At 70.1% G+C, this 81,024-nt stretch carries 82 protein-coding genes and 4 tRNA genes; 33 read left to right on the plus strand and 53 right to left on the minus strand.

Translation table 11 applies throughout. The annotated features are described in order from the left end of the window. Window positions 1-91: 91 nt before the first annotated feature. On the plus strand, window positions 92-904 hold the full coding sequence (locus DW309_RS09420) for an arginase family protein (RefSeq protein WP_136045223.1): 813 nt from the start codon (window positions 92-94) through the stop codon (window positions 902-904). An 18-nt stretch (window positions 905-922) separates the two neighbouring features. Here the strand turns inward: DW309_RS09420 and DW309_RS09425 are convergent, their stop codons facing one another. Next, the gene (locus tag DW309_RS09425) at window positions 923-2,101 is read right to left on the minus strand and encodes a DUF4232 domain-containing protein (protein ID WP_136045224.1); all 1,179 of its coding nucleotides are present in this window, start codon (window positions 2,099-2,101) and stop codon (window positions 923-925) included. A gap of 4 nt (window positions 2,102-2,105) precedes the next feature. Then, a complete protein-coding gene (locus tag DW309_RS09430) occupies window positions 2,106-3,443 on the minus strand; it encodes an MFS transporter (protein ID WP_136045225.1) in 1,338 nt (445 codons plus the stop codon). Between the two features lie 73 nt (window positions 3,444-3,516). Between DW309_RS09430 and DW309_RS09435 the strand changes: the two genes are divergently transcribed. Both DW309_RS09435 and DW309_RS09440 read left to right on the plus strand, forming a co-directional pair. After that, complete coding sequence (locus tag DW309_RS09435) at window positions 3,517-3,885, plus strand: VOC family protein (protein WP_136037347.1); 369 nt, start codon at window positions 3,517-3,519, stop codon at window positions 3,883-3,885. A 30-nt stretch (window positions 3,886-3,915) separates the two neighbouring features. Then, complete coding sequence (locus tag DW309_RS09440) at window positions 3,916-4,344, plus strand: pyridoxamine 5'-phosphate oxidase family protein (protein ID WP_136045226.1); 429 nt, start codon at window positions 3,916-3,918, stop codon at window positions 4,342-4,344. A 537-nt stretch (window positions 4,345-4,881) separates the two neighbouring features. Here the strand turns inward: DW309_RS09440 and DW309_RS09450 are convergent. From DW309_RS09450 to DW309_RS09460, 3 genes are read right to left on the minus strand one after another with little or no spacing between them, the layout of a single operon-like run. After that, window positions 4,882-7,242, minus strand: a complete 2,361-nt coding sequence (locus DW309_RS09450) for an ATP-binding cassette domain-containing protein (RefSeq protein WP_136045227.1) — start codon at window positions 7,240-7,242, stop codon at window positions 4,882-4,884. Window positions 7,243-7,279: 37 nt separating this feature from the next. Further along, on the minus strand, window positions 7,280-7,690 hold the full coding sequence (locus DW309_RS09455) for a VOC family protein (RefSeq protein ID WP_136045228.1): 411 nt from the start codon (window positions 7,688-7,690) through the stop codon (window positions 7,280-7,282). A 5-nt stretch (window positions 7,691-7,695) separates the two neighbouring features. Beyond that, window positions 7,696-8,133 carry a helix-turn-helix transcriptional regulator gene (locus DW309_RS09460; RefSeq protein ID WP_136032445.1) on the minus strand — a complete coding sequence of 146 codons (438 nt, stop codon included), beginning with the start codon at window positions 8,131-8,133 and terminating at the stop codon, window positions 7,696-7,698. A 140-nt stretch (window positions 8,134-8,273) separates the two neighbouring features. Between DW309_RS09460 and DW309_RS09465 the strand changes: the two genes are divergently transcribed. Continuing rightward, entirely contained in the window at window positions 8,274-8,870 is a 597-nt protein-coding gene (locus DW309_RS09465) for an HdeD family acid-resistance protein (protein WP_136032374.1), read from the plus strand. Between the two features lie 64 nt (window positions 8,871-8,934). On the opposite strand, the gene DW309_RS09470 is transcribed toward DW309_RS09465, so the two are convergent. Continuing rightward, on the minus strand, window positions 8,935-9,699 hold the full coding sequence (locus DW309_RS09470; RefSeq protein WP_136032372.1) for an SDR family oxidoreductase: 765 nt from the start codon (window positions 9,697-9,699) through the stop codon (window positions 8,935-8,937). A gap of 121 nt (window positions 9,700-9,820) precedes the next feature. On the opposite strand from DW309_RS09470, the gene DW309_RS09475 reads away from it, so the two are divergent. The 4 genes from DW309_RS09475 to DW309_RS09490 all read left to right on the plus strand — a co-directional run bounded on the left by DW309_RS09475 (window position 9,821) and on the right by DW309_RS09490 (window position 12,508). Then, the gene (locus DW309_RS09475) at window positions 9,821-10,294 is read left to right on the plus strand and encodes an NfeD family protein (RefSeq protein ID WP_136045229.1); all 474 of its coding nucleotides are present in this window, start codon (window positions 9,821-9,823) and stop codon (window positions 10,292-10,294) included. 8 nt (window positions 10,295-10,302) lie between these two features. Continuing rightward, a complete protein-coding gene (locus DW309_RS09480) occupies window positions 10,303-11,232 on the plus strand; it encodes an SPFH domain-containing protein (RefSeq protein WP_136032368.1) in 930 nt (309 codons plus the stop codon). Continuing rightward, the gene (locus DW309_RS09485; RefSeq protein ID WP_136032366.1) at window positions 11,229-12,005 is read left to right on the plus strand and encodes a glycerophosphodiester phosphodiesterase family protein; all 777 of its coding nucleotides are present in this window, start codon (window positions 11,229-11,231) and stop codon (window positions 12,003-12,005) included. Before DW309_RS09480 ends, DW309_RS09485 begins: the two co-directional genes overlap by 4 nt. 119 nt (window positions 12,006-12,124) lie before the next feature. Further along, the gene (locus tag DW309_RS09490) at window positions 12,125-12,508 is read left to right on the plus strand and encodes an RNA polymerase-binding protein RbpA (RefSeq protein ID WP_136032364.1); all 384 of its coding nucleotides are present in this window, start codon (window positions 12,125-12,127) and stop codon (window positions 12,506-12,508) included. Here the strand turns inward: DW309_RS09490 and lnt are convergent. The 9 genes from lnt to DW309_RS09535 all read right to left on the minus strand — a co-directional run bounded on the left by lnt (window position 12,505) and on the right by DW309_RS09535 (window position 22,220). After that, on the minus strand, window positions 12,505-13,947 hold the full coding sequence (gene lnt, locus DW309_RS09495) for an apolipoprotein N-acyltransferase (RefSeq protein WP_446724700.1): 1,443 nt from the start codon (window positions 13,945-13,947) through the stop codon (window positions 12,505-12,507). The genes DW309_RS09490 and lnt overlap by 4 nt on opposite strands. Window positions 13,948-14,045: 98 nt before the next feature. Continuing rightward, the gene (locus tag DW309_RS09500) at window positions 14,046-16,520 is read right to left on the minus strand and encodes a DEAD/DEAH box helicase (protein WP_136045231.1); all 2,475 of its coding nucleotides are present in this window, start codon (window positions 16,518-16,520) and stop codon (window positions 14,046-14,048) included. Then, window positions 16,517-17,275: a twin-arginine translocase subunit TatC gene (gene tatC, locus DW309_RS09505; RefSeq protein WP_136032443.1), complete on the minus strand. Its 759-nt coding sequence runs from the start codon at window positions 17,273-17,275 to the stop codon at window positions 16,517-16,519. The genes DW309_RS09500 and tatC overlap by 4 nt, the downstream gene beginning before the upstream one ends. Before the next feature lie 57 nt (window positions 17,276-17,332). Next, window positions 17,333-17,569 carry a Sec-independent protein translocase subunit TatA gene (gene tatA, locus DW309_RS09510; protein ID WP_136032358.1) on the minus strand — a complete coding sequence of 79 codons (237 nt, stop codon included), beginning with the start codon at window positions 17,567-17,569 and terminating at the stop codon, window positions 17,333-17,335. A 45-nt stretch (window positions 17,570-17,614) separates the two neighbouring features. After that, window positions 17,615-18,598 carry a helix-turn-helix transcriptional regulator gene (locus tag DW309_RS09515; protein ID WP_136045232.1) on the minus strand — a complete coding sequence of 328 codons (984 nt, stop codon included), beginning with the start codon at window positions 18,596-18,598 and terminating at the stop codon, window positions 17,615-17,617. After that, a complete protein-coding gene (locus DW309_RS09520; RefSeq protein ID WP_136045233.1) occupies window positions 18,595-19,587 on the minus strand; it encodes a helix-turn-helix transcriptional regulator in 993 nt (330 codons plus the stop codon). Before DW309_RS09520 ends, DW309_RS09515 begins: the two co-directional genes overlap by 4 nt. After that, window positions 19,587-20,519 (minus strand): FKBP-type peptidyl-prolyl cis-trans isomerase, encoded by a 933-nt coding sequence (locus DW309_RS09525; protein WP_136045234.1) that lies wholly within the window; start codon window positions 20,517-20,519, stop codon window positions 19,587-19,589. Before DW309_RS09525 ends, DW309_RS09520 begins: the two co-directional genes overlap by 1 nt. Window positions 20,520-20,529: 10 nt before the next feature. After that, window positions 20,530-21,543 (minus strand): tRNA (adenine-N1)-methyltransferase, encoded by a 1,014-nt coding sequence (locus DW309_RS09530; RefSeq protein ID WP_136032350.1) that lies wholly within the window; start codon window positions 21,541-21,543, stop codon window positions 20,530-20,532. Continuing rightward, on the minus strand, window positions 21,540-22,220 hold the full coding sequence (locus DW309_RS09535; RefSeq protein WP_446724697.1) for an HAD family hydrolase: 681 nt from the start codon (window positions 22,218-22,220) through the stop codon (window positions 21,540-21,542). The genes DW309_RS09530 and DW309_RS09535 overlap by 4 nt, the downstream gene beginning before the upstream one ends. Before the next feature lie 89 nt (window positions 22,221-22,309). Here DW309_RS09535 and DW309_RS09540 point away from each other — a divergent pair, with 89 nt between their 5' ends. Beyond that, entirely contained in the window at window positions 22,310-23,158 is an 849-nt protein-coding gene (locus tag DW309_RS09540) for a PAC2 family protein (protein ID WP_136045268.1), read from the plus strand. A 16-nt stretch (window positions 23,159-23,174) separates the two neighbouring features. On the opposite strand, the gene DW309_RS09545 is transcribed toward DW309_RS09540, so the two are convergent. Next, window positions 23,175-23,999: an undecaprenyl-diphosphate phosphatase gene (locus DW309_RS09545; RefSeq protein ID WP_136032346.1), complete on the minus strand. Its 825-nt coding sequence runs from the start codon at window positions 23,997-23,999 to the stop codon at window positions 23,175-23,177. 47 nt (window positions 24,000-24,046) lie between these two features. After that, window positions 24,047-25,342, minus strand: coding sequence for a M20/M25/M40 family metallo-hydrolase (locus DW309_RS09550; protein WP_136045236.1), 1,296 nt, complete (start codon window positions 25,340-25,342; stop codon window positions 24,047-24,049). Window positions 25,343-25,455: 113 nt separating this feature from the next. Between DW309_RS09550 and DW309_RS09555 the strand changes: the two genes are divergently transcribed. Continuing rightward, a tRNA-Leu gene (locus tag DW309_RS09555) sits at window positions 25,456-25,538 on the plus strand. A gap of 58 nt (window positions 25,539-25,596) precedes the next feature. Here DW309_RS09555 and DW309_RS09560 read toward each other — a convergent pair. After that, entirely contained in the window at window positions 25,597-26,694 is a 1,098-nt protein-coding gene (locus DW309_RS09560; protein WP_136045237.1) for a VIT1/CCC1 transporter family protein, read from the minus strand. A 134-nt stretch (window positions 26,695-26,828) separates the two neighbouring features. Beyond that, window positions 26,829-28,571: a DEAD/DEAH box helicase gene (locus tag DW309_RS09565; protein ID WP_136032340.1), complete on the minus strand. Its 1,743-nt coding sequence runs from the start codon at window positions 28,569-28,571 to the stop codon at window positions 26,829-26,831. Between the two features lie 146 nt (window positions 28,572-28,717). On the opposite strand from DW309_RS09565, the gene DW309_RS09570 reads away from it, so the two are divergent. Continuing rightward, entirely contained in the window at window positions 28,718-29,545 is an 828-nt protein-coding gene (locus DW309_RS09570; RefSeq protein ID WP_136032337.1) for an SGNH/GDSL hydrolase family protein, read from the plus strand. Between the two features lie 4 nt (window positions 29,546-29,549). On the opposite strand, the gene DW309_RS09575 is transcribed toward DW309_RS09570, so the two are convergent. After that, window positions 29,550-30,350: a TrmH family RNA methyltransferase gene (locus tag DW309_RS09575; protein WP_136045238.1), complete on the minus strand. Its 801-nt coding sequence runs from the start codon at window positions 30,348-30,350 to the stop codon at window positions 29,550-29,552. A gap of 65 nt (window positions 30,351-30,415) precedes the next feature. On the opposite strand from DW309_RS09575, the gene DW309_RS09580 reads away from it, so the two are divergent. Both DW309_RS09580 and DW309_RS09585 read left to right on the plus strand, forming a co-directional pair. After that, the gene (locus tag DW309_RS09580; RefSeq protein WP_136045239.1) at window positions 30,416-31,252 is read left to right on the plus strand and encodes a Sir2 family NAD-dependent protein deacetylase; all 837 of its coding nucleotides are present in this window, start codon (window positions 30,416-30,418) and stop codon (window positions 31,250-31,252) included. After that, the gene (locus DW309_RS09585; protein WP_136032331.1) at window positions 31,252-31,839 is read left to right on the plus strand and encodes a histidine phosphatase family protein; all 588 of its coding nucleotides are present in this window, start codon (window positions 31,252-31,254) and stop codon (window positions 31,837-31,839) included. Before DW309_RS09580 ends, DW309_RS09585 begins: the two co-directional genes overlap by 1 nt. Before the next feature lie 38 nt (window positions 31,840-31,877). On the opposite strand, the gene DW309_RS09590 is transcribed toward DW309_RS09585, so the two are convergent. The 5 genes from DW309_RS09590 to DW309_RS09610 are packed head-to-tail and all read right to left on the minus strand — an operon-like array spanning window position 31,878 to window position 37,808. Further along, entirely contained in the window at window positions 31,878-32,684 is an 807-nt protein-coding gene (locus DW309_RS09590) for an HpcH/HpaI aldolase/citrate lyase family protein (protein WP_136045240.1), read from the minus strand. Beyond that, window positions 32,681-33,166 (minus strand): MaoC family dehydratase, encoded by a 486-nt coding sequence (locus DW309_RS09595; protein WP_136045241.1) that lies wholly within the window; start codon window positions 33,164-33,166, stop codon window positions 32,681-32,683. The genes DW309_RS09590 and DW309_RS09595 overlap by 4 nt, the downstream gene beginning before the upstream one ends. A gap of 9 nt (window positions 33,167-33,175) precedes the next feature. Further along, window positions 33,176-34,327 (minus strand): acyl-CoA dehydrogenase family protein, encoded by a 1,152-nt coding sequence (locus DW309_RS09600; RefSeq protein WP_136045242.1) that lies wholly within the window; start codon window positions 34,325-34,327, stop codon window positions 33,176-33,178. Beyond that, a complete protein-coding gene (locus DW309_RS09605; RefSeq protein ID WP_136045243.1) occupies window positions 34,324-36,249 on the minus strand; it encodes an acetyl/propionyl/methylcrotonyl-CoA carboxylase subunit alpha in 1,926 nt (641 codons plus the stop codon). The genes DW309_RS09600 and DW309_RS09605 overlap by 4 nt, the downstream gene beginning before the upstream one ends. Window positions 36,250-36,254: 5 nt before the next feature. Next, complete coding sequence (locus DW309_RS09610) at window positions 36,255-37,808, minus strand: carboxyl transferase domain-containing protein (RefSeq protein ID WP_136045244.1); 1,554 nt, start codon at window positions 37,806-37,808, stop codon at window positions 36,255-36,257. A 112-nt stretch (window positions 37,809-37,920) separates the two neighbouring features. On the opposite strand from DW309_RS09610, the gene DW309_RS09615 reads away from it, so the two are divergent. After that, window positions 37,921-38,523, plus strand: coding sequence for a TetR/AcrR family transcriptional regulator (locus DW309_RS09615; protein WP_136032319.1), 603 nt, complete (start codon window positions 37,921-37,923; stop codon window positions 38,521-38,523). On the opposite strand, the gene DW309_RS09620 is transcribed toward DW309_RS09615, so the two are convergent. The 3 genes from DW309_RS09620 to pdhA are packed head-to-tail and all read right to left on the minus strand — an operon-like array spanning window position 38,516 to window position 42,010. Next, window positions 38,516-39,886: a dihydrolipoamide acetyltransferase family protein gene (locus tag DW309_RS09620; RefSeq protein ID WP_136045245.1), complete on the minus strand. Its 1,371-nt coding sequence runs from the start codon at window positions 39,884-39,886 to the stop codon at window positions 38,516-38,518. The genes DW309_RS09615 and DW309_RS09620 overlap by 8 nt on opposite strands. Further along, the gene (locus DW309_RS09625) at window positions 39,883-40,893 is read right to left on the minus strand and encodes an alpha-ketoacid dehydrogenase subunit beta (RefSeq protein ID WP_136045246.1); all 1,011 of its coding nucleotides are present in this window, start codon (window positions 40,891-40,893) and stop codon (window positions 39,883-39,885) included. Before DW309_RS09625 ends, DW309_RS09620 begins: the two co-directional genes overlap by 4 nt. Before the next feature lies 1 nt (window position 40,894). Continuing rightward, window positions 40,895-42,010 carry a pyruvate dehydrogenase (acetyl-transferring) E1 component subunit alpha gene (gene pdhA / locus DW309_RS09630; RefSeq protein WP_136045247.1) on the minus strand — a complete coding sequence of 372 codons (1,116 nt, stop codon included), beginning with the start codon at window positions 42,008-42,010 and terminating at the stop codon, window positions 40,895-40,897. 169 nt (window positions 42,011-42,179) lie between these two features. On the opposite strand from pdhA, the gene DW309_RS09635 reads away from it, so the two are divergent. Next, window positions 42,180-42,665 carry an Lrp/AsnC family transcriptional regulator gene (locus DW309_RS09635; protein WP_136045248.1) on the plus strand — a complete coding sequence of 162 codons (486 nt, stop codon included), beginning with the start codon at window positions 42,180-42,182 and terminating at the stop codon, window positions 42,663-42,665. Here the strand turns inward: DW309_RS09635 and DW309_RS09640 are convergent. Continuing rightward, a complete protein-coding gene (locus DW309_RS09640; RefSeq protein ID WP_136045249.1) occupies window positions 42,625-43,524 on the minus strand; it encodes an alpha/beta fold hydrolase in 900 nt (299 codons plus the stop codon). The two genes, DW309_RS09635 and DW309_RS09640, sit on opposite strands and share 41 nt — an antisense overlap. Before the next feature lie 111 nt (window positions 43,525-43,635). Here DW309_RS09640 and DW309_RS09645 point away from each other — a divergent pair, with 111 nt between their 5' ends. Both DW309_RS09645 and DW309_RS09650 read left to right on the plus strand, forming a co-directional pair. Then, window positions 43,636-44,553 carry a helix-turn-helix transcriptional regulator gene (locus tag DW309_RS09645; RefSeq protein WP_136037365.1) on the plus strand — a complete coding sequence of 306 codons (918 nt, stop codon included), beginning with the start codon at window positions 43,636-43,638 and terminating at the stop codon, window positions 44,551-44,553. Window positions 44,554-44,725: 172 nt separating this feature from the next. Continuing rightward, the gene (locus DW309_RS09650) at window positions 44,726-45,043 is read left to right on the plus strand and encodes a DUF7882 family protein (RefSeq protein ID WP_136031908.1); all 318 of its coding nucleotides are present in this window, start codon (window positions 44,726-44,728) and stop codon (window positions 45,041-45,043) included. 50 nt (window positions 45,044-45,093) lie between these two features. Here the strand turns inward: DW309_RS09650 and DW309_RS09655 are convergent, their stop codons facing one another. The 4 genes from DW309_RS09655 to DW309_RS09670 form a co-directional block, all read right to left on the minus strand. After that, window positions 45,094-45,354: a DUF6458 family protein gene (locus tag DW309_RS09655; protein ID WP_136031905.1), complete on the minus strand. Its 261-nt coding sequence runs from the start codon at window positions 45,352-45,354 to the stop codon at window positions 45,094-45,096. 143 nt (window positions 45,355-45,497) lie between these two features. After that, window positions 45,498-46,760: a globin domain-containing protein gene (locus DW309_RS09660; protein WP_446724698.1), complete on the minus strand. Its 1,263-nt coding sequence runs from the start codon at window positions 46,758-46,760 to the stop codon at window positions 45,498-45,500. A gap of 45 nt (window positions 46,761-46,805) precedes the next feature. Then, a tRNA-Ile gene (locus tag DW309_RS09665) sits at window positions 46,806-46,879 on the minus strand. 13 nt (window positions 46,880-46,892) lie between these two features. After that, entirely contained in the window at window positions 46,893-47,459 is a 567-nt protein-coding gene (locus tag DW309_RS09670; protein WP_136045251.1) for a gamma carbonic anhydrase family protein, read from the minus strand. Window positions 47,460-47,591: 132 nt separating this feature from the next. On the opposite strand from DW309_RS09670, the gene DW309_RS09675 reads away from it, so the two are divergent. Further along, on the plus strand, window positions 47,592-48,077 hold the full coding sequence (locus DW309_RS09675; protein WP_136031899.1) for a Dps family protein: 486 nt from the start codon (window positions 47,592-47,594) through the stop codon (window positions 48,075-48,077). Between the two features lie 66 nt (window positions 48,078-48,143). Here the strand turns inward: DW309_RS09675 and DW309_RS09680 are convergent, their stop codons facing one another. The 5 genes from DW309_RS09680 to DW309_RS09700 are packed head-to-tail and all read right to left on the minus strand — an operon-like array spanning window position 48,144 to window position 53,027. Further along, entirely contained in the window at window positions 48,144-49,640 is a 1,497-nt protein-coding gene (locus DW309_RS09680) for an amidohydrolase (protein WP_136045252.1), read from the minus strand. After that, complete coding sequence (locus DW309_RS09685) at window positions 49,637-50,278, minus strand: FMN-binding negative transcriptional regulator (protein WP_136031895.1); 642 nt, start codon at window positions 50,276-50,278, stop codon at window positions 49,637-49,639. Before DW309_RS09685 ends, DW309_RS09680 begins: the two co-directional genes overlap by 4 nt. A gap of 39 nt (window positions 50,279-50,317) precedes the next feature. Further along, a complete protein-coding gene (locus tag DW309_RS09690) occupies window positions 50,318-51,316 on the minus strand; it encodes an Fpg/Nei family DNA glycosylase (protein ID WP_136031893.1) in 999 nt (332 codons plus the stop codon). A 1-nt stretch (window position 51,317) separates the two neighbouring features. Continuing rightward, window positions 51,318-51,803, minus strand: a complete 486-nt coding sequence (locus tag DW309_RS09695) for a ribose-5-phosphate isomerase (RefSeq protein ID WP_136045253.1) — start codon at window positions 51,801-51,803, stop codon at window positions 51,318-51,320. A gap of 39 nt (window positions 51,804-51,842) precedes the next feature. Next, a complete protein-coding gene (locus DW309_RS09700; protein ID WP_136045254.1) occupies window positions 51,843-53,027 on the minus strand; it encodes a ferrochelatase in 1,185 nt (394 codons plus the stop codon). 164 nt (window positions 53,028-53,191) lie between these two features. Here DW309_RS09700 and pepN point away from each other — a divergent pair, with 164 nt between their 5' ends. The 4 genes from pepN to DW309_RS09720 all read left to right on the plus strand — a co-directional run bounded on the left by pepN (window position 53,192) and on the right by DW309_RS09720 (window position 59,006). Next, window positions 53,192-55,744: an aminopeptidase N gene (gene pepN / locus DW309_RS09705; protein WP_136045255.1), complete on the plus strand. Its 2,553-nt coding sequence runs from the start codon at window positions 53,192-53,194 to the stop codon at window positions 55,742-55,744. 78 nt (window positions 55,745-55,822) lie between these two features. After that, complete coding sequence (locus DW309_RS09710) at window positions 55,823-56,896, plus strand: mechanosensitive ion channel family protein (RefSeq protein WP_136037374.1); 1,074 nt, start codon at window positions 55,823-55,825, stop codon at window positions 56,894-56,896. Next, window positions 56,893-57,342, plus strand: a complete 450-nt coding sequence (locus DW309_RS09715; RefSeq protein ID WP_136037375.1) for a globin — start codon at window positions 56,893-56,895, stop codon at window positions 57,340-57,342. Before DW309_RS09710 ends, DW309_RS09715 begins: the two co-directional genes overlap by 4 nt. After that, window positions 57,339-59,006 (plus strand): FAD-binding dehydrogenase, encoded by a 1,668-nt coding sequence (locus DW309_RS09720; RefSeq protein ID WP_136045256.1) that lies wholly within the window; start codon window positions 57,339-57,341, stop codon window positions 59,004-59,006. Before DW309_RS09715 ends, DW309_RS09720 begins: the two co-directional genes overlap by 4 nt. Before the next feature lie 150 nt (window positions 59,007-59,156). On the opposite strand, the gene DW309_RS09725 is transcribed toward DW309_RS09720, so the two are convergent. Continuing rightward, entirely contained in the window at window positions 59,157-59,822 is a 666-nt protein-coding gene (locus tag DW309_RS09725) for a DUF8185 domain-containing protein (protein ID WP_136031878.1), read from the minus strand. A 51-nt stretch (window positions 59,823-59,873) separates the two neighbouring features. Between DW309_RS09725 and DW309_RS09730 the strand changes: the two genes are divergently transcribed. After that, entirely contained in the window at window positions 59,874-60,764 is an 891-nt protein-coding gene (locus DW309_RS09730) for an acyl-CoA thioesterase (RefSeq protein WP_136031876.1), read from the plus strand. Between the two features lie 36 nt (window positions 60,765-60,800). Here DW309_RS09730 and DW309_RS09735 read toward each other — a convergent pair whose 3' ends face one another. From DW309_RS09735 to DW309_RS09750, 4 genes are all read right to left on the minus strand, one after another. After that, on the minus strand, window positions 60,801-61,289 hold the full coding sequence (locus DW309_RS09735) for an acyl-CoA thioesterase (RefSeq protein WP_136037378.1): 489 nt from the start codon (window positions 61,287-61,289) through the stop codon (window positions 60,801-60,803). Window positions 61,290-61,293: 4 nt separating this feature from the next. Continuing rightward, a complete protein-coding gene (ettA, locus tag DW309_RS09740; protein ID WP_136031871.1) occupies window positions 61,294-62,973 on the minus strand; it encodes an energy-dependent translational throttle protein EttA in 1,680 nt (559 codons plus the stop codon). Window positions 62,974-63,054: 81 nt separating this feature from the next. After that, entirely contained in the window at window positions 63,055-63,549 is a 495-nt protein-coding gene (locus DW309_RS20025) for a DUF6993 domain-containing protein (RefSeq protein WP_240744576.1), read from the minus strand. A 73-nt stretch (window positions 63,550-63,622) separates the two neighbouring features. Continuing rightward, window positions 63,623-64,201, minus strand: a complete 579-nt coding sequence (locus DW309_RS09750) for a single-stranded DNA-binding protein (RefSeq protein WP_136045257.1) — start codon at window positions 64,199-64,201, stop codon at window positions 63,623-63,625. Window positions 64,202-64,406: 205 nt separating this feature from the next. Here DW309_RS09750 and DW309_RS09755 point away from each other — a divergent pair, with 205 nt between their 5' ends. Further along, entirely contained in the window at window positions 64,407-64,676 is a 270-nt protein-coding gene (locus tag DW309_RS09755; RefSeq protein ID WP_136031867.1) for a hypothetical protein, read from the plus strand. Between the two features lie 24 nt (window positions 64,677-64,700). Here DW309_RS09755 and DW309_RS09760 read toward each other — a convergent pair. Further along, window positions 64,701-64,773 (minus strand) — tRNA-Arg (locus tag DW309_RS09760). A 61-nt stretch (window positions 64,774-64,834) separates the two neighbouring features. On the opposite strand from DW309_RS09760, the gene orn reads away from it, so the two are divergent. The 6 genes from orn to DW309_RS09790 all read left to right on the plus strand — a co-directional run bounded on the left by orn (window position 64,835) and on the right by DW309_RS09790 (window position 67,441). Further along, window positions 64,835-65,461 carry an oligoribonuclease gene (gene orn / locus DW309_RS09765; RefSeq protein ID WP_136045258.1) on the plus strand — a complete coding sequence of 209 codons (627 nt, stop codon included), beginning with the start codon at window positions 64,835-64,837 and terminating at the stop codon, window positions 65,459-65,461. Window positions 65,462-65,497: 36 nt separating this feature from the next. Continuing rightward, window positions 65,498-65,570: transfer RNA gene (locus DW309_RS09770), tRNA-His, on the plus strand. Between the two features lie 88 nt (window positions 65,571-65,658). After that, window positions 65,659-66,288: a LysE family transporter gene (locus DW309_RS09775; protein ID WP_136045259.1), complete on the plus strand. Its 630-nt coding sequence runs from the start codon at window positions 65,659-65,661 to the stop codon at window positions 66,286-66,288. Between the two features lie 33 nt (window positions 66,289-66,321). Beyond that, window positions 66,322-66,669 carry a metallopeptidase family protein gene (locus DW309_RS09780; protein WP_136045260.1) on the plus strand — a complete coding sequence of 116 codons (348 nt, stop codon included), beginning with the start codon at window positions 66,322-66,324 and terminating at the stop codon, window positions 66,667-66,669. 2 nt (window positions 66,670-66,671) lie between these two features. Beyond that, a complete protein-coding gene (gene clpS / locus DW309_RS09785; protein ID WP_136031860.1) occupies window positions 66,672-66,962 on the plus strand; it encodes an ATP-dependent Clp protease adapter ClpS in 291 nt (96 codons plus the stop codon). After that, window positions 66,959-67,441, plus strand: coding sequence for a DUF2017 family protein (locus tag DW309_RS09790; protein ID WP_136037382.1), 483 nt, complete (start codon window positions 66,959-66,961; stop codon window positions 67,439-67,441). The genes clpS and DW309_RS09790 overlap by 4 nt, the downstream gene beginning before the upstream one ends. 16 nt (window positions 67,442-67,457) lie before the next feature. Here the strand turns inward: DW309_RS09790 and DW309_RS09795 are convergent, their stop codons facing one another. Genes DW309_RS09795 through gatC form a run of 6 tightly spaced genes read right to left on the minus strand, consistent with a single transcriptional unit; the run spans window position 67,458 to window position 73,016 of the window. Next, window positions 67,458-68,039, minus strand: coding sequence for a nucleoside/nucleotide kinase family protein (locus DW309_RS09795; RefSeq protein ID WP_136045261.1), 582 nt, complete (start codon window positions 68,037-68,039; stop codon window positions 67,458-67,460). Next, a complete protein-coding gene (locus DW309_RS09800; protein WP_136031854.1) occupies window positions 68,023-68,340 on the minus strand; it encodes a hypothetical protein in 318 nt (105 codons plus the stop codon). Before DW309_RS09800 ends, DW309_RS09795 begins: the two co-directional genes overlap by 17 nt. Before the next feature lie 38 nt (window positions 68,341-68,378). Beyond that, complete coding sequence (locus DW309_RS09805) at window positions 68,379-69,638, minus strand: DNA polymerase IV (protein ID WP_136037383.1); 1,260 nt, start codon at window positions 69,636-69,638, stop codon at window positions 68,379-68,381. Window positions 69,639-69,685: 47 nt separating this feature from the next. Beyond that, on the minus strand, window positions 69,686-71,203 hold the full coding sequence (gatB, locus tag DW309_RS09810) for an Asp-tRNA(Asn)/Glu-tRNA(Gln) amidotransferase subunit GatB (RefSeq protein WP_136045262.1): 1,518 nt from the start codon (window positions 71,201-71,203) through the stop codon (window positions 69,686-69,688). Next, a complete protein-coding gene (gene gatA, locus DW309_RS09815; protein WP_136045263.1) occupies window positions 71,203-72,720 on the minus strand; it encodes an Asp-tRNA(Asn)/Glu-tRNA(Gln) amidotransferase subunit GatA in 1,518 nt (505 codons plus the stop codon). The genes gatB and gatA overlap by 1 nt, the downstream gene beginning before the upstream one ends. Beyond that, window positions 72,717-73,016 (minus strand): Asp-tRNA(Asn)/Glu-tRNA(Gln) amidotransferase subunit GatC, encoded by a 300-nt coding sequence (gene gatC, locus DW309_RS09820; RefSeq protein ID WP_136031845.1) that lies wholly within the window; start codon window positions 73,014-73,016, stop codon window positions 72,717-72,719. Before gatC ends, gatA begins: the two co-directional genes overlap by 4 nt. A gap of 64 nt (window positions 73,017-73,080) precedes the next feature. On the opposite strand from gatC, the gene DW309_RS09825 reads away from it, so the two are divergent. The 3 genes from DW309_RS09825 to DW309_RS09835 are packed head-to-tail and all read left to right on the plus strand — an operon-like array spanning window position 73,081 to window position 77,145. Continuing rightward, on the plus strand, window positions 73,081-74,781 hold the full coding sequence (locus tag DW309_RS09825; RefSeq protein WP_136037386.1) for a long-chain-fatty-acid--CoA ligase: 1,701 nt from the start codon (window positions 73,081-73,083) through the stop codon (window positions 74,779-74,781). Window positions 74,782-74,827: 46 nt separating this feature from the next. Then, a complete protein-coding gene (locus DW309_RS09830) occupies window positions 74,828-76,681 on the plus strand; it encodes a DEAD/DEAH box helicase (RefSeq protein ID WP_372490593.1) in 1,854 nt (617 codons plus the stop codon). Window positions 76,682-76,683: 2 nt separating this feature from the next. Beyond that, the gene (locus DW309_RS09835; RefSeq protein WP_168387237.1) at window positions 76,684-77,145 is read left to right on the plus strand and encodes a GNAT family N-acetyltransferase; all 462 of its coding nucleotides are present in this window, start codon (window positions 76,684-76,686) and stop codon (window positions 77,143-77,145) included. A gap of 15 nt (window positions 77,146-77,160) precedes the next feature. Here the strand turns inward: DW309_RS09835 and ligA are convergent, their stop codons facing one another. The 3 genes from ligA to DW309_RS09850 form a co-directional block, all read right to left on the minus strand. After that, on the minus strand, window positions 77,161-79,476 hold the full coding sequence (ligA, locus tag DW309_RS09840) for an NAD-dependent DNA ligase LigA (protein WP_136045265.1): 2,316 nt from the start codon (window positions 79,474-79,476) through the stop codon (window positions 77,161-77,163). Window positions 79,477-79,514: 38 nt separating this feature from the next. Next, a complete protein-coding gene (mnmA, locus tag DW309_RS09845; protein ID WP_136045266.1) occupies window positions 79,515-80,612 on the minus strand; it encodes a tRNA 2-thiouridine(34) synthase MnmA in 1,098 nt (365 codons plus the stop codon). A 9-nt stretch (window positions 80,613-80,621) separates the two neighbouring features. Beyond that, a partial coding sequence (locus DW309_RS09850; protein WP_136045267.1) for an aminotransferase class V-fold PLP-dependent enzyme occupies window positions 80,622-81,024 on the minus strand: 403 nt, incomplete at its 5' end.

Genomic DNA, 81,024 nt, shown 5'->3' on the forward strand with positions numbered 1-81,024 from the left:
CCACCGTCGACGGGCCGCTGCCGGGCGGCTGGACGCCCCGCCGCCGCTGAGTCGTCGCGGCCGTGCCGAACGAGGATGGGAGACTGGGGGGATGTCCTCCCCGTTCTCGCTCATCCTGTCCCAGGGCCGTGTGGCCGACCGCACCGACGGGGCCCTGGTGGGCGCCCGGCTCGTGGCCGACGCCCTGTCCGCGCTCCTCGGCACTGACGCGCAGGTGGTGGGCACTCCCGACGCTTCACGCCAGGACGACTGGAGCGAGGCGCTGCCGGCCGCGGCGACGACGCTCACGGGCCTGCGTCACGCCGTCGATACCGCGATCTCCTCGGGCGCGACCCCGCTGCTCGTGACGAACACCTGCGCCGCGAGCCTCGGCACCCTCCCGGCCGTCGCGGAGCATCACCCCGATGCGGTCGTGCTGTGGATCGACGCGCACGGCGACTTCAACACACCGGACACGACCGGATCGGGCTACCTCGGCGGCATGGTGCTCGCGGCCGCCTGCGGGCTCTGGGACAGCGGTCACGGTGCCGGGGTGGATCCGCGCCAGGTGGTCGTGGTGGGCGGGCGCGACATCGACCCCGCGGAGGCCGAGCTGCTGGCGGCCAACGGCGTCACGGTGCTCAGCCCGGGGGAGAGCACCCCGGAGCGACTCCGGGAGCTGGTCGCCGGACGACCCGTGTGGATCCACGTGGACTGGGACGTGCTCGAGCCCGGGTACATCCCCGCCGCGTACCGCGTGGGCGACGGGCTGCTCCCGCACCAGATCGCCGCGCTGTTCGCCTCGCTCCCGGCCGAGAGCGTCCGCGGTGTCGAGCTGGCGGAGTTCGAAGCGGGCGACGCCGAGGTCCCGGAACGCGTCAGCGTGGAGCTCGTCCTCGAGACCGTCCAGCACCTGCTGCGCTGAAGACAGGGAGCGTACCGGCTACGGGGCTGCCCCGGCGGACGTGTCGAGCTTCCACGCCGTGACCTCGACGGTGGATCCCGCGACGATGTCGAGCTCGACCGGCCACGAACCGCGCTCCAGCCCCGGAAGGCGAGCTGCGTAGAGCTGCCGTGCCACGAGCGCCCCCGCGGTCGCGTTGGCGTCCCAGCCGAGCACCGCGGTCGCCTGTCCCTGCGGGGGAACGGTGATCGTGGCGCTCCCGTCGTCCGTGGCGAGGAACGACGATCCCGGAACCACCTCGACGTCGAGCGCGTGTCCGTTCTGGTCGGCGAAGGCGATGTCCGGATAGCCCTCGATCACGCACGGCTGCTCGCTCACGTTGACCAGGTGGATCGCCTGGGCCCGGTGTCCTGTGGCTCCGTCCGCTGCACCGAGGAGCAGCGTGGCGCGGTCGCCGGTGCAGGCGTCGGTCTGGAGGGTCGGTGCACCGACGCCCGGAGCGGTCTCGGCGACGGGATCGCCGACGGCGGTCGGATCGATGAGCGCGCCGGTGTCGTCCGTCGTCGCCTGTTGTGCGGCGTTCTCGCGGATGATGTCCTGCTGTCGCGCGTCGTCGGCGAGCCCGCCGCCGACGACGAACAGCGCGACGCTGACGAGCGCACTGATCAGCGCGGTGCGCGCTCGAACCGGCGGAGCCGCCTGCCCGTCACGACGGCCGAGGAGGACGGCCGGGATCCAGCCGCTCATCACCGCCCAGTACGTCGTCACGGGGGCGCTTTCCACGACGGCCACGGTGAGTCCGCGCAGGCCGAAGTCCTGCAGGTACGAGATCGCCCGGATCGCGTCCAGCCCGAGCCCGAGCACGGCCCCCGCGATGACGGCGGCGAACCACAGAGCCCAGATGCCGCGGCCGGATGGAGCGACGCGGTCGGACACGAACCAGGTGACCGAAGCAAGCACCGCCGCCACGAGCACGAGCATGACGGGCGTCCATGCCGCCGGGAGGCCCCAGGTGTTGGCCTGAACGGGACCGACGCCGAAGAAGCTGAGGAGTCGGGTGACCATGATGTCGGAGCCCCAGAGCCTCGCGGCACCTCCGGCGAGCAGCCACAGCGCGGCGAGGATCAGACCGGCCGTGACGCCACGGGGGAGGCGAGCGATCCGCCGCCGGTCCGACTCGTCGAGACGGGAAGGAGCCGAGGGGGGAGCGGAGGCCATGCGCTCATCCTAGGGGCGAGCGTCGGCGTCGCTCGGGATCCAGACCCATGCGGATGCGTGTGCGCTTGCGTTCGACCAGGATGAAGGTCACACCCAGCGCCCAGAGGGGGAGGGGCGCGAGGAACGCCAGCCGGAATGCGTCGAGGGAGTAGGTCTCGGGCGTGCCTGCGCCCTGCACGTCGAGGAGCAGCCCGATCAGGAAGATCGCGAGGAGTGCGGCGATGAAGCCCCCCGCGTTGGTGACGCCGGTGGCGGTGCTCAGCCGGTGGCTCGGGTTGTGGGTGCGGGCGTGGTCGAACGCGATCATCGATGCCGGGCCCCCGGTGGCCAGGGCGACGGCGAGCACGGTGAGCAGCCACGCCGGAGCCGGCCCGGGGAGGGCGATCACCGCGATCCATGCCGCCGCCTGCACCCCGACAGCCGGGAGCACGAGGGCGAGGGAACGGTGGTTCGGAAGGCGCCGCGACAGATCGCCGATCACCGGCCCCAGGACCATTCCGGCGACCACGTAGATCGAGATGATCCCAGCGGCAGCCGCGGGCCGAAGCCCTTCGCCGACGGTGAGGAACGGCATGCCCCAGAGGAGGACGAAGGCCGTGCCGGCGAACGGTGTGGTGAAGTGGGACCAGAACGCGAGGCGGGTTCCCGGGTGCGCCCACGCTGCCCGGATTCCGACGCCGGTGTCGATGGCGGACGTGACGACGCGGACGACGCCGGTGTCCGTGTTCACCGTCACGTCCGCGCCCCGCTCCGGCGGATGGTTGCGGATGACGAGCCAGACCAGCACCGTGAACAGCAGTCCGAGCCCGGCGATGCTGCCGAACGTGATGCTCCAGCTGGTCGCGTGCAACAGTGCAGCGACGGGTACCAGGGCGATGAGCTGCCCCGCCTGACCGATGATCCCGGTGAACTGCACCATGAGCGGTCCGCGTTGCGCGGGGAACCAGGTCGCCACGAGGCGCAGCACGGCGGGGAATACCGCGGCGTCGCCCGCGCCCAGGAGCACACGCGCGACGATGGCGATGCCGACGCTGGGGGACAGCGCCATGGTGAGCTGACCGGCCGCCATGAGCAGCATCCCGATCGTGATGATGGGCCGCGACCCGTAGCGGTCGAGGAGCACACCGATCGGGATCTGCATCCCGCCATAGACCGCCAGCTGGACGACGGCGAACAGCGCGAGGGTGGATGCGTCAGCCTGGAAGCGATCCGCCGCCTCGACACCCACGGCCCCCAGCGAGGTGCGGTTGGTGATCGCGAGCACGTAGGCGGCGACACCGACCGACCAGATGGTCCACGCGCGCCACCCCGGAGAGGCGGATGCGGGGGAGAGGGGCGGCACCGTTCCACGCTACTCCTGTCCGCCGACGCGCCGGACGAGCGCGATGTCGGTGCCCGCCGGTAGCGTGCGCCGCATGACAGGAACCTCGCAGCACCACACCATCGACTATGTCGAGCTCGTCGTCACCGACCTCGCCGCAGCGAAGCAGTTCTATGCGTCGGCGTTCGGGTGGGAGTTCGTCGACTACGGCCCCACGTACGCCGGGATCGCTTCGGGCAGGGGAGACGGCAGCGAGGTCGGGGGACTGCTCCTCGCCGAGGAGCCGCGGCCCGTCGGAGGCCCCCTCGTGCTGCTCTACTCCGACGACCTCGATGCCACGCGCGACGCGATCGAACCCGCCGGTGGGCGCATCCTGCAGGAGCCGTACGACTTCCCGGGCGGACGACGGCTGCACTTCGCGGACCCGTCGGGCAACGAGCTGGGAGTCTGGTCGGCCGCGTGAGTCCGGGGCGACGGCGTTAGTCTCGTGAGCATGGCCATCGATCCCCACGACAGAGTTTCGGTGGTCATGTTCATCCGTGAGCACGGGCGCGGCGTCGCGGCGACCGTGTCAGCGGGCGGCGAGCCGGAGGCCGCGCTCGTTGGAATGGTGGCTCTCGACGATGGGACGATCCTGTTCACGAGCCGCTCCGAGTCCCGCAAGGTCGCGAACCTCGTGGGCAACGGGGCGGTGGCGCTCGTGGTGGGCACAGAGGGGGCGGTGACCCTGCAGCTCGAGGGGAGCGCCGAGGTGGCTTCGGCCGCGCGGGCGAAGGAGCTGGAGCCGGTGTTCGTGCGGCACGCTCCGGGATCGCGCGTGACCGATCCTGGATTCTCGCTCGTCATCGTGCGACCGCGGTGGGTTCGTTCCTACGACGTCTCCGATGCCGTACCCGTGGTCGTCGAAGCCCTCTGGAGCTGAGCGGCCGCGTCAAGACAGCGCGAATCCCTACTGGTCGACCGACGGTACTGCGAGACGCACCGCCTGGGCGCTCGTGCAGCGGTGGCGGGGAAGGGCGGCAGGGAGAGGCGGCAGGGTCGACGGCCCCACCCGCTTCTCGTCTGACCTGACATAATGTGCATTATCGGTTAATGCACGAGGGGCACCGCGGCCGAGCCACGTCGCCCACACGCTGTCGTGATCGAGCCCATGATGTCTGCACACGAACGCCGATCGAGTTGTGTTGCCTGCTCTGGGCGCGTCCCGGGCTGGCCGCGGAACTGAGCCAATATGAAGACGTGGTGCTGGCGTTCCTTCCAGACCACGGCGGTGTTCTCCTGCAGCGTGCGATCTCCACATCCGGTGACGACGCGCCCGACGAGGTCCAGTTGTATCGATTCCCGAACGGTGCGGCGCTGGACGCCTCTCTCGCCGATCCGCGTCGACGTGAACGCTCCGCCGAACGGGACCGCGTCGTCGCACGCACGACGCGGTCCCGTGGCGATCACGTCTGCGTGATCAGCGTCCGCTCACGTACTCCGCCAGGTGCTCCCCCGTGAGCGTCGATTTTTGGGATACCAAATCTGCGGGCGTCCCTTCGAACACGATTTGGCCGCCGTCGTGCCCGGCGCCGGGTCCGACATCGACGATCCAGTCGGCGTGCGCCATGACCGCCTGATGGTGCTCGATGACGATCACGGTCTTGCCCGCGTCCACGAGCCGGTCGAGCAGCCCCAGGAGCGTGTCGACGTCCGCGAGGTGCAGCCCCGTCGTGGGCTCGTCGAGCACGTAGATGTCGCCCTTCTCCCCCATCTGGATCGCCAGCTTGATGCGCTGACGTTCTCCGCCCGACAGCGTCGACAGGGGCTGGCCCAGCGACAGGTAGCCCAGACCGACGTCTTCGAGGCGGCTCAGAATCGCGGCCGCCGCGGGAAGCTTCGCCTCGCCCTCACTGAAGAAGGCCCGCGCCTCCGCAACGGGCAGATCGAGCACCTCGGTGATGTCCTTGCCGCCGAGGGTGTACTCGAGCACCGCCGCCTGGAAGCGCTTACCGCCGCAGTCCTCGCACGGTGTCTCGATCGTGTCCATGAACCCGAGCTCCGTGATGATGACGCCGGCGCCCTTGCACGTGGGGCACGCGCCCTCGGAGTTCGCGCTGAACAGAGCGGGCTTCACGCCGTTGGCTTTCGCGAAGGCCTTGCGGATGGGCTCCAGCAGACCGGTGTACGTCGCGGGGTTGCTGCGCCGCGACCCCTTGATCGCGGACTGATCGATCGCCACGACGCTCTCGCGACCGGACACCGAGCCGTGGATGAGGGAGCTCTTGCCGGATCCGGCCACACCCGTGACGACCGTCAGCACGCCCGTCGGGATGTCGACATCGACGTTCTGCAGATTGTTGGTCGAGGCGCCGCGGACTTCGATCCGCCCGGCGCCCGTGCGCACGGCGGGCTTGAGCTTCGCGCGGTCCTCCAGGTGCTCCCCCGTGCGGGTGCCGCTGGCCTTCAATCCGTCGACCGTGCCTTCGAAGCAGATCTCGCCGCCCGCGCTCCCCGCTCCTGGACCGAGGTCGACCACGTGATCGGCGATCGCGATCGTCTCGGGCTTGTGCTCCACGACCAGGACCGTGTTCCCCTTGTCCCGGAGTTGCAGCAGCAGCCTGTTCATGCGCTGGATGTCGTGCGGATGCAGGCCGATCGTCGGCTCGTCGAACACGTACGTGACGTCGGTGAGCGCGGACCCGAGGTGCCTCAGCATCTTGATGCGCTGCGCCTCACCCCCCGACAGCGTGCCGGACGGGCGTTCCAGGCTGAGGTAGCCGAGGCCCAGCGTGACGAAAGCGTCGAGGTTCGCGCTGAGGGCCTCCAGCAGAGGCGCGGCACCGGGAAGCGTCAGGCCCCGCACCCAGGCGGCGAGATCGGTCACCTGCATGCGGCACGCGTCGGCGATGCTGATCCCCTCGATCTTCGACGACCGCGCGCCCTCGGTGAGGCGGGTCCCGTCGCACTCCGGGCATACCGCGAACGTGGCGACGCGCTCCACGAACGCACGGACGTGCGGCTGCAGCGCGTCGAGGTCTTTGGAGAGCATCGACTTCGTGATCTTGGGGATCAGGCCCTCGTAGGTCATGTTGATGCCCGAGATCTTCACCTTGGTGACCTCGCCGTAGAGGAAGAGGTGCCGCTGCTTCTCGGTGAACTCCGCGATGGGCTTGTCCGCGGGGTAGAAGCCGGACTGCGAGAAGCCTTTCACCATCCAGCCGTCTGCCGTGTACCCGGGCACCATGATGGCGCCCTCGTCGAGCGACCGGGACTCGTCGACGATCTGCGACAGGTCGAGGTCAGACACCGCTCCCCTGCCCTCGCAGCGCGGGCACATGCCGCCGAGGTAGATCGCGTCCTTCACGATCTTCTTCTCGCCGCCCGGCCCGGTCATGACGCCGCTGGCCTTCTGCGTCGGGATGTTGAACGAGAACGCGGTCGGCCCGCCGATGTACGGCTGCCCGAGCTTGCTGAACAGGATGCGCAACATGGCGTTCGCGTCGGTCACGGTCCCGACGGTCGAGCGCGGGTTGGCGCCCAGCCGCTCCTGGTCCACGATGATCGCGGTGGTCAGACCCTCCAGGACGTCGACGTCGGGGCGCGGCACCGACGGCATGAATCCCTGCACGAACGCGCTGTACGTCTCGTCGATCATGCGGCGGGACTCCGCGGCGATCGTGTCGAAGACCAGCGAGCTCTTGCCCGAGCCGGACACACCGGTGAACACCGTGAGCCGTCGCTTCGGGATGTCGGCGCTGACGTCCTTCAGGTTGTTCTCGCGCGCACCCTGCACGCGGATCAGGTCGTGGGTGTCCGCGGGGTGCGGTGCAGCGGTCATCGGTGTCCTTCTGTTCGGGGCGGCGTCGCCGGTGGCGTCAGCCGGCCTGGTTGATACGGAGGAGGTTGCCCGCCGGGTCGCGGAACGCGCAGTCGCGCACGCCGTACGGCTGATCCATCGGCTCCTGCACGACATCGGCCCCCGCCTCCACGAGATGCTCGAACACGGCGTCGAGGTCATCGCTCGCGAGGGTGAGCGCGCCGTAGCTTCCTTTCGCGATCAGCTCGAGGATGGTCTGCCGCTCGGTGTCGGTGATGCCCGGGTCCGTCGCCGGCGGATGCAGCACGAGGGAGGTCTCCGGTTGGTCCGTCGGGCCGACGGTCAGCCAACGCAGCCCGTCGTAGCCGACATCGTTGCGCACCTCGAAGCCGAGGGCGTCGCGGTAGAACCCGAGCGCCGCCTCGGCGTCGGTGTGCGGGAGGAACGCGTAGTGGATGCTGATGTTCATGATGCTCACGTTAGGTCCGCGTCGGGACGCGGCGCTTCTCGATTCCTGATCGGTCGGATGACCTGCTTCGCCTGGAACGACGGGATCCCCTCGACGGTGGCAGCGCGTTCACGGTACACGCTGGGTGGGACACCGACCAGCTCCGAGAACCGCGTGCTGAACGTTCCGAGCGATGAGCAGCCCACCGCGAAGCAGACCTCGGTCACGCTGAGATCTCCGCGACGCAGCAGCGCCATCGCACGTTCGATCCGGCGCGTCATGAGGTACGCGTACGGCGACTCGCCGTATGTCTCACGGAACCGACGACTCAGGTGCCCCGCCGACATGTGCACGCCGCGGGCCAACGCCTCGACATCGAGCGGTCTGGCGTATTCGCGATCGATCCGGTCCCGCACCTTGCGCATCAGGACGAGCTCGCGCAGCCGGGCATCATCCACCGCCATCACGAGACGATCCTGCCATGACGTGGGGTGTCGCGTGGTGTCGGAGTGCGACGCGTTCCGGCGGTCCTCCCCCGCGAACGCCTGCCGAGCGCTACCCTGGGGGCATCCTCACAGGATCTTCTCAGAAAGGGTCCCCAACCATGTCTGAAGCAATCAACGAGACGAAGTCGTTCTTCTCCTCCATCCGCATCGCCCTCGCCGTGTCCGGCGTGCTCGCCCTGCTCGCAGGCATCGTCCTGCTCGTCTGGCCGGTCAAGTCGGCCGTCATCGTCACGGCGATCTTCGCGTCGTACCTCGTCGTCGCCGGCATCGTCTACATCGGGCTCGGCATCTTCTCGCAGGCGAAGGGCGGCTGGGCACGGGTCGGCCACATCGTCCTCGGCCTGCTGTACATCGCGGCCGGAGTCATCGCGTTCTTCAACCTCAACGTGGCGGCGGCGACGCTCGCCCTGGTCGTGGTCATCTTCATCGGCGTGAGCTGGATCGTCGACGGTGTCGTGGCCCTCTCGCTCCTCGGCAGCGACGGGTCCCGCGTCTGGACCGTGCTCTACGCGATCCTCAGCATCGTCGCCGGAATCATCGTGCTGTTCTCGCCGGCCATCGCGGGCTTCGCGTTCTGGCTGCTCCTCGGCATCTCGCTGATCGTGCTCGGCATCGTCCAGATCGTCCGGGCCATCACGCTGGGCAAGGACGAGAAGAACGTGATCGCCGACGTGCAGGGCTCCCCCGCCGTCTGACCTCACGAGACGACTCCGCCCCGGTGCCGCCACAAGCGGGCCGGGGCGGAGTCGTATCCGAGGATCAGGAGGCGGTGAAGGCGCTCACGTCGCCGACGAGCCGCGTGTTGTCCTCGGGGACCGGATCGATGACCGCCTTCGCGACCTCGGCCGCGAACTCGGACACGTTGTACAGGCGCCCGGCCGACTCGCGGCGCTCCGCAATGGCCCCGGGGTTCGCACGCTCCAGGAGCGTGGCCGTGATGGTGCCCTCGATCATGTCGCCGGAGACCACGGTGAAACCGACGCCCTTCTCGGCGAGACCGGGGATGAGCTCGCGCAGCGCATCCTCACCGGCGCGCTTGGAGAGGGCGACCGGCTCGTACTCCGGCATCGTCGGGGTGGTGCGGATGAAGTGGGCCTGGTGGCTCGTCACGAAGACGACACGGGCGCCGTCGTCGAGCAACGGGGTGGCCGCGTTCAGCACGTTCAGCTGCGCGTCGCGGTTCAGCGTGAGGGCGTAGTCCTCCGCCATCCCGGACTCCATACCGCCGGAGGCGTTGAGCACGAGCACGTCGAGGCGGCCGAACTCCGCGCGCACCGCGTCGAACATGGCGTCCACCGACGCCGTGTCAGTCAGATCCGCGCCGACGACGAGGACCCGCCGACCGAGCTCGCGCAGTTCTGCAGCGAGCTTCTCCGCGCGCGGAGCCTTGTTGCGGAAGTTGATCACGACGTCGGCGCCCGCCTCGGCGAGGTAGCGGACGGTGTCGGCGCCGATCCCCCGGGACGAGCCGGTCACGAGGGCGACCTTGCCGTCGAGGGATCCTGCGGGAAGAACGTCGGTCACGGTGACTCCTCATGATGCGTGAAACGCCGTGAGCGCACGGCTCTCTCACATTACCAAGCGGTCGCGAGGGCACCCCGATCGCCGGGGCAGCGCGTGATACGTTGACCACAAAGGAGGCCGAATGGACAACTTCTCGACTTTCGTCGTGTTCATCGACCAGTGGGCGTGGATCGGATGGCTGGTCCTCATCGCCGTCTTCCTCGTGATCGAGATGCTCTCGCTGGACTTCACGTTCCTCATGCTCAGCTTCGGCGGCCTGGTCGGACTCGTCACGGACTTCCTCGGCGTGCCGGTGTGGATCCAGATCATCATCGCCGGCATCGCTGCCGCCCTCTTCATCCTGTTCCTCCGGCCTCCGCTACTGCGGCGGCTACATCGCGGCGCCGACCCGGCCCGGTCGAACGTGGATGCTCTGGTCGATCTGCGCGGCTTCGCACTGAGCGACATCACGCAGGTGTCCGGGCAAGCCAAGCTCGCCAACGGCGACACCTGGACGGCCCGCTCGTCCTCCCCCGTGCCCATCCCCCAGGGCGCTCCGATCGCCGTCACCGCCATCCACGGCGCCACGGCGATCGTCCGTCCCCTCAACGACTAGGAGAACACGTGGACGACGCATCGTTCATCCCCACGGTGATCATCTGGATCCTGGTGATCGCGGTCATCATCTTCGTGATCGTCACCATCGCCAGGGCCATCCGCATCATCCCCCAGGCGACCGCGGGTGTCGTCGAGCGGCTCGGGCGCTACCACAAGACCCTCTCCCCCGGGCTGAACATCCTGGTGCCCTTCATCGATCGCCTCCGCCCGCTGATCGACATGCGCGAGCAGGTCGTCTCCTTCCCGCCCCAGCCGGTGATCACGGAGGACAACCTGGTCGTGTCGATCGACACCGTCGTCTATTTCCAAGTGACGGACGCGCGCGCGGCGACATACGAGATCGCCAACTACCTCGGCGCCGTCGAGCAGCTCACCACGACCACGCTGCGCAACGTCGTCGGCGGTCTCAACCTCGAAGAGGCACTGACCAGCCGCGACAACATCAACGGGCAGCTCCGCGTGGTGCTGGACGAGGCCACCGGCAAGTGGGGCATCCGCGTCGGTCGCGTCGAGCTGAAGGCCATCGACCCGCCCGTCTCGATCCAGGACTCCATGGAGAAGCAGATGCGCGCCGAGCGGGACCGTCGTGCCGCCATCCTCACGGCGGAGGGCACCAAGCAGTCCGCCATCCTCGAGGCGGAGGGTCTGCGGCAGGCGGAGATCCTGCGGGCGGAGGGCGACAAGCAGGCGGCCGTGCTCCGTGCCCAGGGCGAGGCGGAGGCGATCCAGAACGTCTTCAGCGCGATCCATCAGGGCGCTCCCGACGACAAGCTCCTCGCGTATCAGTACCTCCAGATGCTGCCGAAGATCAGCGAGGGCCCGTCCAACAAGCTGTGGATCGTGCCCAGCGAACTGACGGAGGCACTGAAGGGCATCGGCAGCGCCTTCACCCCGAAGCCGGGCCAGGGGCCCACGGACCCCGCACCCCGCGTGTGACGCACCCGTTCTTCACGAACGCCCGCTCCCCGCGGATCTTCGCGCATCGCGGTCTGGTGACCGCCGCAGGCGAGGAATCCGGGGTGTGGGAGAACACGGCGGGGGCCTTCGCCGCCGCGCACGCGGCCGGCGTCGAGTACATCGAGACCGACTGCCAGGTGACCGCCGACGGGGACGTCGTCCTGGTGCACGACCCCGACCTGCGCCGCCTCGCTGACGACTCGCGCGCGGTGAGCGAGGTCCGCACCCGTGAGTTGCGTGCACTCTTCGCCGATCACGGCGGGCTGCTCACCGTCGGTGATGCGCTCTCGTCCTTCCCCGACGTGCGCTTCAACATCGACGTCAAGACGCCGGCTGCGGCCGGACTCCTCGGCCCCGTCCTCGCCCCGCACACCGAGCGCGTCCTGATCACGAGCTTCTCCGACGCGAGCCGTCGAGCGACGGTCGAGGAAGTGAGACGCGCCGGGGCCGCGCAGCGCCCCGCCACGTCGGGCGGACGCCGCACGATCGCCTCGGCCCGCGCACTGTCGGCCCTCCGCCTCTCCCCCGCGCGTGCCCTGCGTGACATCGACGCGCTCCAGATACCGGAGCGTCGTGGCGCCCTGACCGTCCTCACCCCCGCGCTCCTGCGGGCGGCGCATCGGGCCGGGATCGAGGTGCACGTCTGGACGGTCAACGACCCGGATGAGATGCGTCGCCTCCACCGGATGGGGGTGGACGGGATCGTGTCGGACCGCGCCGACCTCGCGGTCTCGGTCCTCGCTCCAGAGTAGGGCGAGCTCTTTACCCGCCGGCGCTGGGATTCCACTGTGAATACCGCCGAGATCGCGGTCACGTGGATGAAGCCCACAGGCTCGAGCGTTATACCTGACAGCGACGAGAGGACCACACAATGGCAGATCGCAGCCTGCGCGGCATCCGACTCGGCGCCCAGAGCCTACAGAGCGAAGAGGGCGTCGTTTTCATGGAGCGCCGTGAGACCACCTACACCTGTGACACGTGCGGACACGACACCACCCTGATGTTCGCGGCCGACGCCGAACCCCCGCAGACCTGGGAGTGCCGCGCCTGCGGTGCTGAGGCCCGACTGCAGGTCGACGGTCAGTCCGTCACCATCGAGGCGAGCGACGAGAAGTCCGCCCGCACGCACTGGGACATGCTGATGGAGCGCCGCACCCGCGCCGAGCTCGAGGAGCTCCTCGAAGAGCGGCTCGCCTTCATCCGTGCCCGCCGCGGCGCGGGAGAAGATCCCACCAGGGAGAAGATCGGCGCCTAACGCCGACGGGCGCGCCACCACCCGACCACGAGCGCGCCCACCCCGCCCCACAGCAGCATCTGCTGCACCCAGGGGCCGAGGACGACACCCGCCGTGAGGCCGGAGCGCAGCTCGACATCCTCGAGCATCGCTCCGGCCTCATCCGCGTCCAGGCTGGTGATGGTCCGGCCATCGTGGCGGATCACCTGACTCGTGCCGACCGTGGAGATGTTCACCACACTCCGGCCCGTCTCGATCGCCCGCATGCGCGCGAACGCGAGCTGCTGGAGGTTCTCATCGGTACCGCGGAAGTCCGCGTTGTTGGTCTGGAACACCAGCACCTGCGCGCCGTCGCCGATGCCCTCGAGGATCACGTCGTCGTAGATCACGTCGAAGCAGATCGCGAGACCCACCTTCACACCGTCGACCTCGACGATGGGAGCGTTCGTGCCCGGCGTGTACTCGCGCTGGATGAGCCCGATCAGATCAGGGACCAGCGCATTGAAGAACGCGCGGTCGGGAACGTACTCACCGAACGGCACGGGGTGGCGCTTGTCGTGCGACTGCGACGCCTCACCGCTCTGGGTCCACAGCATCGACGTGTTGTAGAAGCGGTCGCCCCGCGCGGTCGGCGCGTTGGCGAGCAACGGGGCATCCACCCGACTGGCGACCAGCGTCATCCGGCGGGCGAGAGCCGAGCTCTCGGCGGGATCGGCGTCGAGGGATCCCTCCGGCCACACGAGCAGATCGAGATCCTCGCCGTAGAGGGGCGCAGTCGCCTCGGTCTGGGCCTGGATCACGGAGAACGGTTCGCGCGAGTCGAAGTAGCCCGTCGGTCCGTTCCCCTGCACGGCTCCGATGCGCATCGTCCCCGTGGCTGCCGTCGGGAACAGCGGGGTGAACATCAGTACCACCACGACTGCTGCGGGAACGACCAGCCGCAGCGGACGCCGCCAGGACCCGGTCCGGACCAGCTCGATCACCATGGCCGTCAGCAGCACCATCAGGAAGCTCAGCCCGCTGACCCCCAGCCACGAGGTGACCGGAGCGAGCGGACTCTCGGCCTGACTCATGCCCAGGCGCGCCCACGGGAATCCGCCGTAGGGCCACCAGCCCAGGAAGAGCTCCCGCCCGACCCACAGTGCGGCGACCACCGTCGGCAGGATGAACAGGCGGCCAGCCGTGCCGGGGAATGCCCGCGGAAGCCAGCGGTAGGCCAGGGCGATGGGGACGAGCGCGACCGCGGTCAGCGCACCCTCGACGACGCTGAGCGCCGCCCAGGGCAAAGGCCCGAGGTAGCGGGAGGTCCAGGACACCAGCAGACCGAAGAAGACGACGCCGTACACGAGGCCGACGAGCAGGGCGCCGCCCGCCCGTCGCCCGATCAACGCGAGCAGCAGGAGCCCGGTGGCCGGGAACGCGAGGATCCAGACCGCGGCCTCGGGGAACGCGAGATCCATGAGCACCGCCGCCCCGACAGCAGCGAGCACCGCGCCCCACAGCGGCAGGAGGGCACGCGGGCGGACGGGGACGGACGGATCGGTCACGGCGCTCACCCTCACATCGACGAGTAGGCGACGATGCCCCGCCGCACGCCGTCGAGGGCGAGCCGAGCGGTGCGCGCGAGAGCGGGGTCTTCGGCGACGATCGAGAGCTGGTCCAGCAGGTCGATCGTCTGCTTCGCCCAGCGGACGAAGTCTCCGGCGGCCATGTCGGCGTCGATCAGGACGCGGTCGAGCGCACCCCCACGCGCCCAGGTGTGCATCGCCCCCGCAAGGCCGGCGGCCAGGGGCTCGCTGCCGGGCAGCTGGTGATCCCGCTCGAGGTCGTCCAGCTCGGCCCAGAGGGCTGTCGTCCGGTCGTACGCGGCGCGGAACGGCCCCCGGGGCAGACCTCGCTCCCCCGTGTTCGACTCGTCCCGCCGCGGCTCGTACACGAGGCAGCAGGCCATGGCGGCGAGAGACGGAGCGTCCAGGCTCTTCCAGAGGTCCTGACGCAGCGACTCGGCGACCAGGAGGTCACGCTCCCCGTAGATCCGCCGCATGGTGCGGCCGGCCTCCGTCAGCAGGGTCTCGTCGTCGTCTCGGCGGAGGTAGTCGAGTGTCTCCAGCACCTCCACCACGCGATCGAACACCCGCGCGACGGTCCCGGTGCGGTTCTCGATCTGGCGGCGCGTGCGATCGGTCTGCCTCTTGAGCTTCCAGTAGCGTTCGGCCCACCGCGCGTGCGCCTCGCGATCCGGACAGCGGTGGCAGGGATGTCGCTGCATCTGCGTGCGCAACGACTGGATGCGCTTCATCCGCTTGTCCCGTGCGGCACGCGGCGCGTTCGCGTCCTGCCGGTTCTTCTTCTCCAGGTCGCTGAGCTCACGGCGGATCGCGGCGTACTCGGGGAAGTCGCCGTGCTCGCAGGCCATGGCGGAGCGATAACCGGCAAGAGACTCCTCCGCCTCACGCACCTGGCGCGCCAGGCCGACGACGGCGCGATCGGCCTGGAACTGCGCGAACGACGACTCCAGGATCTGCCGCGCCCTGCCCTTCCCGAACATGTCGATCAGGTTGACGGCCATGTTGTAGGTCGGCCGGAAGCTGGAGTTCAACGGATACGTGCGTCGGGAGGCGAGGGCGGCCACGGCCTGCGGATCCATGCCCTCGGTCCACTGCACGACCGCGTGGCCCTCCACGTCGATCCCCCGGCGACCCGCCCGCCCGGTGAGCTGCGTGTACTCGCCGGACGAGATCGCGACACGCGCCTCGCCGTTGAACTTCTCCATCTTCTCCAGCACGACGGTCCGGGCCGGCATGTTGATGCCGAGAGCGAGCGTCTCGGTCGCGAACACGACCTTCACGAGCTTGCGCTGGAACAGTTCCTCGACGACCTCCTTGAACGCCGGAAGCAGACCGGCGTGATGGGCGGCCACGCCGCGCTCGAGGTTGTCGAGCCACTCCCAGTAGCCGAGCACACCGAGATCCTCGTCCTGCAGGGTGCGCGTGCGCTCCTCGACGATGGCGCGGATCTCGGCCCGCTCCTCGTTCGAGGTGAGGCGGAGGCCCGCGCGCCGGACCTGCTGCACGGCGGCATCGCAGCCGACACGGCTGAAGATGAAGAAGATGGCGGGAAGGAGACTCGACCGCTCCAGGAGCTCGACCACATCCGGGCGATCCATCCGCTCGATGCGACGCGCGTTGGCCGAGCGCACCGGGCGTCGTCCGCCGCGAGGCGGGCGCTGCGCCTGCCGTCCAGCGTGACGGTTGCTGCGATACGACTGCGCCTGCCGATTCGCCTCGTACGTCGAGCCCGTGAAGGAGCGGATCCGCATGAGCTCCTGGTTGACCTGGGCCGTCGCGAGACCCGCCCTGTCGTCGAACAGCGGAAGCAGGTCGTCGCGCACGAGCACGTGCTGCTCCAGGGGCACCGGCCGCACCTCGGACACGATCACCTCCGTGTCGCCCCGCACCGTGTCGAGCCAGTCGCCGAACTCCTCCGCATTCGACACCGTCGCGCTGAGGGAGACCAGACGCACGCGCGGGGGCAGGTGGATGATCACTTCCTCCCACACGGCTCCGCGGAACCGGTCGGCCAGGTAGTGCACCTCATCCATCACGACGTAGCGCAGGTCGCGGAGCGCGGCGGAGTCCGCGTAGATCATGTTCCGCAGCACCTCGGTCGTCATCACGACGATGCGGGCGTTGCCGTTGATGTTCGTGTCGCCGGTGAGCAACCCGACCTCGTCGGGGCCGTAGACGTCGACGAGCTCGCGGAACTTCTGGTTCGACAGAGCCTTCATCGGCGTCGTGTAGAACGCCTTGTCCGTCGGGCTCTGCATCGCGAGGTGGATCGCGAACTCACCGACGATCGTCTTGCCCGCCCCGGTCGGCGCCGCGACCAGCACGCTGCGCCCGTTCTCCAGGGCGTGACACCCGGCCACCTGGAACGGATCGAGCTGGAATCGCTGGCGCGCGGCGAAGGCGACGGTCTGCGGATGGCTCGCCGCGTCCTGCGCCTGCGCGTAACGGTCGGACGGAGAACTCATACGGCGTCAGGGACGATGCCGGCGGCCGCATCCCTCTTCCGTTTACGCCGATCGAAGAGCAGAGAGAGTCCCGCGGCGGCGAAGAACAGCACGATGAGGATCCCGGCGAGCATCAGCATGCTCACGACGTCGGCGGCGGGAGTCGCGAGGGCGGCGAAGATCGTCGCGATGAGGACCGCGACTCGCCAACCCTTGAGGATGGCGCGACCCGACATGACGCCGGCCAGGTTCAGCGCGACCAGGAACACCGGGAGCACGAACGACACCCCGATCACGATCATCAGCTTGAAGACGAAGTCGTAGTACTCCTGCGCGTAGTAGAAGTTCGTCCCGCCCTCGGGGGTGAAGCTCCACATGAGTTCGATCACGTGCGGCATGATCATGACGCCGAGGTAGCAGCCGGCGAAGAAGAGCGGAACCGCGGCGAGCACGAAGCCGACCGTGTACTTGATCTCCTTGCGCGTGAGCCCCGGCATGATGAACGCCCAGACCTGCCACAGCCAGATGGGCGCGGACAGGAACAGCCCGATCGAGAAGGCGATGCGCATGCGCATGTCGAAGGCCGCGGTCACCGTGCCAAAGTTCAGCGCGCTGAAATCGTCGCCGCGTTTCTCGGTGATGATCCGGATGGGCTCCGTGATGAAGTGGATGACCGGGTCCGCGACGATGAACGCGATCACCATGCCGACCACCAGCGCGAGGGCAGCGTACATGAGACGCTTCCGCAGCTCGACGAGATGCGCGCCGAGCGACATCCGCCGATCCCGGTCGGCCTTCGCCTTCACGGTCGGTTCGATGGCTGCCACGGCCGGTCAGGCGCGAGGCGGAGTCTCAGGTTCGGCGCCCGTGTCCTTCACCGAGGTGGGCTCAGCGACGGCGGACTCGGCGCGCGTCGCATCTTCTTCCTTCATCGCCTTCATCTCACCCTTGAACACGCGGGCGGACTGCCCCATGCTCTTCGCGAGCGCCGGCAGCTTGGCAGCGCCGAAGAGAAGGAGGATGACGGCGAGCACGATCAGCAGGTGCCAGCCTTGCATTCCAGCGAACATATCGACATTCCCGTCGTCGGGGGGCTTTCGTCCCCAGTCTACAGATCAATCCTGCGTATCGGGCTGGTGGTACAGCGCGAGTCCCGCCTCCGCCCACTCACGCGTCGCCGACCGAGCGACTCCCGGCTCCCGGACTTCCATCGCTCCGCCGAACCTGGCCGCGAGGCGCTTGATGCCGCGCGGGTCCGCCAGATGCAGACGGGCCGTCACGACGCCGTTCGCGGGCTCCATCGCTTCCGCCGGCAGGAACCCGCTGAGCAGCGGGGCGAGCCGCTCCGGCACGCGCACCGTGACCTCGCCTTCGTCCTCCAGGCCGGCGAACGCCTCGGGAACCTGGTCACCGCCGTGGGTACTGGGGATGTCGGTCAGCGTCGGCTCGCTCACCCGATCCAGGTGAAAGGTACGCATCGCTTCGCGCATGTGGCACCATCCCTGCAGGTACCACTGCCCGTTCGTGATCAGGATCTGGACGGGATCGACGGTGCGCGTGGTCGGAGCCGAGTCAGGCGCCTGGTAGGTGAACGAGACGGCGACGCCCTGCTGCAGCCCGCGCGACACCACGGAACGGACCTCGTCGACGGCGCTCGGCGCCACGACGACATCGGCGGGGGCATCGGCCGCACCGCGGGAGAGCTTCGAGATCAGACCGGCGACGAGACCCGAGTCGGAGACCGCCGGAACGGCCGCCACCATCTGCAGCCCGGCCAGGAGCGCGGCGGCCTCCCGGGCGGTGAACCGCGGAACCCGGCGCAGCGCGACGTCGTTCGTGATCTCGATGACGTCCTCCAGCTCGAGCAGGTCCCAGTTGATGTCGAACATCTCCTGAGGCTGCTGCCAGAATCCGGCCTCGCCCGGCAATCCGATCACGGTGAGCTTCTCGACCATCGCGCGCATCTCGCGCGGCGTGACGCCGAACTCCTCCGCGGCCTCCGCGAGAGATACCTGCCCGTGCTCGAGCAGGTAGGGAACGAGTGTCAGGTACAGGCGTACGCGATCAGCGGCAAGGAGCGGCTTCTGCTGCGGGCTCATGCGCGTGCCCCCGTGTCGGTGTGCGCATCCACGACAGCGGACAACCGGGCGACCACGGCGTCACGCAGCGGGGCAGGCTCGACCACCCGTACCTCGGGACCGTACGAGGCCAGCTCGTCGGCGAGGATGTGCAGGTCCACGAATGGCACGCGGATGCCCTGCGCGGCCGCGGTCGCGCGTCGTCCGAGCCTCAGCGCGGCCTCGGTGCCCGGAGTCACCTCCATAAGCGCGGAGTTCGCCGCCGCGACCTGCTCGAGTCCGCTCAGCGCGCGCTCCCCCGCTCCCTCGCGCAGGGCGGGGTCGAACGACGTCGCGCTCACCGCCACGTCGCCCACGATGCGGCTCAGCAGGAAGGTGCGGTCCTCCTCCACATCCACATCGACCCCGTAGACGTGCCAGCGCGCCTCATAGTCCACCAGTGCCAGCGGCCGGACGCGGCGACGACGCGGCGCATCCTCCCCGGGCTTCAGATAGTCGAACGACACCACACGGCTGCGCTCGATCGCGTCCTGCAGCGGCGAGAAGGCCGCGTCCCGTGCGGTGATGCGCGGAGCGAAGCCGATGATCGGCTCATCGCCGTCGATACCGAGAGCGCGGATCTTGCGCACGCCCGACTGGGCGTCGCCCGAGACCGACTCCGCACTCCACACGCTTCCCGCCAGGCGCAGCACCGCGAGCTCCGCCGCGGTGAACTCGATGTCGCTCGGCAGGTCGTACTCCGCTTGGGGGATGCGGTACCGCGCCTCCCGGAGATCGTTCGGGTCGGCAGCATCGCCGATCGTCTCGATCGGCACGCCGAGCGACCGGAGCTCGTCCTTGTCGCGCTCGAACATCTTCTCCAGGGCATCGGAGCGCGTACCCGCGTCCGCCCGCTGCCGATACCCCGAGACGTTGTCGAGGATCTGCTGCTTCGTCAGCCCGATCTCCGTCGCCATCAGCGCCACGACGAGGTTCGTCAGGCGCTCTTCGGCAGGGATCCGGGCGGCCATCACGGAGCGGCTGAGGGGGCGATGCCGAGGATGTCCACCACGACGGCCATCGCGACGGAGTTCTCGGTCTTCGGGAGCACGACGAGCACCTGCGAGCCGACCGGGTGCCCCACGAGGGCCTCAGCCACGGGGGGTGCGATCTGCGCCATCTGATCGACGGCCTGCTGGCCCCAGGAGCTCTGGATGACCTTCTTGTCGTCCCAGCCCACGGCCGTGAAGTGAACGAGCGGAGAGTCGTCCTTCGTGACCTTCTCTCCGTCACCGAGGATGAGCGTCTGCACGACCTGCTTCTTCGGTGCGGCGCTGTCCGGGATGATCACGCCGGGAGTGCCGTCGGGAGCACGGACCACGGTCGGCATGCCCTGCGCGTCGTTGAACTGCAGCGAGCCCTCGGCGCGCGGGTGGAACGCATCAACGACGTCGACCACGAAGACGGCGACGTCGTCCTCCGCCATGCCGAAGCCCTTGAGATTCGCGGCACCGAAGTCGTCGGGCGTGAGCCCGGCCACGACGCGGCTTCCGGCGGTCGCGCACTCGAGGACGTCGGCAAGGCCGGGCGCCTGCGAGGCCCACGACTCGATGCTGGACGCGCGCGTGCTGTCGCTGTCGTAGGACGTGGCGAACACCTTCTCACCCGTCTCGCCGCTGTAGATCGAGAGCTGCACGATGATCAGCTGCGCTTCGTCGACGATGCGACGGCCGTCTCCGGTCACCGCGTCGGTGAACGACGTCTCGGTCAGGCGGAGGGGACTGAAGATGTCGACGTCGGGCGTGGAGCCGACCTCTCCGTCGACAGTCACGGCGTCGCCGATGCCGTTCGCGTGGCCCGTGCGATCGCACGAGGCGTCGGCGGAAGACGCGGTCACGCTGCACCCGGTCAGAGCGAGGGCGGCGAGACTGAGGGTGGCCAGAACGGCGGACGTTTTACGCACGCGCTCCAGTCTATTCCGTCGACTGCCCGGATTCGCGCGACGCGGCGGCCTGGCGCGCGCCTTCGGCGGCCTTTCCCGCCTCGCGAGCCCGCTTGCGGAGGTTCTTGTCCGTGATCTCGCGGTCGCCGACGGCCCCCGGCGTCCACAGCTCGACGTCGGCGTCGCTGTAGCTGCTCTTCGACGCGCGCCGCTTGACCGACGGCGCGACCGCGCCGGGCGCGAGCCGGCGGGCCGTGAGGAGGAAGCCGGTGTGCGCCACCATCCGGTGATCCGGTCGCACCGCGAGCCCCTCGACGTGCCAACCGCGCACCATGGTCTCCGACGCATCGGGATCGGTGAACAGACCGGTTCCGCGGATGTACTCCGCAACCCTCGAGAGCTGGGTCGCGGTCGCGATGTAGCAGAGCACCACGCCGCCCGGTGTGAGCGCGTCGGCCACCGCGTCGATGCACTCCCACGGAGCGAGCATGTCGAGGACGACCCGGTCGACGGAACCGGCCTCGACCTCGGCGGGCAGGGCCTCGACGAGATCGCCCACCACCACTCGCCAGGTGTCGGGGGTCTCGCCGAAGAACGTCTCCACATTGCTGCGGGCCACGTCGGCGAACTCCTCGCGCCGCTCGAACGAGATCAGGGTCCCGGCGGGTCCGATCGCGCGCAACAGCGACAGGGACAGCGCGCCGGAGCCGACGCCCGCCTCGACCACCGTCGCCCCGGGGAAGACGTCCGCCTGCATCACGATCTGCGCTGCATCCTTCGGGTAGACGATCGCCGCACCGCGCGGCATCGACATCGCGAAGTCGCGCAGCAGGGGGCGCAGGGCCAGATACTCGTGCCCGGAGCTGTTCGCCACGACGGAGCCGTCGGGAAGCCCGATCAGGTCGCGGTGCCGCAGCACGCCGTGGTGCGTATGCAGCTCGCCGTCCTCGCGCAGCGTGACCGTGTGCAGGCGCCCCTTCGGGCCGGTGAGCTGAACGCGGTCGCCCTCGCGGAACGGACCGCTCGGTCGCTGGGTCGCCGTCATCGGGTCGCCTCCGTGGTCGTGTGCGCGCCGAACAGCTCGGCGATGTCCGCGGCACCGCGGAGGTGCAGTGTGGGCCAGAGTTGGTGGGCGCCGAGGCCGTCGAGCGGCACGATGTGCGGCACCCCCAGCGTGAGCGCCCCCGACGCGAGACCCGCTCGCAGCCCCGTCGGGGAGTCCTCGATCACCACGACCTCCGCGATGTCGACATCCAGCAGCGCAGCGGCCTGCAGATACGGCTCAGGGTGGGGCTTGGGATTGTCCACGTCGTCGCCGGCGACGACGACGTCGAAGGCCTCGAAGTCGATCAGGTCCACCACGTCCAGGGCCATCCGGCGCAGCGACATCGTGACCAGGCCCGTGCGGATGTCGGCGGCGCGCAGGTCGCGCAGCAGCTCGCGAGCCCCGGGGCGGAACGGCACCCCCTGCGTGCGCAACGCCTGCTGCACGGCGTCGGTGAGGTGCGAGACGATCGCCTCCGGCTCCAAGTCGACGCCCGCGTCCTGCAGGATGATCGCACTGTCGAGGAGCCCGCTGCCGACGAGCCGCAGGGCGTCTTCGTGCGTCCAGGTCCCTCCGAACGACTCGACCAGCGCGGTCTCGGCCGCCATCCAGTAAGGCTCGGTGTCGACGAGTGTTCCATCCATGTCCCAGAGGACCGCGCGGGGCTTGCTGCTCACTGAACCCATGCTAGCCGGGCGCGGCCCACATCCCGCCGTCGCGGGCTAGCCTGGGGTGACCGGAACCGCGAACCCGATGGGAGCACATGGTGGATGTCCTCGGTCCCCGCATCGTCATCGCCGCGTTCGACGGCTGGAACGATGCGGGCGAAGCGGCCAGCGGCGCGATCGCGGCGCTGCAGTCGTCCGGCGACTACGACCTCGTGCATTCCGTCGACCCCGAGCTGTACTTCGACTACCAGTACACGCGTCCCGCCACTCGCATGGATGCGGAGGGGCGCCGTCAGCTCACCTGGCCGGAGGCCGGGCTCTGGCGTCCGCGGAACCCCGGGCCCGGCCCGGAGTTCTGGCTGCTCACCGGCGCCGAGCCCGCCCGCACCTGGCAGGCGTTCGCCTCGGAGTTCATCGACGTCGCGCTGCGCGACGACGTCACCGGTTTCGTGACCCTCGGCGCGATGCTGTCGGACGTGCCGCACACCCGACCCATCTCGATCTTCGCCTCGAGCCAGAACGACCAGGTGCGTGAGGCGCACGGCCTCGAGCGATCGGTGTACGAAGGTCCCGTCGGCATCCTCACGGTGTTCGAGCACTTCGCGGAGAACGCCGGGATCCCCTCGGTCAGCCTCTGGGCCAGCGTGCCCCACTACGTCGCCTCTGCCGCCCCCTCGCCGAAGGTGACGCTCGCCCTCCTCGATCGACTCGAGGAGCTCACCGGTGTCGACATCGACCGCCGGCACCTGCGCACCGAGGCAGCCGCATGGGAGGCGTCGATCGACGCTGCGGCATCCGAGGACGAGGAGATGGCCGAATACATCCGTCAGCTGGAGCGCACGCGCGACACCTGGGACTCGCCCGATGCCTCCGGCGACGCGATCGCCCAGGCGTTCGAACGCTACCTGCGCCGCCGCGACGACGGACCGGGCGACCGCAAGCGCTGACGGGGACGCGCCGCGCTCAGGCGGGGATGACGCCCATACCCAGCAGCACGAGCAGCACGGTGCCGAGCAGGATGCGGTAGATCACGAACGGCAGGAAGCTGCGCTTCGAGATCCAGCTCATGAAGAACGCGATCACTCCGAGCGCCACCACGAAGGCGACACCGGTCGCCGCGAGCGTGTCGCCGAAGGAGAAGAACGACGGCTCGCCCCAGCTCTTGAACACCTGGTAGAAGCCGCTGCCGAAGACGGCGGGGATCGCGAGCAGGAAGGCATAGCGCGCAGCAGCCGCCCGCTCGTAGCCCAGGAACAGCCCCATCGTGATCGTGCCGCCCGACCGCGAGACGCCGGGGATCAGCGCGAGAGCCTGCGCGAAACCGAACGCGATGCCGTGCGGATACGTCAGATCGCCGAGCTTGCGCCGCTTGGCGCCCACGTAGTCGGCGATTCCGAGCAGGATGCCGAACAGGATGAGCATGATCGCCACGAGCCACAGCGAACGGAACACCGTCTCGATCTGGTCCTGGAACAGCAGACCGAGCACGACGATCGGAACGCTGCCGATGATGATCAGCCACCCCATGCGCGCATCCGGGTCGTTACGCGGCACCGCGCCGGTGAGCGAGCGGAACCACTGGGACACGATGCGGACGATGTCGCGCCAGAAGAACACGACGACGGCGGCCTCGGTGCCGATCTGCGTGATGGCGGTGAACGCCGCACCCGGGTCCTCCCCCGACGGCAGGAAGGTCCCGAGGATGCGCAGATGCGCACTCGATGAGATCGGGAGGAACTCGGTCAGTCCCTGGACGATCCCCAGGATGAGCGCTTCGAACAGATGCATGGCAGGGCCTTCAGATCTCGGGAGGGCACGGAGGGCGCGAGCGTCACTCAGTACGTGCGCAGCAGATCGGTCAGCACCCGCTGACCGAAGACAAGAGAGTCTACGGGCACCCGCTCGTCGACTCCATGGAACATGCCCGTGAAATCCAGGTCGGCGGGCAGTCGCAGCGGTGCGAAGCCGTACCCGGTGATGCCGAGAGCCGCCAGCGCTTTGTTGTCGGTCCCGGCGCCGAGCAGGTAGGGGATGACGGGAACGCCCGGATCGTGGCGTCCGAGAGCCGCGACCATCGCGTCGACCAGGTCGCCGGAGAACGCCGTCTCCATGCCGATGTCGCGCACCACCGTCTCGATGCGGATGTCGTCGCCCACGATCTGCTGGAGCTCGGCGAGCACGTCGTCCTCGGTGCCGGGGATCACGCGCACGTCGATCAGCGCCTCCGCACGCTCGGGGATCACGTTGTGCTTGTATCCCGCGGCGAGCACGGTGGGATTGGTGGTGGTGCGGAACGTGGAGCGCAGGAAGGCCTCCGCCGGGCCCGCGGCCGCCGCCAGCGCGTCCGGGTCGTCGACGCTGCGCCCGCTGAGCGCGCTGAGGCCCTCCAGGAGCGCCGTCGTGGTGGGGGTCAGTCGGATGGGCCAGCGCGTGCGGCCGATCGCGGCGACGGCCTCGGCGAGCCTGGTCACCGCGTTCTCCTCATGCAGACGACTGCCGTGGCCCGCGCGACCGGTGGCGACCAGCCGGATCCAGATCAGCGCCTTCTCGCCCACCTGCAGGAGATAGGCCCGGCGATCGTCGACCGAGATGGAGTACCCGCCCACCTCGCTGATCGCGTCGGTCGCCCCGGCGAACCACTCCGGGCGATCCTTGACCACGAGCGCCGACCCCTCGACACCACCGTTCTCCTCGTCGGCGAAGAACGCGAGCACGAGATCGCGCTCCGGCTGCTCCCCCGCGCGGAGGATGTCGGCGACCGACGTGAGGATCATCGCGTCCATGTTCTTCATGTCGACCGCGCCTCGGCCCCACAGCATGCCGTCGCGCACGATCCCGGCGAACGGATCGACGCTCCAGTCCTCGGCGACCGCCGGTACGACGTCGAGGTGACCGTGGACCACGAGGGCGGGCTTGCTCGCATCGCGTCCCCGCACCCTCGCCATGACGTTCGTGCGTCGCGGCACCGGCTCGTAGTACTCGACCGGCAGCCCGAGCGCCTCCAGATAGGCGCCGACGTACTCCGCGGCCTCCCGCTCCCCCTTCGCGTTTCCGCCTCCGTAGTTGGATGTGTCGAAGCGGATGAGGTCGCTCGCGACGCGCGCGACCTCGGGCAGCGAGGGATCGGTCATGCGTCCCAGGCTATCGAAACAGCGTGCCACGCCCGGGCGTCGCGCCCAGTTCGATCGCCCCTTCAGAACGTGCTAATGTCATTCTTCGGTCGGCAACGACACATCCCACACCTGCGCGGGTGGCGGAATGGTAGACGCGCTAGCTTGAGGTGCTAGTGCCCGATAGGGCGTGGGGGTTCAAGTCCCCCTCCGCGCACAGACACGAAGGCCCCGGATCCCCACGGATCCGGGGCCTTCGTCGTACCGCCTCGCCGTCAGACGGCACCCACGCCGAACAGCAGGCCCAGCGCATAGGTGATCGCCGCGGCTCCGAAGCCGATCGCGAGCTGACGCAGGGCGCGGCGCAGGGGCGGCCCGCCCGACAGCACCCCGACCATGGCTCCCGTGCTCAGCAGCGCGACGCCGACCAGGACGAGGGCGACGATGATCGCCGTCGGCCCCTCGAGCCCGAAGATCCACGGGAGGACGGGCACGATCGCTCCGGACGCGAACAGCAGGAAGCTCGAGATGGCCGCCGTCCAGTCGCTGCCGACGATCTCGTGGTCGTCGGCCCCCTGGACCGCGACCGGACCCGTGGCCGCCCGACGCACGCCCTCCTGGGCGGCCGACACGATCCGACGAGCCCGGGCGAGCGACTCCGTCTGATCCATCCCGCGGGCGCGGTACACGAGGGCCAGTTCGTTCTCGTCGATGTCGAGGTCGGCGGCGGCGGCCGCGGCGTCCTCATTGGCCTCCGTCGCCGCGAGCAGCTCGCGCTGCGACCGCACCGACACGAACTCGCCCGCACCCATCGACAGCGCCCCGGCCAGCAGGCCGGCGATCCCGCTGAACAGGACGAAGCCCGAGCTCACCCCGGTCGCCCCGATGCCGAGCACGAGGGCGAGATTGCTCACGAGACCGTCGTTGGCGCCGAACACCGCCGCACGGAAGGAGCCGGAGAGCCGTCGCCGTCCGCGCGCCGCCAGGCCGCGCACGACCTCGTGGTGGACCTTCTCGTCAGCGCGCATCGCAGGGGTCGCCCAGCGCTCGGCATCGTACGGCGACCGAGCCTCGGCACTCTGCGCCAGCGCGAGGACGAAGATCGACCCGAACCGTCCCGCCATCCAGCCGAGAAGACGCGAGCGCAGGCCCGCCCTCGGAAGCCGCCGCGGTTCACCGCCGAGCAGATCGAGCCAGTGCTTCTCGTGCCGGCGTTCGGCCTCGGCCAGTCCCAGCAGGATCGCGCGCTCCTCCCCCGTCCGACGGGCGGCGAGGCGGCTGTACACGGCTCCCTCGGCGCGCTCCTCCACGAGGTAGCGGGCCCATCGGCGGCGGTCAGAGGCCGTCGAATCCGCGGCGGCAGGGGCAGTCATGGGTCCTCCAGGAATCAGCGTGCCCGATGCGCGGGCAACCGTTCCACGCTATCCGCGAGCGGAGCGCGCAACCGCGTCCTGGCACCGATTGCCAGCATTTCGGGGATCCGAAGCAGACGCGGTGGTGATCCCGGTCAGGAGCGGACGCGCTTGCGGAGGACCTCGATGCGCGACTGCAGCTGAGTGACCGTGGCCTGCGCGACCGCCGGCCCCCCGCAGATGCGCCGGAGCTCGGCGTGCACGGCGCCGTGCGGTTGTCCCGACTGGCGCGCGTACAACCCGACCAGGCTGTTCAGCAGCTGCCTCTGCTCGCGGAGGGTGCGGTGGAGCGGCGCGGGAAGCGTCGTGGTGGCCGTCGCCGGCTCCGCGGCCTCGCGCACCTCCCGGTGCCGGGACTGTCGCGCCTGGCGCTGCATCAGGAGCTCGTGCACGTGCTCGGGCTCGAGCAGACCGGGGAAGCCGATGAACTCCTCCTCCTCCGGCGTGTTCGGCTCCGCGAGCTGACCGAACTCCTTGCCCTCGAACACGACGCGATCGAAGTGCGCGACGGACGAGATGGCCTGGTAGCTGAACTCCTGGGTGAGTGCGTCGGAGGTCTCCTCCTCGCGGTTCGCACTCTCCAGGAGCGAGTCGTCGAGACCGTCCTCGTCTTTCGAGCCGCGGTCGAGCGCGTGATCGCGCTGCTTCTCCATCTCGTTCGCGAGCTTCATCAGCACGGGCACGTGGGGCAGGAACACGCTGGCCGCCTCGCCCCGGCGTCGGGCCCGCACGAACCGGCCGATCGCCTGCGCGAAGAACAGCGGGGTCGACGACGAGGTGGCGTACACGCCCACCGCGAGCCGCGGCACGTCCACGCCCTCGGACACCATGCGCACGGCGACCATCCAGCGCTGGGTGCCGGCGGAGAACTTCTCGATGCGCTCCGACGCCGTGGCATCGTCGGACAGCACGATCGTGGGCTGCTCGCGCGTGATGCTGTGGAGGATCTTCGCGTACGCCCTGGCCACGGTCTGATCGGTCGCCAGCACGAGCCCGCCCGCGTCCGGCACGTGATGGCGGATCTCGGTGAGGCGACGGTCTGCGGCGGAGAGCACGGCCGGCATCCAGTCGCCCTCGGGGTCGAGGGCCGTGCGCCATGCCTGCGACGTGACGTCTTTCGTGTTGTCCTGACCGAGATGGGTCTCCAGCTCGTCGCCCGCGCTCGTGCGCCAGCGCATCTTGCCCGCGTACATGTGGAACAGGACCGGACGGACGACACCGTCGGCGAGAGCACGCCCATAGCCGTACGCGTAGTCGGTGCTGGACACGCGGGCACCCGTCTCGTCGGGCAGATACTCCACGAACGGGATCGGCGCGGTGTCGCTGCGGAACGGGGTACCCGAGAGCAGCAGCCGCCGCTTCGCCGGGCCGTACGCGTCGCGGATCGCATCGCCCCAGCTCAGCGCGTCGCCGCCGTGGTGCACCTCGTCGAGGATGACCAGGGTCTTCGCGTCTTCCGTGAGGTGGCGATGGATCGACGACTTCGCGGCGACCTGCGCATACGTGACGACGACGCCGTGATAGTGCCGCGCGGGGGCCCAGTGGCTGTTGCGGAACCGCGGGTCGAGCCGGATGTGCACCCGGGCCGCCGCATCGGCCCACTGCGTCTTCAGGTGCTCCGTCGGTGCCACCACGATCACCCGGTCGACCTCGCCCATCCGCATGAGCTCCACCGCGAGCGTCAGCGCGAACGTGGTCTTGCCGGCGCCCGGGGTCGCAGCGACGAGGAAGTCGCGCTGGTCGGCCTGGAAGTAGGCGTCGAGGGCCTCCTGCTGCCACGCGCGCAGCTTGCTCGCCGTTCCCCACGGGGCGCGCTGAGGGAAGGAGGGAGAGAGCATCGACTCCACGATAATCGCTGCCGGGGACACCACGGCATCCGCCGCGATCGCCGCGCGCGTCCGCCCCCGCGGAACCCCCGACGGGTAGGCTCGGTCACTGCGCAGCGGCCGACTGCCGCCCGCAAGCCCCCGCGAAGGAGAGCCGGATGAGCGACCAGGAATCGACCAGGAGCCCCTACGTCCCGAACGAGACTCCGCATCCGTGGCGACGGTTCGTCGCCATCGGCGACTCCTTCACCGAGGGCATCGGCGACCCCGACCCCGTGAACCCCGGCGCCCACCGCGGCTGGGCCGACCGCGTCGCCGAGGTCCTCGCACAGCAGGTCGACGACTTCGCGTACGCCAATCTCGCCGTGCGCGGCAAGCTAATCGCCCAGATCGTTGCCGACCAGGTGGAGCCGGCCGTGGCGCTGCGACCCGACCTGATCTCGATCTGCGCGGGTGGCAACGACGTCATCCGCCCCGGCACCGACCCGGACGCGATCGCCGCCCAGCTCGAGGACGCCGTGTCGCGCCTGTCGTCCACGGGCGCCGCCGTCATCCTGTTCACCGGGATCGACACCGGGTTCACCCCGGTGTTCCGACCCTTCCGCGGCAAGGTCGCGATCTACAACGAGAACGTGCGCGCGATCGCGGAGCGGCACGACTGCATCGTCGCCGACCAGTGGGCGCTCAAGGTCGTGCAGGACGCGCGATTCTTCGACGACGACCGTCTGCACTACAACGCGCTCGGGCATCACGAGGTGGCCCGCATGGTGCTGCGCGCCCTCAACGTCCCGAACGATCTGGAGGCCATGCAGCCCGAGCCGCTCCCCCTCCGTACGTGGCGGGCGGCCAGGGCCGAAGACCTGGGCTGGGCGCGGGAGCACCTCGTGCCGTGGGTGCTGCGGCGGCTGCGGCATCAGTCCTCGGGCGACAACATCGCCGCCAAGCGGCCGGAGCCCGGACCGGTGATCCTCCCCGGCCGCGACTGATCGGTCAGTTCTGCAGCGCCCACAGCGCGACGGCAGCGGCGGAGGCGACGTTGAGCGAGTCGACGCCGCCCGACATGGGGATCGTCACCACGGTGTCTGCCGCTGCCAGCGCCTCCCGCGACAGACCGTCCCCCTCCGAGCCCATCAGCAGGGCGACCCGCTCCGGGCGCTCCGCAGCGTAGACATCCAGCGGTACCGCGCCGTCGTCGAGGGCGAGAGCGGCGACGTCGAACCCCTGCGCGGTGAGGTCGCGCATCCCCGCACCCAGGTCGGCCATGCGGGTCCACGGCACCTGGAACACCGTTCCCATGCTCACCCGCACGCTCCGGCGGTACAGCGGATCGGCACAGCGCGCCGAGACCAGCACCGCGTCGGCCCCCAGCCCGGCGGCCGCCCGGAACGCGGCGCCCACGTTCGCATGGTCACCCAACCCCTCCAGCACCAGCACCAGCCGGGCCCCGCGGATCACGTCGGCGACCGGGGCGAGGGCGGGGCGCTGCATCGACGCGAGGGCTCCGCGGTGCACGGCGTAGCCCGTGACGCGTTCGGCCAGTTCGTCGGAAACGACCAGCACCGGGACCGGCAGCTCTCCGAGCACACGCGCCATCTCCTCGACCCGACGTTCGGCGACGAGCACGGAGCGCGGGCGGTGACCGGCCGCCACCGCGCGCTCGATCACCGTCGTCGTCTCCGCGATGTAGAGCCCCTCGGCCGGCTCGGTGACGGCCCGCAGCGCCGTATCCGTCAACCCGCGGTAGTCGTCGAGCCGCGGGTCGTCGAGGTCGGTCACGGACGTCAGGTGCATCCCTCCACTCTGCCAGCGCGAGACCGGCCCCGTCGCCGCGCCGTAGACTCGCACGGGGAGGTCCTGTGAGCGCGTCGAACACCGCCGAGTCATCGGCCACCCTCGGCAGGGTCGCCGACCTGCTCCGCGGCCGGCGCATCGCCTTCCTCACCGGAGCCGGGATCTCGACCGACTCGGGCATCCCCGCCTATCGCGGCGAAGGCGCGCGCACGCGCAGCGACCCCATGACGATCCAGACGTACCTCGGTGACGAGGCCGCCCGACGGCGGTACTGGGTGGGCGGGCACCTCGGCTGGCGCGCGTTCGCACAGGCCGCCCCCAACCCGGGACACCTGGCCGTCGCCGCGATGGAAACCGCCGGGACCGTGTCCGGTGTCATCACCCAGAACGTCGACGGCCTGCACCTGCGTGCCGGCAGCTCGCACGTGATCGAGGTCCACGGCACCATGCGCCGCGTCCTGTGCCTGCACTGCGGACAGGTGTTCGACCGACGCGACATCGCCGTGCAGATCGAGGAGCTCAACCCCTGGATCACCGTGCCCGAGAACGTGGCCCTCGCACCGGATGGCGATGTGCTGCCCGAGAGCACGGACGGCTTCGTGATCCCCGCGTGCACGGTGTGCGGCGGGATGCTCAAGCCCGACGTGGTGTTCTTCGGCGAGTACGTGCCCCAGGACCGATTCCGCGCGGCCGAATCCCTGCTGCGCTCCAGCACGGCCCTGATCGTCGCGGGCTCCTCCCTGGTCGTCAACTCCGGCGTGCGGCTCGTCGACCGCGCCCGACGCCGGGGGATCCCGCTCATCATCGTCAACCGCGAACCGACACGCGCCGATGCCTGGGCGGACGCCACGCTCGCCGCAGGCACCAGCGACGTCCTTCCCGCCCTCCAGGAGCTGCTGTAGTGACCCACCTCACCCTCATCCGCCACGGACAGACCGACTGGAACCTCGCGAGGCGCATCCAGGGCTCCACCGACATCCCCCTCAACGACACCGGGCGCGAGGACGCACGCTGGGCCGCCGAGAAGCTCGCCGGGACCGCGCACCACGCCGTGTACACGAGCCCGCTCTCCCGCGCCAGGGAGACCGCGGAGATCATCGCGCAGCGTCTCGGGCTCGACATCGCCGGTGTCGTCCCCGACCTGCGCGAGCGGGAGTTCGGCGAGGGCGAGGGACTCCTGGTCCCCGACTACATCTCGACGTACGGCGACTGGCACGCGGAGGTTCCCGGCGCCGAGTCGCTGCCCGACGTCGGGGTGAGGGCGATCGCGGCCCTGCACCGCATCGCCAGGGAGGCGCGACGGCGTTCGGCCCCGCAGGCGGAGTCGGTGCTCGTGGTCACGCACGGCGGAGTGATCCGCGCCGTGATCGATCACGTCTCCGGCGGCACGCTCCCCCGCGAGGGCACCGTGCTGGGCAACGGCTCGGCGCACCGCTTCGTCGCGGCACCGGGGTACCTGCGACTGCTCGACGAGTCGCCCGTGCTCTGACGCCCCGGCACTCCGGTCACGCGGTGGATGACGCGGCCTCAGCGGGCGCGGGAGACCACGAAGCGCGCGTGCCGGAGCACGGGCTCGTCCACCATGCGACCGTCGAACCGGAAGACACCGCGCTCCGTGGCGGCTGCCTCCAGCACGGCCCTCGCCCACGCGACGGTCTCGGCGTCGGGGCGGTAGGCCTCTCGCACGATGGACACCTGGCTCGGGTGGATGCACGCCGTGGCGCGGAAGCCGGATGCCGCAGCGTCGGTGGCCTCCTGCTGCAGCCCTTCCAGGTCGCCGATGTCGACGTGCACGGCATCGATGGCTGCCTTGCCGTGCGCGCCCGCCTCCAGCAGCACGCGCGAGCGGGCGTAGCGGGCGACGTCGCGGTAGAGGCCGGCCGCGGTCCGCGAGGACGTGCCGCCGAGTGAGGCGACCAGATCCTCCGCTCCCCACATCAGGGCGACCACCCGCGGGTGCGCCGCGATGTCGGGCGCCGCGTGGACGCCGCGCGCCGTCTCGCACAGCGCGATCAGGTCGTACGCGTCGCCGAGACGGTCGAGATCGGACGCGCTCTCGCTCTTCGCGACCATGACCGTCCGGAAGCCCGTCTCCGCCAGGGCCGCGAGGTCGGCGTCGAACTCGGCGGAGCTCGGCGCGTTCACCCGCACGATCACGCGCGCCGGGTCGAGCGCGGCCGATCGCACGTTCGCTCTGGCCTCGGCCTTCGCCGCCGGAAGCACCGCGTCCTCCAGGTCGAGGATGACCGCGTCGGCGCGGTCGAGCGCCTTCGCGAAGCGCTCCGGGCGATCCGCCGGGCAGAACAGCAGCGCGGGGCCGAGGTCGAAGCTCATGCGGACGCCTCCGGGCGGCAGCGGACCAGTACCGTGCGCGTGGCCGTGGCGACCACGGTGCCGTCCTGGTTCCGCCCCGTGTGCGCGAGTCGCACGACCCCCGTCCCCGGGCGGGAGGATGACAGGCGCTTCTCCTCCACGACGGTCTCCGTGGTGAGGGTGTCGCCCGCGAACAGCGGGTGCGGGAACGCGATGTCGCCCATGCCGAGCTGCGCCACGAGCGTGCCCTGCGTGAGCTGCGCCACCGAGGTCCCGACCATCGTGGACAGGGTCCACATCGAGTTGATCAGTCGCGCGTGGAACGGCTCGCTGGCGTCGGCGAAGGCGGCGTCGAGGTGCAGCGCCTGCGTGTTCATGGTGAGCGTCGTGAAGAGCACGTTGTCGGCCTCGGTCGCCGTGCGCCCCGGTCGATGCAGGTACCGCACGCCCGTGTCGAACTCCTCGAAGTACAGTCCGCGCTGCTCGATGTCGCGCATGCTCATCCCTCCACGCTACCCGGCGAGCCCCAGGGCCCTGGCGATCACCAGCAGCTGGACCTCCGTCGTGCCCTCGCCGATCTCGAGGATCTTGGAGTCGCGGTAGTGGCGTGCCACGGGGAACTCGTTCATGAAGCCGTTGCCGCCGAAGATCTGCGTCGCATCCCGCGCGTTGTCCATCGCGGCCTCTCCCGCCACGAGCTTCGCGATGGCCGCGGCCTCCGCGAACGGGGAGCCCGCGTCGCGCAACCGGGCGGCATGGTGCCACGCGAGTCGCGCGGTGTGCACACGCGCACGCATGCGGGCGAGCGTGAACTGGGCGTTCTGCCGGGTGCTGAGCGCGCTGCCGAAGATCGTGCGACTCTTCGCGTAGGCGACCGCCGCCTCCAGGCACCCCTCGGCCGCACCGGTGGAGAGGGCGGCGATCGCGATGCGACCCTCGTCGAGGATGCTCAGGAAGTTGCGGAACCCGCTGCCACGCGCCCCCAGCAGGTTGCCGGCGGGCACCCTCGCCCCGTCGAACGTGAGCGGGTGGGTGTCCGAGGCGTTCCAGCCGACCTTGTCGTAGGGCGGCTCGACCGTGAACCCCGGGGTGCCGTTGGGCACGATGATCGTCGAGATCTCCTTGCGTCCCTCGGTCGCGCCGGTCACGGCGGTCACCGTCACGAAGCGCGTGATCGGCGTGCCGGAGTTGGTGATGAACTGCTTGGACCCGTCGATCACCCAGTCGTCGCCGTCGAGCCGTGCGGTGGTTCGCGTGGCGCCGGCGTCGCTTCCCGCCTCCGGCTCCGTCAGCCCGAACCCGGCGAGAGCGCGTCCGGCGAGCAGGTCAGGCAGCAGTTCGCGCTTCTGCTCGTCCGAGCCGAACCGGTAGATCGGCATCGCGCCCAGGCTGACCCCCGCCTCCAACGTGATCGCGATCGACTGGTCGACCCGGCCCAGCGCCTCGATCGCGATGCCGAGCGCCATATAGTCGCCGCCCTGTCCCCCGTACTCCTCGGGGAAGGGAAGGCCGAACAGCCCGAGCTCGCCCATCTGCGCAACCACGTCCATCGAGAGCGTGTGCGTGCGGTCGGCCTCGTAGGACTGCGGGGCGACCACGGTGTCGGCGAACTCCCGCACCATCCCCGCGAGCTCGCGCTCCTCGTCGGTCAGGCTCTCGATCATCGGTCGTCCTCCATCGTCGTCACCCGGGCGACCGGTTGGTCGCGCCGTACCTGGTCGCCGGTCGCGACCAACAGGTGCACCACCCCGTCGTGCGGGGCGAGCACCTGGTGCTCCATCTTCATGGCCTCGATCGCGACGAGCGGCTCGCCGGCCGCGACGACCGCGCCGTCCGCGACGTGCACGGCCACCACGCTCCCCGGCATCGGGGCTCGTCCCTCCGGCTCGCTCGCGCGACCACCGTCGCCGGTCGCGGCCAGCCGACGCTGGAGGCGCGCGCGCCGATCCACGGGCAGAAGCCTCATGGTGGCCCCGTCTTCGACGACCCACACCGCCCCGTCGGCATCCACGGCCGCGCGCACCGTCGAACGTCCGGGATCGGCGTCGTGCAGCTCGACCACCGCGTCGTCATCGGTGAGCACGGTGAGGGGCGCGACCGGAGCGGGATCGGCGCCGAGCCGCCACCCGGCGAGTCGTCCCCACAGCGGGTCGGCGGCTCGCGGCGATGCCCCGACGGGCTGGAGAGCGGCGGCTGCAGCGGCGAGCTGCGATGCGGAGGGTCGGCTCGGCTCCAGCGGGAGCAGCGTCTCGATCAGCCCCGTGTCGAGGTCGCCCGCGACGACACGCTCGTCGTGCAGCAGCCGCCTCAGGAACCCTATGTTCGTGTCGACCCCCAGCACCACGGTGCGCGCCAGGGCGTCGTCCAGGCGGCGGAGGGCGGTCGCCCGGTCGTCGGCGTGAGCGATCACCTTCGCGATCATCGGATCGTAGTAGCCCGTCACCACGCTGCCCGTCTCGACAGCCGCGTCGACCCGGACCCCGTCCGGGGCCTCGAACAGCAGCACGGTCCCGGTGGACGGCAGGAAGCCGCGCTCCGGAGCCTCGGCGTACACGCGCGCCTCGACGGCATGACCCCGCCCGCGTGGCTCGACCTCGAGGGGACGACCGTCGGCGACCTGCAGCTGCAGCGCCACGAGGTCGAGCCCTGTCACCTCCTCCGTCACCGGGTGCTCGACCTGGAGGCGCGTGTTCATCTCGATGAAGAACACGTTCTCCGGGGCGTCCGCATCGACCAGGAACTCCACGGTGCCGGCCCCGACGTAGGCGACGCTCTCCGCCGCGCGCACCGCCGCCGTCAGGAGCCGGTCGCGCGTGTCCTCGGGGATGCCGGCCGACGGCGCCTCCTCGATGACCTTCTGATGCCGTCGCTGCAGCGTGCACTCGCGCTCGCCCAGCGCCACCACCCGGCCGTGTGCATCGCCGAAGACCTGCACCTCGATGTGCCGCGGCCGGGCGATGAGCCGTTCGAGGATGAGCGCGTCGTCGCCGAAGGCCGCGGCGGCGACCCGTCGCGCGGAGGACAGGGCGGGGCGCAGTGCGGCCGCGTCCGCGACGACCTCCATGCCCTTGCCGCCTCCGCCCGCGCTCGGCTTCACCAGGAGGGGGAACCCAACCGCGTCCGCCTCCTCCTCGATCTCCGCGTCGGACAGCCCACGTGCGTCGAACCCCGGCACGACCGGCACCCCGCTCCGCGCGACGTGCTCCCGCGCCCTGGCCTTGTCGCCCATGACCTGCAGCGCCGTCACGGAGGGGCCGACGAACACGATTCCGCTCTCGGCGCACGCCTCCGCCAGCCCGACGCTCTCGGACAGGAAGCCGTAGCCGGGGTGGATCGCCTGCGCGCCGGTGGCCCGCGCGGCCGCGACGACGGCATCGATGTCGAGATAGGACTCGGCCGCCGGAGCCGGCCCGATGCGGACCGCCACGTCGGCCTCGCGCACATGGGGTGCCCCCGCGTCGGCATCGCTGTAGACCGCGACACTGCGGATACCCAGAGCGCGGAGCGTGCGGATGATGCGTCGGGCGATCTCGCCGCGGTTCGCGACGAGGACGGTGGTGAACGAGAGAGAGGGTGACGAAGACATGGGGCTCACATCCGGAAGACGCCGAAGCGCGGTTCGGGCAGCGGGGTGCGGGAGACGACATCGAGCGCCAGCCCGAGCAGGTCGCGGGTCTGCGCGGGGTCGACGATGCCGTCGTCCCACAGGCGCGCCGTGGCGTAGTACGGCTCGCCCTGCCGCTCGTACTGCTCGCGGATCGGCTCCTCGAACGCCGCACGGTCGTCGGGCGCCCAGGTCTCACCGCGCGCGGCCAGCTGGTCTTCCTTCACCGTGGCCAGGACCGATGCGGCCTGAGCACCGCCCATGACCGAGATGCGGCTCGCCGGCCACGTCCACAGGAACCGCGGGGAGTAGGCGCGCCCGCACATCGAGTAGTTGCCCGCCCCGAACGACCCGCCGATGATCACGGTGAGCTTCGGGACACGGGTGGTCGCGACCGCGGTGACCATCTTGGCCCCGTCCTTCGCGATCCCTCCGGCCTCCGCGTCCGACCCGACCATGAAGCCGGTGATGTTCTGCAGGAACAGCAGCGGGATGCCGCGCTGGTCGCACAGCTCGATGAAGTGGGCGCCCTTGAGCGCCGACTCGCTGAACAGCACGCCGTTGTTCGCGACGATGCCGACCGGGTGTCCGTGGAGGCGCGCGAAGCCGGTGACGAGGGTGGTGCCGTATTCGGCCTTGAACTCCCGGAAGCTATCGCCGTCGACGAGCCGGTCGATCACGACGTGCACGTCGTAGGACGCGTTCACGTCCACCGGGACCACGTCGTACAGTGAGCCCGTCTCGGACGGCGGTCTGCTCTCGACGACCTCCCAGGCGGGCGAGGCGGGCGCGGGAAGCGTCGCGACGATGTCCCGCAGGATCTCCAGTGCGTGCTCGTCGTCTTCCGCGAGGTGGTCGACGACGCCGCTGCGCTTCGCGTGGAGCGCTCCACCCCCGAGCTCCTCCGCGGAGACGACCTCGCCGATCGCGGCTTTCACGAGCGGAGGTCCGCCCAGGAAGATGGTGCCCTGATCGCGCACGATCACCGTCTCGTCGCTCATCGCCGGGACATACGCTCCGCCGGCGGTGCACGACCCGAGCACGGCGGCGAGCTGCGGAACACCCGCGGCCGAGAGGCGCGCCTGGTGGAAGAAGATGCGCCCGAAGTGGTCGCGATCGGGGAAGACCTCGTCCTGTCGCGGCAGGAACGCCCCGCCCGAGTCGACGAGATACAGGCACGGGAGGCGGTTCTCGAGCGCGATCTCCTGTGCCCGCAGGTGCTTCTTGACCGTGAGCGGGTAGTAGGTGCCGCCCTTCACTGTCGCGTCGTTGCAGACGACCATGACGTGGCGGCCGTGGACGAGTCCGATACCCGCGATGACCCCGGCTCCCGGCGCCTCTCCCCCGTACAGGCCGTCCGCCGCCAGCGGAGCGATCTCCATGAAGGGGCTGCCCTCGTCGAGCACCCGCGCGACCCGGTCGCGCGGAAGCAGCTTGCCGCGCGCGACGTGACGTTCGCGCGACGCCTCCGGACCGCCGAGGGCGGCGGTCGCGATCCGAGCACGCAGCTCGTGCGCCAGATCTTCCTGGGTTGCCGGCATCGTGATGTCCTCCTCGACCCACGACCGCGCCACGGACTGCCCTGGCGCGGTGCACGCATTCTCGGTTAGTGTTCACTAACCCGATGATTCAGGTTAGCGAGGATTAACTGAGATGACAAGCCCGCTCACCGCCAGGGACCGTGCGAAAGCCGAACGGTCCGACGCGCTGCTGCACGCTGCCGCCCGGCTGTTCGCCGATCGCGGCTACACCGGCGTGAGCCTCGAGGAGATCGGTGCAGCGGTCGGAGTCTCCGGCCCCGCCGTCTACCGACACTTCGCGGGAAAACAGGCCCTGCTCGGCGCCGTGCTCGTCAAGGTCAGCCACGACCTGGTCGACGGGGGTGACCGCGTGGCGGTATCCGCCGCCGACCCTCAGGAGCGCATGCGCGCGCTCATCCGGTTCCACGTGGACTTCGCGCTCGGCAACGCCGAGGTCATCCAGGTGCAGGACCGCGACGTCGCGCATCTGGCCGACGCCGACCGCGCCGAGGTCCGCCGGCTCCAGCGTGCCTACATCGAGCTCTGGATGGACGCGCTCGCCGCGATCGATCCCCGCGACGACGTCGCCCGCGACGAACTCCGGCTGCGCGTCCAGGCGTGCTTCGGGCTGATCAACTCGACGCCCCACAGCACGCGAGCCGCGACGAGGCGGCACTCCGCCACCGCGACCGTACTGGTCACGATGGCGGAGGCGGCGCTGCGCGCCCTCATCTGAGCAGCATCGCCCTGCCGGGCTCCTCGAGCACGTCGGCCACGGCCTTCAGGAACGCGGCGCCCTCCGCGCCGTCCACAATCCGGTGGTCGAACGAGAGGCTCAGCGTCATCACCTGACGCAGCGCGATCTCTCCGGCGTGTTCCCACGGCTGCCGCCTGACCGCACCGACCGCGAGGATGCCCGACTGACCCGGCGGCAGGATCGGCGTCCCGGCATCCACGCCGAACACTCCGATGTTCGAGATCGAGAACGTGCCGCCGGACAGCTCCGCGGGCGACGTCTTGCCCGCGCGAGCCGTCTCTGCGAGCGCCGCGATGGCATCCGCGAGTTCCACCAGGGTCATCCGCTCCGCATCGCGGATCATCGGCACGATCAGGCCCCGCTCGGTCGCCGCGGCGATCCCGAGGTCGACGTAGCCGTACTGGACGATCTCGCCCGCCTCCTCATCCCACCGCGCGTTCAGGCCCGGCGCCCCGCCGAGGGCAAGGCACACCGCTTTCGCGACGACGGCGAGCGGACCGATCCGGTGGCCACTGAGTGCGCGATCCTCGCGCAGTCGTGCCAGCAGGTCCATCGTCGCGGTGACGTCGACCGTATGGAACACGGTGACGTGCGGCGCCGTGAACGCGCTCTGCACCATCGCCGCCGCGGTGTGCTTGCGCACCCCCCGGATCGGGATGCGGGTCTCGCGGTCGGGCTGGTGGCCGGTCGGACGAGCGGCACTCCCCGGCACGGGCGCGGGCGTGCGCGTCGCGTCCGAGCGGGCCGCGAGCCGCTCGGCGTACGCGTCGACATCCTGACGTGTGATCAGCCGGTCGCCGACCTCCGCCGCGACCAGCACCAGGTCGACGCCGAGGCGCTTCGCGTGCGCCCGCACGGGCGGCGTCGAGCGCGGCCGTTCGATCACGGTCTCCACGGACGCCGAGGGCGAGGCGTCGTGGGGAGCCGCCTCCAGGACCGCGGTGTCCGCCGCCGGACTCGCGCCACCGATCCGACGGGCACGCCGCGCGGGCCGGCCCGCCGTCGTGGGAGCAGCACCGTAGCCGACGAGGTTCGGCTGCGTCTTCTCGCTGCCTTCGGCCTCGGCACCCTCGATCGCGGGGGTCGGAGTCTGCGGTTCCTCACCGGCGACGTCGAAGGCGATGAGCGGTGCCCCCACCGCCACGGTCTCGCCCGCCTCGGCATGCAGGCTGGACACGGTGCCCTCGTAGGGCGAGGGCAGTTCCACCACGGCCTTCGCGGTCTCGACCTCGGCGAGGGTCTGGTTCAGCGCCACCTTCTCGCCGGGCGAGACGAGCCACTGCACGACCTCCGCCTCGGTGAGCCCTTCCCCCAGGTCGGGCAGACGGAACTCGGCGATCATGCGTCCGCTCCCGTCAGGCTGTTCGGGCGGTCCATCACACGATCGACAGCGTCGAGGATGCGGTCGAGGTCGGGCAGATGGTACTTCTCGAGCTTCGCGGGCGGATACGGCACGTCGCGTCCGGTCACGCGCAGCGGCGCGTGCTCGAGGTACTCGAAGCAGCGCTCGGTGATGCTGGCGATGACCTCGGCACCGAGCCCGGCTTCCCTGGAGGCTTCGTGCGCGACCACGACCCGGCCCGTCTTGCGCACCGAGGCGGCGACCGAGTCGTAGTCCACGGGCGAGAGCGAGCGGAGATCGACGACCTCCAACGACAGCCCCTCGTCTTCAGCGGCGTCGGCGGCCTGCAGCGCCGTCGTCACCATCGCACCGTAGGCGATCACCGTCGCGTCCGTGCCCGCACGGACCACGCGGGCGAGTCCCATCGGCGGCGCGTCGGCGAGCGGTGCCTCCAGGTCGACCTCGCCCTTGTGGTGGTAGAGGCGCTTGGGCTCGAAGAAGACGACGGGGTCGTCCGAGGCGATCGCCTGACGCAGGCTGCGGTACGCGTCCTCCGGGTTCGACACCGCGACGACGCGCAGCCCGGCGGTGTGCGCGAAGTAGGCCTCCGGCGACTCGGAGTGGTGCTCCGCGGCTCCGATGCCTCCGGCCCACGGGATGCGGATCGTGAGGGGCATCTTCACCCGGCCCTGAGTCCGATAGTGCAGCTTCGCCACCTGCGACACGATCTGATCGAATGCCGGGTACACGAAGCCGTCGAACTGGATCTCGACCACCGGGCGGTAGCCGCGGAACGCGAGCCCGACCGCCGTGCCGACGATGCCCGACTCGGCGAGCGGGGTGTCGATCACCCGCGCGGCGCCGAACTCGTCGAGCAGCCCATCGGTGATGCGGAACACCCCTCCGAGCTTGCCGATGTCCTCGCCGAGGAGCACGACCTTGTCGTCGTCGCGCATGGCCTGACGCAGTCCGGCGCCGAGGGCCTTGCCGAGCGTGAGCTGGGTCATGTCACACCTCGCTCTCGAACGACGCGAGATACGCGGCGTATTCGTCGCGCTGACGCTCCAGCCCCGTGTGCGGCTCGGCGTACACGCCGTCGAACACGGCCAGCGGCGGACGCGTGACCATTCCGAGACAGGCCGCCCGCATCTCCTTCGCCACCGCGTCAGCCGCCGCCTGCGTGTCCGCCACGTGGTCGTCGTCGAACTCCCCCACACTGCGCAGGTACGCCTCGAGCCGAGCGATCGGATCCCGCCGACGCCAGGCCTCCAGCTCCGCGTCGTCGCGGTACCGGGTGGGGTCGTCCGCGGTGGTGTGCGGGCCCATGCGGTAGGTCACGGCCTCGATGTACGCGGGTCCACGGCCGGAACGCGCATGGTCGAGGGCCCACCGCATCGCCGCCAGGCACGCGAGCACGTCGTTGCCGTCGACCCGCAGGCTGGGGATCCCGAATCCGGGCGCGCGTCCCGCGATCGGGTACTGGGACTGCACGGCGACCGGCTCCGAGATCGCCCAGTGGTTGTTCTGACAGACGAACACGACGGGGGCCTGGTACGAGGCGGCGAAGATCATCGCCTCGTTCACGTCACCCTGACTCGTCGCACCGTCCCCGAAATAGGTGACCGCCACTTCCGCCGCCTTCTCGTACTGGATCCCCAGTGCGTAGCCGACGGCGTGGAGCGTCTGCGCGCCGATGATGATCTGCAGCGGCGCGACACCGAGAGCCGCGGGGTCGTACGCCGCCCCCTCCTCCCCGCGCCACATGCGCACGTAATCGCCCGGCTGGGCGCCGCGCGCGTAGATCACGCCGGTCTCACGGTAGCTGGGGAACACGAAGTCGCGGGGGTCGAGAGCTCGGGCGGTGCCGATCTGCGTCGCCTCCTGGCCCTGACACGGCGCCCACAGTCCGAGCTGGCCCTGACGCTGCAGCGCCACGCCCTCCGCGTCGATGCGACGGAGTACGACCATGTCGCGGTGGAGCGCGCGGAGTTGCGCGGCGTCCACGTCCACGACGAACGGGTCGAGGCGCGGGTTCGGAACGCGGGACCCGTCCGGGGCGAGAAGGCGCTCCGAGAGTTCCAGATCCTGGGCGGTGTCTGCGATCGGTGTGGCCTGCGGTGACATCGTCGTCCTCCTCGTCCGGCGGCCCTCGTGGGGCTTCGCGCAACGGTGCCGGCGTCATCACCGGCATGGTCTGAGGGTACGTCTGCTCAACACCTCGCTCAAGCAATCGTCCACCACTTGAGCATGTTGCTCATTTTTCGCCAGTTCGGGCCTGCTAGGGTTTGGCACTATGCCTGGACTGGACCGAATCGATCTCGAGCTGCTCGCGTCGCTCGCCGACGATCCGCGGATCACGATCGTCGCGCTCGCGGAGAAGATGGGGCTGTCACGCAACACGATCCAAGCGCGGATGGCCCGCCTGGATCAGACCGGCGTCTTCCTCTCCTACGAGCGCGCCTTCTCCCCCGACGTCCTGGGCTTCCCGCTGCAGGCCTTCGTCAGCATCGGCGTACGCCAGACCGAGCTTCCCCGCATCATCACCGAACTCGCCCGCATCCCCGAGGTCGTGCAGGCGCACGGACTCAGCGGATCGACCGACCTCCTCGCCCGCGTCGCGTGCCGTGACGCCAGGCACCTGTTCGACACCGACGCGCGCATCCTGTCGATCGACGGGGTCGAGCGCACCGAGACCTCCCTGGCCATGGGCGAGGTGATCCCGTTCCGGGTGGCGGGGCTCATCGGCCTCGCGCGACGGGAATCCTCAGGAAGCGCCTGATCGCCCCGGCTGCTTCGACCGGGGTCTCGTAGTGGATCAGATGACCGACGTGGGCGATCTCGACGAGTTCCGCGTCGGCGAACAGGGTCGCCAGCCGCCGCTCCGCCTCGATGGGCGTGATGTCGTCGCGCTGCGCCGCGACCAGCATCGTCGGCACGTCGATGCGCGGCGCGAACTCGCGCACGTCGTGCGACACGCTCGCGACGAACGCATCGTGCAGCACGTCGCGGTCGGAGAACCGGGAGAAGTAGGTGTCGTGCTGATCGTGGATGAAGCGGCGCAGCCCCGGGTCGCGGGTCTTCGCCATCGTGATGCTCATCACGCGCACGATGACCCGGTTTCGCAGCACCGCGGTACCGAGCCGGTCGGGCAGCTTCGCGCCGAGGGCGTAGTAGAGCACCGCCAGCCGGGTCATCAGCCCCTTCGGCCCCTCCAGTGCCGGCGCGCCGATGGGGTTGAGGAGGATCAGGCGCGGCGTCGCGAGACCTCCCGCGACGGCGGCCGCCGCGACGATGGAGCCGAAGGAGTGGCCGAGGATCACCGCTCCCGGGGCGGTGGCTGCGACGAAGTCCGTCAACCACGCGGCGTACTCGTCGAGGTCGTGGCGCCGTCCGGGGAGCGGCGCGGTCTCCCCGAAGCCCGGGAGATCCGGGACCAGAACCCGCACCTCCGGAAGGTACGCGAGCACCGGCTCGAGGCCGTGGTGCTCGCCGCGGAACCCGTGCACGGCGACGATGGTCGTGTCGGCGTCGCGCGGACCGTACTCCCAGTACGCCGTGACACCGCCGCGGACGGCGACCTCGTGGCGCTCCTCGGGGAGGGTGCTCAGGCGGTCCGCGTAGGGGGAAGGCACGGTCATACCCCGAGTCTACGAGCGACCGACGCCACCCTCTGCCTCGGTGTCAGCATGATGGGTTATCGTCCCAAGTGGCCTTCCTCTTCGGGTCGGTCACGCAACGAGGAGCCGAAGGTGCAGTTCACATCCAGGGATGTCGCGCAGGTGGAGCCCACCTGGAAGCAGTTCGTGCCGTCCGCCACGCTTGAGGACGTCGACCCCCATCGCTTCCGCTTCGATTGGCGTTCGATGGAGCTCGGGGCCACCACGGTCCTCCGTTACGACCTGGCCGCACAGGTGCACGCCAGAACGCAGCCGGACGATCAACTGCTGGTGTGCCGTGTCGACTCTCCGGACGCGCAGGTGTGGTCGCATCGCCAACCGCTCGACGCGGGTGTGCCGTGGCTCACCGACGGCACCCAGGTGGACGCGACGTGGGAGCACGGAGCCCGCGTGCGCGCCCTCGTTTTCGATCGGTCGGCCGCCCAGGCCACGATGCGTCAGGTGACGGGAGACGACCGGGTGGAGCTCAAAGCCACCGGGCTCTCGCCCCATTCCCGCGCCGACGCCGACCGGTGGGGGGCGATGTTCACCTACCTCGAGAGCACGCTCGTCGAAGGCGAGCCCGTCGACCCGCTGGTCGGGAAGGAGTTCGAGCGCCACGCGCTGATGCTCACGATGACGAGCTTCTCGACGACGTTCAGCGATGCGTTGCGGCGTCCGAGCCAGCGGTCGGGCGCCCCTGCGTCGGTGCGGCGCGCCCTCGCGTACATCGACGACAACGCCCATCTCCCGATCACGATCGATGACGTGGCAGCCGCCGCGTACATGTCCACGCGGGGACTTCAGTACGCCTTCCGTCGGGCGCTCGACATCACCCCCACCGAGGCACTGCGTCGGGCCCGCCTCGACGGAGCCCATAGAGACCTGCTGGCCCGCAACGGGGCCTCCGTGGCGACGATCGCGCGGCGGTGGGGGTTCAGCAACTCCTCGCGCTTCGCCGCGGCCTATCGTGAGGCGTACTCCATGCCGCCGACGTTGCCCCGGACCTGACACCGCGCGCACACTTGTTTCGTGCGTGACGGCGAGTTGCGCGCCCTCTCGGGCTCTATCGGCTGAGCCGATTAGAGTCCGAAGTATCCGGATCACCCCGTCCGGCCCCCAGCATGTTTCGAGGAGCCCCCATGAACACCGCAGTCCTCTGCAGCACCAAGGTCGGTTGACGATGGGAAGCCTCTACTACGGAGACACTCAGACCCCGATCCAGATCGACGACAGGGCGCTCGCCCACCTCAAGGTCGTCATCGCCACCAAGCTTCGTCGCAATGAGAGCTTCACGCTCTCCTGGCGGCACCCCGAGGGCGACGCACCCGGCCGTTCCACGCTGTGGCTGCATCCCTCCATCCCGCTGCGCTTCGTGTTCGACGCTCCCGAGCCGCCGGAACTGAGTCGACGGTGGATCGAGGAGCTCGCGCATTCGGCGAACTCGAGCGGCGGCATCACCCTCGTCGAGGAGCATCTCGAGGGCGCCGACCTCAGCTGACACGCAGACGGCTCGCGGGGCCCAGGGTCCCCGCGAGCCGTCCGTGTCGCTCAGAGTCCGTCGTCGGAACTCGAGCTCACCGACCGTCGGGTGGTAGGTTCCCCCGTGGCGGGATCGACATACGTGCGCGAGACGGTCTCGGTCCGACGGCGACGTGCCAGGAGCACGATGCCGATCAAGAAGACGACGACTCCGGCTCCCATGAGGATGTATCCGACCATGTCGAGATTCACCCAGGTCACCTCGACGTTCACCGCGAAGACGAGGATCGCCCCGATCACGAAGAGCACGATTCCAGTGCCGATGCTCATGTTGCCTCCCGTTCAGCGGCGGACGCCGCACAGAAAGAGGCTGGCGCGTCCGGACGGCCGACAGGAGGGGCTTGACACGGCCCTCTCCTGTCGTTCTGGTCTCCGGAGGCCCCGGTGAACCGGCGTCCTCGACCGCTCGCTGCTCACGCCGCCGACGCGTCCGCTGGATGGCGCATCCAGGTGTCGGGGCCGAACACCTCGTAGTCGATCCGCTCCGCGGGCACGCCGCGCCCGAGCAGTGACGCGCGCATGTCGCGCATGAAGCCGAGGGGTCCGCACAGGAGCACCCGCGCCCCGGCGGGAAGCTCGACATCCGTCAGGTCCATCCGCCCGGCGCGCACGCCGTCGAGGACAGGAGCGTCCGTCGGGGCCGACGAGTACCAGCGCACCGCCGTCGCATCCTCCAGGCCGCTGAGGTACTCCTGCACGGGGCCGACGAGCGCGTGCGACGACGGTGTGCGATCGGCATGGAAGAGCCGCACAGTGCGCTCGGGCTGCGTGCGTCGAACGCCGTCCAGCATCGCCGCGACCGGGGTGATGCCGATCCCTGCCGAGACCAGCACCAGCGGGTCGTGCGACTCATCGAGGACGACGTCACCGGCGGGCTGTGAGACGTCGAGGATCGTGCCGGGCATCGCGTTGTCATGCAGCCACGCGGACACCTGGCCGTCGGGCGTACCATCGATCCCGCGCACCCGTTTCACGGTCACCCGCAGTGCTCCGCCCCCGGGCGCAGACGACAGCGTGTACTGACGCGGCTGCCGTGAGCCATCCGGCAGATCCACGGCGACGGCCACGTACTGCCCCGCGCGGTGATCGGCGACCGCACCGTCGAGGGGTTCGAGCACGAGGGTGACCACGTCGTCGGCCTCCGCGATCCGCTCGACCACGCGGTGCTTGCGCCACGGGTGTTCGGGGTCGGTGCCGGCCAACGCATACAGTCGAGCCTCTTCCGCGATGAGTGAGCACCCGAACAGCCAGTACACCTCGTCCCAGGCAGCACGGACCTCCGGGGTCACCACGTCGCCCAGCACGATCCCCACGGCGTCGAGCAGATGGTGTCCGACGATCGTGTACTGACGCGCGCGGATACCGAGCGAGACGTGCTTGTGAGCGATGCGCCGCATCACGGGCGTGAAATCGGGCGCCTCGGGATCGATCAGGGACACGGCAAATGCAACGACCGAGGCGGCGAGTGCCCTCGGCTGCTCACCGTGCGCCTGGTGCGCCCGGTTGAAGACCCGGAGAAGCTCGGGGTGCGCCGCGAACATCCGCGGATAGAACAGTCGAGTAATCTCCTCGGCGTGCTCGGCGACCACACCGGCGGTGGCGCGAACGACGGTCTCGGATTCTGGTGAGAGCTGCATGACTTCCCTTCGGAGTGCGGAAGCTCTCAGCCTCCTCATCCGGTGCGCCGCATGGCGGCATGGATCCCGTGCAAATCCGAGTCGTAGGGCGGGCGGGACTTGAACCCGCGATCGTTGGGTTATGAGCCCACTGCCTTAACCAGCTTGGCCACCGCCCCCTGCCCTCCGAGACTACCGCCCGTCCGAACCGCTCTCCTCCCCGGACGCGTCGGCGTGCGCCGCACCACGATGGGTCTCGACGTGTGCGCGATAGATCCGAGCGTTCTCCCGTAACCCGGCACGCTCCTCGTCGCTCAGCGCGCGACGAACGCGGGCCGGGACGCCTGCCACCAGCGAGCCGTCCGGCACCTCCGCGTCGCCGAGTACGAGCGCGCCGCCGGCGATGAGGCACTCCGAGCCGATACGGGCGCCTGACAGCACCACGGCTCCCATTCCGATGAGCGAACCGTCGCCGATCCGACAGCCGTGCACGACGGCGTTGTGCCCGATCGAGACATCGTCTCCGATCTCGACCCGGTGTCCGCTGTCGACATGGATCGACACGTTGTCCTGTGCGTTGCTGCCGGCGCCCATCGTGATCGCAGCGGAGTCCGCTCGGAGGACCGCGTTGTACCAGACGCTGGACCCTTCCCCGATGGTCACCTCCCCGATCACCCTGGCGCCCGCGGCGAGGAACACCGAGTCGTCGAGATCGGGAGTGCGGCCTGGCAGAGACAGGATGGTCGCGTCGTCGCTCATGCAGCGACTCTAGCCGTCGCCCGTCCCGCGCCGATTCGCGGCGGTAAGCGATGCCTCATCTTGCTTGCGGAACATTTTCAGCTGAGTAGCGTTGTTCCCATCAGACACGAGAACCTCCCGGAGGAGCACAAGATGAGCAAGGCACAGACCGTTTCCCCCACCGCCATCGACCCCACCGTCGCCGCCGGCGCCGCGCAGTTCCTCTCCCCCGTCGTCCTCGGCCTTCAGGCCCTGACCATCAACGGCAAGCAGGCGCACTGGCACGTGCGCGGGGCGAACTTCGTCGGCGTCCACGAACTCCTCGACACCATCGTCGCCCACGCCGGCGACTTCGCCGACACCGCCGCCGAGCGGATCGTCGCCCTCGGACTCCCGATCGACGCGCGCGTCTCGGCCGTCGCAGAGAAAGCCGGTTCGACGTCGGTCGCCGCCGGCTTCGCCCAGTCGGATGAACTCATCCGCGCGGTCATCGCCGATATCGACGCCATCCTCGTCGACGTCAAGGCGGCCGTCGAGGGCCTCGACGAGGTCGACCTGACCAGCCAGGACGTCGCGATCGAGATCCAGCGCGGACTGGAGAAGGACCGCTGGTTCCTCGTGTCGCACATCGCGGCCTGACCAGTCAGCACCTTCGGAGAGGGCGGCCCCGGGATCCCGGGGCCGCCCTCTCGGCGTGCGCGAGGCTCAGCCGACGTGGGTCACGCGGCCCGCGAGAAGGGTGGCGGCCACGGGCATCGCGCGCAACGCGGCGGCATCTGCGGTGCGCGGATCCGCGGACGTGAGCGCGATATCGGCGATCTCCCCGGGGCGGAGCGTGGAGCGCACGCTGGCGCTCAACGCCTGGTCGACCGTGAGGCGTTCCTCCGGGTGCCACGATTCCCGCTCATCATCCGTGCGCCAGACCGCCGCCGACAGAGCCTGCCACGGGTCGAGGGGCGCCACCGGGGCGTCGGAACCGAACCGCACCTCGGCACCGGCGGCGAACAGAGACGACAGCGGGTAACCGAGAGAGGTCTGCCCTGCCCAGTGGTGCTCGACGAAGTCACGGTCGTCGACGGCGTGCTGCGGCTGCACGCTGGCGATCACACCGAGGCGCGCGAACCGCGCCAGGTCGGCATGACGCACGAGCTGGGCGTGCTCCAGGGAACCGGTCGCCCCGGTGACCAGGAAGGCGTCGAGGGCGGACGTGACAGCGCGGTCGCCGATGGCGTGCACGGCCGCCGTGATGCCCGCGCCGGTCGCGGTGGTCAGCAGGGCGACGAGCTCATCGCCCGGTACCGTCAGGACCCCGTAGTTGCCGGGGTCGTCCGGATAGGCGTGAGAGCACGCGGCGGTGCGGGTTCCCAGCGACCCGTCCGTGATGATCTTGAGCGAGCCGACACGGATCAGACCGCGCGCCTCGGCGGGAGTGTCCGGTTCCTCGTGCGGCTCGCCGCTACGCAGCCCTTCGGTCACGGCACGATCGAGGTCTGCGGGATAGAACGCGAACTCCACGCGGTGCGAGGCGAAGCCCGCACGGACGCGGCGCGGCCAGGCAGCGGCGTTCCACGCCATGTCGAAATCGACCAGTCCGGTGACGCCTCGCGCCGCTGCGGCCTCACCGGCGCGGAGCACGGCCTCGTCGCTGTGCGCCGGGTCGACCGCGTTGAGGCGGCGCGAGATCTCGAAGGCGTCCTCCTCGCGCAGGACCCCGTCGTCAGCACGGAAGCCTTCGCGGGCGAGAGCAGCGGTGTTCAGCCACACGCTGTGCACGTCGGCGTTGATGAGGTAGGTGGGCGCCGCTCCCGTCGTCGCGTCCAGCAGCTCCAGGCTCGGCCGATCCGGCCACAGGGCGTCGCGGAATCCCGTACCGACGCGGCGTCCGTCGGGGAGCGTCGGCGCCTCACCCATCCGCAGCGCGGCTTCCGCCGCCGAGGTCGTGTCATGCAACGGGACCCGCTCCGCCGCCAGCGCCCACTGGACCGTGTGCACGTGGTTGTCCCACAAGCCGGGGACCGCCCAGAGACCATCGGCTTCGAGCACCTGTCCACGCGGTCGCAGGGCGCCGGTCGGCGCGATGTCGACGATGACGCCGCCGTCGAGGTGAAGGTCCACCGGCTCGTCGTCGATGAGGAACTCCCGGCCGGGACCGGCCAGACGAACGGCGCGCACCGTCCCGACGGTGTCGTTCCGCGCCGTCATGCCCGGTTCCCCTCGCGCGCCACCTGAGCGCGCCGCATCTCCGCCGCCAGAGGACGGTTGGTGTACGGGCCTTCGCTCTCGAGTGCCGCGATCACCGACTCGATCGTCTCGACGGGCTTGTTCTGGCTGAGCTTGCGCTTTGCGACGACGCGCGCGGGGGTGAGGCGGAATCCCACTGTCCCTGCGGCGAGCCGTTCCACGAACGCGGCGTCGTTGGGACGCTGCCACATCAGCCGCGGCTCGGGCATGCCGTTCTCGAACCGCTCCACGAGGCGGTCGAGCACCCGCAGATTCTCGTCCGGTGTCAGGATCTCGGGTGTGCCCGCCAGGTGCACGGCGGTGTAGTTCCATGTGGGCACCGCGGGGACATCGCCGTACCAGCCGGGCGACACGTAGCCGTGCGGGCCCTGGAAGACCACCAGCAGTTCCCGCTCCCCCAGCCCGTGGATGAGGTCGTCGGGACGCCCGACGTGCGCCACGATCGTCAGGTCGTCGCGGTCGTCGTCGAGCAGCACGGCATAGTGCGAGGCGACGAGCCCGTCGTCGGTCGAACTCACGATGGTGGCCCAGGGGTTGGCCTCGATCACGCGCCGGATCTCGGTCACGTCGGCGAGCGTGAAGCTCGGATTCTGTCGCATGGATTCAGCCTAGGGGCGCCCGCACACGCCAGCGCGGACTCACGCCTGGCAGCGGGGGCACCAGTAGAGCTTGCGCGCGCCGATCTCCTCGAGCGCGATCTCGGTGCCGCAGACCCGGCACGGGAGTCCGGCGCGGTGGTACACCCAATGCCGGTCGTCGCGGCTCGCCATCGCAGCACGGTACTCGTCGGGCGACAGGTCGTCCATCGTCATCATCTGACCCGTCTCGACACCGATCGCCAGCAGGCGCACCCAGTCGTGCCAGAGGGCGCGCACCACATCCTCCGGCACGTCTCGTCCGGGCGTGTGCGGATTGAGCCGCTGCCGGTAGAGCATCTCCGCGCGATACACATTGCCGATGCCGCTCACCACCGCCTGGTCCATCAGCAGCAGCGCGATGGGCGTCGACTTCTTGCGCACCGCACGGACGAAGCGCTCCTCGTTCTCGGCCGGATCACCGACGAGCGGATCCGGACCGAGCTTGGCGACCGTCGCGAGCATCTCCTCGGGCGTCTGCAGAACGCACGCCGTAGGGCCGCGCAGGTCGGCGGCCGTGATGTCGGTCATGAGCCGCAGACGCACCTGCCCCACCACGGGCGGCGGCCATTCCACCCCCTCGTCCGCGAGACCCTTCGTCTGCTCGGACATGCGCACGTGCACCCGCGTGCGTCGCGGGGCGCCGATCGAGGCGAGAGAGTTCTCTCCGGCGTCGTCCAGGATCGGGTCTTCCAGCACGGTGCCTCGCTGGTTCGTCTGACCCATACGTCCATTCGCAGACGCGATCGTGGGGTCGACGAGGATCTCGCCAGCGAAGTCCCAGGCACCGTAGAGCCCCAGGTGCACGCGAAGCCACAGGTCGCCCTCGGTCTCCAGGAACATCTGCTTGCCGACCGCCTGCACGCTCGTCGCCGTGCGCCCGTCGAGGATCGCCGCCCCCTCGGCGAAGCGTCCCTGGGGGCTGGAGGCGCGGAGCACCTTGCCGACGAAGTTGCGGTCGAACTGCCGGGCGATGCGGTGGACGGAGTGACCCTCGGGCATGTCAGCCCCGCGGATCCGGGAGCAGCGAGCCGTCGCGCTCGAAGTCGGCGATCTGTCCGATGCGGCGCACATGACGCTCGTCGCCCGAGAACGGGGTCGAGATGAACCGGTCGATGAAGGAGGTCACCTCGTCGTACGTGTGCTGCCGCGCGCCGATGGAGATCACGTTGGCGTCGTTGTGCTCCCGTGCGAGCTCGGCCGTGGCGAGGTTCCACACCAGGGCCGCGCGGACACCGCGCACCTTGTTCGCCGCGATCTGCTCGCCGTTGCCGGATCCGCCGAACACGACACCCAGCGCCTCGACGCCCGCCTCCTGATCGGCGACCACCGCCCGAGCAGCCCGGATGCAGAACGCCGGGTAGTCGTCGAGCGCGTCGTACTCCACCGGACCGTGGTCGACGACCTCGTGCCCCGCCGCCCGCAGGTGCTCCTGCAGCTGCGTGGAGAAATCGAGTCCAGCGTGATCGGTGGCGATGTGGATGCGCATGGCTTCCATCCTAGAAGCCGCCGCCGACACCCGTTCCGGTCACGGGGCGACGCCGGCGGCCGCCGGCTTGAACCCCGCCCTGACGTTCTCGCAGCAGCCGGGCCGGCAGACGTCGAAGCCGCCGGGGAGCGACGTGACGTGAGCGCGCTCCTCGTTCGGACGCCCCTGCAGCCGCTCCTCGATCAGGTCGACGATCCCCTCGACGAACGTCGGCAACACGCCAGGCGTCGGCGTGCGCGTGAACGCGAGTCCCGCGTCTTCCGCCGCCTCCGCCGCCTCGGTGTCGAGATCCCAGAGCACCTCCATGTGGTCGCTCATGAATCCCACCGGCACGACCGCGACCGCGCGCCGCCCTCGCGCGGGAAGCTCACCGATCACGTCGCACACGTCCGGCTCGAGCCACGGCTGCGACGCGGGCCCCGAGCGCGACTGGTAGACGAGCTCCCAGGCCACGTCGGCCGCCGCCGGCACGGACTGCCGTACCCGGTCCATCACCCAGGCCGCGACGGCCAGGTGCTGCGCGGCATAGGCGCCGCCCTCGCCCCAGTCGATGTCGCGGGCGCCGGAACGCTCGGCGTCGGCCGTCGGGATGCTGTGCGTTGAGAACAGGATCTGGATGTCCGGCGCGGCGATGCCCTGCGTCAGGAAGCCCTCGATGGCCTCCCGCACTCCCGACTCGAAGGCCTCGACGAAACCCGGGTGGTCATAGAACGGGCGGATCTTGTCGATCGTGACGGTCTCCCCGAGGCCGGTCTCCTCCAGCACGCGCGCGAAGTCCTCGCGGTACTGGCGGCAGCTGGAGAACGAGCTGTAGGCGCTCGTGGCGAACGCGAGCAGCGTGGTGTGCCCGTTGCGCGCCGCCTCGGGCACGACCTCCTCGAGGTAGGGGGCCCAGTTGCGGTTGCCCCAGTACACGGGCAGCTCGATGCCGCGCGCGACGAGCGCCTGCTCGAGCGCCTCCTTGAGCACGCGGTTCTGCCCGTTGATGGGGCTCACGCCGCCGAAGTGACGATAGTGGTGCGCGACCTCCTCCAACCGCTCGTCGGGGATGCCGCGGCCGCGCGTCACGTTGCGGAGGAACGGGATCACGTCCTCCTGACCCTCCGGGCCACCGAAGCCGGCGAGGAGGATCGCATCGTACGCGACGGGCGTGGTCACGAAGGGCGCACCGCTGGCGGCGGCAGGCGAGGCAAAGGGGACGACATTCGGCTCGATCGCAGTCACCCCTCCATCCTCCCACCTCGTCGAGGCACCGGTGTCCGCCCGCCGCCGGGAGAATGCGCACAGAGCGTGAGCCCGCCTCGCGCACTGGCGTAGGCTGTCATGGTTGCCGTCGGCGCCAACTGCGCCGACCCCGGTGACATCCCCTCACCCCTGGGAGTACAGCTGTGCCTGGAGAGAACCTCACCCGAATCGAAGCGCAGGAGCGCCGCGATGTCATCGACACGCACTCCTATGAGGTCGCCCTCGATCTGACGAAGGGCGCCGAGGTCTTCGGTTCCCGCAGCGTCGTGCGCTTCTCCGCGACGCCCGACGGTTTCACCTTCATCGATCTGATCGCCCGCGACGTGCGCGAGATCTCTCTCAACGGCGAGCAGCTCGACCCGCAGGAGGTCTTCGCCGACTCTCGCATCGCGCTGTCCGGGTTGCAGGCCGAGAACGTGCTCGTCGTCGACGCGGACTGCCTCTACACCAACACCGGCGAGGGCCTGCACCGATTCGTCGACCCCGTCGACGGCGAGGTCTACCTGTACTCGCAGTTCGAGGTGCCGGACTCGCGCCGCGTCTTCGCGGTCTTCGAGCAGCCCGACCTCAAGGCGACGTTCCAGTTCACGGTCACGGCGCCCGCGGCGTGGAAGGTCGTGTCGAACTCCCCCACGCCCGAGCCCATCGTGCACGACGATGACGTCACCGCCACCTGGGGCTTCGAGCCGACGCCGCGCATCTCCTCGTACATCACCGCCCTCGTCGCGGGACCCTACGAGTCCACGTTCTCCGAGCTCACCAGCGCCTCCGGCCGCGTGATCCCGCTCGGCGTCTACGGCCGCAAGAGCCTGTGGCAGCACCTCGACGCCGACTACATCTTCGACAAGACCCGTGAGGGCTTCGCGTACTTCGAATCGAAGTTCGGCGTCCCCTACCCGTTCGCGAAGTACGACCAGCTGTTCGTGCCCGAGTTCAACGCCGGGGCGATGGAGAACGCGGGTGCGGTCACGTTCACCGAGACCTACGTCTTCCGCAGCAAGGTCACCGACGCCGTCAAGGAGCGCCGGGTCGTCACGATCCTGCACGAGCTCGCGCACATGTGGTTCGGCGACCTGGTCACGATGAAGTGGTGGAACGACCTGTGGCTCAACGAGTCGTTCGCGGAGTGGGCCTCCACCATCGCGACGGCCGAGGCCACCGAATGGACCGAGGCCTGGACCACGTTCAACGCGATGGAGAAGACCTGGGCCTATCGCCAGGATCAGCTCCCGTCCACGCACCCGATCGTCGCGGAGATCAACGACCTGGAAGACGTGCAGGTCAACTTCGACGGCATCACCTACGCCAAGGGCGGCTCGGTGCTGAAGCAGCTCGCCGCGTGGGTCGGCATCGAGGCGTTCTTCGCCGGGGTGTCGCAGTACTTCCAGAAGCACTCGTGGGGCAACACCGAGCTCAGCGACCTGCTGTCGGAGCTCGAGGCCACGAGTGGACGCGACCTGGGCACCTGGTCGAAGAAGTGGCTGGAGACGGCCGGCGTCAACACGCTCGAGCCCGTGGTGGCCGAGGGCGACGACGGCAAGATCTCGCGTTTCGCGATCACTCAGACCGCCCCGGCGGACTACCCGACCATCCGTCCGCACCGCCTGGGCATCGGCTTTTACTCGCTGCAGGACGGCACGCTCACGCGCGTCCACCACGTCGAGGTCGATGTCGACGGCGACCGCACCGAGGTCCCCGAACTGCAGGGCCTCGCGCGCCCCGACCTGATCCTGCTGAACGACGACGACCTCGCCTACGCCAAGATCCGTCTCGACGAGAAGTCGCTGGCGACGGCGATCGCACACCTCGCCGACATCCACGACCCGCTTGCGCGCTCCCTCGTGTGGGGCGCCGCCTGGGACCAGACGCGCGACGCGGAGACGGCGGCCTCGGACTACATCGACCTCGTGCTGGGCAACATCGGCCGCGAGACCGAGTCGACCACGGTCCGCACGACGCTCGCCCAGCTGCGCACGGCGGCCACGCTGTACGTGCGACCCGAGGAGCGCCAGGCGGCGCGACTCAAGGTCGCGGACGGCCTGTGGGCCCTCGCCGAAGCCGCAGAAGCGGGCAGCGACAGCCAGCTCCAGTTCGTTACGGCGTTCGCGAACGCCCTGGTCACCCCTGAGCACGCCGGCATCGTCGGGCGCCTGCGCTCCGGCGAGGAGACCCTCCCCGGTCTCGAGATCGACGCCGACCTGAACTGGCAGCTGCTCGTCGGACTCGCGACCATCGGAGCGACGGACGCCGCGACGATCGACGCCGCTCTCGCCGCCGACAACACCGCCAAGGGCGCGGAGTTCGCCGCGCAGGCACGAGCCGCTCTTCCCGACGCCGCCTCGAAGCAGGCCGCGTGGGCCTCTCTGATCGAGCGGGATGACGCGCCGAACACGATCGTCCGGTCGGCAGCCCTCGGCTTCGTGCACCCCGCAGGCGCCGAGGTGCTCGGCGAGTTCGTGCCGAAGTACTTCGACATGCTGCTGCCGGTGTGGGAGTCGCGGACCTACCAGATCGCCCAGTACCTCATCGTCGGACTGTTCCCCACGGCGCTGGCCGACGTGGCGCTGCGCGACGCGACGCGCTCGTGGCTGTCCTCGCACCAGGACGCTCCGCCGGCACTCCGTCGCCTCGTGCTGGAGAACCTCGCCGACGTCGAGCGCGCGCTGGCGGCGCAGTCCCGCGACGCCGAGGACTGATCGGCGCCACCCTCCGTCCGGGCCTCTGCCGCCGCGCTTCCAGCCGGGGCAGAGGCCCGCTCGGTAAACTCGGCACCGATGATCCTCCCCCTCGAGACCACGCCAGACCCCACCCCCACCCCGCTTCCCGACTGGGTCCAGGATCTGCTGACCCTGCTCGGACACATCGGCGGCAAAGCGCTCGTCGTCGCGATCATCATCGCCTCCTGCGTGGTGATCGCTTTCGTGCTGCGGGGCGTGATCAGGCGCGTCGTGCACCGGATCGTGGACAGCGCGAAGAACAAGGCGTCGGTCGACGACACCCAGGCGCTCGAACGCTCTCCGCTCGCCGATATGCGTCTGGTCCAGCGCACGAGGACCCTGGGCACGATCCTCCAGAACATCGTCAACGTGATGCTGGTGGTCATCGCGATCGTGCTGGTCGTGAACGCTCTCAGTCCCAGCCTGCTCGGGTCGCTCACGCTGCTGACCGCCGCCGTGGGTGCTGGTCTCGGTTTCGGCGCCCAGAACATCGTCAAAGATGTGCTCAACGGGATGTTCCTCGTCGCGGAGGACCAGATCGGCATCGGTGACGTGGTCGACCTTGGTCTGGCGAGCGGCGTGGTCGAGTACGTGAGCGTGCGCATTACCCAGGTCCGCGACGTGAACGGCACGCTCTGGTACGTCCGCAACGGCGAGGTCACGCGCATCGGCAACATGTCGCAGGGCTGGGCGCGCGCGATCGTCGACACCGGCGTCGCGCCGGACGCCGACCTCGACCAGGTCGAGCACATCATGCTCGAGACGGCACAGGGCCTCGCGAAGGACCCCAAGTGGCGGACGCGCATCGTCGAGAAGCCCGAGCTGTGGGGCCTGGAATCCATCGACGGCGACGCCCTTGTGGTCCGCGTCGTGATCAAGACCAGGGCGAACGCCAGAGACGACGTCGCACAGGAGCTGCGGCGCCGGCTGCGGGCCGCTCTGCTGGAGAGGGCGATCGCGGTACCGCGCATGTCCGATGTCGTGCCGACGGGGCTCGAAGGCGCACGGCGCGTACGCGGGGCGAACCCGCCGAAGACCCGGCCGAACGCCGTCACGGGCGTGCCGGTCATCCCGGACCGCGGCATCTGGCGCCGCAAGAAGCCGTCGACCGAGGGGAATGGCGACAGATGACGTTCTACGACGAGGTCGGGGGCGCAGAGACGTTCCGGAAGATCGTCTCCGTGTTCTACCGCGAGGTCGCCCTCGATCCGGTGCTCAAGCCGATGTATCCCGAGGAGGATCTGGGTCCCGCCGAGGACCGCCTGCGGATGTTCCTGGAACAGTACTGGGGCGGTCCGACCACGTACGGCGAGACCCGCGGACACCCGCGCCTGCGCATGCGTCACATGCCGTTCCACATCGACCCCGACGCGCGTGATCGTTGGCTTCGTCACATGCGCACCGCCGTCGACGAGGCTCGATTGTCTCCGCTGCACGAATCCACGCTCTGGGACTACCTGGAGCGCGCCGCCTATGCCATGGTGAACACATTCGAGCCGTCCGGCATCGGCACGACTCCCCACGGGCGCCCGACGCTCGAGACCCGCGCACGTCAGGAATCAACGGAGAACACATGACGACGAAGCCCCCGACCACGGACGTCCTGGTGATCGGTTGGGGGCTGGCCGGACTGGTCGCCGCCCGCGAGGCACTGGCGGCCGGGCGCCGGGTCATCGTCGTCGACCAGGAGCCGCGGACGAACCTCGGCGGCCAGGCGTGGTGGTCGTTCGGCGGACTCTTCTTCGTGGACTCCCCCGAGCAGCGCCGATTCGGCATCAAGGACTCGCTCGAGCTCGCCACCCAGGACTGGTTCGGCAACGCGGGCTTCGACCGCCCGGAGGACGAGTGGCCGCGCCGCTGGGCCGAGGCGTATCTGCAGTTCGCCGCCGGGGAGAAGCGCTCATGGCTGCGCAGCCTCGGCGTGGGCTTCTTCCCCGTGGTCGGCTGGGCGGAGCGCGGCGGCTACGGCGCGATCGGACCGGGCAACTCGGTGCCGCGATTCCACATCACCTGGGGCACCGGCCCCGGGATCGTCGCCCCCTTCGCCGCGGCCGTCGAGGAGGGCGAGCGCAGCGGTCGTCTCACCGTGCTCGCGCGGCACCGCGTGGAGAGCCTCATCGTCACGGATGGACGTGTCACCGGCGCCCGCGGCTCCGTCCTCGCCTCCAGCGGTGCGGAACGGGGAGTGCCGTCCTCCCGCGAGGTGATCGGCGCGTTCGAGATCACGGCGGAGGCGACCGTCGTGTCGTCCGGCGGGATCGGCGGCAACCACGAGCTCGTTCGTGCGGCGTGGCCCGAACGGCTGGGAACGCCGCCGGCGCACATGCTCTCCGGCGTCCCGGCGTATGTCGACGGCTCGATGCAGGCCGTCACCGCGGCCGCCGGCGCCCGCCTGATCAACGGCGACCGCATGTGGCATTACGTGGAGGGGATCACGAACTGGGATCCGGTGTGGCCCGCGCACGGCATCCGCATCCTCCCCGGCCCCTCGTCCCTGTGGCTCGACGCGACGGGCGCGCGCCTCCCCGTGCCGCTCTTCCCCGGGTTCGACACGCTCGGGACGCTCGCGCACCTCCGGCGCACCGGTCACGACCACTCCTGGTTCGTCACGTCGCGGCAGATCGTGGAGAAGGAGTTCGCCCTGTCCGGCAGCGAGCAGAACCCCGACCTCACCGGCAAGGATGTGGGGCTGCTGCTGAAGTCGCGGCTCGCCAAGGGACCGACCGGCCCCGTCCAGGCGTTCCTCGACGAGGGACAGGACTTCATCGTCGAGAACGACCTGGAGTCGCTGTTGGAGCAGATGAGCCAGCATGACGGTGGCGAGCTGCTCGACATCGACACCGTGCGGCGCGAGGTGGTCGCGCGCGACCGCGAGATCGAGAACGAGTTCACCAAGGATGCCCAGATCGGCATGCTGCGCTCGATGCGCGGCTACCGCGGTGACAAGCTCATCCGGACGGCAGCGCCGCACCGGCTGCAGGACCCGGCCGCCGGCCCGTTGATCGCGGTCAAGCTGCACGTCCTCACCCGCAAATCGCTGGGCGGCATCCACACCGACCTCGACGGTCGTGCGCTGGACGCCCAGGGCATCCCGATCCCTGGCCTGTTCGCCGCGGGCGAGGCGAGCGGCTTCGGCGGTGGCGGTGTCCACGGGTACCGGGCGTTGGAGGGCACGTTCCTCGGCGGGTGCCTGTTCTCCGGGCGACAGGCGGGAAGGTCGGCCGCCGCGGCGGCGGACTGACCCCGCGCCACAGGGCTCGTGGCGAAACCCTCGGATACGCCCCGGCGCGGTCGATCGACGAGCGTGGCTCTCCCCCTCGGGTCACGCCGGCGCTTCGGCCGTGCCATCAGGCCCTGGCGCCCGTCCCATCGCGCCGTGGTGGCAGCGCCGTCAGGCCCGGGTGCCGGTGGCCCGCACGCCCGTGAGCCCGGACGCCACGGGGCCTCGTGCCAGCACATGCCCGCGACGGAAGGCGAGCCGCGACCAGCGACCGGCGCGCGACACCCCGACCTGTTCCTCGCCCGAGATGAAGCCCATGGCGTCCGCGGCGAACGCCACACCGCGCGGCAGCCCGCCGAGATCGTCGTCGGGCTCGCCCCAGATGGCCGCTCGGAGCGCGCGAACCGCTTCCTCGCCCGAGCCGGCGCCCGCCCCCCGCGCCACGGCGGAGATCCCCCACTGTGCGCGCTGCGCGACGACGGACGCCTCCAGCGACGCCTCCACGGTCCAGCCCTGGCGCGGCGGGGATACCCCGGCCCAGGACGGCGACAGGCCGGTGTCCGGCAGCATGAGGCGTTCGGGGGTGTCGGCGGGCGACAGGCTGTCGACGACCAGGTCGCATTCGAGCTCAGGGTCCGCGTGCACGATACGCATCGCGAGGATCGTGGGGGTCTGATCGAACAGGGTCTGCGGCGAGAGCACGGCCGTGGTCAGCGCCAGGACCCCGCGCGAGGCCTGAAGTCGTACTCCCCCGTCGCCCGCGCGACCGGCGCGGCCCACGAACGTCAGGACATCCTTCGCCGTGTCGGGATCGGCGAGCAGGAGCGTAGGCGGCACGCGTTCTAAACTACCAAGAGGTGCGGCGCCTGCGGTCGCGGAGAGGAACCCATGAGCGCGGACGACCACGCCATCCAGACCGTCGATCGACTCCTCGAGGTTCTCGACCTCGACGCCACCCAGGCCCGGACGACCGAGGACATCTTCACGGGCTCCTCGCACCCGATGCCGAGCGGCCGCATCTACGGAGGCCAGGTGCTGGCGCAGACGCTCCTCGCGGCGGAGCGCACACTGCCGGAGGATCGCGCCGTCCATTCGATGCACGGCTATTTCCTGCGGCCCGGTGACGCGAGTCAGGGCATCACGATCGCCGTCGACCGCATCCATGACGGCCGCTCATTCTCGACGCGCCGCACGCAGGCGTACCAGAACGGGGTGCCGATCTTCTCGATGATCGCGTCCTTCCAGGATGCGGATCCGGGAGTCGAGCACGCGGAGCCCATGCCCGAGGGCGTGCCCGACCCGGAGACGCTGTCCCCCGACGAGGATCGCGTTCCCGGACTCACCGGGGGCGCGCGGCGGATGCTCACCGATCGCGCCGCGGACATCCGTCACGTCGAGTCGCCGCTGTACCTCCCCAACGACGATGCCCGGGTCCCGCGTCAGGCCGTCTGGATGCGACTGCGCGCTCCGCTCCCCGACGACCAGCGGCTGCATCGCGCGGCACTGGCGTACCTCAGCGACATGACGATCCAGGAGTCCATCCTGCGCGCGCACGGGGTCTCGTGGGCACACCAGGGGCTCAAGGTCGCGAGCCTCGATCACGCGATGTGGTGGCACCGTCCCGCGCGCGTCGACGAGTGGCTGCTGTACGCGCAGGAGTCCCCGAACGCGCGCGGCGGGCGCGGGCTGGCCACCGGGCGGATCTACACGCGCGACGGCTCGCTGGTGGCGAGCGTGGCGCAGGAGATCATGATCCGCGTGCCGCCGGAGGCATCCTGATCCGAGCGTTCGGCGCGGGTCACACGGCCGTCGAGGTCAGCGGTGCGCGTACTCGATGGAGGGGCCGACGTACGGCTCCCAGGCCTCGCGCATCTCGGAGGTGAGTCGCGTGGGGCGACCCGTCGCGGCCTCGACGAGCACGATCACTGCTGTCGACCGCGCGTACAGCACCCGCGGCTCCGCGGCCGGGTCGTTGTGCACCTCGTAGCAGACCTCGACACTGGACCCGCCGAGCTTGCCGAACCACATCTGCACCTCGAGCGGTCGACGCTGATACGGCACTGGCGCGAGGTACTCGATCTCCTGCCGGGCGATCAGCGTCAGGATGCCCTCGTCGATGCCGGAGTCGAGCACCGCCGTGGACGGCGCCTCCTCGCCGGGACCCGCCCGCCAGAACGCGCGGACGCGCGCCTCCTCGAGCAGCTTGAGCATCGAGGTGTTGTTGACGTGGTTGAACGCGTCCAGATCCCCCCAGCGGAGGTGGATCGGGATGTGCAGGCGGGTTCCCGGCGAAGGCGCAGTCATCGGGTCAGTCGCGCGTGAGCTTGCGGTGGGTCGACCGGTGCGGCTTGGCCGCGTCGGGCCCGAGGCGCTCGATCTTGTTCTGCTCGTAGGCCTCGAAGTTGCCCTCGAACCAGTACCACTGGTCGGGCTTCTCGTCGGTGCCCTCGTACGCCAAGATGTGCGTCGCGATGCGGTCGAGGAACCACCGGTCGTGGGTGATGACCACGGCACAGCCGGGGAACTCGAGAAGGGCGTTCTCCAGCGAGCTCAGCGTCTCGACGTCGAGGTCGTTGGTCGGCTCGTCGAGGAGCAGCAGGTTGCCGCCCTCCTTCAGCGTGAGCGCGAGGTTCAGGCGGTTGCGCTCACCGCCCGAGAGCACACCGGCCTTCTTCTGCTGGTCAGGACCCTTGAAGCCGAACTTCGACACGTAGGCCCGCGAGGGGATCTCCGTCTTGCCGACCGTGATGAAGTCGAGCCCGTCGGAGACGACCTCCCACAGCGTCTTGTTCGGGTCGATCGACGAGCGCGACTGGTCGACGTAACTGATCTTGACCGTCTCGCCGATCTTCAGGTCGCCGCCGTCGAGGGGCTCGAGACCGACGATGGTCTTGAACAGTGTGGTCTTGCCGACGCCGTTCGGACCGATCACGCCGACGATTCCGTTCGGCGGAAGGCTGAAGCTGAGGCCATCGATCAGCGAGCGTCCGTCGAAGCCCTTCTTCAGATTCTTCGCCTCGATCACCACGTTGCCCAGGCGCGGCCCCGCGGGGATCTGGATCTCCTCGAAGTCGAGCTTCCGCGTCCGCTCCGCCTCCGCGGCCATCTCCTCGTAGCGCGCGAGTCGCGCCTTCGACTTCGTCTGGCGACCCTTGGCACTGGAACGGACCCATTCGAGCTCGTCCTTGAGGCGCTTGGCGAGCTTCGCGTCCTTCTTGCCCTGGATGTCGAGACGCTCGGCCTTCTTCTCCAGGTACGTCGAGTAGTTGCCCTCGTAGCCGATCAGCCGACCGCGGTCGACCTCTGCGATCCACTCGGCCACGTGGTCGAGGAAGTACCGGTCGTGGGTGATGGCGATGACGGCGCCCTTGTACGACTGCAGGTGCTGTTCGAGCCACAGCACACTCTCCGCGTCCAGGTGGTTGGTCGGCTCGTCGAGGAGCAGCAGATCCGGCTTCTGCAGCAGGAGCTTGGCGAGGGCGACACGTCGCTTCTCTCCACCGGAGAGGGGGGCGATCGCGGCGTCGCCGGGGGGCGTGCGCAGTGCGTCCATGGCCTGCTCGAGCTGGGAGTCGAGGTCCCAGCCGTCGGCCGCGTCGATCTCCTCCTGCAGGGTGCCCATCTCGGCGAGCAGCGCATCGAAGTCCGCATCGGGATCGGCCATCAGCGCCGAGATCTCATTGAAGCGGTCGAGCTTCGCCTTGATCGCGATGCCGTCCTGGATGTTCTCCAGCACGGTCTTCGACTCGTCCAGCTCCGGCTCCTGCATGAGGATCCCGACCGAATAGCCGGGCGACAGCTTCGCCTCGCCGTTGGACGGCGTGTCGAGCCCGGCCATGATCTTCAGGATCGTCGACTTGCCGGCGCCGTTGGGGCCGACCATGCCGATCTTCGCTCCGGGAAGGAACGCCATCGTGACGTCGTCGAGGATGAGCTTCTCGCCCACCGCCTTGCGCGCACGCACCATCGAGTAGATGTACTCAGCCACCGAAAACCGCTCCTTCTGTTGGCGTCGAAGATCGACACTCCAGCCTACCGGCCGTCGGCGGCAGGGTTCGTGATCGAAGCATCACCAGTCGATCGGACGCGTCGTCCCGACCAGGCAGCGTCCCTCGGCGAGCTGGGGCATGACGACGGCCACCACCTGTCCCGTCGAGGGACCGACCTGTCCCACCAGGCAGGACTCCTCTCCCCAGCGCACCGAGAACTGGAGGCTCTCCACCGGGTTGCCCACGGTGGTCTGGTCGGGCGTGACCTGCATGGCGGTGCGATCGAAGCCCCCGGCCACCAGCGCGTCGATATAGGCCCGACCCTCCGCCCGCTGTTCCGAGGCCCACACACCCTCCGCGATCGCCCGGAAATACGGAAGATTGTCTTCCGCGGTGCCCTCGGGCTGCAGTGCCGGCGACGCCGTCGCCGTATCCGCGGGCGAGGGCGACAGGGAGCTCGGCGGCGTCGGATGCTCGCCGGCAGCGGCCGTGCATCCGACGAGGAGGACGAGGATCGCACCGGCTCCGACGAACGCGCGGGCGGTGCGGGCGAGTGACGGGGCCGTTCGGAGCACGAGCCGAGTCTACGTCGCCCACACCCACAGCCCGGCGTGCTGACGGTGCGTGGCTGACGCTGCGCGCCTGCCCCTACTGCCCCGCCGACACCCTGGCTCCCGCTCCGAGGAAGCCGTCGGGGAACGCCTGGTCCGTCGCCGCACCCCCGTCCCCGGAACCGTCGATGCCCCACAGGTCACCCAGATCGTCTCCGGTTCGGCCACTCGCCGTCGTCCGCGCGCTTCCACTCGCGGAGTCGGCACCGGGAGACTGTTCCCCATCCTTCTCCCCCTCCGCCACGGTCTCCGGAGAGCGTCTCGGCGACGGCCGGAACGCGGTCGTCCCCCACCGCAGGTCGTGCCCGATCGCGTCGGCTTCGATGTCGGCACTCGTGCCCTGCTTCCCATTGCTCTCCCAGGCCCGGATGCGCAGGCGGCCCGTCACGACGATGCTGTCGCCCACCCGCAGCGACGCCCTGGCGTTCTGACCGAGCTGCCGGAACGCCGCCACGGAGAACCAGTTGGTCTCGGAGTCGACCCAGGTCTGGGTCGTCGGTTCGAAGCGGCGGTGCGTGCTCGCCAGCCGGAAGTTGGTGACGGGCACCCTCGCGCCGGTGTGCCCCTGATGCGGATCGGTCGCCACTCGCCCCACGACGGTGATCATCTCGGTCATGCTGTTCTCCTTCTGTCGCCGGAACCTCTCCGGATGCCTCCAGCCTGCGGTGACGGCAGGAGCATCGACTGACGAATCCACGCGCTGTGGGGACGCATCGCCGACATCGACGAAGCGTGGAGGAAGAGCCCGGTCAGACGCGTGTCCCGGCGCGGCGCGAATGTCGGTGGCCCGTCCTAGCGTTGATGCAGGAAGGGAGAAATCGATGTCTGAACGAACGTCCGCCACGGCCCCCGAGGTGCCCTTCGCCGCACCTCGTCTCTCCTCGGAGAAGGAGCATCTCGTCCGCGCCGCCGACCACCTGTGGCGGGTTCAGGACTCGCGGGAGTATGTCCTCGGTCACCTGAGGATCGTGCCGGACCCGCTCGGTCTGCGCTACCGGGCGGAGCGGCTGCACCTCGCGACCGGCCGCTTCCGGCTGATCGGAGAGTTCTGGCGTGCCGATGATGCCGTGGCCGCGCTTCGCCACTGCTGATGCCGTTGCTACGTCGATCGGAAGCGCCCCCGGCAGGATTCGAACCTGCGACCAAGAGATTAGAAGGCTCCTGCTCTATCCCCTGAGCTACGGAGGCGGACAGTCCTACCGTACCGCGGGCAGGCGGGCGATGTCGGTGCCCTCGATAGGATGACGACATGGTAGCTGCCTCCGAGAACGATCGCCTGGTCTGGATCGACTGCGAGATGACGGGCCTCGATCTCTCCGTGGATGAGCTCGTCGAGATCGCGGTCGTCGTCACCGACTTCGAGCTGCGTCCCCTCGACCCCGGATTCCAGGTCGTGATCAAGCCGAGCGATCAGGCGCTGTCCCACATGAACGACTTCGTCACGAAGATGCACGAGACCTCCGGGCTGATCGAGGAGATCCCGCGGGGCGTCACGCTCGCGGAGGCCGAGGAACAGACGCTCGCCTACATCCGTCGCTTCGTCCCGCTCGAGCGCAAGGCACCCCTCGCAGGCAACACGATCGGCACCGACCGCATGTTCCTCGCCAAGTACATGCCGCGGGTCGACCAGTGGCTGCACTACCGCAACGTGGATGTGTCGAGCATCAAGGAGCTCTCCCGGCGCTGGTATCCCCGGGTGTTCTTCCAGGCCCCGGCCAAGGACGGCGGACACCGGGCCCTCGCCGACATCCTCGAGTCCATCCGTGAGCTCCGCTACTACCGGGAGGCCGTGTTCGTCGACGAGCCGGGTCCGTCGAGCGACGACGCCAAGGAGATCGCGACGCGCACCGTGTCGGAGTTCACCTCGAACATGTAATAGACTCGTAGGGTTGCCCGCGCAGGCGGGCGCATGGTGGGTATAGCTCAGTTGGTAGAGCGCCTGGTTGTGGTCCAGGAGGTCGCGGGTTCAAGCCCCGTTACTCACCCGGAGAGAAGAAGCCCGGTTCCTCGGAACCGGGCTTCTTCCGTCTCAGGGCGCGGATCGACGCTGCCGTGCGGCTCTAGACTGGAGCCGTGTCACTGGCGGTCTGGTTCTCGCTCCTCACCGCGTCGGTGGTGATCAGCTTCACGCCCGGCGCCGGCGCGATCAACACGATGTCGAACTCCCTGTCGCAGGGCTGGCGGCGCTCCATCTGGGGCATCATCGGCCAGCAGATCGCTCTGATCGTCCACGTCGTGATCGTCGCCGCGGGCGTCGGTCTGCTCGTCTCCCGCTCCGAGGTGCTGTTCACCCTCATCCGCTACGCGGGCGCCGCCTACCTCGTCTTCCTCGGCCTCCGCCTCATCCTCAGCCGCCCGACACCACCGCTCGACGACGCGCCCATCCCCGCACCGGCGCACGAGAGCCATTGGTCGATGATGCGCCGGGGCTTCTGGGTCAACCTGCTCAACCCCAAGGCGATCGTCTTCTTCCTCGCGTTCATCCCTCAGTTCATCCGGCTCGACCAGCCACAGCTTCCCCAATACCTCGCGCTGATCGCGACGGTCGTCGTGGTCGACGTGCTGGTGATGTGGGGGTTCTTCGCGGTGGCGGCCCGGCCCTTCCGCCGCCTGACGGCCTCGCCGCGCGGGGAGCGCATCCTCAACGCCGTCTTCGGCGGCCTGTTCATCCTCGTGGCAGCGCTGCTGGTCCTGCTGCACTGACCGGTGTCCCGAATGGCCCCTAGGCTGGTCTGGATGGACATGGACGCCGGCGCATTCGAGGCCCTCGTGATCGAGGAGCTGGACCTGCTGCCCGACGACATGGTGGACCGCCTCGACAACGTCGTGTTCGTGGTCGAGGACCGCCCCGAGGACGGCAGTCTCGACCTGCTGGGGGTGTACGACGGTCTCGCACTGACGGAACGCACACAGTACGGCATGGGCGAACTCCCGGATCGGATCATCGTCTACCGCGAGCCGCACCTCGCCCAGTGCGAGACCCTCGATGAACTGCGCGACGAGATCCACACGACGCTCGTGCACGAGATCGCGCACTTCCACGGCATCGACGATGCGCACCTGCACGAGCTGGGGTGGGCGTGACGATGAGCACGGCACTCCCCGATCTCGACGAGAGCACGGATCTGTCCGCCGCACCGCTCGAGCCCTGGCAGGTCGTCGTCTGGAACGACCCGGTGAACCTCATGAGCTACGTGGTCCGTGTCTTCCGCACCTACTTCGGCTACACCGAGGAGCACGCCACCGCACTCATGCTCGCCGTGCACAACGAGGGCCACGCGATCGTGGCGACAGGGCCGCGCGAGACGATGGAGGTCCACGCGCAGGCGATGCACGACTACGGGCTCTGGGCGACCGTGCGGAAGGCATCCGCATGACCGCCCCCCTCATCCTCACCGTCGCCGCCATCGAGGGCGCCCAGCTCCTGCGGATCGTCGACGACTTCCTCGCCCTCATCGCCGAGCAGGATCCGAATGACCCCGCGATCGCCCGGCTGACGCCCAACCCCTATCCCGACGACGAGGGGGCCGCCGCCGCGTTCGCAGCGGCCACTCGCGATGACGTGACCGACCGGCGTGTCCTGGATGCGCGCACCGTGCGGTCGGCGCTCTCCGCCTTCGACCCGGAGGCGCCGCTCACGCCGGAACAGGCCCGCGAGCCCCGGGAGGTGACGATCCGGCGAAGCGACATCGACGCCTGGCTGCGCACCCTCACCGCCATCCGTCTGGTGATCGCGACGCGGCTCGGCCTCACCGTGGAGGAGCCCGTCGCGGGTGGTGAGGCGATGGCCGTGTACGACTGGCTCGGCTACCGGCTCGAACTGCTCATCGAAGCGGCCGACGACATCGGGGCCTGAGACCGGATACCGGCGGTCACGGCACCGTGACGATGCGCGTCGCCAGCTCGCGCGGGTGGTGCTGCAGGAGGTGCTGACGCTCCTGCGCCGCCCACCGCTCCCAGTGCGGTCGGTACGTGTCGCCGTCCCTCGCGAGCGCGCGCGCCTTTCGCGACTCCTCCCCCGCCTCCACCCAGATGCGGACATCGGCGAGGTCGGCCGTCGACGGACGGAGGATGCCGCTGCCTTCGACGATCACACCGAGCGATGGGTCGACGGCATGACTCTCCGCCTCCGTGTTCTGCTCCCAGTCCCACCGACGCCAGGAGCCGAGCAGGCCCCGCCCGTGCGGCCGCAGGATTCCGTCCACCGCTCGCTCCACGCCGGACTCCAGGCCGTCCCAGCCCGGGTACAGCGAGTCGAGGGCGATGACCTGCACCCGTCCGACGAGCGGCCAGTTCCGCGCGAGCAGCTCCGCCAGCGAGGTCTTGCCAGCACCGCTCCCGCCGTCGATGACCACCATCGGGTTCGCCGCAGCGAGGCCGCGGATGTCCTGCGCGATCAGTGCCGCGGCCTGGCGAAGCGCCGCCGCGACGGGATCGTCACTTCTTGAGGGCACGGATGATGCGCGTGAGGGCACGACCGGTGACCCACACGAAGGGCACCGCCACGACGAGCAGCGTCACGATGTTCGGCTCGAAGCGGAGCCCCTCCTCGCGGCGCACGTAGACGCCGACGGGAATCGAGACACCGCCCCCGCCGCCGCCCTCGGCACCGTCGCCGCTGCCGCCCCCGAAACCGGAGTAGGTGAATGCGACCGGCGTCACGCTCACGCCGTCGACATCCTGCGGCTCACCGTACGCGCTCTTCACGCCGAAGGACGCGACCTGCTTCCCGAGTTCCAGTGCAATGTTCGGCATGCTCCCACGGTAGCCGACCCCGCCCGCGTGCGCGCCCCTCAATCCGCGATGCCGTGGTCTTTCGGATGCCGCGCGGCCCCGCGACCCTCGCCGCGACCGATGTGACGCGCGCGGCTGATCGTCGCCGTCCCGAAGCGGGCGATCGCCTCGTCCACCGCCCCCTCCACGCGGCGCCAGTCCTCGTCGTCGTCCCAGAGCGCCAGGGCGGAGCCGCCCGCCGGCTGCAGTCTCTCGGCCCGCACGCCGACCAGACGGATCGGATCGCGCCGATCGATCTGCTCGAACAGACTCTGCGCCGCTTCCCCGATGCGCTGGCTCACGGCGGTCGGGTCGCTCAGGGTCTGCGACCGGGTGACCGTGCGGAAGTCGGCGAAGCGGATCTTGATCGACACGGTCGACGTCTCCCACCCGGCACGACGCAACCGCGCGCCCACGCGATCGGCCAGCCGCAACAGCTCCGCACGCAGGAACGCGCGGTCGTCGACATCGACGTCGAACGTCTCCTCGTGTCCGATACTCTTCTCCACGCGCTCGGTGTCCACCGCCCGCGCATCCCGGCCCCACGAGAGCTGCGCCAGCCGCGCACTCAGCGCCGGGCCCACTGCACGGTCGAGCATGTCGGCCGTGGTCGCCCTGATGTCGCCGATCGTACGGATGCCTCGCGCCTCCAGCGCCTCCGCCGCCTTCGGCCCCACACCCCACAACGCGCGCACCGACCGCGGGGCCAGGAAGTCGAGCGTCTCCGCGGCCGATACCACGAGCATGCCGTCGGGTTTCGCGATCGTCGACGCCATCTTGGCGACGTGCTTCGTCTCGGCCACGCCCACAGAGCACGTGATGCCGACCTCCGCCGAGACGCGCTCCCGGATCTGCGCGGCGATCCTCGCCGGGCTCCCCCACAGCCGACGCACGCCCTGCACATCGAGGAACGCCTCATCGACGGACAGGGGCTCCACCAGCGGGGTGAACGACTCGAAGATCGCCATCACCTGGCGCGAGACCGCCTGATAGCGGGGGAAGTGCGGCGGTACCACCCTGGCCGTCGGGCACAGGCGGAGAGCCTGCGAGACGGGCATCGCGGACCGCACGCCGTAGCGCCGCGCCTCGTACGAGGCACTGGAGACGACGGAACGACCGTCCGGCGAGCCGATGATGAGGGGCAGGCCCCGCAGACTCGGATCGTCGAGCACCTCGACCGCGGCGTAGAACGCGTCCATGTCGACATGCAGGATGCGGGTTCCGGTGTCGTCGGCATCGGCCGCGGACACCATGCGCCCTCTGCCGTCACCGTGTCCCATGCATCCATTCTCTCCCGGGCCCCGGACACGAGGCCCGGGAGAGACGGCTACTGGGCAGCGCGCTCGAGGATGAGCTCGCGCACGCGTGCGGCGTCGGCCTGACCCTTCATGGCCTTCATGACCGCACCGATGATCGCACCGGCGGCCTGCACCTTGCCGTCCTGGATCTTCGCCATCACGTCGGGCTGTGCGGCGAGGGCCTCATCGATCGCCGCGACGAGCGCGCCGTCGTCGGACACCACGGCCAGGCCCCGGGCATCGACCACCTGCTGCGGACTGCCCTCGCCGGCGATGACGCCCTCGAGCACCTGGCGGGCGAGCTTGTCGGTGAGGGTCCCCTCGTCGACGAGCTTCTGCAACGCTGCGACGTTCTCCGGGGTGATTAGTTCCGTAGCGTCCTTCTCCTGCGCGTTCGCCAGGCGGCTGATCTCACCCGTCCACCACTTGCGCGCGGTCGCCGGCGACGCGCCCGCCGCGATCGTCGCCTCGACGGCCTCGAGCAGGCCGCCGTTGCGGACGTCCTGGAACTCGAGCGGCGTGAAACCCCACTCGGCCATGAGCCGGCGGCGCCGGGCGACGGGCTGCTCGGGCAGTGCCGCGCGCAGCTCCTCGATCAGCTCCGGGGCGGGCTGCACCGGGAGGAGGTCCGGCTCGGGGAAGTACCGGTAGTCGTCCGCGTCGGACTTCGGACGGCCCGGCGAGGTGGTGCCGGTGTCCTCGTGCCAGTGGCGGGTCTCCTGGATGATCGTGCCGCCGTCGGCGAGGATCTGCGCCTGGCGCTGGATCTCGTACCGGACGGCGCGTTCCACGGAGCGCATCGAGTTGACGTTCTTCGTCTCGGTACGCGTGCCGAGCTTCTCCTGCCCCCGCGGACGCAGCGACACGTTGGCGTCGCAGCGCAGGTTGCCCCGCTCCAGCCGGGCCTCCGAGATGCCCAGACCGCGCACGATGTCGCGGATCGCCGCCACGTACGCCTTCGCCACCTCCGGCGCCCGGTGCTCGGTGCCGAAGATCGTCTTGGTGACGATCTCCACCAGCGGCACCCCTGCGCGGTTGTAGTCGACCAGCGAGTACTCCGCGCCCTGGATGCGTCCGGTCGCGCCGCCCATGTGGGTGAGCTTGCCCGCGTCCTCCTCCATGTGCGCGCGCTCGATCGGGATGGTCACCGTGGTGCCGTCTTCGAGCTCCACCTCGACCGACCCCTCGAACGCGATCGGCTCGTCGTACTGCGAGATCTGGTAGTTCTTGCCGAGGTCGGGGTAGAAGTAGTTCTTTCGCGCGAACCGGCTCGACTCCGCGATCGAGCAGCCCAGTGCGAGTCCGAGGCTGATCGACGAGCGCACGGCCGTCTCGTTCACGACCGGCAGCGACCCGGGCAGACCGAGGTCGACCGGGGCGATGAGCGTGTTGGGCTCGGCGGCGTGATACGCCTCGTTCGCCGGGTTCGGCGCGTCGGAGAACATCTTGGTGTTCGTGTTGAGCTCGACGTGCACCTCGAACCCGAGCACAGGCTCGAACAGCTCGAGAGCCCTGTCGAAGTCCATCAGCTTGGCTGCGGCGGCCATCAGCGGTTCCCTCCTGCGAGCTGCGGTGCGCGGGTGAGGAGCGGTGCCCCCCACGAGTCGACGAGGAGCGTCTCCAGCGCCGCTCCCACGCGGTAGAGACGGGCATCCTCCCTGGCCGGAGCCAGGAACTGGATGCCCACGGGCAGGCCGTCGTCGTCGGACAGGCCGCTCGGGATCGAGATGCCGGGCACACCCGCGAGGTTCGCGGGGATCGTGGTGATGTCGTTGAGATACATCTGCAGCGGATCGTCGATCTTCTCGCCGAGCTTGAACGCCGTGGTCGGCGCCGAAGGCGTGGCGATCACGTCGACCTGGCCGAAGGCGGCGGCGAAGTCCTGCTGGATGAGCGTGCGGACCTTCTGGGCGCTGCCGTAGTACGCGTCGTAGTAGCCCGCGGACAGCGCGTAGGTGCCGAGGATGATGCGTCGCTTCACCTCGTCGCCGAATCCGGCGTCGCGCGTGGCGGACATGACGTCCTCGACCGTGGGGTTGCCCTCCGGCGTCACGCGCAGACCGAAGCGGACCGAGTCGAACTTCGCCAGGTTGCTGGACGCCTCCGCCGGGAGGATCAGGTAGTACGCGGCGACGCCGTACTCGAAGTGCGGCGCGTCGATCTCGACGATCTCGGCGCCCTGAGCCTCCAGGAGCGCGAGGGCGCTGCGGAACGACGCGGCGACCCCCGGCTGGAAGCCGCTGTCGGGAAGCTCACGGATGACACCGACGCGGAGACCTCTGAGGCCGTCCCCGCTCGCACCTTCACGCGCTGCAGCGGCGAACGACGGCCACCGCTCGTCGAGCGACGTCGAGTCCTTCGAGTCGTGGCCGCCGATCGCATCGTGCAGCAGACCGGCGTCGAGCACCGTGCGGGTGACCGGGCCGACCTGGTCGAGGCTCGACGCGAGGGCGATCGCGCCGTAGCGGCTGACTCCGCCGTACGTGGGCTTCACCCCGACCGTGCCGGTCACGTGAGCAGGCTGACGGATCGAGCCGCCCGTGTCCGAGCCGAGCGCGAGCGGGGCCTCGAACGCGGCCACGGCGGCGGCCGAACCGCCGCCGGATCCACCGGGGATCCGGTCGAGATCCCAGGGGTTCCGCGTCGGGCCGTACGCGGAGTGCTCCGTCGACGAGCCCATGGCGAACTCGTCCATGTTCGTCTTGCCGAGCGGGATGAGACCGGCCGCGCGCGAGCGGGCGACGACGGTCGCGTCGTACGGCGACCGGTAGCCCTCGAGGATGCGCGACCCGCTGGTGGTCGGCTGGTCGGTGGTGACCAGGACATCCTTGATGGCGAGCGGGACCCCCGCGATCGGGCCGAGCTCCTCCCCTGCCGCACGGCGTGCGTCGACGGCAGCGGCCGCGTCGAGCGCGTGCTCGTTGATGTGGAGGAACGCGTGCACGTCGCCGTCGACCGCGGCGATACGGTCCAGGTGCGCCTGGGTGGCCTCGACGCTGGAGACCTCACGCGCCGCGAGCTTGTCGGCGAGTTCCGCCGCGGTCAGCCGGATGATGTCGCTCACTGCTCTTCTCCCAGGATCGCGGTCACCCGGAAGCGGCCGTCGGCGGCGTCGGGGGCGTTTTGCAGCACCTGCTCGTGCGTGAGCGTCTGCCCGACGACGTCTGGACGGAAGACGTTGCTCAAGGGGATCGGGTGGCTCGTGGCGGCGACGTCGGCCGTGGCCACCTCCGACACCTTGGCGATGTTGTCGACGATGGCGTCGAGCTGGCCCGTGAGCCGCGTCACCTCGTCGTCGTTCAGCTGGATGCGCGCGAGCACGCCGAGATGGCGCACAAGATCAGGGGTGATTTCAGACACGACCCCAGTCTAGTTGGGGTGCCGTCGCCCGCTCGGCGCGTCGCGGCGCGCATAAGCTGGGCGCGTGAGCACGTTCCAGCCTCCTCGCCCGTGGATCGCCAGCTACGCCGACGGCGTCCCCGAGGATCTCGCCCCCGTCACCGGTTCCCTCGTCGACATCGTCGCCGCGTCCGCCCGCGACTACCCCGACGCTCCCGCGCTGCAGTTCTTCGGCCGCGAGACCACGTACGCCCGACTGCAAGATGCGATCGACCGGGCCGCCACCGGACTCCGCGACCTCGGCGTGCGTGCGGGCGACCCGGTCGCGATCGTGCTGCCGAACTGCCCACAGCACATCATCGCCTTCTACGCCGTGCTGCGTCTGGGCGCCGTCGTCGTCGAGCACAACCCGCTCTACACGCCGCGCGAGCTGCGGAAGCAGTTCGAGGATCACGGCGCCAAGCACGCGATCGTGTGGAACAAGGTCGTCGCCACCGTGCAGGACTTCCCCGCCGACCTCGCCGTGACGAACCTCGTCTCCGTCGACGTGACGCGCGCGATGCCCGCCCTCACCCGCTTCGCTCTGCGGCTGCCCGTCGCGAAGGCGCGCGAGTCCAGGGCAGCGCTGACCGAGCGCGTGCGCGGAACCGTGGTGTGGGACTCGCTCGTGGCCTCCGACCCGCTTCCGGCATCGCATCCCCGACCGAACACGGACGACCTCGCGATCATCCAGTACACCTCGGGCACCACCGGAACTCCGAAGGGCGCCGCGCTGACGCACCGCAACCTGCTGGCGAACGCGGCGCAGGCGCAGGCATGGGTGCCGTCGATCCAGCGCGGCAAGGGCTGCGTGGTGTACGCCGTGCTGCCGATGTTCCACGCCTACGGGCTGACGCTGTGCCTCACGTTCGCGATGTCGATGGGGGCGCGGCTCGTGCTGTTCCCCAAGTTCGACCCCGACCTCGTGCTCGATGTCGTCAAGAAGCACCCCGCGACCTTCCTCCCGCTCGTGCCCCCGATCGCCGACCGGCTGCTCGCGGCCGCGCAGGCGAAGGGCGTCTCCCTGGACGGCATCGAGGTCGCGATCTCCGGGGCGATGGCCCTGCCGCACGAGCTGGTCGTCCCCTTCGAGGCCGCGACCCACGGGTACCTCGTCGAGGGCTACGGGCTGAGCGAGTGCTCGCCCGTGCTGATGGCGAACCCCGTGGCCGACAACCGCGTGCCGGGCACCGTCGGCCTCCCCCTCCCCGGAACGGAGTGCCGCGTGGTCGACCCTGAGGACCCGACGCAGGACGTACCGGCGGGGTCGGCGGGCGAGCTCGTCGTCCGCGGCCCGCAGGTGTTCTCCGGCTACTACGGCAAGCCGGAGGAGACCGACGCCGTGTTCGTCGACGGCTGGTACCGCACGGGAGACATCGTCACGATCGACGAGGCCGGCTTCGTCCGCATCGTCGACCGCATCAAGGAGCTGATCATCACCGGCGGCTTCAACGTCGCCCCCACCGAGGTCGAGAACGCGCTGCGGCAGCACCCGTCGGTCGTGGACGCCGCCGTCGTCGGACTGCCCAGCGAGCACTCGGGCGAGGAGGTCGTCGCCGCGATCGTCGTCGACGGCGGAGCCGACGTCGACGTCGAAGCGATCCGCGCGTACGCCCGCAGCATCCTCACCCCGTACAAGGTGCCGCGCCGCGTGTTCGTGGTCGACGAGCTGCCGAAGTCGCTCATCGGCAAGGTCCTGCGTCGCCAGGTCAAGGAGAAGCTGCTCGCGCTCACCACCGGCGCCTGAGCCGTCTGCACAGGTGGTGGCGGCCGGCGCGCGCTACCCTTGGGAAGTGACCCCTGAAGACGCAGTGCCCACCGACGCCCCCGACGAGTCCCCCGCAACCCCCGGATTCGAGGAGCTCGGCATCACCGGGCCCGTCCTCAAGGCCATCCGAGACCTCGGCTACGAGACCCCCTCCCCGATCCAGGCCGCGACGATCCCGACCCTGCTGTCGGGCCGCGACGTGGTGGGCATGGCGCAGACCGGCACCGGCAAGACCGCGGCCTTCGCGCTCCCCGTGCTGGAGCGCCTCGACACCGCACAGAAGACCCCGCAGGCCCTCGTGCTCGCCCCCACGCGCGAGCTCGCGCTGCAGGTGTGTGAGGCGTTCGAGTCGTACGCCTCACGCATGAAGGGCGTCCACGTGCTGCCCGTGTACGGCGGTCAGGGGTACGGCGTGCAGCTGTCGGCGCTGCGCCGCGGTGTGCACGTGGTCGTCGGAACCCCCGGTCGCATCATGGACCACCTCGCCAAGGGCACGCTCGACCTCTCGGAGCTGCAGTACCTGGTGCTCGACGAGGCGGACGAGATGCTGAAGATGGGCTTCGCGGAGGATGTCGAGCAGATCCTCGCCCAGACGCCGGAGGAGAAGCAGGTCGCGCTGTTCTCCGCCACGATGCCCGCCCAGATCCGACGCCTCGCGCAGCAGTACCTCCGCGACCCGGAGGAGATCACGGTCAAGTCCAAGACCGCGACCAACACGAACATCACCCAGCGGTACCTCGTGGTGTCGTACGCGCAGAAGGTGGACGCCCTCACGCGCATCCTCGAGGTGGAGAACTTCGACGGGATGATCGTCTTCGTCCGCACCAAGAACGAGACCGAGACGCTCGCGGAGAAGCTCCGCGCTCGCGGCTACTCCGCCGCCGCGATCAACGGCGACGTGCCCCAGGTGCAGCGCGAGCGCAGTGTCAACCAGCTCAAGGACGGCAAGCTCGACATCCTGGTCGCGACCGACGTCGCCGCGCGCGGTCTCGACGTGGAGCGCATCAGCCACGTCATCAACTTCGACATCCCCACCGACACCGAGTCGTACGTGCACCGCATCGGCCGGACCGGGCGCGCCGGGCGGACCGGCGACGCGATCAGCTTCATCACCCCGCGCGAGCGCTACCTGCTCAAGCACATCGAGAAGGCCACGCGTCAGACGCCGACGCAGATGCAGCTGCCGACCACGGAGGACGTCAACACCACGCGCCTCGCGCGCTTCGACGACGCCATCACGACCGCGCTGTCCGAGACCGCCCGCATCGACGCGTTCCGCGACATCATCGCCCACTATGTGCGCCACCACGACGTGCCGGAGAGCGATGTCGCCGCGGCTCTCGCCGTGGTCGCGCAGGGTGAGCGACCGCTCCTCCTCGACCCCGCGGACGACCCGCTCGCCCGAGCCGTGGCCGCCGACAACCGTCCGCCGCGTGAGCGCGCACCGCGGGACGCACGGGAGACGCGTGAGCCCAGGGAACGCCGGGGCCGTGGCGACTATGCGGCGTACCGCATCGAGGTCGGACGACGGCACCGCGTGGAGCCGCGGCAGATCGTCGGCGCGCTCGCGAACGAGGGCGGCCTCGGTCGCGACGACTTCGGCGCCATCAACATCCGCCCCGACTTCTCGATCGTGGAGCTGCCGGCCAACCTCGACCCCGCCGTCCTCGAGAAGCTCCGCGACACCCGCATCTCCGGGCGGCTGATCGAGATCGCGCCCGACCGTGGCCCCGGGGCACGCCGGGGAGCTGCGCGCGACCGCGGGAACGACGACGGCGCGGGCCGCGGCTATCGCGGTGACCGCCATGACCGTGACGATCGCGGACCCCGCGGTCCCCGCGAGGACAAGCCGTTCCGGAAGCCCCGTCACAAGAGCTGATCGTGCGTATCGACCGTGCGGACCGCCGAGACGTCGCGGGGCTCGCGCTGCTCAAGTGGCAGGACGTGCCGGACGAGCTGACGGCGGGACGGTCGTTCGACGAGTTCACGGCGGAGCTCGCCGCCTGGTGGAGCCTCCACGAGGACACGCACTCGGCGTTCGTAGCGAGGGCGGACGACGGCGAGCCCGTCGGGGTCGCCTGGGTCGCGATGCTCCCCCGGGTGCCGCGCCCCGGGGCCGCGCACCGGGTCTCGGCCGACGTGCAGAGCGTGTTCGTGCTGCCGGAGCACCGCGGGCGCGGGACCGGGCGAGCACTGGTTGCGGCGGCGTGCGCTCACGCGGTGTCCCTCGGCGCAGCACGCGTCACCGTGCACTCGAGCGAGGAGGCCGTGACGCTGTACCGCGGGCTCGGCTTCGCCGACTCCCCTCGGCTGCTGCAGTTCCTGCCTCCCACGGACACCTGACCCGCGGGCACCCGTTCAGCCGAGGGCGTCGGGTCCCTCGGTCACCAGCAGGTGGAACTGTGCAGCGTCGAGGATGCGGATGCCCAGTTCCTCGGCCTTCGCGAGCTTGGAGCCGGCGCCCGGACCTGCCGCGACGAAGTCGGTCTTCTTCGACACGCTCGACGCGGCCTTGCCCCCCGCCTTGATGATCGCCTCCTGCGCTCCCTCGCGCGTGTAGCCGTCGAGCGAACCCGTCGCGACGACCGTGAGCCCGTCGAGCACTCCGCCCTCGGCGACCGCAGCCCCGGGCCCCGCGTGCCCCGGCGTCGCCCACTGCACCCCCGCCTCGCTCCAGCGCCGCACGATCTCCTGGTGCCAGTCGACCTCGAACCATGCGAGCAGCGAGTCGGCGATGATCCCGCCGACGCCCTCGACCGCGGCGAGCTCCTCCCGGGAGGCCGCCCGGATCGCGTCCAGCGAACCGAACCACTGCGCGAGGGCTCGAGCCGCCACCGGGCCCACGTGACGGATGTTCAGCGCGACGAGGAGTCGCCACAGGTCTTTCGTCTTGGCCTTCTCGAGCTCGGCGAGGAGCGTGAGCGCCTGCGAGGAGGGCTGGGGGCCCTCGCGCCCCGCCTTCCTCTCGGCCGCCGTCGGGTTCCGGCGGAACGGCGCCCTCGTCTTCACGAGGCCGTCCTCGTCCTCACGCGGCAGCCCGGTCTCGGCATCCCGGACCACGACCTCGATCGGCACGAGCTGGTCGAGCGTCAGCGCGAACAGCCCGGCCTCCGTCTCCAGCGGCGGCACGGCGGGTGACGTCGGCTGCGTGAGGGCCGCGGCCGTGACCTCGCCCAGCGCCTCGACGTCGAGCGCGCCGCGCGACCCGATGTGCTCGACACGCCCGCGAACCTGTGCGGGACACGAGCGCGCGTTCGGGCAGCGCAGGTCGATGTCGCCCTCTTTCATCGGCCGCAGCGGTGTTCCGCACTCCGGACAGTCGGCAGGCATCACGAACTCGCGCTCGGTGCCGTCCCGCTTCTCCACGACCGGCCCGAGCACCTCGGGGATCACGTCACCGGCCTTGCGCAGCACCACGGTGTCGCCGATGAGCACGCCCTTGGCCTTCACGACGTCCTTATTGTGCAGCGTGGCCTGACGCACGACCGACCCCGCGACGTGCGCGGGCGCCATCACCGCGAACGGGGTCGCCCGGCCCGTGCGTCCGACCGACACCACGATGTCGAGGAGCGTCGTCTGCACCTCCTCCGGCGGGTACTTGTAGGCGATCGCCCACCGGGGTGCCCGGCTGGTCGCGCCGAGCTCGTCATGCAGCTCCAGCTCGTCGACCTTCACCACGATCCCGTCGAGCTCGTGCTCGATGTCGTGCCGGTGCTCGCCGTAGTACTCCACGAAGTCGACGACCTCATCGATGCTGCGGCACACCCGCGTGTGCGGGCTCGTCGGCAGGCCCCATTCGGCCAGCAGGTCGTACACCTGGCTCTGCGCGGCCACCGGCGGCTGTGCCCAGGCGCCGATGCCGTGCACGTACAGCGCGAGCGACTCGATCCGCAGGAGCCCCGCCTCCAGTTCGAGCCCGTCCTTCTTGTCGATCTGCTGGCGCAGACCACCGCTGGCGGCGTTGCGCGGATTCGCGAACGCGGGGAACCGACGTGCCGCAGCCGTGCGCGCCTTCTCCTCGTCGAACGGCTTCTTCACGCCGCCGCGTGCCTCCCACCGGGCGAGCGCGTCGGCGTAGGCGCGCTCGCGGAAGGCGGCCTGCGCGGCGTTGAGCCGTTCGAAAGCCGCGACCGGGATGAACACCTCGCCGCGGACCTCGACGATCGGCGGATGCCCCTCACCACGCAGTCGCTGCGGGATCTCTGGCAGACGGAGCGCGTTCTCCGTCACGATCTCGCCCACCCGGCCGTCACCGCGTGTGGCGGCGGAGGTGAGCACCCCGTTCTCGTAGCGGAGGTTGATCGCGAGTCCGTCGATCTTGAGCTCGGTGAGCCAGTCGACGTCACGACCGGCCGCCGCGCGGGTCTTGGCCGCCCACTCCCGCAGCTCGTCGACGGAGAACACGTTGTCGAGGCTGAGCATGCGCTCGGCGTGCTCGATCGTGGCGAGACCGGTGGCCTCCGCCGCTCCCACCATCTGCGTCGGCGAGTCCTGGCCCTGCAGTTCGGGGTGCAGGCGCTCCAGCTCTTCCAGACGCCGCATCCACCCGTCGTAGGTCGCGTCGTCGACGAGCGAGGTGTCGCGTCCGTAGTAGGCGTCTTTGGCCTCGAGGATGCGGGTCGTCAGCTCCTCGGCCTCGATCCGAGCGTCTTCCAGTGAGATGTTCTCCGCCACCTGCTCAGTCTAGGAGCGGCCGCCGACATCCGCCGGGATCAGACGCCGACCGGAACCGCCGAGACCGTGGTGTCGATCGTGAACTGGCCCAGCACGCGCGTGCCGACGTACAACACCGCGGTCTGCCCCGGTGCGACGCCGTCGAGCGGAACCTCCGGAGCCACACGGACGCCGTCCGCGGTCACGGTGGCCGTGGCGGGAACGGGGTCGGCGTGCGCGCGGATCTGCACGTCGCATGCGAAGGACGACTCCACGGGCGCCGCGCCGGCCCAGCTGAACCGCTCCCCCGCGATCTCGGCGATCGCGAGCGCCTCCTTCGGCCCGACGACCACGGTGTTGGACACCGGCCGGACCTCCAGCACGAACCGGGGCTTGCCGTCCGCGGCCGGCACCCCGAGCTTGAGCCCTCGCCGCTGCCCCACCGTGAAGGCGTGCGCGCCCTCGTGCTCGCCGACCACCGCGCCGCTGCGGTCGACGATCTCCCCGGCCTCCGCACCGACCTTCTCCGCCAGCCACCCGCGCGTGTCGCCGTCCGGGATGAAGCAGATGTCGTGGCTGTCGGGCTTCTGGGCGACGGTCAGGCCCCTGGCTGCCGCCTCAGCGCGCACGACCGCTTTGGAGGGCGTCGTGCCGAGCGGGAAGTAGGTGTGCGCGAGCTGCTCGGCGGTGAGCACACCGAGCACGTACGACTGGTCCTTGGCGTTGTCGGATGCCCGGTGCAGCTCCCGGCCGTCCGGCCCCTCGATCAGGGTGGCGTAGTGCCCCGTGCAGACGGCGTCGAAGCCCAGCTCGATCGCCCGTTCCAGGAGCGCGGCGAACTTGATCTTCTCGTTGCAGCGCATACAGGGGTTCGGGGTGCGCCCGGCGCGGTACTCGGCGATGAAGTCGTCGATCACGTCGTCACGGAACCGCTCCGAGAAGTCCCACACGTAGAAGGGGATCCCGAGCAGGTCGGCGGCGCGGCGCGCATCGAGCGCGTCCTCGATCGTGCAGCAGCCGCGGCTGCCCGTGCGCAGCGTCCCGCCCGCGCGGGACAGGGCGAGGTGCACGCCGACGACGTCATGCCCGGCCTCGACCGCCCTCGCCGCGGCGACGGCGGAGTCGACGCCGCCGCTCATCGCCGCAAGGATACGCATGGGTCCAGTCTACGAGCGCGCAGCTGAGCCGGCGCCGGACGCACGCGCATACGCGTCCGCGATCACCGACAGCACGGCGTCCACGTCATCATCGCGGGAGGTGCGCCCCAGAGAGAAGCGCAGCACGCTGCGGGCGTCTCGCTCCGACCGGCCCATCGCCATCACCACGTGGGAGGGCTCCGCGACCCCCGCCTGACAGGCCGAGCCGGTGGACACCGATACCCCGGCGACGTCGAGGAGGAAGATCAGGCTCTCCCCCACGGCCCCCGGGAACAGCAGCTGCGCATTGCCCGGCAACCGCACGTGCGGGTCGCCCAGGAGCTCGGCGGCGGGCACCCGCGCGCGAACGCCCTCGACGAGGCGGTCGCGCAGAGCACGCAGCCGACGCGCCTCCTCCTCGCGCTCGCTCTCG

The organism is Microbacterium sp. K41, from assembly GCF_004794395.1.
GTDB lineage: Bacteria > Actinomycetota > Actinomycetes > Actinomycetales > Microbacteriaceae > Microbacterium > Microbacterium sufflavum.

Coding starts and splice junctions, on each gene's coding strand:
- tatA (WP_136032358.1), bottom strand. CDS start 17,569: ATGTTCGCTGGAATGCAAGGCTGGCACCTGCTGATCGTGCTCGCCGTC.
- DW309_RS09575 (WP_136045238.1), bottom strand. CDS start 30,350: ATGCACCTGACGTCCGTGACCGACCTCGACGACCCGCGGCTCGACGAC.
- DW309_RS09425 (WP_136045224.1), bottom strand. CDS start 2,101: ATGGCCTCCGCTCCCCCCTCGGCTCCTTCCCGTCTCGACGAGTCGGAC.
- DW309_RS09475 (WP_136045229.1), top strand. CDS start 9,821: ATGGACAACTTCTCGACTTTCGTCGTGTTCATCGACCAGTGGGCGTGG.
- DW309_RS09750 (WP_136045257.1), bottom strand. CDS start 64,201: ATGACCGAGATGATCACCGTCGTGGGGCGAGTGGCGACCGATCCGCAT.
- DW309_RS09545 (WP_136032346.1), bottom strand. CDS start 23,999: ATGCATCTGTTCGAAGCGCTCATCCTGGGGATCGTCCAGGGACTGACC.
- DW309_RS09675 (WP_136031899.1), top strand. CDS start 47,592: ATGAGCAAGGCACAGACCGTTTCCCCCACCGCCATCGACCCCACCGTC.
- tatC (WP_136032443.1), bottom strand. CDS start 17,275: ATGTCGCTCGGCGCGCATCTCGTCGAGCTGCGGAAGCGTCTCATGTAC.
- DW309_RS09595 (WP_136045241.1), bottom strand. CDS start 33,166: ATGAGCATGCGCGACATCGAGCAGCGCGGACTGTACTTCGAGGAGTTC.
- DW309_RS09565 (WP_136032340.1), bottom strand. CDS start 28,571: ATGCTCTCTCCCTCCTTCCCTCAGCGCGCCCCGTGGGGAACGGCGAGC.
- DW309_RS09660 (WP_446724698.1), bottom strand. CDS start 46,760: ATGAGGAGGCTGAGAGCTTCCGCACTCCGAAGGGAAGTCATGCAGCTC.
- DW309_RS09755 (WP_136031867.1), top strand. CDS start 64,407: ATGTCTGAACGAACGTCCGCCACGGCCCCCGAGGTGCCCTTCGCCGCA.
- DW309_RS09460 (WP_136032445.1), bottom strand. CDS start 8,133: ATGGCGGTGGATGATGCCCGGCTGCGCGAGCTCGTCCTGATGCGCAAG.
- DW309_RS09715 (WP_136037375.1), top strand. CDS start 56,893: ATGACGTTCTACGACGAGGTCGGGGGCGCAGAGACGTTCCGGAAGATC.
- DW309_RS09780 (WP_136045260.1), top strand. CDS start 66,322: ATGGACATGGACGCCGGCGCATTCGAGGCCCTCGTGATCGAGGAGCTG.
- DW309_RS09790 (WP_136037382.1), top strand. CDS start 66,959: ATGACCGCCCCCCTCATCCTCACCGTCGCCGCCATCGAGGGCGCCCAG.
- DW309_RS09515 (WP_136045232.1), bottom strand. CDS start 18,598: ATGAGCCCGCAGCAGAAGCCGCTCCTTGCCGCTGATCGCGTACGCCTG.
- orn (WP_136045258.1), top strand. CDS start 64,835: ATGGTAGCTGCCTCCGAGAACGATCGCCTGGTCTGGATCGACTGCGAG.
- DW309_RS09655 (WP_136031905.1), bottom strand. CDS start 45,354: ATGAGCATCGGCACTGGAATCGTGCTCTTCGTGATCGGGGCGATCCTC.
- DW309_RS09670 (WP_136045251.1), bottom strand. CDS start 47,459: ATGAGCGACGACGCGACCATCCTGTCTCTGCCAGGCCGCACTCCCGAT.
- DW309_RS09615 (WP_136032319.1), top strand. CDS start 37,921: ATGACAAGCCCGCTCACCGCCAGGGACCGTGCGAAAGCCGAACGGTCC.
- DW309_RS09805 (WP_136037383.1), bottom strand. CDS start 69,638: ATGGGACACGGTGACGGCAGAGGGCGCATGGTGTCCGCGGCCGATGCC.
- DW309_RS09530 (WP_136032350.1), bottom strand. CDS start 21,543: ATGACGGCGACCCAGCGACCGAGCGGTCCGTTCCGCGAGGGCGACCGC.
- clpS (WP_136031860.1), top strand. CDS start 66,672: ATGAGCACGGCACTCCCCGATCTCGACGAGAGCACGGATCTGTCCGCC.
- DW309_RS09435 (WP_136037347.1), top strand. CDS start 3,517: ATGACAGGAACCTCGCAGCACCACACCATCGACTATGTCGAGCTCGTC.
- DW309_RS09420 (WP_136045223.1), top strand. CDS start 92: ATGTCCTCCCCGTTCTCGCTCATCCTGTCCCAGGGCCGTGTGGCCGAC.
- DW309_RS09625 (WP_136045246.1), bottom strand. CDS start 40,893: ATGACCCAGCTCACGCTCGGCAAGGCCCTCGGCGCCGGACTGCGTCAG.
- DW309_RS09455 (WP_136045228.1), bottom strand. CDS start 7,690: ATGAACATCAGCATCCACTACGCGTTCCTCCCGCACACCGACGCCGAG.
- DW309_RS09550 (WP_136045236.1), bottom strand. CDS start 25,342: ATGACCGATCCCTCGCTGCCCGAGGTCGCGCGCGTCGCGAGCGACCTC.
- DW309_RS09800 (WP_136031854.1), bottom strand. CDS start 68,340: ATGCCGAACATTGCACTGGAACTCGGGAAGCAGGTCGCGTCCTTCGGC.
- DW309_RS09690 (WP_136031893.1), bottom strand. CDS start 51,316: ATGCCCGAGGGTCACTCCGTCCACCGCATCGCCCGGCAGTTCGACCGC.
- gatB (WP_136045262.1), bottom strand. CDS start 71,203: ATGGCCGCCGCAGCCAAGCTGATGGACTTCGACAGGGCTCTCGAGCTG.
- DW309_RS09520 (WP_136045233.1), bottom strand. CDS start 19,587: ATGGCCGCCCGGATCCCTGCCGAAGAGCGCCTGACGAACCTCGTCGTG.
- DW309_RS09610 (WP_136045244.1), bottom strand. CDS start 37,808: ATGCCGGCAACCCAGGAAGATCTGGCGCACGAGCTGCGTGCTCGGATC.
- DW309_RS09640 (WP_136045249.1), bottom strand. CDS start 43,524: ATGACCGTGCCTTCCCCCTACGCGGACCGCCTGAGCACCCTCCCCGAG.
- DW309_RS09590 (WP_136045240.1), bottom strand. CDS start 32,684: ATGAGCTTCGACCTCGGCCCCGCGCTGCTGTTCTGCCCGGCGGATCGC.
- DW309_RS09570 (WP_136032337.1), top strand. CDS start 28,718: ATGAGCGACCAGGAATCGACCAGGAGCCCCTACGTCCCGAACGAGACT.
- DW309_RS09440 (WP_136045226.1), top strand. CDS start 3,916: ATGGCCATCGATCCCCACGACAGAGTTTCGGTGGTCATGTTCATCCGT.
- DW309_RS09685 (WP_136031895.1), bottom strand. CDS start 50,278: ATGCGACAGAATCCGAGCTTCACGCTCGCCGACGTGACCGAGATCCGG.
- DW309_RS09560 (WP_136045237.1), bottom strand. CDS start 26,694: ATGACTGCCCCTGCCGCCGCGGATTCGACGGCCTCTGACCGCCGCCGA.
- mnmA (WP_136045266.1), bottom strand. CDS start 80,612: ATGCGTATCCTTGCGGCGATGAGCGGCGGCGTCGACTCCGCCGTCGCC.
- DW309_RS09680 (WP_136045252.1), bottom strand. CDS start 49,640: ATGACGGCGCGGAACGACACCGTCGGGACGGTGCGCGCCGTTCGTCTG.
- DW309_RS09695 (WP_136045253.1), bottom strand. CDS start 51,803: ATGCGCATCCACATCGCCACCGATCACGCTGGACTCGATTTCTCCACG.
- DW309_RS09720 (WP_136045256.1), top strand. CDS start 57,339: ATGACGACGAAGCCCCCGACCACGGACGTCCTGGTGATCGGTTGGGGG.
- DW309_RS09450 (WP_136045227.1), bottom strand. CDS start 7,242: ATGACCGCTGCACCGCACCCCGCGGACACCCACGACCTGATCCGCGTG.
- pdhA (WP_136045247.1), bottom strand. CDS start 42,010: ATGTCACCGCAGGCCACACCGATCGCAGACACCGCCCAGGATCTGGAA.
- DW309_RS09635 (WP_136045248.1), top strand. CDS start 42,180: ATGCCTGGACTGGACCGAATCGATCTCGAGCTGCTCGCGTCGCTCGCC.
- DW309_RS09735 (WP_136037378.1), bottom strand. CDS start 61,289: ATGACTGCGCCTTCGCCGGGAACCCGCCTGCACATCCCGATCCACCTC.
- DW309_RS09650 (WP_136031908.1), top strand. CDS start 44,726: ATGGGAAGCCTCTACTACGGAGACACTCAGACCCCGATCCAGATCGAC.
- lnt (WP_446724700.1), bottom strand. CDS start 13,947: ATGGATCTCGCGTTCCCCGAGGCCGCGGTCTGGATCCTCGCGTTCCCG.
- DW309_RS09490 (WP_136032364.1), top strand. CDS start 12,125: ATGGCAGATCGCAGCCTGCGCGGCATCCGACTCGGCGCCCAGAGCCTA.
- DW309_RS09600 (WP_136045242.1), bottom strand. CDS start 34,327: ATGATCGAGAGCCTGACCGACGAGGAGCGCGAGCTCGCGGGGATGGTG.
- DW309_RS09500 (WP_136045231.1), bottom strand. CDS start 16,520: ATGAGTTCTCCGTCCGACCGTTACGCGCAGGCGCAGGACGCGGCGAGC.
- DW309_RS09465 (WP_136032374.1), top strand. CDS start 8,274: ATGTCTGAAGCAATCAACGAGACGAAGTCGTTCTTCTCCTCCATCCGC.
- DW309_RS09710 (WP_136037374.1), top strand. CDS start 55,823: ATGATCCTCCCCCTCGAGACCACGCCAGACCCCACCCCCACCCCGCTT.
- DW309_RS09620 (WP_136045245.1), bottom strand. CDS start 39,886: ATGATCGCCGAGTTCCGTCTGCCCGACCTGGGGGAAGGGCTCACCGAG.
- DW309_RS09605 (WP_136045243.1), bottom strand. CDS start 36,249: ATGTCTTCGTCACCCTCTCTCTCGTTCACCACCGTCCTCGTCGCGAAC.
- DW309_RS09730 (WP_136031876.1), top strand. CDS start 59,874: ATGAGCGCGGACGACCACGCCATCCAGACCGTCGATCGACTCCTCGAG.